This window comes from Paraglaciecola marina (genome assembly GCF_004360155.1).
Classification (GTDB): Bacteria; Pseudomonadota; Gammaproteobacteria; order Enterobacterales; family Alteromonadaceae; genus Paraglaciecola; species Paraglaciecola marina.
Map to the genome: position 1 here is coordinate 1 of NZ_SAIS01000019.1, position 91,010 is coordinate 91,010.

The window sequence follows — 91,010 nt, forward strand, 5'->3', positions numbered from 1 at the left end:
ATCCATTAGCCATTTCGGAACATAAAACTAGCATGCAAGAAACAACAACCAGTAATCACAGCGATAAAAACTCAAGTAACGCTAGGTTAATAAATATTCCTAATATTCAGTGGATATTAGTTTTAGCAGTTATCTATACCTTGTACTTTGCTCAAAGCCTTATTATTCCTCTAGTTCTAACTGTTTTAGTTGCCTTATTGCTAAGCCCTTTGGTTTCACTTTTACAAAATTTCTTTATACCCCGAGCAATTTCATCTATCGCGCTTTTGGCTATGTTAGCCACTCCTTTTACCTTGGTAGGAGTTGAATTAGTGGAACCCGCTCAAAGGTGGGCAAAGCTAATTCCACAATTATCTGTGCAAGTAACTAAACAGGTTGAGTCCATAAGCAGTGCCTTTGATGAACAAGCAAAAGCGCAACCTACTAAAAAATCGAGCATATTCGATTGGTTTTCAAATAGTAAAACTTCAAGACCTACAGAAAAAAAATCGGCAACTGTAGTCACAGATCGAATAAAACAAAATGGTATGGAATTACTTGTTGATGCATTGGGTGCCGCCCCGCTATTTTTTGCACAATTACTGGCGAGTGTAATTTTAATATTGTTTTTACTGATATTTGGGCCTGGACTATTTGAGGCTTTCGTCAAAGAAATGCCAACACCAGAGCAGCAGAAAAAGGCTAAACGTTTAGTCACCATGACTCAAAAGCAACTTTCCAAATATATCATCACAGTGAGTGTCATTAATTTAGGTTTAGGCTTAACAACTGCCTGTGCTCTGCATTTCATAGGTTTAGAAGATGCATTGTTGTGGGGGGTCATAGTGGGGCTGCTTAATTTTATTCCCTATGCTGGGTCTGTGATTGGTTTAGTCATTCTCTCTTTAGCTGGAGTTGTACAATATGGAGTAACCCTTGCTGTATTGTTTCCGGTAGGGGCTTACCTTGTATTAAATTTATTAGAGTCACAATTTATCACCCCAACCGTTATGGGTAAACATATGCTAATAAACCCCTTAGTTATTATGGTGTGGTTATTAATATGTGGATGGATATGGGGGTTAGTTGGGGTACTTCTATCCGTCCCGATTTTGGTATGTATTAAGCTAGTATTGTCGGAACTTAATATTTGGAAGAATTGGTTGCGTATCATTGAAGCGGCTTGATAACTGAAACCTTACGTCCTTAAGAAACACTGCCATGCCCTAGCTTGAGTCTAGGGCATGGCTAAATATTTACCTACCTGCCACGGCTAGCATTACATCTTTAAAGTTTTTAGGCTTAGGTGTAATTTGAATAGGCATGTGTAGCGTTTTGGCTATATCAATAGCTGAGATCATACCGATAATTTCTTTACTCACGCCAGAAACGACTAACAAGTATAAGGTCCCCACTTCTTCCATGGTTTCTAGCACATCACCTATAGTCGAAGTCATAACACTTTGTAATTGTAAACCAGTACATCCTGCTTTGGGTGTCATTAGGTGAGCTACGGTTAACTCACTTCTAGGTACACCTAATTGGTTAGCTGTACTTAAGACCCGCGAACTTTGTAAATCAGCTAGTGTAACCATACCTAAAAACTGCTCTTGGTCATTTCTCACTAAAGCTTTGCTCATGTGAGTATTTTTGAGCAAGCTTGTCGCTTGCTCAACAGACATATCATCGAACAACATTAATGCTGTGTTGTTTGAAAAATTAGCCATAATTTCAATGGCTGGACTATCTAACTGTAATGGTGTGATTAAAGATTTACGGCTAATTTCATAACCATCTAAACTAGAAACAGGTAATTTTTTGTAAGTTGACATAATGTGTCCCTCTTAAAACTAAAAAAAGAATATAAAATTTATAAATTTCAATAACTTAATTTTAATTTAAAGGTGGAGCACGGGCCTCGGTGAAGTGATGATTCTGGAAGACACTTGAATCAAAGGTATATATAACCGCTTTATTTTCAACAATATCAAAGTCGACATTATTGTCATAATATAAAGATGGGTCTGACGAGTCGTTATCATCTAGCCCAACTTCGACACTATTAAACTCAAGATTTACTACACCAGCAATCGCGCTTGTGTGTGTCTCGTTTATTGCAAAACTTTTAGTAGAAAAAAGACAAATCAAACACATCACTAAAACGCTATATAGCGACTTATGTATGTATGAATTTTCTTTTAAGTTTTCCATGGGTTTAATGTTTAATTATCTTGTTGTTAAAAGTTACGACACAGAAACTAATTATAAGTTTCAATTATTTTGAGTCAGTAAATCGGGGAACAGCAACTAGCGAACTTTACAGTGAAATAAACAACTCTATTTATACACCACTGGCAATTAAAGAATTTTAATACTGTTGCTCTACATTTCATTAGAGCTTTCATAAAAGGAGCTCATATTCAAATTCTATCTTTCCCTTACTAAATCTAGCTTTATTGATCTAAGCCAGGCTAACACTCTGGCTATTACTGACTAAGTATTATCGCTATTTGTTAAATGGTGTGTCAAAAGGCTGGTTACTACATCTGTTGTAACATTAATACACGCTAAATTACATATTTAGCTGCCATCATTTGACGCATAAACAAACTAACTGGAATATTCGATATGAAATCATTAATTTTCATAACCATACTTACTTGTGTTTTAAGTAGTATGTCACCTGAGGCAGCTACAACAAGGCAAGACGTATTCAAATTTGATCAAGCAACTAGAATAGGAGCCACCGCAGTTAGAAACAAGAATTATGACAAAGCTTTTAAACATCTTGAGGAAGCTTCAAAACTTGGAGATAAAGTATCTCAGTACACTCTAGCTTTATTATATATGGAAGGGTTAGGTGTTGAACAAGATTATGGAAAAGCTTACTTATGGCTCAATGTCGCATCAGAAGCTAAAGAAAAAAAATGGCGTAATGCAAGGGATCAAATTAAAAATGCAATGTCTAAAGAACAACGCGCTGCTTTTCAGCCTTTAGTTGATGAGTATATCGAAAAATATGGAGCTTTTACCCAAGGTGTTATTTGTTTTAAACAAACCGTTGAAGCAAGCAAACGCAAAGTTATGAAGTGTTCCAAAGAAATTAAGTCTGGGCGCTAAAAATTTCATGTTACAGAAAGGAATCAAATAAATTCCCCCTTGATTCCTTACATAACCTCAACTTTGGATAAGCTAAATTGAAAGTTAATTTTTTAAAATCCATGCTGTTACATAACACTCAACTTGGCAAAACCTTAAACGTAGAGGCAAGAACAGAAATATTGTTCCCATAAGGCCTTATAAATATTTTCTATCCATCTAGAGCAGCCCATATAAGTACGAAATGAGCCGTCTTATTGGTGTGGCCGGTACTGAGCTTACCCAATTTTACCTACCAGCCACCTTTTCTTGGCTTTCCCATAAGCGCCAAACCATTCCAGCACCAAATGAATAGGTATTATTGTCTATAAATAATGGGCTATCTTCGTTAGCGGCACCATTATGTATTGAAGAACTCACACCCAAAAATACTCTAATGTTTTCTGTGGCGTTAAAAGAAACGTTTAACAAGATTCGAGTACCTAAATATCCAGCCTTAGCATCGTAAGCACTTCGCTGTGCAGTTACGAACTCTTGATTAACCTGATAAAAATAATCATGTAATTTTTCACTAGCCCAAGTAGGTGAAAGGCTAATTGATAACGCGGTTTTTTCGCTAAGCCAGCCTCTTTGTCTATACCTTAACTCTGGCTGAAACACATATCCTCTATGATCAATTCCAGAAAAGTCAGTAGAAAATACCGCACGGGTTTGCAGATTAAGAAACAACTCTCCTTTACCGTGATCGTCAAATTCAAACTTTGATAAACGCAGTCTCAATTGCGGACCAAGTTCAAAATTAAAGTCTAAGTCCGGCATACCGGCTCGTGCTTCATTATCGTCTGAATTTGCCCCAAATGATGCTGCCAAAGAAAGATCTAACTCATACCAACTTTTATCTACTGCCACAGCTCTGGCAATAGAGCCATCACCTATCCGTAGGGTTTTACCACGATATATAAAATAAGGTGCCGGTACCACATTGGTATTACTTTGATTTGACGCTGGATACTCAGGCGCATTAAATACACCTAAAAATGTACCAGCCTCCCATACAGGACGCATGTCATCCTCTAAAGTGATTTCTTCTTGAGCGATAGTTTCTAAGGATAAAACCATTAAAATTAATAATAGATAGCGAACATTAACTTTCATTATTTTTCTTATTTTCAAAATTATGTTTTCAACAAAGGGAGTCGTTCATTGTAACGTTAAAACAATTATCTTAGTAACGAAGACGCTGCAGTAAATTGATTTTGCTTTGTTATAACAAAAATAAACAGCAAATTTTCTAACAAATTTCTTTCAATACCCTTGATCTCAAATCTGTAAACCCCATCTCTGGACGCAGAACACAGTTCTATTAAAAGAATTCTGGGTTGTCACAAATTAGGCAACGCAAAAACCGCCTAATACGATTAGGCACTAATAATATTAACATTGGAATTTTCAGGAGATTTGAAAATGGCAATTCGTCCTTTAAACGATCGTGTGATCGTTAAGCGTCAGGAACAAGAAAGCAAATCTGCAGGTGGCATTGTATTAACAGGCTCTGCAGCAGAAAAGTCTACTCGCGGCGAAGTCGTTGCAGTAGGTAATGGCCGTGTATTAGACAATGGCGAAGTTAAAGCTGTTGACGTTAAAATCGGCGATATCGTTATTTTTAACGATGGATATGGCGTTAAAACTGAAAAGTTAGACGGCGAAGAAGTGCTTATCCTTGGCGAAAGCGACATCTTAGCAGTAGTCGAATAAACCCAATCCATTAACAGAATTTAAGAGGAATAATTATCATGGCAGCTAAAGAAGTACGTTTTTCTGATGACGCACGCGTCAAAATGCTTGCAGGCGTTAACGTTCTAGCTAACGCAGTAAAAGTTACACTAGGTCCTAAAGGCCGTAACGTTGTTTTAGACAAATCATTCGGTGCACCTACCATCACTAAAGATGGTGTGTCAGTAGCCAAAGAAATCGAATTAGAAGATAAATTCGAAAACATGGGCGCTCAAATGGTTAAAGAAGTAGCGTCTAAAGCAAATGACGAAGCCGGTGACGGAACGACTACTGCAACTGTACTTGCCCAAGCAATCGTAACTGAAGGTTTAAAATCAGTTGCTGCAGGCATGAACCCAATGGATCTTAAACGCGGTATCGACAAAGCAGTTGTTGCTGCCGTTGAAGAATTAAAAGCATTATCTGTACCTTGTGCAGACAGCAAAGCTATCGCCCAAGTAGGTACTATCTCTGCTAACTCTGACGTTGAAGTAGGCGACCTAATCGCTGAAGCAATGGACAAAGTAGGCAAAGAAGGCGTTATCACTGTTGAAGAAGGCCAATCTCTACAAAACGAATTAGACGTTGTAGAAGGTATGCAATTCGACCGTGGTTACTTATCTCCTTACTTCATGAACAACCAAGAAAACGGTACTGTTGAACTAGACAGCCCATTCATCCTTTTGGTTGACAAAAAAGTATCTAACATCCGTGAATTACTACCAACCCTTGAAGCCGTAGCAAAAGCCTCTAAGCCTTTGCTTATCATTGCTGAAGACGTTGAAGGTGAAGCACTAGCTACACTAGTAGTAAACAACATGCGCGGCATCGTAAAAGTAGCGGCAGTTAAAGCACCAGGTTTTGGTGACCGTCGTAAAGCTATGCTTCAAGACATCGCTACACTAACTGGTGGTACTGTGATTTCTGAAGAAATCGGTCTAGAACTAGAAAAAGTAACACTAGAAGACCTAGGTACAGCGAAACGTGTTGTTATCAACAAAGACAACACCACAGTAGTTGACGGTGCTGGTGAAGAAGACATGATCCAAGGTCGTGTTGCTCAAATCCGTGCACAAATCGAAGAGTCAACTTCAGACTACGACAAAGAAAAACTTCAAGAGCGTCTAGCTAAACTAGCTGGCGGTGTTGCAGTCATCAAAGTAGGTGCTGCTACCGAAGTTGAAATGAAAGAGAAAAAAGACCGTGTTGAAGATGCACTTCACGCGACACGTGCTGCCGTAGAAGAAGGCGTAGTTGCCGGTGGTGGTGTAGCTCTAGTTCGTGCTGCATCTAAAGTTAGCGACCTTACTGGCGAAAACGAAGATCAAACTCACGGTATTAAACTAGCACTACGTGCTATGGAAGCGCCGCTTCGTCAAATCGCAGCTAACGCCGGTGCTGAAGCATCAGTAGTAACAAACGCTGTTAAAAATGGTGAAGCTAACTTCGGTTACAACGCTGGTAACGACACATACGGCGACATGATCGAAATGGGTATCCTAGATCCAACTAAAGTAACTCGCTCTGCACTACAATTTGCAGCATCAATCGCAAGCTTGATGATCACCACAGAAGCCATGATTGCCGATGCACCTGCTGACGACTCAGCAGCACCTGCAATGCCTGATATGGGCGGCATGGGTGGAATGGGCGGCATGGGTGGAATGATGTAATTGCATCGCCGTGCATAACATTGCATAAGCTTGCAATGTAAACGCTTTAAAGCCCGCAGATTTTATGATCTCCGGGCTTTTTCTTTGCTATATTCGCTGGCAAACAAAAAGCCTTGATATGGCTATCATGGTTTTAATTAAAGTATGTAAAATTTTTTAGTGGTTTGTCATACAAAGCCTAATAACTTTTCTGTACTCCATTAGATAGCCAATTTTTCCTGGAATTCGTCATTCGGTATTTTTAGAACTTCAACTGCTATGTTTTGCATGGCCTTATAGTGATCTTTCATTTTTTCATCTACATTCAGATAATTGAAATTTTGATGGCGCCAAAAAGCAGTCGCTGCTGCTCCATAGGCGGTAAATGCTTGGAGTGCTTTAACTTCGCAGTCTGCTAATGTGATACTTTTCTGATAGCCTGTTAACAGCGCTTTTGCCTTTTCGAATGACAATCCAGCTGCACCACAGCAAGTGCCAACCATTATCATACCAAGATCAAATACGCGGTAATAATAAGTCGCTTCTTCAAAATCCATTATCGTCGCCGTATCTCCATCTTTACTCACAATAATGTTATCTGAAAATATATCACTGTGGATCATCGCATAAGGTAAGTCCTCACTTATGAAGCTTTCAATGTAGGCTTGTGTTTCTTTTAACCAACTAAAAAAATCACTTTCGGGAGCATAAACTTTTATTTCGTCATATTTCTCTACGCCATAACTTAACGTTTTTGGTAAGTAATCAGGTGCTGGTAATAAATGTAATGAAGCTAATTGTTCACCTAACGAAGTCAACAAGGGCAAAGATAAATCATCAACTATGTCACCATCAAGATACTCTTTGACCATAATTGGCTTAGCGTTCCACGAGGAAATAACTTCGTTTTCTGTGGTTTTTACTATTTTCGAAGTAGGAAAATTATTATCTTCCAAGTACTCAAGTAAGCTTGCTAATTTACTCGCTTCGTCTGATGATTTTTGCTCAGAAATAGTTAGTACATAATCTTTATTCGATGTTTTTACTAAATAGTTAGAATTTGCTGAACCACCACTTAATAATCGAAAAGAGTTGATAGTTTGAATGCCATAAGTGGACAAAATATCAACTACACTTTTGTGTGTTAAATCGCTGTTATCACTCATTTGTTCACCAAATCCCAGTTAGCTTCCATTGCTTGTATTAATGCAGACTCTAAGTGTTTGTTGTCACATAAATACACTTTTTCGCACTGTAATTTTTGTGCTTCAATACTTGGATGTTGAGCAGCTATAGGCAAGTTTTGAGTTTTTAAAGCATCACCAATTGCTACTGGGAATTTAGATGGATGTGCTGTGGCAAAACAGATCGTTTTTTCACCACTTAATGTATCTTTGTAAACATCAGTCGCACAAACGCTCACTGCCCCATGAGGGTCCAATAAATACTCTTCGTCATGATAAATTTGCGCTATTAGGTCAAGTGTTTCTTGATCTTTAGCTCTGTATGATAAAAAACCACTGCTATAGTTTTTATAGGTTTGTTTATCGAAAGTCACCGTACCTCTTGTTTGGAATTCGTTGAGCCAAACTTTAATTTTCCCTGCATCTTGATCAACACAAAAATACAAATAACGCCAAAAATTAAATGGTATAAGAATATCGATAGCTGATGAAGGAGTTTCAACATACTCCTCTTTAGAGAATTTACCTTCAGAAAATATGCGATGTAAACAAGCATTTTCGTTATTAGCAACGATGATCTTACTTATAGGAAGTCCCATTTTTCGAGCTAACGAGCCTGCACATACATTGCCAAAACCACCGGATGGTACTGACATATTAATTTTTTCCCCTGGCTTATCAATAACGTGAAAATAGCCATAAAAATAGTGAACGGTTTGCATCATTATCCGCCCCCAATTAATGGAATTTACGCTGCCAAGTTTTATCTTGTTCTTAAAAGATTTATTAGCATATAGCTTAGCAATGACCTCATCCAAATCATCACTACCCTCAGGGCAATTAGCAACGCCCACAGGATGAATATTAGCGTGCGGTAGACAGGTCATTTGGCGTTCTTGCTCTTCAGTGATTTTGTCTTTGGGGTAGAGGATCCAAGCGTCAAGATTCGACTTGCCTGCACTAAAATAAGCGGTAGCTGGGCCAGTATCACCTGTTGTAGCAACAATTAAGGACAAACGTTCGTTTTTACGTTGTAAAAAGAAATTGACTAAATTAACAAGAAAAGCCAAACCTACATCTTTAAAAGAGATAGTTGGACCATGGAACAACTCCATCACATAAGTATCTTTTCGAGATTTAAGTTGATGTATTGGAATGATTTCTTTATGTTCAAAATCTGCATAAGCGGTGTTTAACACTTGCTTTAATTCAGCAGCAGACATAATAGAGCGATCTATAAATAGCGATAAAACTTCAAAGGCTAGTTCGACGTAACTTAACGATTTCCATTGCTCTAACTGTTGAGGGCTAACTTGAGGTAAAGCAGTTGGGACATAGAGGCCACCGTCAATAGCAAAACCATCTAAAATTGCAGTTTCAAAATTTACTGGTTTGCCACCACCGGTATTACTTACATATTCCAACATATTGTTTATTCCTGTATTTTTTACTATTTGTAAAACTACGATTATTTGTTTAATAGAACGTTTTTATAAACCGCGCTTGCTATCATAATGTCTTGCACTGCAACGCCAGTTAAGTCTGCAATGGTAATTTGCTGTTCGTTAGTGCGTTGGAATTTTATATCTTGAATAGCAGTGCCTAACTCAACTACTTTTTCGGAGTTAATCGCACTGTCTTTAACTGCACGATAAACTTCCCCACGGCTATGACTTTGCGGAATACTATCTGCAATAACTAAATCTGCTTTGTTCAGTAATTCACTGGCTAATTCTTGTTTAGTTGACGTGTCTGAGCCAACAGCTGTTATGTGGGTGCCAGGTTGAATATCATCAGCATTTAACAATGCTGCTTCACTAGGTGTAGTGGTCACAATCAAATTACAGTGTGATGCAACTTCTTGAGGGCTTGACGCTATGTGAATATCATAATCGCTCCCTAGCTCTCGAACAAAGGCTTCTGCATTGCTTTTATTACGTCCCCACACCCATACTTTTTTGCATTCGGTGATTTCTTGAAGGTATTTCAACTGTAACTTCGCTTGAATACCTGTACCAATAATACCAATCGCGTTAATATTTTTTGGGGCAAAATATTTGGCCGCCAAAGCACCAGCAGCAGCGGTGCGTAAATCAGTTAAATAGCCTTCATCAAGCAGAACAGCTTTAGGAACACCGGTTTTTTGATCGAACAACAACATCATGCCCTGACAAGAAGAAAGGCCTAATTCAGGGTTTTGATAGAAGCCTGAAGCTATTTTAATGACATAAAAATCATCATTTTTGATATAGCCATACTTGATATGAGCATCACCTTTAGGACGTTCAAACAGCAATTCACCCACAGGAGGCACTACAGTATTACCATTACTATATTGAATAAACCCTGCTTTCATTGCGTTAACAAGATCAACTTCGTTAATTATTGATTTAATCTGATCTAGATTTATCACTGTTGTCATAACTTTTCCTTCTCTATTGGCAACTGGTAGTTGTCATCATGCTTTAACAACCAAGCAGATAAATAATATGGATTAATTATACTGAAGATAAGGAATAACAAGCAGAGGGAAACTAATGTTGTTGGCTGTAAAAACTTACTAATAAAAGGTATTGGCTATAAAATCATGCACAATTAACGTTTTGTGCTTTTTAAGTACGCATTAAGAATCGTTGCAACCTCTACTAAAATTAATTGTAATTAGAAAGTATTAGGTAAACGTGGAGAAAAGGTTTCAGATAAAATCAATGAGGTTTCAGTTTTACAAACATTTGAAAGAGATTCTAGCAATGCATCTAATTCAGACATGGTATAAACGGATACTCGAAATATATAAGCTTTTTCTCCGGTAACATTGAAACACTCAGTAATAGCTGAGCTTGCTGTAACGGCTTTTTTGAATGCCACTTCTTTTCCTGTAATGACATTTGCTTGAACAAAGCCTGTAATCGGGTAGCCAAGTGCTTCCGAATTAGTTTTTAGGCTGTAACCTAATATAGCTTTTTGCTCTTCTAATTTCTCAATACGCTCTTTAACAGCTGGTGCGGAAAGGTGAACAAGTTTGGCTAACTCTGAAATAGTAATTCGAGAGTTTTCAAATAAGATCCTGATAATGCTTTTGTTTATTTTGTCCAAATTAATCTCCATACATGAGTACTATTTTATAAAATTGACGTTAATAAAAGCGTCGTTACGCACTTTAAGATATTCTGAAAGGATTTAAGTTTCTACCCTTAAGCTCCTTTGAAATTACAGATAATAGTTTTCACTTATTGATAACTTTATCAATAAGGCTATTTGCAAAAAAATCATATTCACACAAATACATCGACTTAACAACGGCTCAACTTCTTTGAAATTTAAGGGGCGCATTGACACACTAATTACCACATTATTTATGGGTTGTTGCTTCATCTAAAATCACATTGCTCATGCGAAATAAGATAGGGGTATAAAGTGGGGTGCTGCTTTTAAATTATTTTATTTTCTTAATATAATCAGATTGATATAGCCTAATGGGCGGCATGATGTAATTTTACTAGTCTAAAACGTCGATTACTTCGTTGTTATTTGGCTCACGTACAAACGTACGCTACGCTCATAACGCCTTGTACTAAACGTTTTATTCTGCGTAAAACATCACGCGTCACTCAAAGCTCTGCTTTGAAGTTATGAAAAATTTTAAAGCCCGAATAGCAATATTCGGGCTTTTTTTCATAATGCCTCTAAATTTCAAAATGCTATTTTATTTTCATCAACATTATTAAAAACCAACAACTCCTTACTCACAATATAATGACTAAGTCGTATATAAACTAGCCACTCATTCAACTTCCCCTCAACCTCTAGAATACTGTTAGCACACCTCTGCGCATTCAAATCCGCTGTACTCTTGTTCAAATAGCTTGCTAAGTAAAAACTTGGTATGCCCAAATAAACAAAGTTGCAAAGTTTAAGCTTTTCTTAAGCTTGACTGTTTAGGATGAATTCACATTCAGTAATCGATCTACTTATAAATGAAAATTCTATTTTGCTTTTTGTCTATGTTTACAGCTTTTTCCAGTGTTGCCTCCGCACCTGATTTTAAAATTTCTAACAATATCCACTTAAGTGACTTGAAAGGACAAGTGGTATATGTGGATTTTTGGGCAAGCTGGTGTAAGCCCTGTAGAGCTTCATTTCCGTGGATGAATCAAATGCATAAACAATATAAGGACAAAGGCTTAAAAGTCATTGCAATCAATCTTGACGAAGACTCAGCTGCTGCAAAAACTTTCTTAAGCAAGGTCCCCGCTTTGTTTTCTATTGTGTATGACCCTCAAGGCAATATTGCAGAGCGTTATAAATTAATCGGTATGCCAACTAGCTACCTCATTGATAAAAATGGAGAACTGCGGGTAACTCACACAGGCTTTTTCACTAAGAAAGCGAGTGGTTATGAGCGCGAAGTCCAACAGTTATTATCCGAGTAACCCCCATATTCAAGTTTTCAGCAGGAGCCACTATGAACTCAAAAATTATGATGAATCCGAGTACCCAAACGTCAAAACATATTCCACGCAAACTTAGCAAGCCCCTTGTCTGTCTGGTTTTGCTACAACTAAGCGGTTGCGCCAGTATAGGTGTTCAACCCTGGGAACGACAGCTGCTTGCACAAGACAGTATGAGCTTAAATTCAGAAGCCGTAGAGGTTGGTTTAGACGAACATATTTATTTCAGTAAAGAAGCAACCAGCGGTGGTAGAGCTTTTGCTGGAGGAGGTTGTGGATGCAATTAGAAAAGAATATTCCCATTGCAGCCGCATTAGCCGCTGCCACCTGTGCATTGCTTGGCGCACCAAACGCTAAGGCTGAAGAGAGCCAAGAGCCATGGGCCATAGATACCGCTATCTTATACTATGGAGAAACTGATCGAGTCAGCGTAGTAGAAGGTGTATTGAATGCATCAAAAGACTTTGGTGATGAACATATTTTTAATGGAAAACTGGTACTTGATACCTTAACCGGTGCGTCGGCATCAGGCGCAGTAGCACAACCAGGAGTGCAATCTTTTACAAGGCCATCTGGTAAAGGTAGCTATGAGGTTAATGGCGGTGAAACCCCTCTTGACGATACATTTCAAGATACACGGGTACAGGTAAGCGGGCAATGGACACAACCATTATGGGAAAATACGCGGGGTAGTAGCGGACTTAATTTTTCAAAAGAATATGACTATCTATCAATAGGTGCAAATGGGTCAATTGCCAAAGACTTTGATAGAAAAAACCGTACTTTGTCTCTTGGCCTTTCCTATCAATACGATAGCATTGACCCGGTTGGAGGTGCCCCTGTTCCCTTCTCTAATATGTTGTTACGTTCAAATTTCGACTCTGACGATGGGTTTGACGAGAGCTTTGCAGATACTCGCCAAGACGGCTCCCAAGACAAAACAACAATTGATGTATTACTCGGACTAACCCAAACAATCAACAAGCGCATGATCATGCAACTAAATTATGGATTGTCGGTATCTGACGGGTACTTAAACGACCCATATAAAATACTCAGTTTAGTTAATGAAGAAGGCCTAACTGAGTCGTTAGTGTATGAGAACAGACCCGATAAGCGAACCAAACATAATATTTATTGGCAAACAAAATATGCAATGGACAGCAGTGTGATTGATGTTTCCTATCGTTTTTCCACAGATGATTGGGATATCAACTCTCATACTATTGACAGTAGATTGCGCTTTAACTTGTCTGATACCTCATATATTCAGCCCCACTTTCGTTACTATCAACAAGAAGCCGCTGAATTTTATACACCATTCTTAAATAGTGGGGATTCTTTGCCTACCTACGCCAGTTCTGATTATCGTCTAGGTGAGATGACTGCTGTGACTTTAGGCCTCAAGTATGGCCAGATACTAAGTAACGGACACGAATGGGGAGTACGCTTAGAGTATTATCAACAATCACCCAAAAACTCTGGCTTTGATGCACCAGGAACATTACAAAATGAGGATTTGTATCCATCAGTTAAAGCCGTCATTGCCCAATTGAGTTATTCTTTTTAGTCGCTGATAAGCAAAGCAACTTAGTACATAAAAAATGACGCAGACGACAACCGAGCTTTCCATTCAAAACGACCACCTTTGTGGTCGCTTTTCAGCTATGGCAAGCCCTTGCGAAATACACTTCGATTGTACTGAGATAGCGCTTGTTAGGCCTCAATTTTTAGCGGCCATTGCAGAAACTAAGCGAATTGAAGAAAAATATAGCCGCTATATTAACAACAACCCGCTTTATATGATTAATCACAGTAATGGCAAGCCGATCGCGATTGATGACGAAACCTTTCTGTTATTGAGTTTTGCGGACACTTGCTACCAAATTAGCGAAGGAATGTTTGATATAACATCGGGGGTTTTCCGTAAGGTTTGGAAATTCAATGGTTCTGATAACATCCCACCGGCTTCTAAAGTCAGTGCACTGTTACCTTTTATAGGCTGGCAAAATATTAGCTATACTGAATCTCAAATTATAGTCCCTAAGGGGTTTGAATTAGACTTTGGTGGCATAGGCAAAGAATACGCAGTCAATAAAGTTTCACAACTATTAGCCGAAGCTTTACCCAGCATTTCAATGCTAATTAATTTTGGCGGCGATATTCAAGTAACAAGTCCACGGAAAAAAGCCCCTCACTGGCAAGTTGGTATCGAAAACCCAACCAGTCAAAAAGGCGTGGCGATTGTTAATATTGCCAAAGGTGGTTTGGCTACCTCAGGAGATGCAAATCGATATTTAATGAAAGACGGCAAGCGCTACTCTCATATTCTTAACCCTCAAACAGGGTTTCCCATAGAGGATGGGCCCAGATCAATTACCGTGGCTGGCGACTATTGTGTTCAGGCGGGTTTATTAGCCACGTTAGCTTTACTGCAAGGAAAAAACGCCGAAGCCTTTTTAAAACAGCAAAATGTTGAATATTGGTGTTATAAATAAGTCGATAGTGGTGCTAAATCCTAACAACTAGGACAAAACAATCATATGCGAATATTATTAGTAGAAGATGACATCCCCTTAGCAAGAGAGCTAAAAACATCTTTAAACAATCAGGGCCATGCTGTAGATCATGTGGAATTAGGACAGCATGCGTTGTCTTCTGCCGTCACTCAAGATTGTAATTTAGTTATCCTTGATTTAGGTCTGCCAGATATGGATGGGCTGGAAGTACTTAAGCAATTGAAACTAAGTAATAAAGGTTTACCCGTATTGATTTTGACCGCCCGCGATGGAGTTGAAAATAAAGTAACTGGGTTAGATTTAGGTGCCGATGATTATTTGTCTAAACCCTTTTCGAGTGAAGAGTTGTTTGCCAGAATCCGCGTTATTGAACGTAAATTAGGCACCAATGATAGCGCCTTAATTACCATTGCAAATGTGAGTTTAGATACTAGGGCAAATACCCTAAGTATTGATAACGCTGATGTAAGACTATCTAGGCGAGAATTAATGATAACTAAGGCCCTAATGGAACAAGAAGGACGCATTCAATCAAAAGATAATTTAGAGTCAAAGCTGTATCAATGGGGAGATGAAATCAGCAGCAACACTATTGAAGTTCACATCAGTAACTTACGCAAAAAACTCCCAAAAGACTTTATTCATACCATACGTGGCGTGGGCTATGTAGTGAGAAAAATATAAGTGTCGATGCAGGCAAAGCTGCTCAGGCTAACTATTTCAGTGGTAACAATCGCCACATTTTTTGCAGCCTTGCATGGATATCGAAATAGTCAGAGCCATCTGAACAAATTATTCGATAAAGAGTTAGTTACCGTCACCCACTTTATGGCAGCCAGTGACAACTTTAGCCCTCAGCCAGCAGACCCTACAAACAGTTTTTTATACCAAATATTTGATAAGCAAAATCGACTCATAGCTAAGGCATCTGATGCACCTGAGTACCCTATTGCCAGTATTGCAAAAGGCTTTACTGAAGTCGCATTCAATCGGTCACAGTGGCGTGTTTACGTAGTGTCGACTGATGTGAAAAGGGTTTTGGTAGCGCAATCCATGACCGAACGTAAGTCTACTGCCGACGACATCCTTTTAGTCACCATAACCCCAATCGTTTTTTCAATTCCCATCATTGGCTTGCTGATATTCTATGTCGTTAGAAAAAGTCTCGCGCCACTGCGTTTATTATCGAGACAATTAAGAAATAAAAACAGTGAAGATTTGAGCCCAGTCAAAATTTCACATCCGACTAAAGAACTAGTGCCTGTGGTAGACAGGCTAAACGATGTGTTTGCAAAGCTAAACGATGCCTTTGAACTCGAAAAACAAGTATCCGCGAATGCCGCCCATGAATTACGCACTCCTGTCAGCGTTTTATCTATTGCAGTGAATAACCTTGCGACAGCCTTTGCTAACAACAATATAACCGAAAAACAACTTAGAGAGCTCACCCAAGGGGTGGCTAGAATGGCCAATGTCATTGAACAAATTATTAATTTATTTCGTTTCACACCAGAAAACTTTGCCAATAAATTATCCCAAGTTGATATTGAAAAAATATTACAAGAAGTGATCACTAACAACTACTCTGCTCTTGAAGAAGCTAAGCAAAGTATCGAATTAAACTCGCAGCCCTCATTGACCTACGCTGACCCTTTTGCCCTCTATATCTTGCTTGAAAATATCGTTCGGAACGCCATTAAATACGCTGGAGAAGGAGCACATATTAGTATCACAGTGCATGAGTCGTATAATCGACTTCTGATCGACTTTGATGATTCAGGTAAAGGCCTCTTAGAAGAAGAAAGACAACAGCTGACTCAGCGGTTTTATAGGGCTTCCAATCAAACAGATGTGAAAGGTTCAGGCCTTGGCTTGGCGATAGTAAAGCGTATTGCTGATTTGCATGGAGCAAGCATTACTTTCGAAGAAGCACCGACTTCTGGTTTACGGGTCCGTGTCTCCTTGAAGAAGGCAAAAGGTGATAGAAGTGGGGCTTAAACAAATTATCCTTGCATTACTTTTGCTGAGCCATGAATTGGCTGTGGCAAAGAATGCTGAGTTTTATATTACCCTAGAAAAAAATACATTTTCGCCACCAAGATTACACATACCAGCAGACAAAAAGGTTCGTATCATTATTACTAACCTAGATAATGAACCGGAGGAATTTGATAGCTTTGATTTAAATAGAGAGAAAGTGTTATTTCCTGGAAAAAAATCTGTGATTTATGTTGGCCCTTTAAAGCCAGGCATCTATGAATATTTCGGAGAATTCCATCCCAATACAGCCAAAGGCAGCATTATTGTAAAATTAAAGGAAAGTAATAATGCTGACTAATTCAATCATTCTATTTTTGAGAGATTTATTGCCTGTTTTTATTATGCTCGCATATTTACAAGCGCTTTTTATATCTCCACCTCAACAGCTTAGATTTACAGTTGTACTTTCTAGTTTCGTGATTTTTTTCAGTACTGTGGTGCTTATTTTTTACGAAAATATAAGTGAAATATCAGAAGGAAACGGTCTAGAGTGGTTCAAAATTGTAAGTTTGCTAATTGGCTTAGCGCTAATTTGGGTTGCTATCCTTAACAATAAAGTTAGTCAATACCAAGCTTTTACACTCCCAATACTAATTATTATTGGTGCAGTGCTGATTAGTAGTACCCATCTGAGTTCTCTGCTTTTATTTCTAAATATTTACTTTTCAAACCAGCAAAGTGTGTTGGAACTATCCATCGGCTGTGCAATTGGGTTTGGCATAAGCTTAAGCTTTTATTTCATATTTGCATTCGTGCTACATGAACTGGTAAGTATGCAGGCAAAGGGTTTAGTCTACGCTTTATTCGCCCTATTTATGGCAGGGCAAGTGGGTATAGTTGCCAACCTTTTGCAACAGATAGATTTATTAACGGTAGGTGTGACGGCTCTTTTTGACGTCACAGACTGGATAAATGAAAGCACTGAATATGGTTATTTACTGAAAGCACTATTTGGATTTGAAGCCTCTCCTACAGCAGCCTACCTAACTTTACTTTCGAGCACTTTTACACTCACTTTTATTATTCTCATGCGCCAAAAACGCTATGACACCGCTGGGGCATATAATGAATAAGCCAAGCCTTTTATTCGCCACTATTTGCATATTAATGTTCACGCCTAGGTACGTGTTTGCCGACGGCATAGTGGTAGATAAAGTTTATCACCCCTATGTAATTGCCAATGAAAAAGAATTTGAATGGCGCTTAATGTCTAGTCAAACCGATACAATTAACCGCTTAGCCCAACAATTTGGATTAGGTTATTCAATTGCTGAAAATGTAGCGATGGAGTTCTATATTATAGGCGAGCGCAACGAACTTGGAGACTTTACGGCTAGTGCATTCGAATTAGAGGCACGTTGGATGCTAACCGAACAAGGACAGTATGCTTTCGATTGGGGAGCTATTTTTGAATTAGAACGCAACACTTCAGTTAACAGTATTGAAGCAAGCGCAGGGTTAGCGGTTGAAAAAGAATTTGAGAAAACTAGCTTAACGATAAACTGGTTTTTAATCTATGAACAAGGCAGTCAAATTGACTCTGAATTCGAAACTGAATTCAGAGTCAAATATCGATATCGATATATTCCAGAAATACAGCCGGCAATAGAATTATATTCAGGTGAAGACTACTTTGGTATAGGCCCAGCTATAATGGGAGTCCACCGCATTGAAGGACAACGGCAAATAAAATGGGAAGCTGGGTTTATTACAGAATTAAGCAACAAGGGTAAAGATCATACTTTACGCTTGTCTGTAGAATACGAATTCTAAATACCCATTACAAACCAAACGGGTTATCAATACTTTCGCTGGGCTCGGTAAACCAGCGTGGGCCTTTGTCAGTCATGTAAAAGTGGTCTTCTAAACGAATGCCAAATTCATCGGGTATTACTAGCATTGGCTCGTTACTAAAACACATGCCTTTAGCGAGTGGTGTTTTATTACCGCCCACTAAATAAGGCCATTCATGAATATCTAACCCAATGCCGTGGCCGGTACGATGAGGGCAGCCCGGTGTTTGATAATCAGGGCCTAAGCCTTGTGTAGCTAAGTACTGGCGGGCAGCTTTATCCACATTTTCACAAGGTTCGCCAATTTTAGCGGCGTTAAATGCTGCTTGTTGCGCGGCTTTTTCTGCGTTCCAAAACTGTCTTTGCCTAGCTGTTGACTCGCCAAATACGTAAGTGCGGGTAATGTCTGATATATAGTCGTGTACTTTGCAGCCCGTATCGATTAACACTACATCTCCAGCTTTTAGCGTTTGTGGATCTTTTACTCCATGGGGAAAGGAGGTGGCCACGCCAAAAAGTACAATACAAAAGTAATTACCCGGTGCGCCCACTTTTTGGTGAGCTTGCTTGATAAAAGCTTCGACCTCTGTGGTGGTGATGCCCACATATAAGATGCTTGCGGTGGCTTGATGCACAGCCAAAGTCATATTCATGGCAGCTTGCATAAGGGCTATTTCGTTATCTGACTTATGCATTCTGCAGTGGGCTGTGACTTCTTTTGCGTTAATAATATTTAAGCCAGTTTGCGCTTTATTGATGCCGTCGAATATAAAAAATTGCGCGCTTTCATCAATGCCGATAGTAGCGGTATCCGCTATGTTTAATTGCTTTAAAACATCAACAAATAAACGATAAGGGTTTTCATGCTCTTGCCAGCCGTGAATGGGGCCGTCTATGACTTTGAATGCGTTCAAACTGCCTATTTCGAAATAAGGGGCTATGTATTGTATGCTCCCTTTTGCAGGTAAAATAGCCCCTACCATGCGTTCGCTAGCGTGCCATTTCATACCGGTAAAATAGGTAAGGTTGGTTCCAGCGTTTAGATAAATAGCATCAATATTATGAGCCAGCATATAAGCTTGGGCCTTGGCCATTCGCTCTAGGTGCTCCTTTGGCTCAATAGGCCTAAGGTTAGCTGTCATATCAGTTAAGCCAGCTAACGCTTGTTCTGGCGACTGAGTACCCACACCAATAGTAGTCATGTTTTCTCCAAATTCTTAACAGCTATAAATCAAATATTCTATGGACTAGGAAGTGACTAGCTCAAAGCTAGCCAAATGCCCACACCAATTAATAAGGTGCCAGAAATAGCATTCATCCAGCGCATGTTGTTACCTCGGTTAAGTAGGCGCTTTAAGCCTTTACCGCCAGAGGCATAGATGAGCATACACACAAACTCACTAAGCATAATAACCGCCACCAGCGCCAAAAGTTGCCAGGAAATAGAGCGACTAGTATCAATAAAAGGCGGCAAAATAGATAACATAAATGCCCACCCCTTAGGGTTGGCAATGGCAGTTACAAAACCTTGTGACATTAAAGCAAAACGGCTTAGGGTTACATCTGCCTCAGCGTTCAAGCTTAGGTGACTACCCGACCAATACATTTTGCATCCTAAGTACATCAGGTATATCCCGCCTATCCACTTAAACCAAGTAAATAATGCCGGATAACTCAACATTATGGCCGCAGCCCCCATCACGGCCGATACCGCAACAACCGCAACGCCGAATACCTCTCCAAGCATCATCCATAGTGTTCTGCGCAGGCCAATTTTTAAGCCCAATGTCATCGCCAAGGTCATACACATACCTGGGGTAATTGAGATAAAGAACATAGTGGGAATAAATACGGCTAGGGTGGCTAAAGTTGGCATAAGCAGTTCTTATAATTATTTGTTGGTAATTTACAGTGCTGAATTTTAGAATCGATTTAAAGTAAAATAGAGTACTTAAAGCATGCGTTGAATTGAAACCAATATCACTAAGAAGTTTAACTGCTCTAGCTGGCAACAAAAAGCCAAATCAAATGTTTCTTTTGAAGGCAGTTATTTGTTTGTTTATCCCCTTTTGCCCAAAACGAATACTTTTTATAGCTAGTTTTTTGAGTTTTCATCGACTAACCAGCCTGGCAGAGCACAACCCCCTCGGCCTGCAACAACCATTTGCAACATGATTTCAGTGGTTTCGATGATTTTGTGTGGCTTAACTAAACATTTAGCAGGGTTAATAAATCAACCAAAGATAATCAGAATATCAATTTCGTATCTGAGTAGCGATACTGCCTCACCTTTTGCATTCTGATTTAATAAAAGTTCCGTGCGCATAAACAGCGGCAACACTCTATTAGTTGCGCTTTGAATACTATTACCTGCGGAGGTAAGGCGTAGATTACGCCCGTTTATTTTCGTATTTACTACAACAAGGATGTCATCGCTTCAACATCTCGATATGCTTTAACCTTATTATCCGGCGTACGTTTAGCTTCTTGCTCTGCGGAGCGCTCTGCGGCTTCTTTTACCAGTTTTTCTAGTTTTTCGGTTAACATCGTTAAGCGTTCTTTTTGTTCTTGAGTGGGGTTTTCTAGCCCTTCGAGTGCCGCGATTTCTTGTTTAAGTTCATCTAGTTTGTCCTTATCTACACCAACTTTATTCGCGAGTAACTCTTCCATAGCATTTGATAGAAAGCTTACTGTGTCACCAGTTGAATTGGAGCCTGAAGGGTCAGATGTTTCCGCAACTTTAATATTTTCTCGATTGGCCTTAGCAGCCTCTACTTCTTCAGGAGTTTTTTGGTGGTATAAATGGTACGTGGTTGAAGTGCTACTAATAAGCATTCTTAATCCTCTTAATAATGCGTTTTTTGTCACTTATAACAAGGAGGTGAGGTTTAACACTGACACCTCACTGCTTGTTACACATATATAATGTCCACATTTGATATTTGGTTTAAGCAAAATCAGTACCATAAAAAATAGTCTAGTCTCCGTTGGCGTTTTGAATAAGATTAGGTGCGTTATCTGCCAATTATGATGAAATGATGTTTGTAGTGGTCGCCTTAATCTTGCCACTACAGCCACAAAGAAAACAACAGAAAACAACAGAAAACAACAGAAAACAACAGAAAACACTTATGGCCTAACTATTGCTGTGGGATAAAATAATAATACGCCAATGGAACTTTGCTATGTCAGTAACGAATATTGATCACCTATCTTTATTGGGCAGCAAGAGGGTTACAAATACTTCGAATGTGACATCAAAAACAAATGAAGGCGGAACGACATTGCCGCATAAAGTAACTAACGCATTAAACAATCATTTTTCTCAATCTTTATTAGCGGCAAATAAAGCGTATTCCTCGTCACAACAAACTAATAATGCAAATATCACTAAAAACGAAGAGTTAAGTGAAGTCGAAGCCCATAGAAAGTTGGCATCAGCCATGCCATTTTTAATACAAGCACTCGATAATCTTGAAGCACAAGCAACAGAACTTGGTGATACCTATAATAGGTTAACGACTAATGGAGGCAAGATAACCAAGTCAGATATTTTAATCTTGTCTTCTTTAGAAGAAGATATAGGTAAAACAAGGGCAGAAATCGAATTAATCATGCAACCTTTAGATGATAACGAGCCACAAACAAAGTTATTATCGAACTTATTATTACCTGTTTTTGAAGGCATTGATGATGAATTAAAAACGTTAACCAAATTTAATGAGGAAGTAGAAGGTAAGCTGGCCTCAATAGAGTTAGAAAGCGGCAATCTTGAACTCGATTTTACTTTTAAGTTAAACCAAGAAAACTTTAATTTAATCGATCAAGACAGAAGATTACTCCCCTTTAGCTTTGTTGCTGATGACTTAAGAGTTATCACAGATTTTCTAAATCAAAACTTCGATAATGGTGGCGCGATAGTGTTTCAAACATCCATTAAAAAGACTGAAGACTTTATTCGATCGTTTGAAAAATACCAAGAAGACAGAAACGAAGATTACCTCTCACAAAGAAAACTGAGGAACAAAACAAGTTAAAGCTAATGTTAGTTCAAACAGTTAACGACTCAAAAAACTATGGTTATGTTCATTGCCTAATATAAAAATAATTACTCACTTGGTTTTTTTAGCCTGAGTGATAAAATCTTTCAAGTAATCAATATCCTGTTCGTTATTACGAACCCCCATAAATATCTGTTTAGCAATACCTTCATCTCCAAAGCGAAGACTCTTGATCGGTAGCGTTTTTGAATGCTCGTCCACAAGCCAACCTGGTAAAGCGCATACCCCTCGCCCTGCTGCTACCATCTGTAACATAATCTCTGTAGTTTCGATGTTCTTATGTTTCTTCACTGAGCATTTTGCTGGGTTGAGAAATTGGCTAAAAATATCTAGCCGCATTGGTTCAACAGGATAACTAAACAGCACTTCTTCACTTAGTTGTTCGGGTAATACAAAATCTTGTTCTGCCAATTTATGAGACTCAGCAACCACCAGCCTATGCTCATAATTAAACACGGGTATGTAGTCAATTTGCGGCTTAAAAAGCGGGTCGGGAGTAATCAGTACATCTATCTCATAACTGAGTAAGGCACCAAGCGCACCAAACTGAAACTCTTGCTTAACATCCATATCAATGTCGGGCCACTGTTCTAAATAGGGTTGAATAACCCTAAGTAACCATTGATAACAAGGGTGGCATTCCATACCAATCCGCAGCGACCCCATTTCACCTTTTGCAATTTGATTTAATAACAGTTCAGTGTGCGAAAATTGCGGCAGTACCCTATTCGCAAGGGTTTGAATACGCCCACCAGCAGCGGTAAGGCGCAGGTTTCGGCCGTCTTTTTCCCATATTTTAGTGGCCAACTGACCTTCTAATTTTTTGATGCTGTGACTTAACGCAGATTGGGATAAATGCAACGAATCAGCCGCTTTAGTTAGGGTGCCGTGCTCTTTAATTGCGGTAAGTATTTCTAAATGAATTCTCTCTAACACCTGCTACCCCTTTTCTAAAGTTTCATTAATGAAGTTAATTCATCGATTAGTAAGATTATAGCATTTTTGCTCATCAATTAAATAACTTATCTTTGCGTTAGCAGTAAGTGTTCAGCCCACTGCTGCACTCTAGTTTCATATTGTTAGCTATATGCGGTTAGCAAATATCTCTCTACGGATTAGTTCAGCCCCTTCACTCAACGCACGTAACTTGCCTCTTGCTACTTCACGAGACAAAGGCGCCATGCCGCAATTGGTACAAGGATAAAGCTTGTCGGCATCCACATACTTAAGTGCTTCTCGCAGAGTGCTTGCAACTTCTTCTGGAGTTTCAATGGAATTAGTTGCCACATCAATAGCGCCAACCATGACTTTTTTACCGCGGAGCAGTTCTAGTAACTCAATAGGAACATGCGAGTTATGGCATTCTAATGAGATAATATCGATATTGGATTTTTGAAGCTTAGGAAAGGCTTGCTCATATTGTCGCCATTCAGAACCTAGCGTTTTTTTCCAATCGGTATTGGCTTTAATGCCATAGCCATAACAAATATGCACCGCGGTTTCGCACTTAAGTCCTTCGATTGCTCGCTCTAAACAAGCAATGCCCCATTCATTTACATCATCAAAAAACACATTAAATGCTGGCTCATCAAATTGGATAATGTCCACACCTGCAGCCTCTAATTCTTTGGCTTCTTGGTTAAGGATTTTGGCAAATTCCCACGCCAATTTTTCACGACTTTTATAATGGTCGTCATAAAGGGTGTCTATCATAGTCATAGGGCCAGGCAGCGCCCATTTAATCGGTTGACTAGTTTGTTTACGTAATAGCTTAGCATCTTCAACAAAAACAGATTTAGGACGTGAAACCGGCCCCACTACAGTAGGTACACTGGCATCATAACGGTCACGAATTTTAACCGTCTTACGATTTTCAAAATCAACCCCCGTTAAGTGCTCAATAAAGGTAGTAACAAAGTGTTGGCGGGTTTGTTCGCCATCACCGACGATATCAATACCTGCTTGCTGTTGTTCTTGCAACGACACACGTAGCGCATCGTGTTTACCATCAATTAATTCCTGCCCTTGCAATTTCCAAGGAGACCATAGGGCTTCTGGCTCTGCCAGCCAAGAAGGTTTAGGTAAACTACCAGCCGTTGCGGTAGGTAGTATGTTATTCGAGATATGCGGTTTTACTGCATTTTTTTCTAAAGTAGATGTTTTCATAATAATTGCTGCTGTACCTTTTATTCTTTGAAGCTTGCTGGTGAGTTTTAACTAATTACACTGCGTAATTAGCAGACCACTGCTCAAGCACTGCCTGATAGGGCTTGATGAAATGCTCTTCAGCATATTTACCCTGCTTAATCGCCAACTTACTGCGCTCTTCTCTGTCATACACAATATGCGTGAGAGAGTGATCTTTGTTCTGTAAATTCGGTTGATAGCAGTTCCCAGCCACTGCATTTGCATTGTAAATTTCAGGGCGATAGATTTTTTGAAACGTTTCCATAGTGCTGATGGTGCTGATCAACTCAAGGTTGCTGTAATCATTCAGCAAGTCTCCAAAGAAATAAAACGCCAAAGGTGCAACACTGTTGGGCGGCATGAAATAACGAACTTGTAAGCCCATTTTTTTGAAATACTGCTCAGTTAATGAGGAACCATTGGGTTGATACTCAAACCCCAATACTGGATGTCGGTTATCTGTACGGTGATAGGTTTTGTTGTCCGAAACACTCAAACAAATAACCGGCAACTTTTTAAAATGCTGCTTATAGGCATTTGAGTTCACAAAATACTTAAAGATTTTTCCATGAAGCTCACCAAAGTTATCAGGCACACTAAACTGAGCTTGCCCTTGATTATGAGCACCCAGCAAAATACTAAAGTCATAATCTCGTACATAAGAAGAAAAGTTATTACCTACTATGCCTTCAATACGCTCGTTGGTTTGGTGGTCGACAATATTCGTTTTCAGTACCTCAATTGACGGAAAGCTCTCACCACTATTTTCTATGTCCATTCCAACAGAAATAATTTCAAGCTCAACAGAATAGCGATCTGCTTTGGGGTTATCCCAGTACGCTAAGGCATTAAAACTATTGTTGATCATTTTTAAGGCATTACGTAAATTCTGCTGACGACTTTCGCCTCTGGCTAAATTAGCAAAGTTAGTGGTGGCCCGAGTGTTGTCAGCGGGATGATAGTTTTCATCGAGGCAAACGTTATTAATGGTAAATGTAAAATCTGTATTCATGATGAATGGGTATCCAATATCCTTTAGTAAATCTGAATGTGTTACTTGCTATTGCGGGCTATCAATTGGTGTCTGTTTCTTTCCAACCAATAGTTGCTAGCTATTAAGGGTATTTATACGCACTTGATTACATGAAAAAAATTGATATTACTTCATCATTACATGAATAAAACTCATGTAATTTTTCTTAGATAAATTACAGAGCATGCAAATTAATCATTTTGAATAGCCCAACTACAAGTGCAGTTGGACTTATTCCAGTGTTGCCACAATATACACCACCACCTATGCCTGTTTCAGCTCTATACCCACAAAACCGCCATTTATCTCCAAGAACTCGCGCTTTTGTAAATTGGCTACAGGAAATTTTCACTCAATTAAAATCAATGCCAGAAATTAGCTAAGGATTATTAAGGCTGTAGCGAAATTGAAAAACATAACTCAATTATTTATCCCAATAAGGGCTATCACCAAAAAACTCTAGGTAATAATCAATAAAAGCTCTGACTTTAGGAGCTAACATTCTAGAACTAGGGTACACCGCCCAAATTGCTGTGTTTGCAACTAAAGGATAGTCAGGCAATACCTCTACTAGCTCACCACTTTGTAACTGCTTATAGGCACTCCAAGTTGAATTAATAGTGATCCCCATGCCGTTAGTACAAGCATCCCGTATGGCCTCTCCGTTATCGGTTGAAAAGGATCCCTTAGCCTTCACAGAAATAATATTGTTGCCGTCTTTGAAGCGCCAAGTATCTAACCCCATCAAAGAGATACAGTTAAAATTAGCTAAATCTTGCGGCGTATCAGGCTTACCATTATTGGCTAGAAAATCAGGAGAGGCACATAAAATGCGTTTATCAGGTGCTAACCTTCTAGCAATTAGACTTGAGTCTTTTAAGCCTGAATTACGCACCGCAATATCAAAGCCCCCTTCGACTAAATCTACAATGCTATCAGATAGCTTTAAGTCCACCTTTAACTGAGGGTTAGCGTCTAAAAAATCACTTAAGGCAGGTAAAAGATGCATTCTGCCAAATGAGGCAGGGGCAGCAATACGCAAGGTGCCACTTGGGGATAAACTCCCTGCCCCAACCGATGCTCGGGCGGCTTCAACACTATCGAGCACATTTTCTGCATGGTGTAAAAACGCTTGGCCATCTTCAGTCAAAGACACTTTTCGGGTAGTTCTATGGATAAGACGAACCCCTAAATTTTCTTCTAGCTTATTAATATGGGCACTGGCCACAGCGGGCGATAGCCCCAGTTCAGAGCCAGCCAAACTAATATTGTGTGTAGCCGCAATGCGCACAAATAGCCTGAGATGCTCTATATTCATCAACCACCCATTATCAACAAAATCTATATAGTCATTCAATAAAGATAGCAATTATCAAATATTATAACAATAACTATACTGGCTTCACTTAAACGAACTCCACTAAGTAGGACGTAAAAAATGAAAGCAATGATAGTTAAAGAATTTGGTAATAGTGATGTATTCGAATTAGCCGACGTAGCAAAGCCAGCGGTAAAAGCAGGCCACGTACTGGTGAATATTAAAGCAACAAGTGTTAACACAGTTGATACCATGATCAGACAAATGGGACCTGATTTACCTTTATCGCCACCAGCCCCTGCTATTTTGGGTATGGACTTTGCCGGTGTAGTAGAAGCTGTAGGTGAAGGCGTAAGCGATTACAAAATTGGTGATGAGGTATATGGCTGCGCTGGCGGACTAGCAGACTTACCAGGCACATTAGCCGAATATATAGTAGCCGACACTAATTTAATTGCTTTAAAGCCTAAAAACTTAACTATGGAGCAAAGTGCTGCCATCCCCTTAGTAGGCATAACCGCCTATGAAGGCTTGCAGCGCGCTGGTATTAGTCAAGGCCAAAAAGTGTTAGTTCACGGTGGCTCTGGTGGCGTAGGTCATATTGCCATTCAGCTTGCTAATTATTTTGGCGCTCAAACCTTTTCAACGGGTGGCGGAGACAATCAGTTAGCACTAATCGAGCAACTAGGAGCTACGGCTATAAACTACAAAACAGAATCAGTTAGTGATTACGTTAACCAGCACACACAAGGCGCAGGGTTTGATTTGGTATTTGACTCTGTAGGCGGGCTCAACATGACAAATTCATTTCAAGCTGCCAAGCTAAATGGTCATGTAGCCTCTACTGTGTCTATGGTAAGTCTAGATTTATCAACGGCTCACTTTAAAGGGCTTTCTCTTCATGTAGTGTTTATGCTTATTCCAATGTTGCACAACCAAGGTCGTCAGCAGCACCACAATATTCTGAAGGCCCTAGCTGACATTGCAGAAGCTGGAAAGCTCACCCCAGTATTAGACGAGCAAAGCTTTTCCTTAGCGCAAGTAGCAGATGCACATGCTCGTTTAGAGAGCGGAAAAGGTTTGGGTAAAGTTGTGGTTTCTATCTAATACCAAATCTAACAAGGGGCAAGTTATGCCCCTTGCTTACAAAGCGAAAACATGAGTATGTCATTTCAATCAATTAACGCCGGATACAACGCAACCTTTAATGAGAACAAACTCTCGTTAGGGTTAGTTGTGCCACTAGAGAATTACGCCCATAGTTCAGTGCCTACCATGCATCAGCAAATTGAACGTATTCAGTTGGCTGAAAAGCTAGGGTTTGCTGCAGTATGGCTACGAGACGTGCCTTTCAATGTCCCGTCTTTTGGTGACGCAGGGCAAGTGTATGACCCTTTTGTATATTTAGGTGTCTTGTCTGCTATGACCTCAAAGATAGCGTTAGGGGTAGCCAGTATGGTGCTGCCACTGCGTCATCCAGCTCATGTTGCTAAATCGGCAGCAAGTGTTGACCAATTATCCAATGGGCGGCTTATCCTTGGCATTGCATCAGGTGACAGGCCAGATGAATATCCCGCTATGAACATCCCCTTTGATGACAGAGGCAGTCGCTTTAGAGATAGTTATGAGTACATTCGCAAGAGCTGGAAAAACGCCTCTCAGTTTACCAACCAGTACGGTGAACTAGGAAATGACTTAGATATTTTACCTAAACCCGTAAATAGCCGTTTTCCCATGTTAATTACTGGCAGTAGCCAGCAAAATGAGACTTGGTTAACCCAAAATGGAGATGGCTTTATCACCTATCCCAGAACACTGCATACTCAAGAACAAATAATTAATCGTTGGCGCCAAGTAAGCAGTAAATTTGGGCAAGTCAATAAACCCGTGATGCAACCTTTGTATATAGATATTCAAGATGATGACAATGCCCCTATGGAGCCTATTCACCTTGGCTTTAGAAACCATAGGCGTTAACCATGTGGCATTAAATTTACGCTTTAACCAAATGCCGATAGACAAAACCCTGCAACGAATTGCAGACCAACTTTTGCCACTTTTTAAGTAAGGAACGAATCAAGATGAAAAAAATACTGATCACTGGCGCAACTGACGGAATTGGACTAGAAACAGCAAAACTCCTTGCCTCAAAAGGTCACCATTTACTCATGCATGGCCGTAACACCAGCAAGCTGCAAGCCGCTGTTGAACAAATAGAGCAACAATCACCAAACGCCTTAATAGATATCTACCTTGCTGACTTATCTAACTTTAATGACATAACACAATTAACCCATACCATTAAGCAAGAACATAGCTGCCTTGATGTCATCATCAATAACGCTGGGGTATTAAAAACGCCACAAACTATTACCAAAGATGGCTTAGATTTACGCTTTATGGTTAATAGCTTTGCGCCGGCAATCATCACCCATTCTTTATTGCCCCTATTAAGTAATGAAGGAAGAGTCGTGAATCTTTCATCGGCAGCCCAAGCCCCTGTTCATACACAGGCTATGAGAGGTGAAGTGGCAATGAAAGACGATTTTCAAGCCTACGCCCAAAGTAAGCTTGCTCTTACTATTTGGTCTAAGCAGCTTCAAGCAAAGCTCAAACCTAAGCAAGTTTCTGTCGCAGTAAACCCTGGCTCACTTTTAGCGTCAAAAATGGTAAAAGAAGGCTTTGGAATGGCCGGTAACGATTTGAGTATAGGCTCAGAAATTTTAGTTAAAGCAGCGCTATCGGAAGAGTTTGCAGATGCCGCAGGCAAATATTTTGACAACGATGCTAAACAATTTGCCTTGCCTCACACGTTTGCAAGTAATCAAGATAATTGTGAGGCGGTTATAGCTACAATGAATTCGGTGATAGAAAAACACACTAGTAACTAACTTGCTAGTTAGCTCTCCATTGTTTTTTTAATCCAATCGATAAACACTCTAACTCGTAGGGATTGCTCACTTGGACTTTGGGAGACAATAAACAACTGCTTAGTTGGCGCTATTGTGTGGTCCCACAAACCTATCAAGCGCCCTTGGCGAATATAGTGGGCCACCTCTAATTTATCTGCCAGTGCAATACCAAAACCAGACAAAGCAGCATTGATAGCTTGATGGGCATTGACCAACTGAAACCGCCGAGTACTTTTAGGGATCTCGATATTGACGCTACTGAACCAATTTTTCCAAAGGTTAGATTGGTCCACAATCAAGGTGAAATCCAATAAGTCTTGGGGAGCTTTAATATGTTTATTGTTCTCTAACAATTGTGGCCTGCATATCGGAAACAGTTGCTCCTGATACAAAAGCTCAGTGTGCTTAGCTGTCTTGCTTGGTTTACCGTAACAAATAGCCACATCAATACTACTGTCTAAATCTACCGCACCTGGCTCTATCATTTTTAAACTTGTGGCAACTTCTGGGTACTGTAATTGAAACTCACCAACGGCATCTAAAAGCCAAGTAGATACCTGCGACTCGGTACTGGCCCAAACCAGTGGCCCTTTGAGCTCTTCGGGAGCGATATTTAACGCCCCTTGAATTATGGTGTCTAAGCCTTCCGTTGTGGCATGCAGCAAGCTTTGTCCTGCTGATGTTAACGCAAGTTTATTATGCCTGCGGTCAAACAATTGCACCCCAAACTTATCTTCTAATAATCGAATTTGCCGACTGACAGCTGCATGGGTTACACCTAGCTCTTGGGCGGCAGCTCGCATATGCAAATGCCTACCACACACTTCAAAGGCTCTAAGGGCATTTAGGGGTAAATCTCGCCTTGTGATCACGGCAACCTCTTGGTTAGTTTTAATTACCAATAGGGTAACAATATATAGATTGTGGTAACTAAAACAAACAAATAATATGGTACACACCTGTTAAAAACCTAATTGGAGTGCCTATGTCTGCCATGATTTACCCCACATCAAACTTTGCCGATCAACAAAAACTCTGTTTTGAACGAGCCGAAGGTGTCTATATTTTTGATTCAGATGATAAAAAATATTTAGAAGGCATGTCGGGACTTTGGTGCACAGCATTAGGTTACGGTAACCAAGAATTAATTGATGCTATCTCAGAGCAATTACAAACCCTTTCATTTAGCCATTTATTTGGGGGTAAAAGCCACACTCCAGCTGAAGAGCTAGCCAGTAAAATTGCCGCTATGGTGCCAATTACTGATGCCCATGTATTTTTTGGTAATTCAGGCAGCGACGCCAACGATACCCATTACAAGATGCTACGTTATTACTTTAACGCCATTGGCAAACCTGAAAAACGCAAAATCATTACCCGTCAGCGGGCTTACCATGGTGTTACTGTTGCCTCAGGCTCACTAACCAGCTTGCCAGTGAATCTTGCTCATTTTGATGCACCTTTAGATGCCTTACATATTTTACGTACAGATGCCCCACACTATTATTCTGGGCATCAAGTGGGTGAGTCTGAAACACAGTTTGTTGACCGAATTTTAGGAAACCTTGAAAGGCAAATACTCCAAGAAGGTGCTGATACAATTGCAGCCATGATAATAGAGCCTATCACTGGCGCCAGTGGCGTGATTGTGCCACCAGAAGGTTACTACCAAAAACTACAAGCTCTACTGCGTAAACACGACATCTTGATTTGGGCAGATGAAGTCATCACAGGGTTTGGCCGTACAGGTAATGATTTTGGGTGTACCACTATGGGGATCAAGCCTGATCTTATGACATTTGCGAAGCAACTTTCTTCGGCCTATTACCCTATAAGTGCCTCGGTTATCCCAGGTTTTATGTACGATGCCATGATCGAACAAACCAATGCCAGCGGAGTATTTGGTCACGGCTATACCTACTCTGGTCACCCAGTGGCATGCGCTGCAGCGTTAAAAACCTTAGAGATTTTTGAGAGAGACAATATCTTTGAAAAAGCTGCAAAAGCCGGTGACTACTTACATCAAAAACTCGCAACATTAGAGGCCCACCCTTTGATAGGTGAAATTCGAGGCGCAGGGTTATTAGCTGCAATTGAGCTAGTGGCAAATAAAGAGCAAGAAATACACTTTAAAGATGCAAAAGTTGGTGCGTTTGCTCAAAAGTCTTGTGAAAACCATGGGCTAATTGTGCGCGCGGTTGCAGGTAACTCAATAGCACTATGCCCACCTTTGATTATCAGCAATGAGCAAATAGACGAGATAATAGAAAAACTTACAAAAGCACTGGATGACACCCTTGTTTTTGCTCAGCAGCAAAAACTCCTGTTACCTTAGCCTCACAACCTATACAGATAGACTAAACACAAGAGCCGCCTATTGATACTCATTAAGGCGGCTTTATTACATAAGCATTCAGCTATTTTACTGTGGTTATACCCTAAAGTGAAACTACACCTAATAACTCATTGCAAGGCATTGATGTTATAATATAACATATGCATAATTTTGTTATAACATAACAATGGAGCCTAGAGTGGTAACCACAGATTTATCCAATGCATTAATCAAAGCAGATTCTTTATGCGTCAGCATTAAAAACAAGTCCATTTTAAAAAACCTTAGTTTTCATGTAGATACAGGTGAAATATATGCATTGCTTGGAGGAAATGGCGCTGGTAAATCAACCACCTTAAAAACCTTACTGGGCTTTAATACTCCAAGTAGCGGCTCAGTAACAATAGAAGGTAAAGAGGTTAATCAAGCGCTCAATTTTGTTAGAGGTAAAACCGCTTATTTACCAGAGTCAGCTACTTTATATTCACACCTTACAGCCCGTGAAAATGTTAATTACTTTTTATCATTAGCTGACATAAAAAAGACAGATGATGAAATTAACCAAGCATTCGACCGAGTTGCTCTCCAAGCAGATGCTCGTGATCGCCATATGCAAACCTACTCTAAAGGTATGCGCCAAAAAACGGCCATAGCCTTAGCCATACTTCGCGAGGCTCCAATATTTCTATTGGATGAACCCACCTCAGGCTTAGATCCAGTAGCGATAGACGAGTTTAACCAGTTGGTACGAGAACTTGCCTCCACTGGCGCCACTATTTTAATGGTCACCCATGATGTATATGGAGCCTGTCAAGTAGCCAACCGAATAGGATTATTACGAGATGGTGAGCTTGTGGGTGAGTTTGCAGCAGCAGAAAACAGCCGAATCGACACCGAACAAGTTCATGCTGCCTTTGCACAAAGAGGCACAGCGTGAGTCAAAATAACCTATCGAAAATCATCATAGTCGCCAAAGACGAATGGCGTTACTGGTTGCGTTCTAAATTAGCTATATCGGTAATGGCAATCGGTTTATTATTAACCCTGTCATCTGTAATTGTCACCTCTATCAATATGATGGAGCTAAGCCATGCTAGACATGAACTGCAAGAAGACGCCGAAGAAACCTTTGTTGAACAACCCGACAGACATCCCCACAGAATGGTTCATTATGGGCATTATGCCTTTAGAACACCTGCACCTTTAAGCATACTCGACCCTGGCATTGATGCTTACACAGGTAATTCAATTTTTCTTGAAGGTCATCGCCAAAACAGCGCAATGTTTGCTGATCAAAAACAAGGGACCGCATTAACCCAATTAGGTAGCTTAACCCCAGCGTTTATCGTACAAACCCTAGCACCACTATTATTGATTCTGATTGGTTATAGTTCGGTGAGTCGTGAGCGCGAGTCCCAAACCCTTACTTATTTGCTATCTCAAGGTACCTCTGGCAATACCTTGATTTTAGGCAAAGGATTAGCACTACTATCCGTTATTGGCCTGATTTTAGCGCCTCTAGCTGTGGCAGCCTTAATTAGTCTACATGATGGCGAAAGCATCACAGCAGTATTAGCATTTATATTGGGCTATGGCCTGTATTTAAGTGTTTGGGCTTTACTGGTTTTATTATTTTCTAGTGCCTTATCTAAAAATAGTGAAAGCTTCACTGCATTAGCGTTTGTATGGATATTACTCTGTGTAGTAATGCCAAGAGTGGCAAGTACTACAGCGGCAACGTCTGTGCCTGCTGCAGGCAAACTCGAAACCGACTTTGCAGTTATAGCTGAGTTACGAAAACTTGGTGACGGTCACAATGCCGCAGATCCTGCCTTTGACAAATTAAAAGCCGAGCTATTAGAAAAATACAATGTGGACTCAATTGACCAGCTACCTGTCAATTATCGAGGCATTATCGCTAGTGCGGCAGAAGCCGAGCTAACCCATGTTTTAAACGAGTTCGCAGAACAACGTATGCAAACCGAGTTGTCACAAATTCATGTATCTAGGCAGTTTGGCTGGTTATCACCTATGGTCGCTATCCGCTCTTTATCAATGCTTGTAGTGGGCACAAGTATAGAAACCCATCACAGATTTTTACGTGAAGCCGAAGCCTTAAGGTTCGAGTTTGTTCAGGCTTTAAATAAAGTACATGTAGAAAAGCTCAGCTACCAAGACGACATGAATCGTAATAAGGATGCAGCCGCCACCCAAAAAGCCCGTGTAAGTGCTGAGAACTGGCAAGTCTTAGAAGACTTCAACTTTGAAGTAGATAAAGCCAAGCAGCGTATGCAAAGAAGTTTAGCTGCGTTTTTACAATTATTACTGTGGATAGTTCTGCTTGTGGTAGCCATCAGAACAATTGGGAAGCGTTTGATATGAATTATTTTTTTCAACAACTCAATCGAGAATGGCGTTTTATGTTGCGCCAGAAATACATACTAATTTTGCTAACTTGCACATTTCTAATTTCTAGTTTCTCGGTACTCAGTGGCTTGAATGAAATTAGTCAGCAGCAGCAAACCCTAGAACGTTTAAAAGCTGCCGATACGGTAGACCGCGAAGCGGCTCAAAAAAAGCATCATGATCCTGGCTCAATTGCCTACTACAGTTTTCACCTCACCTCTTCTGCGCCTTCAAACTTAGCCTTTGCCGCTTTAGGAGAGCGCGATATTTACCCCTGGAAACACCGTATCAAAATGTTAGCCCTAGAAGGCCAAATTTACGAAAGCGATACTCAAAATGCCGAGCTTGCTCAAGCAGGTAAAATCGACTTTGTGTTTGTGCTAAGTGCACTTTCACCTTTGCTGATTATCCTGTTGTTTCATGATTTATATGCTAGTGAGCGTACTAGCGGCAGACACGATTTATTAGTCACCACAGCCAAATCTTCATGGGCACTATGGGGAGCCCGTGGAGCTATTCGTTTCATCTCACTTTTATTGTGCCTAATGGTGCCATTTTACTTTGGAGCTTGGCTTAGCGGCACTAACCTATCCAATGTTGTGATGGTGTCTTTCTGGAGTGTTATCTACTTGATTTTTTGGACAATTCTCAGTGTTTATTGGGGCAAAAATGCCAGCAGTGCACCAAGAGTTGCATCAGGTCTTATAGGGATATGGGTGTTGTTTGCTTTTATTATTCCTATTTTAGGGGACTTAACTATCAATAAGCTTGTTCATTCACCTGAAGGTGGTGACATAGTCTTAACTCAGCGTGAAGCCGTAAATGATGCTTGGGATATCCCCAAAGAAACCACTATGGATGCCTTCATCGCAAGCTACCCCGAATGGAAAGATCACGTCGCCATGGAAAGCGAATTTGAATGGAAATGGTATTACGCTTTTCAACAAGTAGGAGACCAAACCGCTGCACCTTTATCACAAGCATACCGAGATGCAGCTCATAAAAAATATCAGCTAGCCGGGATTGCATCATTGCTTTCGCCTCCTTTGTTATTACAAAGAGTGTTAACCCGTCTTGCTAATACAGATGCAGTGGCAGCCTTTCAATACGAACAGCAAATAAGAGACTTTCATGAACGTCTTAGACTGTTTTATTACCCGTTTTTATTTACCCAACAAAAACTCGGTGAAACCCAGTTAGCTACTATGCCTAGTTTTGAAAAACTCACTCAAATACAAAAGGCTGAACTCAATAGCAATATTGACACAAGCCAGTAAATCATTAACACATAACAAACTAAAAAGGTTTTACAATGAACACCTCTTCAAAAGGGCTAAAGCTCACTTACCTAAGTATCTGTTTAGCTAGCTTATTTATGCCACAAGCACTTGCTGCTGATGAAAGCAACGATGAAATCGAGACTGTTGAAGTGGTTGGCTCCCGTCAAGCTTACCAAGGGGATTTCAGCCCCCTTGAAACACCACAGTCTGAATTAAGAATTAACTCAGAAGCCCTACAAAATGCAGGTGCCTTTGACCTAAACCAAGCCTTAGATTTATCTGCCTCTGTGGCACGTCAAAATAACTTTGGTGGCCTTTGGAATAGCTTTGCGGTACGTGGTTTTGTGGGGGACGAAAACCTGCCAAGTAATTACTTAGTAAATGGATTTAATGCAGGCCGTGGCTTTGGTGGCTCTCGTGATCTGTCTGGCATAGAGTCGGTAGAAATATTAAAAGGTCCAAGAGCTGCATTATTTGGCCGCGGTGAGCCCGGTGGCACAATCAACCTAGTTACTAAGCGAGCTAACTTTAATGACAAGGCTGAAGTCACTGTATCCGTGGGTAGTTTTAGCACACTACGAGGGGATCTTGATGTAAACAAAGTGGTTTCTGATGATCTAGCGGTTAGATTTGTAGGTTTTTATGAAGATGCAGAAAGCTTTCGTGACACAGTAGAAACCACAAAACAAGGTTTCAGCCCGTCGGTTTTATGGTCCATAAATGACGATAGCCAACTTACTTATGAGCTTGAATACAGCCACCAAGAAATCCCCTTTGACCGAGGCGTTATTGCTATTGATGGCAAGCTTGGTGTGATACCAGAAAGCCGCTTTTTAGGTGAGCCGGGTTATGGTCCTATAGAAACCGATGTCTTGGGTCATCAAATTGAATTTCAAACAGACATAAATCAAGATTGGAGTGCTTTAGTTGGCTTTAACTACCGTGATACTTCGCTAGAAGGATTAGCCTCAGAAAACGGATTTAGTGCACCAGATGAAGACGGCAACTTTGGTCGCTTTAGCCGTTATCGCGATTACGATGCTATCTATCAGGTATTCAGAGCTGAGCTAAGTGGTAGTTTTGAAACAGGCTCATTAACCCACAGCCTTATAGTAGGGGTTGATTCAGACAAATTCGAAAATGATCAATTTGCCCTTAGAGACAGATCCACAGACCAAAGCATCAATATTTATGATCCTGTTTATGGGCAATACCTAGAGTCGTCTCTGGCCCTAGCAAGTAACATTGACCGTGTTGAGACACAGGAAAGTTCAGGCTTGTATATCCAAGATCAAATTAGCTTAACCGACAAGTTAGACATTCGTCTTGGTGCCCGCTTTGATGACTACCAACAAAAACTTGTTAACCGTTTATCCGATAGTACCTCTGAATATTCAGAGTCGAAAGTGAGCCCTCAGCTTGGGGTTGTCTATAAAGCCTCTGACGCTTTATCTTTTTATGCAGCATACGGCGAAAACTTCCGTCCACTTTCTGGAGCAACAGATGAAAACGACTTAGATCCAAATTTATCTGAGTCCACAGAGGTAGGGGTTAAGTTTGCCCTCAATGACGGGGCGCTATCGGGAACATTCGCAATCTTTGATGTGAAACAATCTAACATAGCCACCTTTGATGCAGATTTTAATGCAACAGCAGTAGGTAAAGCTGCTAGCCAAGGGGTTGAGCTTGATTTAACAGGTGACATCACAGATAGTCTAAGTATTTGGGTTTCATATTCTTATATAGATGCAGAAACCAAAAACGACTATACCGATGCTATTTCTTACAACTTTATTCCTGCTGGTTCAGACCTTCTGAATATAGCTGAAAATCAATTAAGCCTACAGTTGGTTCAACAAACCCAGCTAGCTGAGAGGGATCTAGATCTAATCGCAGGATTAGTTTACGTAGGTGAAAGAATTGGTGAGTTTGGTGATCCTAGCTTCAAATTGCCTGAGTACACTACAGTTCGTCTTGCCTCAAACTACGCGGTATCTGATGCATTGACGGTACGCGCAGAAGTAAACAACCTGTTTGACCAAGAGTACTACACCAACTCTTATGCCAGTGTTTGGGTTCAGCCCGGCACACCTCGCAGCTTTAGAGTATCGGCTACTTACAACTTCTAGATGTAAGGCTACACATTCAATAAGACAAAAAGCCCCCATATTGCTAAATATGGGGGCTTTTTATTTTACTTAAGCTCAAAGGCTACCTCTGAGTATCTTCATGACTATGGTCTGGTTTTGTGCTTTTGTTAGATGTATCGAGTTGTTGAATGGGCTGATTTCTAACGCATAACAGACTTTCTGCCATATATTGGCAGGTACCAATATACAAATCATTATGAACTCCTTGATATCGACACGCCTTAGACCTTTGCTTTTGCACACATGCTTTAATGGCGAGTTCATTTAAAGGACCAGAATGGGCATAGGCATTAGTTGCCTGCATACCCACACTCACCGTAATGATCAGGAGTATAAATAGATTAAACCTAGGTATCTTCAAGTTTAATGTTCACCATTTCTTGGTGGAGCACCATTAGGTGGAGGTCCGCCCCCTGGAGGTGGGCCACCTTGGGGACCGCCACTAGGTCGTACAGTTTCACCATGTAAACACCCTATAAATAGGTTCTCGCTGGGACTGGCAGTATGGTAGTGATAGCCTCTTACAGCATCGGTTTGCCCACGGCACTCATCTAAGCCTTCAGCTTCTTTACCTTGGGAGTCTTTCATAGCATAAATCCCATAGCCATCTATGGCGTAACCTATCAAGGGTGCATGACCATCATCAGTATTTGCAGCCCTATCAGTACATCCTGTTGACGCATGATAATGATAACCTTGGTGAACATTAATATGCCCACCACAATCATCAAAAGCAGCAATAGTATATGCCCCTAAAATCGCATTAACAGGTGCAGGGCCAGACAACTCACTACCGTCTAATGCTATACCAACAGTGCGCACTCGCCCTGTTCTTTTGGCTGGGATAGGAGTGGTAGGAATAAGATAAGTAACCGAAAAATCATCGTCTAAGTACTCTAGCTTACACTCGATGCAATTTTGCATGTACTGGGCTTCAACATCTGGCTTTGCCGCCCCTAAACACGCTTCTTTCGTAGCGGTATAACGCACTTTTTTAGTGTCGGCGTCATACACCAACCACTTTTCATCACCATAATATTCGTCAAGTTTCAGGATAAACTCACCTGTTATATCGACTAAATCACCTGAACCACTTTTATCAAACCAAGCTCCACCAGCATCGGCACCATCATCAATTGTTCTTGGACAAAAAGGGCCTGGCTCTCGACCAGCCGGTGCGCCTGTTGTTATAAATTCATAACAACTAGTTTTGGTACCTTGCGCCGTTTCACAATCTATAATTTTAGGTGCTTGGCTAAACGCCCCTTCAGTAAACATAGAGATATCTATGCCTTCTGAGATATCTGCTGACTCCGACTTTAATTGGGTCTTATCATCACAACCAAGTAAGACCAAAGAGCTCAGTGCAAATGCCATGAACAATGATCCATAGTGTTTTAAATTCATTAATACCTATCCTTAAACTCATATGGGGAACAACAGCCCCTCACCTACACCCACTCTAATAGTTTATAGCGTAATTGTGCAGATAATATGGACATTATTAACCTTTCGGCAATACAGGGCCTGCTGATACATTTTTTGAAACTGTTTGTTCTTTTAGTTTCTTCACATCTACCCAAAAGCTCATTACAATGGCGCTGACATTTATTAGAGATAAATATGTTCAAACCATTATCAAAACTATTAATTATAACTAGCTTATTGATTGCCTTTGTAGGGCAAGCTATGGGTTCTTATGTTGTAACCTTTGATGATGCTAGAACCAATCAGCAAGTAAACACCCAGCAGCTAGACGCAGATGAAGCCGGTGATAATCATGGTATTACCGAAAAAGACGATTGCTGTGATGTTGACTGCTGTGAAGACCAATGCTTTTGCCCAGCCAATGCCTGTGTTGCTATGATTTACCTAGATAACACAGTTACGCAATCATGCCTTAAACTCATAAGTGAGTTTGCATTACCCTACACACAAAAATCCCCCCATTATATTGCTACCTCTTTGTATCGGCCGCCTATTTTTACCTCCTAGGCTAAACCCAATCATCACCCCTAGAAAACACTAAAAGTCGTTATATTAATTGCGTCATTGTCGCAGTTTTTAGCATTATTTTGAGGTAAAAAATGCTTACTAATTATTCTAAAGTCGCGCTGGCTATTTTGTTAGCCCCCCTACTATCTTACGCAAATGAAGGTGAGCATCACGAAGATCACCATGACGAGCATGGCGAACCTAAGATTGAAAAAATTCAGGTCACGGCATCACGCCTTGGCCGCATAGTCACTGAATCAGCGACCCGTACCGAGATTATCAATGGCGAAGAAATTCAAGAAAAAGCCTTGATGCGCCCAGGTAACATTTCTATGTTGGTTGCCGAAACCGGTGGTGTACGAGTACAAACCACCTCTCCTGCCTTAGGCAGCGCCAATATTCGTTTGCAAAGTTTGTATGGCCGCTACACCCAGTTATTAAGTGATGGTTTGCCTTTATATGGCGGACAAACAGCCTCTATTGGCTTGTTACAAATCCCCCCTACCGATTTGGCCAATGTAGAAATTATCAAAGGCTCTGCTTCGTCACTTTATGGCGGCTCAGCCCTCGGTGGTGTGATTAACCTTATTTCTCGTACTCCATCAGATGAATTTGAAGGCGAGGTCTTACTAAACGCCACATCAAAAGATGGCCAAGACCTTACTTCGTATATTGCATCGCCCATAAATAAGCGCACCAGTGCTTCGCTTACCGCTGGCATCCACAATCAAGAACAGCAAGATTTAGACAATGATGGCTGGCTCGACATGGCTGAGTTTCAACGGGCTACACTTCGCCCCCGTTTATATTGGGAAGGAGAAAACGGCGCCAACTTATATGTGACAGTTGGCGCCATGAAAGAAGAGCGTGTGGGTGGCACTGCTGAGGGGGCAAGCGTTCCCGATGGCAATGCTTTTATCCAAAGCCAAGATTCACTTCGCCTCGACAGTGGCTTTATATTTGATCAGCCCCTTAATGATGAGTTTAATCTTAATATACGTGGCTCTGCTATGCGCCAAGAGCATGACCACATTTATGGCGCGGTACAAGAAAGCGACCTTCATCAAAGTTACCTACTTGAGTCCAGTGTTTCGGGTTACAAAGATGCAGCTGCTTGGGTGGTTGGCCTAGCTTATCAAGTTGACCGCTTTGAATCAGAAGACTTTGCTGAGTTTAATTACAACTACCGAGTGCCGGGGTTATTCTCGCAACTAGATTACGAGGCCTCCGATGATGTTTCATTGTCACTCAGTGCCCGCGCAGATTGGCACAGCGAATACGGCACGCAATTTAGCCCACGGATTTCAGTCTTGTATAATCCAGATAGCTGGACCATTCGCGGTGCTTACGGACAAGGTTTCTTTGCCCCTACTCCCTTCATTGAAGACATTGAAGATGCTGGCTTATCACGCTTAGCCCCCTTTGATGATGTGGTTGCTGAGCAAGCCACCACGGCCTCAATAGATATCAGTTACGTATTTGATAGTATCGAAACTAGCATGGTTTTATTTGCTTCTGATGTTGATAATGTCACCGAGCTTGAAGAGATTGACCCAATTGATACTTTTTCAGACAAGCAAGTGCGTATCGTCAATGCTCAAGGAGAAAGCGAAATTCGTGGCGCTGAATTACTGCTTCGTTATCGCTGGCATGACATAAAGCTAACCGGTAGTTACCTTTACACAGACGCGACCAAGCTAAGTGAAGATGGCCTTGGCCGCGCGCCCCTAACACTCACCCCGCAACACTCAGCGGGTGCAGTTATCATGTGGGAAGAGCATGGCAGTCACTTAGTGGGGTTTGAAGCATATTACACGGGCACTCAACACCTAGAAGGTAATCCACTTCGCAGTAGAAGCGACGCGTATTGGCATTTAGGCTTACTTGGGCAAATTACCATTGGCAAAGTAAGTTACTTTTTAAATGCCGAGAACCTGCTCAATGTGCGCCAAACTAAAGGCGAATCCTTAGTATTGCCAGAGCAAGCCCCAAGCGGACGCTGGACCACAGATATCTGGTCACGAAACGACGGTTTTACGGTGAATGCAGGTGTGCGTATTCAATTTGGGGATTAAAGACTCAACAAACTGAGTTAGTTGATTATCATCCAGAGAGACAAATAAGGGTTTCTCTCTCTGGATTCAAAAATGCTTTATACACAAGGGGGAAAATCCCAGTGCTATGATGCCAGTTAACAACTCTCAATCAGATATCATGCCTGCGATAACATAAGCATCACTATTAATCGTAATAATAAACCCTAAATCCCAGAACACGGGATAAAATGGGTAGCCTTCTTTAAGCCAGACCTCTTTTATACTGCTTGCATGGCTGGTTAAGCGTATCAGCTCGTTACTTAGCTCTGCTAAATGCTCGCCATGCTCAGCAGAGCCAACATAAGCCCTGTTAGGATGGGAGCTGCCAAGCCCCTCATAGCTAAGCATAGCGCTAATCTCTGCTATTAATTTTTGTTGATTGGATATAGCAATTTTCTCTAGGATCACCTGACCTTCTAAGGCTTTATGGAGGATCTCTATTGGTGATTTTTCTGCATAATCACAAACCGGATAAATTTCGAGTTCAGCCACATAATTAGCCGAATCTTCATGTAACCTGTCAACAAGGCTCTCAAGTTTAGTCACTAATACATCTATATTTTGCATACCTGCTACCGCCTTAATTAGGTTTTAATTCACCCAGAGCTTCCCAATATAAATAGCGCTTGTTACTGGGTCAATAACCCAAAAGTTAATATGTTTAGGCCGATTGCCAGCAACTCATATTATGGAAATTTGGTATCAGCTACAGCTAATCATAAACCATGTAGGGTTGAGCGATGGGTAAACACCTCAACATACGTCTCCCTCAAAGACTTTGCTTGATTTTTATCTCAAACACAAATACCATAAATACAAATGAGATTAATTACTATTTAGATTTAATGTTTAGAATTGCAATGTCTGTGCTTTTAGTTGCCGTATCACAGGCAAGTTATGCCAATCAATCATCAATAGAAAAGGTGGTGGTAACCGGCACCCGTTACGCTGTATTGCAGTCTCAAAGCCCTGTATCTGTAGACGTAATTACTGCAGAAACAATACAAACCATCAGCCATGGCACCTTAGCGAGTGCCCTAAATTACATTCCCGGCGTGGTGGTAACACGTAGCCAAAAAGACGGTTATACCGTGCAGATGCAAGGTTTTGGTAGTGACCATGTGTTGGTGTTAATTGACAGTCAGCCTTTTGTTTCTCCTACTGGCTCATCGGTGGACCTAGACCAAATAGGTGTGCTTGATATCGAAAGAATCGAAGTCATGCGCGGCGCAGGATCTGTACTCTACGGAAGCTCAGCTATGGGTGGCGTAATTAATATCATTACCCGTAAGCTTAGGTCAGATCACCTCAAGCTAAACTATCAAGCTGGTAGCTATAGCAGCAACGCCATCGAATCTGCAGATTTAACCCATTTATTGCAACTTGATGGCAGTAAAAATCTAAAGGGTTGGCAGTCATCGTTAAGCTTACAAGCTAGCTCTGATCCCGGCTTTGATTATGAACCAGATACAGTAGCGCAAAGTGCTCCTAGTAGTGACAAGTACCTAGTGAACCTTGGCCTAGTTAAAGCATTTGAGAATGACCTCAGTGTTTCAAATAAGCTTCGCTATTTTAACGATGCCAAAGAAAAATTTAGGTATAGCATTCCCGGGCAAGAGCAAGATATTCGCTATATTTCTGATGTAGAGCAATGGCAGTGGGATTTGGGGCTGGCGAATGGCCAGAATTGGGAAGTTAAATCTCGTGTACTCAATCATATTGAAACAAGTGGCGATACCAATGCATTACGTGATGCAGATATAAGTTTAGCCCAGTTAGATGGCCAAATTAATTGGCAGCTTGGAGATATTAACTTGGTCTCGGGCCTAACTGCCCGTCTAGACAAACTCAATCAAACTAAGCAAAACATCACCACAGGTGAAATAGAGTCTTACGAAGTTGATGATGAGTCAGCCCAATCAATTCAAGGGTTCACACAAGCAAGCTGGTCCTTAGCTGACCATGAATTAGTATTTGGCACACAACTACAACACGACAGTGATTTTGGTCTGCAGTCCGCTTCACGTTTAAATAGTTTATTCAATTTTGGTAATAGCAGTAACGCAGATGGTTTTGCAGAAGACGGCAGCTGGCAACTCAGATTAGGTTTAGGGCAAAGTTATCGGGTGCCTACCCTAAAAGACCGTTTTTATGTGTTTGACCATAGTAACTTAGGTTACATGGTTTTAGGGAACGAAGACCTAATTCCAGAAGAAGCCTTAACGGCAAACGCAGAGCTTAGCTATCGCTTATCGAACACCATAATATTTGATATAGCCGTTAATCAGCTTTCACTTCGCATGAATCTACACACCAGTAAAGCAGACAACTTTATTACTACCGTGGTTGACGCAGAAGCCTCAGCCGCAAGTGGCTTGTTGATTAGTCGCTACGAAAACATTGATGGAGCCGACCTAAATGGTTTTGATATCTCGGCTCAATTTGCAATGAATAAACTCGACTTACAATTTAGTTATAGCTATATCAGCGCCAAAGATGACGCAGATGAGCATCTAAGTGACCGCCCTACCCATCAATTAAAAGGCAACCTAAATTGGTCGCTGCCATACGACATGCAAAGCCTTTTGTATGTGGTGTATGAATCAGGGGAATACCCCTCAAGTTCACAAGTAGGTGTGGCTCGTGATCATTGGATGACGGTTAACCTGAGCATAAATCAGTCCATAAACCAACACTGGGACTGGCGAGCAGGTATCGACAATATTTTTGACAATCATCAAGACGAAACCGCTATTGCTGCAGGTTTACTTGATGTTCGCCCCTTGTCTAGCAGGTATATATTTGCAGGCATCTCGTACACCTTTTAAGAAACCACATTAAAAAACAATTGAATACACAGGAACATTACCCATGAAAATAAAATACCTTTCATCCTTAATTATTGCCGCCGGACTATCTGCTTGCGGCAGTTCAGGAAATGATGACGAAACTCCTACGGTAGAAGATGTTGTTGAAGAGGTAGTAGTCGAAGAAGGCACCATTGTTGGGCCTTTTAGTACTGGCAGTACCTCAGAGCCTGTAAGTGTTTATTATGATTTAGATGCAGGAGCAGTCGTAGACATAACAGAAGAAGAAGCCGCAAATAATAGCGTATGGGATATTGCTTTTAAGCGTACCGCCATATCACTAAACACCCATGCTGATAACACTGTTGGTATGTACTTTACCGACGTCAACAGTGATTTTTTTGATGCTGAGGGTGTCGCTATTGCAGACTCATTTATCAACGCCACAGCAGATACTGAGTTAGACGACTATCTAGCTGTAAGCAGTGACTCTATGCCAACAGATGCAGAGTATAGTTATGATGCTAGTGATTATGTGGTTGGCGACAAGTTCTATAACTATGACTTTACGACTCACCAAGTAACTGCCGCAGACGATGTCTACTTTATAGTAAGTTCGGATGATGCTTACACTAAATTCAGAGTGACCTCATTAACCACTGCTGGTTTTACTATGTCTAACATCACATTAGAGGTTCAACATCAAAGTAGCCTAGACGGCGAAACCGAGTTTGCTGCTGCTGAAACCATTGATCTAGATTTAAGCGGTTGTACTACGGATATTTACGTTGATTTTGATTTGGCAGAGCAAGTATCAGTAGATGATGCATGGGATATTTATTTGCCATGCATCACAGTTGATGCAGATACAGGGGCTGATTTTTATATTTACATAGCGGATGATGCATCAGCCTTTGTGGACACAGATAACGAATATACAGGCTTAGACGTTGCAGCCCATGCGTATTATGGTTTTGAAGCTAACTCCACCCTAATCCGTTCATTTGATAGCAGCCCTTGGTATCAATATGGCTTAAATGGTGGTCACTTATTGTGGTCTCAATATGGCGTGTACCTTATCGAAACCAACTCAGGTCAGTATAAGTTACAGATCACCAGTTACTACGATGATAGCGGTACGTCTGGCAATTACAGCTTCCGTGCCGACAGTACATCAGCTGAATAATCAACTTTGCATAACCAAACACAGGACTGAACATTCAACTTGTCCTGTGTTTGCTATCTTCATTCGAGATTTATTATGAACAAACATCTAATTGTAGCCATTTGTATGTCAATGCTTGCACTGCCAACAGTAGCATTTTCCCACAGCGATATGCGGGTAATTAGCTCAGGCGGCAGTATCACAGAAGTCATTTACGCATTAGACAAACAAGACTTAATTGTAGCTGCAGATAGCACCAGTCATTACCCCAGGGCCGCCGCGGCATTACCCAAGCTTGGGTATTTTAGACAACTTAGTACAGAGGGAGTTTTAAGTTTTCACCCCACCCATTTAATTGGTGCCCAAGCCACTGGCCCAGATACTCTATTCCCAGAGCTAAAAGCCGCAGGCGTTGAAGTGTCCATATTGGGTGAGCAGCGTGATTTAGCAGGGCTAAAACAGCTCATTAGCCAAGTTGGTGTGATTGTCCACGCGCCTGTCAAAGCTAAAGAATTAATCGAACAAATTGACAGCCACGTGTCCCAGTTAAAAAAGCAGGCCCAAGGACTAAAGCCCATAACTGCACTTTTTATTTTATCTGACAGTGAGCGTGGATTAACCGTAGCTGGGGCTAATACTGTGCCGCAAGCCTTGTTTAACGATGCAGGTATTACCAATGCAGCGCAACAAATGCGTGATTATAAAGTCATGGATAACGAGTCCATATTAGCCGCAAATCCAGATATAATTTTTGTTGCTAGTCACAGAATACGCAGTGACCAAGAAGTCCAAAGTTTATGCCAACACCCAGCTATTAAAGCCACCACAGCGGGGCAAATCTGTAAGCCCGTTGTCATGGAAAGCAGTAGTGCCTTGGGATTATCACCTAGATACCCAGAAGCCCTAGAACATATCATCAAGAAGGTACAGGCATTTCATGCCAGAGGTTAACGCTTCTCAGCTGTTGCAACTTGATTTAGACAAGCGACGCAACAAGTATATAAAGCAAATACTTTTGGCTTTACTTGGCTGCAGCTGTTTAATATTGCTTGGTTTACAAGCGGGTAGCTACGAACATTCTGTTTCTGAACTACTTGATGTCATTAAACAGAAAATAACAGGACAAGAACTGCAAGATCAGCAGCGCATTCAGTGGTATATCTTTTCTGAACTTAGAGCGCCGCGGATTGTGATGGCCATAATGGTTGGCGCTCTATTGGCTATGTCTGGCTGCGCCATGCAAGGTTTAGTACGTAACCCCTTGGCAGACCCAGGCTTAATTGGGATATCTGGTGGCGCGGCGGCCGCTGCTGCAACGGCACTACTGATCATTAATCATCACCCCGAATATGCCCTAGGTGGTCCGTATTTAATAGCCGGCTCTGCTTTTGCTGGTGCCTTACTCGCTGTGTGGATAGTATTAAAAGTAGCCAAAACGCCAGCAGGCCTAGCGATTACCTCTTTGATACTAGCTGGGGTGGCTGTAAATGCCTTAGCGGGTACTCACATTGGCGCCATTAACTATATCGCCAATGACGATGCCTTAAGGCAAATTACCTATTGGACTATGGGCAGCTTAGCGGGCATTTCATGGGCCAAAGTTTTATTTGTAGGGGCATTAGCCTTACCTGTGATTGCTATGTTTATCCATTTAAGACAGCCTTTAAACATGCTCGCTTTAGGTGAAAACGAAGCCCAGTGCATGGGTTTAGATGTGTCTAAATATAAGCGCTTAACCTTATGGTTAGTGGCATTTTCTGTAGCTTTAGCCACAGCACTATGCGGCATTATTGGTTTTGTGGGATTAGTAGTACCCCATATTTGCCGTACCCTTTTTGGAGCAGACCATAGATACCTAGTGCCTGCCTGCGGGGTATTTGGTGGAGGCTTGATGTTAGTAGCCGACATTAGTTCACGTTCACTGTTTCCACCGCTAGAAATACCTATTGGTATAGTCACCTCAGCTGTGGGCGCACCGTTTTTCTTGTATCTACTGGCAAAACAAAAGGGGAAGCTATCCGGTGTTTAATATCGACAACCTCAGTGTTAGCTACAGCCAGCAGCAAATACTTGAAAAAATAAATTTGCAGGTTAACAGCCGCGATTTTATCACTATTATTGGTGAAAATGGCTGCGGTAAATCCACTTTGTTGCGCTGTATAGCTGGCCTACACAGCGAATTTACTGGCAATATTCAGTTAGACAATAAAGAGCTAGGTGATTGGTCAACTAAAGCCTTAGCGCAAAAACGTGCTTTTGTGGCGCAAAGTAATCAAGTCTACTTTGCATTTTTAACGGAAGACGTACTAGGGTTGGGCCGAGCCAACCGAGCTGAAACGAATCAATACACCACAACTCTAATCTGCCAAGTTGCTGAACAGGTGGGTATTTCCCACTTATTTGGCCGCGATGTACGCACTTTGTCTGGGGGTGAGCGCCAACGGGTATTTATTGCTAAAGCTTTGCTACAACTGATGCCAGATATGAACGACGCTGAAACCCAACAGCCATTCAATGGTAAGTTGCTCTTGCTAGACGAGCCAACCTCAGCTTTAGATTTTCGCTTTCAAAAAGCCACTATGGATTTGATGCAAAGGTTTTGTGAGCAAGGTTTAGCAGTAATATGCGTAAGCCATGATATAAATTTAGTTTTACCCTATGCCACCAAAACCTTACTGCTAGCCAATGGCCGTTGCTTAGCACAAGGCCCTGTAATTGATGTAATTACCGAAGATAATTTATTTAAATGTTTTGGGGTAAGGCCGCGATTAATACCGCAGGACAATGCCATCCCGTTTGTGACACATTAATTGCTATTTACCTTGATATATAAAAGCCAAGTTAAATAGCACAAGTTTATTAGGAAGAATCAAAATGAAAAAAGAACAACACGTATTTGATGCTAAAACACTTACCCGTCAACAACATTCTGGCGTGTTAAGCACACTGTCAGTGTCTGTGGCAGGTTACCCTTTTGGCTCAATTGTTCCTTACTTTATGACCCATGAAGGTAATTTAATCATTTACATCAGTGATATTGCTCAGCATACACGTAATATAAAGGCAGATAGCAGAGTCTCTATGACCATTTTCGATAACCTAGCAGATGACTCGCAAGCCTCTGGCCGCGTGACAGTGCTAGGTGATGCAGAGATCATCAAAGATGAAAAAATTGCCGAGCAATACTACAGCTTGTTTCCCCAAGCCATTGGCTACAAACAAACTCACGACTTCAACTTTTACGAGATCAAAACCAAGCGGGTTCGTTATATTGGTGGCTTTGGTAAAATATTCTGGATAAGTCAAGACGAATGGCAAGTAACAATAGAAGATTGGCACAGCACAAGCGCAGCGATAGTTGAGCATATGAATGACGACCATTTAGATGCCATGCAGTTAATTGTTGAACATCAATTCAATATAAAAGCCAAAAAAATCAAAATGTTATCCGCCTTTAATGAAGGCACCCATATTGCCGCTGACGAACAAGTTATATACATGCCGTTCGAGCAAGTATGTGCAGACTCTCAACAAGTTAGGCAACAATTAGTCGCAGCCACTCATGCTGCAAGAGCGGCCTTAACGCCAAGTAGCACCGAAAAATCTGAAGCTTAGAGAGTAGCAGAAGCGAACTTGCTTCTGCTCACTATGTATCCATACTGATTCAGTCATTGCAGCGGTAAGCAGGCTTTTATAGCTCCTTGCCATGCAAAAAAATCAGGCTCAACGCCTAAGTTAGTTTTAACCTAGCCCTTGTAAACTGCCCTCAAAATAATAATTCCCCAATATCTTCAAATCTTTGAGTTTCTTTAACCTTTTCTTAACCATGGCCTTGTTATATTTCATGCAATTGTTGGTTAATGCATTCGTTTTTTAACTAAAGAGCAACAACTTGAATGCACCGGCCAAACCTTTTTAGTGTATTTATTGAGGAATACGACAAATGAAATACTCCATACGCATAACAGCTTTGGTACTGCTTACAACTGTTCTTGCTGCTTGCCAAGAAGAAGCTGCAGCGCCACAAAGTATGCCTGCTCCTGCTGTTTCTTATATCAAAGTAGAAACAAGCCAACATAAAATTGATACCCAGATGCAAGGGCGTGTTGCGGCATCATTAACCGCTGAGGTTCGTCCGCAAGTGGGTGGAATTTTAGAACAACGCTTATTCAAAGAAGGAAGCTCTGTTAAACAAGGTGATTTGCTTTATCAAATTAACCCTGCCACTTATGAAGCAGCTTACAATGAAGCAAAAGCAAATTTAAACAGCGCTAAAGCATCGGTTGAAACCGCAAAATTAAAAGATCAGCGTTACGCTACCTTGTTAAAAATTGAAGGTGTATCACAACAAGATGCTGATGACGCACATGCCACTTACCTAGAAGCTGTCGCCGACATTGAAAAATATGAAGCAGCACTGGCTACCGCTAAAATCAATCTGGAATTCACTAAAGTAAAAGCGCCGATTACTGGAAACATTGGGATATCGAATGTCACTCAAGGTGCTTTAGTGACAGCCGAGCAAACTACGGCATTGGCCACAATACGTACGTTAGACCCTATTTACGTCGACATGACTAAAAGCAGTAAAGAGTTATTAAAGCTGCGCCGTTTAATGGGCGAAAGCGACATAACCCAAGGTAGCACAGAAGTTACTCTAACCCTTGAAGATGGCAGTGAGTATGACCACAAAGGAAAACTCACCATGCAAGAAGTCTCTGTTGATGCATCAACGGGCACTGTTACTTTACGTGCTGAGTTCCCTAATCCAGATGGCATCTTATTACCAGGCATGTTTGTACGAGCGGCGGTAAATGAAGCTATGGATACCCACGCTATTTTAGTACCACAGCAAGGTATTTATCATGCTGCAAAAGGCGAAGCGTACGCTTATGTCATCAATGATGAAAACAAGGTAGAAAAGCGCCCTGTGACTACTGTTAGCGCGGTAGATAACAAGTGGTTCATTGAGTCTGGTTTATCCGTTAACGATAAACTATTAGTAGAAGGCCAAAACAAAGTCCGCCCAGGTAGCACAGTTAACCCAATTCAGGTGGAAATGGACAACTCTGGCACTATGATTACCGTTGCCGACAAACAGAATCAAACTCCTTCACTAGCAGGAGGCTTATAATTCATGTTTGCGCGCTTTTTTATCGACCGCCCAGTATTTGCTTGGGTTATCTCGATTATTATAATGCTATCGGGTATCGCCTCAATTATGTCGTTACCGATAGCTCAATATCCAAATGTTGCACCTCCTGTAATTAGTATCAGTACATCTTACACAGGAGCCGATGCGCAGACTGTTGAGAACAGTGTGACTCAAATATTAGAGCAGCAATTAACTGGCCTTGACGGTTTGCTGTACTTTTCATCTTCGAGCACATCAGACGGCTCAGCTTCGGTTAGCGTTACATTTGAGCTAGGTACCGACCCTGATTACGCGCAAATTCAAGTGCAAAACAAGGTACAACAGGTTACGTCACGCTTTCCTGAATCGGTACAAACACAAGGTGTCACAGTTACTAAATCCAACAGTGACTTCTTACTTGTTACTGCTATTTACGATGAAAACGACCAAGTATCTTCATTTGATATTGCAGATTACATCTCTTCAAATATCGAAAATGAATTAGCACGCATAAATGGCGTGGGTGATACCCGAGTATTTGGGTCTGAGTATGCCATGCGTATCTGGCTAGACCCTAACAAATTGGCCTCTTATGAATTAATGCCATCGGATGTTACCAGTGCGTTAAGTGCCCAAAACGTACAAATTGCTGCAGGTAAAATTGGTGCTGTGCCCGCATTAGATAATCAAGAGTTAAATGCAACTGTCACAGCACAGTCTATGATGTCTACCCCAGATCAATTTCGCAAAATCATTGTTAAATACAATACTAGTGGTGCGAACGTACTTTTAGAAGATGTTGCAAGAGTTGAAATTGGCAGCGAAAGCTATAGCAACATATCACGATTAAATAGCCACCCAGCATCGGGTATTGCAGTCATGCTTGCCCCCGGAGCCAATGCCCTAGATACCGCTAACTTAGTAAAAGAAAAAGTTTCTGAGCTTGCTAAAAGCTTACCTGATGGTTATCAAGTGACGTTCCCAAGAGATAGTACGGACTTTATCAAAATATCTATTAGTGAAGTAGTACAAACACTTATAGAAGCCGTAATACTGGTTGTTATCGTTATGTGGTTGTTTTTACAAAATTGGCGAGCAACCTTAATACCAGCTATCGCAGTACCAGTGGTGTTATTGGGAACCTTTGGTGTGCTTTCAGCATTTGGGTTTTCCATAAACACACTCACTATGTTTGGCATAGTGTTATCAATAGGCCTTTTGGTTGATGATGCCATAGTGGTAGTAGAAAACGTTGAACGCCTTATGCGAGAGAAAAACCTTTCTCCGCGGGATGCCACCATTGAGTCTATGTCTGAAATAAGTAGTGCCCTTATCGGTATTGCAGTGGTCCTTTCGGCTGTATTTTTGCCTATGGCATTTTTTGGTGGCTCTACAGGTGTGATATATCAGCAATTCTCTGTTGCGATTGTATCTTCTATGACCTTATCAGTTATCGTAGCCTTGACTCTTAGCCCAATGCTTTGTGCGAGCTTGCTGACCAAAACCGAACACCATACTAGTGAAAAAGGTTTTTTTGCTAAATTTAACCGTTTGTTTGACCGCTTAACTGCCTCTTACACTGGCCATGTAAAACATATCATCAGCCATAAAATACGTTGGATATTGGTATATGGTGTCATCATTGCAATCTTAGGTTTACTCGTTGTACGTATGCCAACTGGTTTCTTACCGCAAGAAGACCAAGGCAGTACTATGTTTCAAATAAGCCTACCGTCTGGTGCCTCAATCAAACGTACAATTGCCGTTGCAGAGCAAGTAGAAGAATACCTGTTAACCGAAGAAGCCGAGGACATTACCCGAGCATTTACCATTTCAGGATTTAACTTCACAGGAACAGGACAAAATGCCGGTATGGGGTTTGTTGGATTAAAACCTTGGAGTGAACGACCTTCAGAAGAGCAAAGCGCAGATGCGCTAATCGCCCGTATGAATAAAAACCTCTCATCTATTCGCGATGCCAGTGTATTCGCCATGCAGCAGCCGGTCATTCGTGGATTAGGTCAAAGCAATGGTTTTACCTTTGAATTGCAAGCAGCTTCAGGAACTAGTCGTGAAGAGTTAGTAGAACTAAAAGATGAACTACTTAACAGAGCCAGACAGAGCGAATTGCTTACTGGAGTCCGTGAAGGCGCTCTGAGTGATACTCCTCAGCTGAAAATAGATATAGATAACACCAAAGCCACTAGCTTAGGCTTAGCACTGTCAGATGTATCAAGTACCTTGACCTCTGCATGGGCCGGCTCATACGTAAACGACTTTATTGACAATGGTCGAGTGAAGAAGGTTTATGTGGAAAGTGACGCACAATTTCGTTCAAAACCAGAAGACTTATACCAATGGCATGTAAGAGGAACAGATGCAGATGGCGACGCCACCATGACGCCGTTTTCAGCCTTTAGTTCTTCATCTTGGTCGATGGCGCCCCAAAGCTTATCGCGCTTTAACGGTATTGCTTCTTACCAAATACAAGGCGCCTCTGCTAGTGGCGTAAGTTCAGGCCAAGCTATGGCTGAAATGGAGCGTTTGGCTGCTGAAGTAGGCCAAGGAAAATTAAGTTATGCCTGGAGCGGCTTGTCATACCAAGAAAAGATATCCAGTGGACAATCAACGGCCCTGTATGCCATCTCTATTTTGGTTGTATTCCTAGTGCTAGCCGCGCTATATGAAAGCTGGTCTGTTCCTCTCTCGGTAATTATGGTTATTCCATTAGGCTTAGTGGGAGCGGCTTTAGCCAGCACAATGCGTGGACTAGACAATGACATCTACTTCCAAGTAGCACTGCTTACTACCATTGGACTGGCGTCTAAAAACGCGATTCTAATTGTGGAGTTTGCTGAGGCCTCCTATCAAAAAGGTTCGTCATTAATAAGCGCGGCAACTGAAGCTGCAAAATTACGCTTGCGCCCGATTATCATGACCTCATTGGCCTTTATGCTCGGTACCTTACCCTTAGCACTGTCTTCAGGAGCAGGTGCTAACAGCCGTATATCCATAGGTACGGGTATTGTTGGTGGAACCTTTACGGCAACGGTTTTAGGGATTTTCTTTGTACCTATGTTTTTTGTGTTAATTCGTGGTTTCTTCCCCAAAAGACAACCTGTATATGAGGACAATAACTCAGCTAAAACATTGGAGAACCAACATGATTAATGTTTTACCTCGCACAATAACCCGCATGGCTATTGTGCCTACAGTGGCTGTTTTGTTTTTGGCTGGCTGTAGCTTAGCTCCTGAGTATTCTCGCTCAGAGTTGCCTGTACCAACTGAGTGGCAAGACGCCCCCAGCACAGACACTAATGGTCTGTCTAATCAACAAGCCATAACTGTACCTTGGCAAACCTTCATTAAAGATGAACGCTTAAGCCAGTTGATTGAACTGGCTTTAAATAGCAATAGAAGCCTGCGCCAAACCTTGGAAGATGTTGAGTCTGCTCGGGCAACCTATCGTATTCAAAAAGCAGACTTGTACCCACAAATTGATGCTGGCCTATCGGGCAGCCGCGCTAAGGTATCCTCTGGAACAATCTCTACTGAGTATGAGGGAATCATAGGCTTAACTAGCTATGAGATAGACCTATTTGGGAAAAACCAAAGCCTAAGTACAGCCGATTTGGAGTCTTATTTAGCCAGTGAAGAAACCGCTAAAGCTGCCCAAATTACCCTCATTGGCGAGATTGCAAATGCCTGGTTAACCCTAGCGGCAGATAACAACCAACTTAGCCTTGCTCAAGAAACTGAGGTAAATGCTCAAAAAACCTTAGATATTACGAACAAGCGCTTAGAGTTTGGGATTGACTCGAAAATTGACGTTGCCAGTGCAGAAACCGTCTATTACACAGCAAAATCAGACATTGCCACTTACACCATACAAGTGGCGCAAGATCTTAATGCACTACGTTTACTGGTTGGTGAGGAGTTTGATGAGAGTTTACTCCCAGACGCGCTACCAGAAGGATACCAACTTGTTGGTGATGTACCTGCAGGTTTATCTTCTGAGCTACTATTACAAAGACCAGATGTGTTGGCCGCTGAACATAACTTAAAAGCAGCAAATGCAGATATAGGAGCCGCTAGAGCCGCGTTTTTCCCATCGGTATCTTTAACTGCTACAGGTGGTTTAGCAAGCTCAGTGATAGCTGATATATTCACTGGTGGAGCGAGCTCAATATGGGCAATTGCACCTAGCATTAGCTTGCCGATATTTAATGCTGGAGCAAATGACGCAGCCTTAGAGTATAGCGAATCCCAACAGCGAAAATACTTAGCTGCCTATGAATACGCTATTCAAAGTGCCTTTTCTGAAGTGGCAGATGCCCTTGCCAGACGTGCCACCATTCAAGCGCAAGTGGAAGCAGAAGAAGCATTGGTGAGCTCAGCCACTAGAAGTTATGACTTATCATTAGCTAGATACAAAGGTGGTATTGCCACATTCCAAACTGCTTTAGAAGCCCAAAGAACCATGTATCAAGCCAAACAATCTCTAATTGTGAGCAAGCAAGCTGATTTAGATAATAGAATTACCTTGTATAGAGTATTAGGTGGCGGTTTAGCTCAAAACAACTGAACTTAATTGAGGGCATAAGCAACTGTTTTGTGAAAAGTAGCGACTTTATTCACATAACAGTTGCTCCCTAAGTACTTGAAAATAAGCGAGAAAGGAATACAAATTAATGATGAATGTACTCTTGGTTGAAGATGATATCGACCTTGCTACAACCATAGTCGAGTATCTAGAAATTGAATCTATTGATTGCGACCATGCCAGTAATGGCTTGATGGGATTACAATTAATCAAAACTAATCAATATCAAATGATTATGCTAGATATCAACATGCCGAAAATGGACGGTTTAACCTTGTGTAACACCCTGCGTGAAAAAGGCATCGACATTCCTATTTTAATGTTAACCGCACGTGATAGCCTTGAGAACAAGCTTCAAGGGTTTGAAGCAGGTACTGATGATTATTTAGTCAAACCCTTTGCCATGAAAGAGTTAGTTGCCAGGGTACGAGTTTTAGGAAAACGCAAAAGCGGTGAAGCCAAAAGTCTTAAAGCTGGAGACTTAACCCTAGATTTAGACCAATCAAACGCTTATTTAAAGCAGAATAGCTTAAAATTGACCCCAATAGCTTATAAGCTATTAGAAATATTGGTACGAACCAGCCCTAAAATTGCCAGTCGGCAACATATAATGCAATGCATATGGGGTAATGATCAACCAGACAGTAATAGTTTAAAAGTACATGTTTATCATTTACGAAAACAGCTTGAGAGCATACCAAGCAACGTAAAATTAGAAACCGTATCTGGAACTGGCTTTATTCTAAAAGTCGAAAATAATGTGGATGCAATTGGAGAGTAATAGTGAAAATTAGACCAAGCCTGAAGCTGTATTTTTTTATCAGTGTACTTTTACTTGGTTCAGTTATGACTATTGGCTTTTCAGTACTGAGTGTTAATTATTTTATAAATGGCTTAGATAGAAGCATAAATGGCATCATGTTTGAGCTAGCCAAGACGGCAGATGTTGAAGATAATCACCCAGTTAACATTGCCGGCATCAGCATAGCAAGTCGCTGGGAGGATACCCCCGAAGTTATCCAGCGTAGTTTTGTTAATCCACCGACCATTGTTGGCGCTCTACAAAAGCAAAAAGTCCAAACTACGATTTTCACTATGCCCAAAAGCGTTTACTTTTTAGTGCTATTTGAAAGCCCAGAAGGTGAACCAAGATTCATTTCCAGAGTCATGCTTGAAAAAGACTTTATTGCATCTACAAACGCAATAAAACCAAGCCACCGCTTATTTTGGACGTTTGTAGTGGCCATATTAGCTATCGTTTTATTTGCATTTTTACTCTTCATGATTATGCGAAAAATCGCCAGACCAATAGAATCTTTAAGAAATTGGGCGAAATCATTGAATCCTAAAAATGTCCAAGCTCCACCTCCTGATTTTACGTATAACGAGTTGAATGTACTTGCCTCTTTAATTCAAGGCAGTCTAATTTCAACCCACCAGAGCCTAGAACGAGAGCAACGCTTTTTAAGTTATGCAAGCCATGAAATACGCACTCCTATTGCAGTGATTCGCAGCAACGTAGAGCTACTACAAAGACTTAACGAAAAACAGCCCACCACTGATAAGCAACACTTAGTGTTAGAGCGTATTCAAAGAGCGGGGCTCACCATGAGTAATTTGACCGACACCTTACTATGGCTAAGCCGTAACGAAGAACTCAATGTAGCACCCGAACCTTTAAATTTAGAAAAAGAAGTACAGCAAGCCTGTGTGGATTTGGAGTATTTGCTGAAAGGAAAGAGCGTAGAGGTTACCGTTCAAAGTGAAGCGCATAACGTGGACACCATAGCCGTAGCTTGCCATATCGTCATTAACAACTTAATACGCAACGCCTATCAGCACACCCAAGAAGGCCAAGTGCTTATCAAACAACAAGGTAGCCGCGTTACTATTATAAACAGCAATAGTAAAAGTGATACTGGGCGACAAAAATCAGACGCTAATCAAGTCGCCTTTGGAGAGGGTTACGGTTTAGGGTTACAATTAAGTGAAAAAATAGTGCAGCACCATAATTGGTACTATGAAAAAACCAACACTCAAGAATACTATCAAGCGGTAGTCGATTTTGAAAAACAAGGGAACTCAGTAAATGAATAAATTAAGCCTTTTAACAAGGCTTAATTCAATTTTAATCTAGCTACCTAGGGTGCTAATGCTGAGCAACAAAATCATCAACCTGCGCCAGATAGCTATTTTTAGTGTCATCATCTAGCCATGCCACTTTAAATGCATTACTCACCATAGTGGTAATTTGCTGTTCATCAAAGCCGCCCTCTTTTTGTAACTCTAGAAAGTTCTCGTTCAAATAAGCCCTGAAGTAAGCTGGATCATCTGAATTGATAGTCACTAGCATGTCTTTATCTAGCATAGTGTGAATTTCATCAGAGGTGAGGGATTGCACCACAAAACGGTTAGATACTGGGCACACAGTTAAGCCTAGCTTTTTATCTTTAATCATCTCACAAAGGGCATCGCTCTCTAATGAATTGACGCCATGGTCAATGCGGTCAACTTCAATGGTATTTATACACTGGTCGATATGCGTAAGGGTATTTAACTGATTTACATCACAGTGCATAGTCAGCTTTAACCCCATAGCTTTAGCCTTAGCGAATACCTCAGTAAACTTAATGGGCGGGTTATTGCGCTCATCGGAATCTAGACCCACACCCACTAACCAATCAAGATAAGGCTCAGCCATTTCTAGGTGTTCCATGGCAGACTCGGCACTCATATCCCGCAAAAAGCACAATATTAACTGGCTCTTAATCCCTAGCTTTTCTTCGGCATCTAATTGCGCCTTATGAATACCGGTGATCACAGTATCAAAGCTGACACCTCTGGTAGTATGACCTTGAGGGTCAAAGAACAACTCGGCATACACAATCTCTTGACTGCGAGCTTTGCTTAAATAGGCATAAGTAAGTTGATAGAAGTCATCTTCATCTAGCAGTACATTCATACCCGCATAATAAATACTTAGAAACGAAGGTAGATCATGAAAATCATAGGCTGCAACTAAAGCTTCTGGTGTTTCAAAAGGAATATCTACACCATTCTTTTTTGCCAATGCAAAACTAAGTTCTGGCTCTAAGGTGCCTTCTAAGTGCACATGTAACTCTGCTTTAGGAATATTTTCGATAAAGGATTGCATAGGTAGACCTCTTTTTATTGTTTGTCTAATTACTAAGCAAATTCAATACCCATCTCAGCGTATCTTGATTTTAGGTCCCTATATTAAAAAAGTGCGAAGTTAACCTACCTATTACCTGCTAGCACACAGAACAAGCTGCACTAAGCAAGTGCAGCTTATTAATAGAAATGAACAGTAATTACTAATTTAATGGGAAATATCTTGTTTACAAAACAAGGAGGGAGGCATATTAAATTGAGCCTGAAAACGGCGATTGAAGTGACTCAAATTAGCATAACCCAACGAAAAACATACCTGACTCACAGACTCCCCAGCCTTTAGCGGTTCTGCAGCATTTTCTATTCGTAGCTGCTGCTGTAACGCTAAAGGAGTACACCCTAATTTCTGTTTAAAGCTTTGATAAAAACGACTGCGACTCATACATGCCATTTTACACAAGTGTTCAATATCTAAATGCTCACTTAAATGAGTCTTTATATAATGAACTGCTGCTTGCAAACCACTGTTATCAGAATATTCCAAAGAGTTTTCTAATACTAAATCTCGAGCCTGATGCTTAAGTATTCTGGCCACCAGCTCTGATACACCAAAATCGATAACCAAATTTCGTTCGTTTTCATTCTCAACAAAGCAATTAAATAATCGCTCTAATAACATTTGCGTGCCCTCAGAATGTTGGGTGTGTAAATGTTTGTCAGACAATAACTGCCAACTATCTAATGTTAATGGGGCACCAAGTTTCACATCCAACTGCTGTGCTAATAAAGTAATACGCTCACTACTAATTTCTATTGTTAAACAACGGGTGGGTTTGTCCATAGTGGCTTCAGGAAAGTCGATAGCAACTGAGGTGTTAGCTGACATCACAAAAGACTGGTGTGGGATAAACTCTTGAGACTGTAAGGTTTGCAATTGCGGGTGCATTCCATGCAACACCTTCTTACCTTGTATCATGCCGCAATACAGTAAACCCGAAGAGTGTAATAACACTTTTTCAGCAGGCAGGTAGGTATCATAAATACTTAATTCAGAATCAGGCCCCGCAAAACTCACTCGGTTCTCGATCAATTTTTTAGGCTGGCTTAAACCTAACCGGCTAACAAGTGCTTCATTATTCATTGTGTACTCACCCAAGTTAATCATGGATTTTCAGACAAGCGATATGTACTCCCAGACAAGTACCGCTTACTAATCTTGATTTATATTAACAACTGAGACGATAAAAAATAAACATTTTTTAACATTCATGACGAAGCGAGGCACTATTATGATTTATGCTAACCCGGGTACAACTGGTTCACTTGTAACCTTTAAAGATCAATATCAAAACTTCATTAATGGCGAATGGATAGCACCTGTAAAAGGAAAATACTTTGATAATCTAAGTCCTATTGACGGTGAAAAGTTCTGTGAAGTCCCACGATCAACAAAAGAAGACATTGATCTGGCGTTAGATGCCGCCCACGCAGCTAAGCAGGCTTGGGGTAAAACCTCTGTCACAGAGCGTTCAAACATACTATTAAAAATAGCCGACCGTATCGAACAAAACCTAGAATTATTAGCCGTTGCTGAGGCATGGGACAACGGTAAAGCCATTCGCGAAACCTTAAACGCAGACATTCCCCTTGCTGCAGATCACTTTCGTTATTTTGCTGGCTGTATGCGAGCAGAAGAAGGCACGCTAGGTGAAATAGATGCTAACACTGTGTCTTACCATATTAACGAGCCCCTTGGTGTTGTAGGGCAAATTATTCCTTGGAACTTCCCTATTCTCATGGCCGCCTGGAAACTAGGCCCAGCACTGGTAACAGGTAATTGCGTGGTACTAAAACCAGCAGAACAAACCCCTGCCTCTATATTAGTGTTGACTGAGTTAATTGCAGATTTACTGCCACCTGGGGTGCTGAATATTGTCAATGGCTATGGCATTGAAGCAGGTAGCGCCTTAGCAACCAGTGACCGTATTGCCAAAATAGCATTTACTGGCTCAACACCTGTAGGGATCCACATCTTAAAATGTGCAGCTGATAACATTATTCCCTCTACAGTAGAGCTTGGCGGTAAATCTCCAAACCTGTACTTCAACGATATCATGAATTTTGAAGACAATTATTTAAGCAAATGTGTGGAAGGATTAGTACTGGCATTTTTCAACCAAGGAGAGGTTTGTACTTGTCCGTCTCGAGCTTTGATTCAAGAAGACATTTACGATTCTTTTATGGAGCTTGTAGTTGAGCGAACCAATAGCATTGTTCGCGGTAACCCACTAGACACAGAGACACAGGTGGGTGCTCAAGTATCGAATGAACAATATGAAAAAATACTAGGCTATATAGAAGTAGGCCGCAAAGAAGGTGCAAAAGTATTAACCGGTGGTGGCCCTGCCAATTTATCTGGGCCTTACAACAAAGGTTACTATGTGCAACCCACTTTGCTTGAAGGTAAAAACACTATGCGGGTATTCCAAGAAGAAATATTTGGCCCGGTTGTCGGTGTAACCACCTTTAAAGATGAGGCAGAAGCCATTGCAATAGCCAACGATAGCGTGTTTGGGCTAGGAGCGGGTTTATGGACCCGTGACATGAACCGTGCTTATAAGTTAGGTCGTGAAATTCAAGCAGGACGTATTTGGACTAACTGTTATCACGCCTACCCCGCACATGCTGCCTTTGGGGGTTACAAAAAGTCAGGTATTGGAAGGGAAACCCACAAGTTAGCCATTAGCAACTATCAGCAAACAAAAAACTTATTGGTAAGCTACGACACTGATCCTCTAGGCTTCTTCTAGTAAGCCCTGACTAAATCAAAATTGGCGAACTCCCTTTCGCCAATTTTCTTTGTAACTCAATCTATTAGCGAAAAATACTTTATAACATTTTAAAGCTTATAAGTTTTACTTCCAAGGATGATAACAACACCACAATCAGTTATATTCGCTGTACACATGTTTAGAAATATTGTTGATTAACCCAACATCTAACCCCCAATGAATTTAAACATACCTGTTTTACAACATGCTTTAGCAGTTGATAATAAGTGGAGTAAAGCGTGTTAAAAAAAGGCCAAGACATTTTCTTTTTGCAAGATTGGCAAGTAAACCCTAGCACTAATACTTTGCAACGGGGCGAACAAACTAAGCAGCTTGAGCCGAAAGCCATGGATGTATTGCTATTGTTGTGTAAACAACAAGGTGAGGTATTAAGTGCAGATGAAATCGCCACCCAATGTTGGGGCGGTATGGATATTGGCGACAACCCAGTACACAAAGCAGTGACCCAACTGCGCAAAGCCCTAGGCGATAAAGCCAGCGCACCCACTTATATCGAAACTATCCGCAAACGCGGCTATCACATTATTGCTAAGTTAGACTTCCCCCTAGACTCAGAACACAAAGCCGAGCAAGCCAGCTGGCAAGGTGTGTCGCCCTTTCCCGGACTAGTGGCGTTTGGGGCAAAAGACTCGCAAGTATTTTTTGGCCGTAACCAACAAATAAGCACCTTGCTAGAAGGCCTATCAAACCAAGTGGCCGCCAGCCATGCCTTCACCCTTATCTTAGGCCCAAGTGGTACCGGTAAATCCTCTTTAGTCAACGCGGGGTTACAGCCTGCCCTTAGCAGTACAAATGGCTACAATGGTATAGGGGTAATATCAGATACCAGTATCGACTTTGCCGACATAACCCCAGGCCGATTATTTATTGATTTTGCCTCAGCCTTAATGGATTGGGAGGTCAACGACCAAGCCGTATTTAGCAATATGAGCGCTGAAAGCTTAGCCGAGCAACTGCAAACCAATCATCAGGCCAGCCTGGCACTATGTGCTCAAGCACTTATGCAAGCGCAATCAGGCTACAACAAGGCCCAGTTTTTTCTGTTTATTGACCGCTTAGAAGTGCTGCTGTCTTCCCCCATATTTAGCGATGAAGAGCGCACTCTGCTGCTAAACATCATCCAAAGCTTGGCCACAAGTGGCAAAGTAATAGTGATTGCCGCCTGTCGTAATGACTTTTACCCCTTAGTGGTCAATCAACCTAGCTTAATGGCGGGCAAAGCCCAAGGCTCACATTTTGATTTAACTGCACCCAGCCGGTCCGAGCTGATGCAAATGATCCGCCTACCAGCCAAAGCCGCAAACTTGAGCTGGTCAAAAGACGAGTCAGGGTTTGGGCTAGACGAATTACTCTGCCAAGAGGCCGCCAGTAACCCCGACTCCCTACCTATGCTGCAGTACACGCTACAAGAGTTGTATTTACAGCGCAGTAGCCAAGACCAGTTAGAAGTGTCTGTCTATCAAGCATTAGGCGGGATAGAAGGCGCTATAGGTAAAAAAGCTGAGCAAGTGTATCAACAGCTATCAGCTGAGCATCAAAGTCAATTTGCCTATGTGTTATCCCTGTTAGTGACCTTAAACCTAGACAGTGAAACCATCACCAGCCGCGCAGCGCGCTGGTCGCAACTGGACTCAAAAGCCGCCAAAGAATTTGTGCAAGCCATGGTTGATAGCCGCTTGTTTGTCTCCCACCTGCAAAATAGTGAACCCTGTTTTAGTTTGGCCCACGAAGCCTTACTGCGCCGCTGGAACCGCGCCAGCGAGTGGATAAGCGACCATCAAGACAGCTTGCTAATTAAAAGCCGCTTACAACAGCAAAGTGAACGCTGGCTACAGGAGGGCAAAAACAACGCGTATTTATTAGCCAAAGGCAAGCCCCTACTCGAAGCCCAAAGCCTTAAACAAAATAAAGTATTTGTACTGGAACCAAATGAACACGCACTAATCAACGCCTCCCTTAAGCGCCTAAACCTTATCCACTGGTTTAGGCGTACCACCTTTAGCTTATTGTGTGTACTAACGGTGACGGCTGTTTGGATGAGTGTAAAAAGCTACCAAGCCGAAGCATTGGCCCAACAAAAACGCCTTGAAGCTGAAAGCCTTTTAGGTTTTATGGTGGGCGAATTTGCCGACAAGTTGCGCAGTGTCAAACGTATGGATTTACTCGATGGGATCAGTAATAAAGCGTTGGAGTATTTTAGCCAACAAGGTGATAGCTATGACGGGGGCGGGCTATTCTCTTTAGCTGATAGTGAACAGAATTTTAAAGCGCAGTTTCAACATGCCCAAACCTTGGGGGCAATGGGGGAAGTGGCTTATTCTAGAGCTAAAAATGATGAGGCTAAGCAGGCGTTTAGTTCTGCCAAAGTGATATTGGATAAATTGTATCTTGAACAAGCTGATAATTTGGATCTGTTGAAGACATTGGGAGCAAATGCGTTTTGGTTGGGGCAATTGGCTATGGATCATGCTGAATATGGAAGAGCCAAGACTTATTTTGAGGGCTACCTAACTTATAGTAACGGTATGATTGATCTTGTCCCAGAAGATACAGATGCGCAATGGGAGTTATCTTATTCTTATCTAGCCATAGGGGGGATTAATACTAAATTGCAATTATACGATGAGGCTGAAGCATCCATAGAGTCTGCATTGGCCATTCAGTATAAATTAGTGGAAAACTTGTCCCCAACAGACCTCACTAATTTATATATAGCCGACACGCTAGAATGGTTGGCTGAAACAGAAGAACAATTAGGAAGTTTGCAGCAAGCGGTTCAAACTAGAAAAAAAGCACAAAAGACTGTCAATACACTACTTATTACTCAAATAGATAATGCTGATTTATTCGAATACCTAGCATATTCCTACTTTAATACTGCTAACACCCAATATTACTTAGGCAATTATGAAGAGGCACATAAAGCAATATCAAAAGCTATTACACATTTTAATACTATGCTGAACCAAGATGATTCCAATCAAGTGTGGCAATTGCAACTGATTGCTGCACAAGCCTTGAGACATTATTTGGCTACAAATATCCAAAGCGAATTATTAATGCCCCTCCTCAATTTTGATGATTTTAACAAGGCATTAAGTCAATTAGAAAAACAACCTTCGATTATCGTTATATTTATCAAATATTATCAACTCAATAATATGTGGGATAACGCGCTAGAAGCCATTAATTTAGCTATTCCTAGATTAGAAGAATTAGTCTCCAAGCAACCTAGCAACGGTAAGTTACTGTCCTCCTTAAGTAATATTTATTTAGCTTTAGCTAGACAACTCAAGAAGACCTCCAGTGATAATGATAACAGGGTCGAGGCCTGTAATAAGGTGCTCGATATATTGCGACCTACTATCACTCTCAACAGTAGCTTTGAGCTGATACTGCCCTATGTGCAAGCTTATGATTGTTTAGGGAGAGTCAATGAAATTCAAAAATTTGTGCAGAGATTAGAATATATGCAGATAAAGGACTACCGATTCTAATTTATTAAAACACACATCAATATCAGGACAACCAATGTTTCCAAAAATAATAACCACTCGAACTCGTGTATATACAGATGAAGACGACAATAACCCCGTAGTACAATTTTACAATTCTCAAGATGATACATGGGAAAAAGACATAACCTTAGACTTTAACCGTGCAGGGATAGCCGTCTTTACCTTGAATATGGATCCTCAAAAAGAAAAGTATATCTTTTTCGGCGCATTACAAAAAACGGAATGTGGCAGTAGCCCAGATACCAATTGGGATTTTAAGATAAACGTGGCGGGCAATACCATTAGTTTTAATAACGACTGTAAAAATGAGCAGCAGATCGATATCAAACTTACCCTAATACCGCGTGATTCAGAAGAGGTTGAAGATGTGTTGATAAGCGCTGACCCTAGGCTTAGAAATCAACCTGACTAATAAAGAAATTGCGGGGTCACCCAAAGATCTGAGAGGTAAGAGCCGCAGATATGATTCAAACTATCAATAATTAGTCACGAACGCTGGCACTTAACCGCCAGCGTTTTATTGTCTACTATATCATGGAATAATTTAGATTTACTGTCGCCACATTGTGGCAAGGAGCTGACTCTTAGACTAATGAATCACTTCTAAAAACCCACTACTATTCGAGTTTTTTATTAACCACCTCACCATCTTAACCCGAAAATTTATTTACCCGATGATGTTTTAACATTTTCTTTAGCCTACAAACACAACAGACAGAAAATAAAATAAAAGCAACAATATCAACAACTTAAAATCAGAAGGTTACCAGAAGGTTCATACCGTTCTTTTTCATTAAAGTATTTGACATCAATCGCACACAGTTATTAAACATACGGTATACAGATGTCTCACTCTAAGAAAATTAGTCAAGTAAACTCTCCAAACACAGAGATGTGCTCCATAGTCGATAAGTTCTCAATTCCACTATCTAATGAAAAAATGGACTCTTTTGTGAACATGATAAATATCATCGCCGAAGGTATTTTTGTTGTTAATGGTGATGGAATCATCGAGATAGTTAATCCGATGGCGGCTAAGTTTTTAGGTGGCTCACAAGAGTCTCTTGTAGGGCAACGCTGGTTCAGTTTTCTGCATGACCGCTATCGTGAACAATATGAATACATTTTCCTAAACTGGAAAGATAACAAAAAGCCGGCCCTTAACCATGGCCCCAAAGAAGTGCTATTAACCCGCACCGATGGTACATGGTTAGAAGTGGATTTATCAATATCATGTTTGCCTGAATCACTGACTGAAGGCAGCCCTATGTTTGTGGGAGTAGTGCATAACTTAACCAAGCATAAAACAGAATATAGTGAATTGCGAAGGCAGGCCAGTACCGACCATTTAACGGGTTTAGCCAATCGTTACAACTTAGAAAAAACCCTCAACAAAAGTTGGAATGAGAGCATTATTAATAATCAGCCAATCAGTCTCATTTTAATTGATGTGGATTATTTTAAGCATTTCAACGACCAATTTGGCCACGTAAACGGAGACAAATGTTTGCAAAGAATTGCAAAGGTTATTGATAGTTGCTTACCATCAAATGAAAGCTTGGCTGCCCGCTATGGTGGTGAAGAATTTGCCGTCATCTTGCCCCACTCCCATATAGAAGATGCACAAGCAGTTGCTAGGCATATTCAACAACAAATCAACATTATTAACTTTACGGATTTACATTTACCAACTACGTTTAGAGTGAGTGTTAGCCAAGGGATTTCGTGTGAACACAATGGCCAATATCGCACCCCTGAAGCCTTAATTTGTGCAGCTGACACAGCTTTGTATCGAGCGAAAGAGGAAGGCAGAAACAGAGTTAACGTGAGTAACTAGGTTACCCACAATTTTATACCAAGAAGCGGACAAAAAAACCTCGTATTACGCTTCTTGGCTTTTTAATTAACTAGGCATCTAACCTTATCTTTTAATCTCGTGTTAACACTTCTATTAATTCAATTTCAAAAATTAAATTAGCATTCGCTGGGATCATATTACCGATTTCTCGCTCCCCATACGCTAAGTGTGCAGGAACCCATAACTTACGTTTCCCTCCTACCTTCATATCTTTAAGGCCTAAAATCCAACCTTGTATCACCCGCTTATTACTCAGTACAGTTTGAAAAGCTGCTCCTTTTTTAAAAGAAGAATCAAATTCAGTTCCATCTTCAAGCCAGCCTTTATAGTGAGCTGTGATTAATGCCCCCCTTTCCGCAGCTTTTCCTGTTCCTATTACTAAGTCTTCTATTTTTAAGTCTTGTTGCATATTGAATTTCTGACCATCTATTTTTAGGTCTAAAGTATAACGGCTAAAACATAGTGAATACTTCATTAATACCTAATTTAACAATATGAAGTTTGTATTAGTATTTCCTTCTATGTTTTAAAAAGGTACATTAAATACTCATTGCAATAGCTAGTGTTTAAGGAATTACATTGGGTGAACATGGGCAATATGTGAGTAGTCGTTCACAACAGTTAATGTTGTTTTCAGGCAGAGGGCCATGGAATGATGAAGCATTAACCTACGGGACAAAAAGTACTCAAGCTGATCTCCAAGCAATAGATCACAACAGACCTTGGGGACAAATAGGCTTTTTGTATGGCGAAAGTTTAATGCCGCCCACAGCTTTTAAGCTATTTTCCGACGTTATAAGCCTACGCCAACAAATGGGTTTAAAAGCGATAGCAATAATGATTCAAGATTCGGATATAATCACTACAATTAAAACACAGTTAAAAGTGGCCTATAACAAGGCAGGAATTGAGAGTGAGTTTTTTAATGATTTTGACAGTGCCACTAAATGGCTAAGTCAATTTGATATTGAATTTAACCTAGCAGAAGTCAATAACTTCTATCTAAGCAACCAGTTTATCGACAACCAGTAGTACTTAAGCTTTCCTATAAAATCGCACTGACTCTAAATTTCAATAAAAAAATGCCAGCTTAGTCAGCTGGCATTTAAATACGATTAACTAACGTTTTATGAATTTAAAACACGTAATTATATTGTGCAGCAACTAAAGCAGCATCACCTTGGCTGGTGTATTCCCACTCTCCGCCTAGGTTATCAGGCTCTACAAATGTGCGCTCTTTACCTTTAATAACGGTAACGCCAAGATCAATTGTTGAACTGTCACTAAATGTATAAGTAGCACCTGCGCTTAACCATACTCTATCAGTATCAGGAATAGAGATAGATAAATGGTCAGGATCGGTTGGAGTTTTGTCATATGCGATACCAGCACGAAGTTTGGTTTGCTCATTTAACTGATAATCACCACCAATTGAGTAACGGAAACTATTCGAGAAATTCTCTGTTTTAGAAAAAACAGGCGTATCACTTCCTTCAACGTAAGCTTCTAATTGTTCAAAGCTACTCCATTGTGTCCAATTGATACTGTAGTGAAGGCCGTACTTTTCATTCAATTGATGACTACCTGAAAATTCTGCCATAGCAGGTAGTTCTAGATTTAATGAACCAGGTAATACAACACCTTCTAACCCACCAAGTACTGCAGGTAACTCGTTACTGTATTCACCATCAAAAGCAATATCAGTTGAACTGCGATAATGGAAACCAAAACGAGAGTTTTCATCCAAATCATAAGCCAAACCTATGTTCCACCCATAGCCGGTATCATCACCTTCTAGGTAAACCGCTTCAGTATCACTTGTAACACCCAAAGTTGAACCAAAGTTAGCTTGTAAATAGACTGGGAACCCAACACCAGCATGGCGAGTGACTTGTGCTTCTGCATAAATAAAATTCAAACCTGCAGCAATAGTTAGCGCGTCAGTAACTCTATAAGATGCACTAGCGTTAAGGTTTACGGTCACAATTTCAGTTTTACCGGCAATTTGACCTGCATCATAATCTTCTGGAAAGTCAGTAGCTAACCCGAAATTAGAAAATACACCGAATCCTACGGCAACCTTGTCATCTATTGGCATAACGTAATACGCAGCAGGTACAAAAGCATTCGGTGCAATACTATCATCGTCAATTGCTTCAGCTGATGAGTAAGCAGGGGTGCTTTCACCTTCAAGGCTTACATCAGGGAGTACAAAAGTACCGACAATTGATAACTGGTTTTCAGTAAATTGAGACATCAAAGCAGGGTTACGAGCCACAACAGAGGCATTTTCTGCGATTGCGGCATCACCTGCGAAAGCTCTGCCTAAACCAGATGCGCTATGCTCAGCCAATTGAAATGCTGCAGAAAATGCATTAAGTGAAAAAACACTTAAGCCAGCAGTAAGTAAAATGCGATTAAATTTCATGATATCTCCAATACTTTGAACCAAGCATCACTATGGGTTGCGAGGTTACTCAAAAAAATAGGTAACTCATCCGACTTCTAGTACGAAATTCGGGCAGCGCATAATATAGATTTGCAGAATAAATACCAGAAAAAGTCACAAAAAATGCAAAAATTTCACTAAAAACACCAAAACTTAACAAACAAAACCAAAGCAATTAACAAAAACAAAACATAAGTTTATGAATTAAACTGATTCAGATAATTAGCATGTAAGTTATAAATGACTACGGTTAACCCTTAACCAGTAGGTCAGATATATAAACCCTATTCCAAGTGCAGTTCCTATCAATGAAATCTTATTCCACAAAGCAGAGATTAAAATAAATTTGGGAGTGCCTACTTGTTGAATGCTATTTGGTATTAACTCTTTAGCAAGAGCAAAATATTCAAACAATGCCTCTCGTAGAAAGTGTGAATCTAATTTCAAATAATTTGTAATATAAGACTCAATCACCAATAAAAGCGCAACTGGTAATACAGCCCATAAAAAAGGGGCTTTATTGGCAAACATTGACGCTAACATTAACCAAGAAAATAGCGGAAACATCCACAGCGCATAAAAAAACAGACTAGTCCAAACCGAAGTCATATTGCTAAATATGTTGGCATTACCCCATAGTTCCCATAGGGAGATATCATATCCAACATCTAATATGTAGCAGCCTAACAACCCTAATAGAACAAAAATAAACACAACAAGCGTTGCTGCAAGCATAAATATAGCAGGCACAACCAAGGCCCCCGTCAGTAGTTTAACCATGATATTTTGCGCGTCAGACACGGGTAATGAACGCCAAAAATAGATAGACTGATCCCGCCTTTCATCAAACAGGCAAGTAGTGAAATAATAAAGCTGGATAACCAAACCTACTAAAATAAAGGGTGCAAACATTCCCATAATAGTAGCGAGAAAAAGTCGAGTTAAACCTTGCACGTTATTCAGGTTGTCTGTATTCGATACGCCCTCAAATACGACACGTATTTGAGCACCTTCAAGTAACAGCAATTTAAGTAAAGGTGCAGCAATCATAAAAATACCAATCAACAATGGCATCCAAAATAAGGTTTTTTTAAACTCCCAAAGCTCTTTTCTAACCCCCATGAAAATTTGCATGACCTTCATAGCGCGCCTTCTTGGGACATAATACCCACAAATACATCCGCTAAACTCGGAGAGCTCACCTGCCCCAATGATGCCATAACATCAAGATCAGCGTCATCAAACAACATACTTGTTAAGCCCATCATATTATTCTCAAATACAGGATTTAATGCCTGTGCTGCTGCCAAATTCTCATTTTTAACTGCTAACAACTTAAAGCGAGAACGAATGCCTTCAACACTTTCATGCACCACAATTTGACCATTTTTGATAAAAGCAACATCGGTTAAGATATGTTCTATTTCTTCTATTTGATGGGTAGTGATAATGATGCATTTTTCATCGTTGTGAAAATCTTCTAATAAATGACTATAAAACTGGCGACGAGTTAGAATGTCTAAACCTAAGGTTGGTTCATCTAACACTAATACTCTTGCATCTACGGCTAATATCAAGGCTAAATGCAATTGTGTCACCATGCCTTTAGATAAGGCTTTTACTGTGGCTGACATGGGAATGTTTGTTTTGGCTAAAAAGGCTAAGGCTTTCTCAGGATCAAAATTAGGATGTACACCTTGCATATAAGTCAGAGCCTGACTCACCTTGATCCACTTTGGCAATACAGCTACATCCGCAATATAAGCAACCTTCTCTAACATTTTAGTTCGATGTTTAGATGGGTTATGTCCCAATACTGTTATGTCACCTTTATAACGAGTTAGACCCAATAATGCTTGCAAGCAGGTTGTTTTGCCTGCTCCATTAGAACCAACTAACCCTAAAATTTGTCCTGCTTCAACATTTAGGTTTATGTCTTGAAGCACATGTTTTTGACTATAGGATTTGTTTAATCCAGAAATAGATATTAAAGGGGACAATAGAAGTGTTCCTCGCTGGCCTACAATTACAGTTCAATTAATTTTCGAACTTCAAGTGATAGTGATATGAAACCGAGATTCTAATATAAAAGCTGCAACAAAGAACCACATAAGACTGAGGTCAATCTAGACTAACAATGTGACAACTAATTGTTCAGTGATTAATGTGAATGGGCATTTTCTGATTTAAAAACTTTAACTTGTAACTTTTTAAGGTACTGAAACAATATTAATCCCATCAACACCCAGCCAGATATTTGATAAAGCCACCCCATCATATCCGAATGCTCACCATGTACTAATGCTAATTGCCAATCGAAAACTTTTAAAACTTTATCGAAAATTACCCCCGACACAAGGGCTCCTGTGGTAATACCAAGCAAATATAAGGCTAATTCTTTTTTACCCAATTCATTTTTGATAACCATTAAGGTAGCAATATTGGTTGCAGGACCAGTTAACATAAATACCAAGGCAGCCCCAGGTGTGATACCAGACATAAGTAAGCCAACAGCAATAGGTGTTGATGCGGTTGCGCAGACGTACATAGGAATAGAAATTAACACCACTAATAACATTGTCCCTATGCCTTGAGCATACTGAGTTATAAAGTCTTCAGGTAGGTAGGTAGTAATTAATGCAGCAAAAAACAATCCGATTAAAAACCACCCCATAAAGTCTCGTAACAATTGCCCATAGCCAAATTTAATGGCAGCCTTGATTTTTTGGATAAAAGTAAGTTGTTTGGGTTTTGCGCCACTGCAGCAAGAAGGCGCAGCTTTATTGTCTTTTTTAGCTAGCGGTGGCGTATTTTCAGTAAACATTGCAATCAAACTACCGGTGAATATGGCGGAAAATATTGCAGCTATAGGTCTAGCAATAGCCATTACCGGGCCCATTAATGCATAGGTGACGCCTATAGAGTCAATCCCCGTCTCTGGTGTCGCCACTAAAAAACTAGCGGTACTTGCTTTAGAGGCTCCACTTCTTCTAATACCCATTGCCACAGGGATAACTGAACATGAACATAAAGGAAGGGGGGCGCCTATGACCGCAGCATTCACCACGGACCCTTTCTTTCCAAGTGTTGCCTCAATCCAAGTTTTTGGCACTAATTGATGAATGACACCCGCAATCAACATACCTAATAACAAATAAGGGGCTGATTCCACAAAAAGAAGAATAAAGTTCGACAACAGCTGCACATTACACCTCGCTTTCTAGGGTTGAAATTATGGAACAAAACTCAGCGCTTTCTTGCCCACCACAACAATATCGAGCTAGCTTTTCTAAAGTACTCTGCATTTGTTGTAGCTGTAAGATTTGCTCGGCAACATCTTCAATTTTTGCATCTGTTATTGATTTTGCTTCAGCACAAACATGTTGGCTCTTATCATTTTTTATAGCTAACAGTGATGCAATTTCAGATAAACTAAATCCACAAGCCTTACTTCTTTTAATAAAGTTTGCAGTAATTAAGTCATTTTCAGAATAAATACGATAGTTACTATGGCTTCGCCCCGAAGGCTTTAATAACCCAGCTTTTTCATAATAACGTAACGTATGCGCATTTAAATTAGATAATTTAGCTAGTTCACTTATCTGCATCTCAGATCCACTTATTGTGCTCAGTGATACTATGATAAACCTTAAACTAACATCTAAGGTCAATAGTGTTGTAAGCAATAATTATGATTTTTTAATAAAATGACTTATGGCTTCAGACCAACAGTGTTGTGGTCTAAGTTCTAGATCTAAAACAAACCACTCTCCACTAAAAGGCTATATTATTGACAAAACCTGTAAGACTATTGTTCATCATAAAGATATGCGCATCAGTCGCAACCTCAAGTTTGGTGTTATTTTAGGATTGGATTTAGAAGCGTACACTGCAGCTTTTTCCAAAACCTAATCTTTATATCAATATTTATGCAGACGTTGCAGGAGATTCTATTTAAAGAAACTGTCTATTTAGTAATTATTTTCGGTAGCAAGAATTGACTAGTGGTTATTAGCAAATAATTTTTCGCCTCAATAAACGCTTACAGATAGATTCTAAATTCTTTAATAAATCATTCTCTTAAATATATTAGATAAAAATTTTATATTTTTTATTAGCATCAAGTTAATAACTACCTAAAATAAACATTTATTCTTGTATTCAGTCATTTCAAGAAGACCTAGACTGATATGCAAAGGGTGGTGTTCTTTGGTGAATATTTTTACAGAAAATTGTGCAGTATTAATACACAAAAGAGTAACAACCTATACTATATGATTAACAATTATTTCCTATGAGCTTAAGACTTGATGACTGTTTTTACGAAGATAACCTTAATACAGGTAATTAAGACTGTAGCTTTTATCATAACTTTAGTGCTTCTCATTTTTTACGAGAACCTTCCTAAACGTACTATGGCTCTGCATCCAGAACTAACTAAGAACGCATTTGAATCTGTTGATGAGGTTATTGGCGGGAATTCAGAAATAATTTGGGTCGATAAAACTCAGTTAAGTTGGATATGTCACCTTAGGGCTGGCGCACCTTATCCATATTGTGGAATTTCCGTGTTGTGGTCTAAACCTGCAGCCAAACAACTAGACTTATCTGTATATGATGGCCTAGAAGTAGAGTTAGATTACAATGGTCCCGCCACATATTTAAGGGTTTATCTACGTAATTATTATCCAGCTCCAGATATAACGGATATTGTAGGAAAAGCTAAGTTTAATAGCTTCTCCACCCTAGCTACAGATTTTAAAAGACCCACTATGATCCCCTTCAAAGACCTAAGAGTTGCTGACTGGTGGATTGAAAATAATAAAATACCACCAAAGGAAATAAAAACGGATATTAGTAAAGTAATTGCCATAGGTATAGATATTCCATACCCAAACACATTAGGTCGTCATGAGTTCAAGCTCAAATCTATTAAAGCGACAGGCTATTATTTTTCGAAAGAAACCTTATATTTTTCAATTATTTTATTCTGGGCTGCCTTTATTATTTCAGAAATTTTAATACGACAAGCAAGATTGCTATCAATGATTAAGGTCAGTGATCAACAATTAAAAGAATTTAGAACAATAAGTGAATTATACCGCGAGAAAGCAGAACACGATCAGTTAACAGATATTTTAAACCGCGAAGGCTTAAATCGAATTGTTGATGACTTATACACAAAAAAATCTCTAAATAACTATGCTCTTTTAGTATTAGATTTAGACTTTTTCAAAACAATAAATGACGAGTATGGTCACGTTGTTGGTGATAATGTACTTCAAGAAGTATCTAACATCTTTAAGGCATGTATACGCTCATACGACATAGTGGCAAGATGGGGTGGAGAAGAATTCATCATTCTATTCCATAGTATCAGCAGTGAAAATATTGAGCCTTTTGCCGAAAAAATTCGTAAAAAAATTGAATCAACAAGTTTTGTTGCTGGAAAAGTCCAGAATATTACAGTGAGCATCGGTGCCACAAAAATTGCTCGCTCAGAGCTATTTGAGAATGCTTTCATTCGAGCAGATAAAGCCCTATATCAAGCCAAAGAAACAGGAAGAAACAGGACAATTATCGAATTGTAATTTTCAGCAACACTACAACAATTCTTTTAACTACTAACTAATAAGTCAAAATAAATAGGAGAAAAAATGGATAAGTTTATGGCAGCTGCAATCGAAGAAGCACAAAAAGGGTTAGACGAAGGTGGCATTCCAATTGGGTCAGTAATTGTGCATAAAGGTGAAATTATTGGTCGTGGGCATAATCGCCGGGTTCAAAGTGGCAGCCCTATTCTCCATGGAGAAATGGACGCCTTCGAAAATGCTGGGCGTCAAACAGCGGCGACGTATAGAGAATCAACAATCTATACCACTCTATCGCCATGCTCCATGTGCTCTGGTGCCATTATCTTATATGGGATATCGAAAGTAGTAGTAGGCGAAAATACTACATTTATGGGTGAAGAAGCATTACTTAAATCCAAAGGTGTATCTGTCACCGTTTTACAAGATCAACATTGTATAAACTTGATGGAGAACTTTATAAAAGCTAAACCAGAGCTTTGGAATGAAGATATTGGCGAGTAAAGCAAAAAAAATACAACCAAAAGCCAACAAAAACCAACAAAAAGTTAAAAATAATTAACACAGTGTTATTTAAACCTACCTAAAATACAGCTATTATTGATTATCTGTGGTTTAAATAGTAAAAATAATGGCTCATTAGCCTTAATATTTGTACTTTATTTTTTGTATAAAATAACATCAGTATTAGTTACAAAAATAGTAAATAATGTATCCGAACATACAGCCAATAAAGATTACATGTTGTGCAACATTTCAGAGTAAACAAGCCAAATTTACGATCAATGAAAGTACTAGTTTAATTCAATAATAAACATAGCAATAAGCATATTAATTTAAAGATTTAGAGCGCAATTTTATGAACAAAATTGATGTGAATTTAACAGTTAAATCGACCTTTGAATAAGCTAGAAAATCAAATATCAATACGTTTCTTAAAACAAAAAATTAGAAAAATAACCTTTGTTATTTACTATGATTTTACCTAAGTCACCTAAATGTTTTCTCTAATACAAATTAATTTGTAGTTAGATTAGACAACAGGCTGCAACCAATTTTATACAATTATATTATTAATATGAGTAACCTAAATGATCAAAAATAAGATCCGTGAACTGCGTTTTTTTGCAGATGAAATGACTCAAAAAGAGTTAGCTGAATTAGTTGGTGTGACCCGACATACTATAATGGCAATTGAAAAAAGTAAGCACTCACCAACACTTGAGTTAGCCTTTCAAATAGCAGAGGTATTTGGACAATCTATTGAAGAGGTTTTTGAATATCAAAGTAGTTAGCTAATAGATTATGTTTTACATAAAAGATAAAACACTTAATTTAAAAGGCCTTAATCCAAAGTAAATACTTACACCAAGAGTGAGCAGAGCAAATATTTAGTAGCTCTGAAAAGATTTTGAAATTTCCTTCAGCTTGATTCTCTTTCCAATTGGACTATTTAACATAGCGCTTAAGGAGCCAGTATAAATTTTACTTTTAGTAAAATCTTGGGACTGAAATTGTAAGTTGAACCCTTTGCACATCGCTACACCATCGTCACTATAAGCAAGTGCAATAAAGCCCTGAAGTTTGTCTATTAACTCAGGCATTAATACTAGCTGGTTAAATAAATGCCGGAACATTACTGGTAATAGATATCGATTTTGAAATTCTGGTTTGATAACAACACTAGGAATATAGAGATAAATAGGACCTTCGAAATCTAAGCTTGTGCCTACTATATCGCTTTCATCTAACAAGCCATTTTTCATTTGATTATGCTCTTCATTATTGAGCATGATAAACCCAACTTGGCCCACTAGCTCGCCACCACAAACTGCACCAGTAAAACAGCACAAATTTTTGTTACGTAATCTGGTCCAGTGGATGATTTCTTGATCGCTTGCATTGTAATTATTGATGCCTTCGTCTGAGATAAAAATAGACGATTTAACGACATCTTCAACTGTCCAATATTGCTGCAAAAATTCATGATAAGACATAAACTTAATATTCTCTTTTGTAGCAGAATATTCAGCATATTTGGCTTTGTACCAGAGAGGAGTTTCTAAGTATTCAAATTCCCTATAGCACCAATTATAAAATTCAAACCAAGTCTCTTTAGTATCGGCAACACCGTTTCCAAGCAAATGTAATATTCGGCCTCGTTTATAAATATGGGGGTCTTCTAAAAAAAGCTTAACTTCACTTAACACATCCAGCCGTAAACTCTGCTGTTCGAACATTGCCTCAGAGCTAAAAAACAAAGGTAAAATAGCTGAACTACCCATGTTTTATACTTCGCCTTTTGATAATAAGAACAATAATTAATGTTATAAGCCCAGTTGTCGTACCTGCGCCCAGTACCGCTAATATCTCTATACTCTTAAGCCCCTTATCGCCTAATACCCGACTGAATAAATTAAACAAATAGGGAGAAATTTCAAAAATAAACAAGACAATGGCAATTAAATACAGAACTTTATTTTTACTGTCTTCTTCAATACCTTGTCTTATATTAATTTTGTGTTGTAAAAATTGTTGATTTTTTTCGTATAAATCAAAATGTTTATCTATGCCGAAACTTTTCTCTAAATGGTTGGCTAGATGTTGCGCGGTTATATATTTAAAAATTCTAATATCCCAGAATGGCATAGTCACTGCGAAGTTTGATGTCACTTTTTCCATGGTTTTTAATGACAATAACTCTGCTTTACTGATAGCCCGCAATACCTGTTGGTTAGTGCGTAATACCGCCGCCTCTTTAAAAAGCAAAGCTTCAATTATAAATATAAAGGTACTATCTGATTGCAGCTCAGGGTATTGGTTATTGCCTTTTCGCTTATCGATCCGCAACACACTGTGCCTGCCTACAAAAAGATCGCTACTATTATATTGAGCAACATTATTTAGCGTTTTATGTTGTAGTTCACTGGATATGATTTGCGCTTGCATATCATTAGAGTTAAAGGTTTCATTAGCTAAATAATAGGGTAATACATCTTTGTGGATCGCATTTCTAGTAGATAAACACACCTTAGCAGCCGTGGAAAATACCTTGATAAGAAATTTTTCAGCAAGTAAATCTTTAAGGAGCTGAATGGAATGATCGTCATGACGCACTAGTATGTTGTCTTGAGAAACCCGGTCTAATAGTTGAGATACTGCTAATTTTTCATTATGAAATTCAATAGTCACTACACCTAGACAGGTTTTACTATGAAGACTTACGTAGATATTAGCTCTTTTATAAAAACCATTTTCTTCACTACACTCAAATTGGTCATAACAAGCTAGTTCATATTCTCCCAAATGAAAGCGCTCTAGGGATTGATGCACTTCACTAGAAATTTCATTATTGAAGCGCTTGGTTAATTCAACCAATAACGGAGTATTGCCTGAATCTTGAGATACTTTAGTTTTGCAGAAATGTTTGAATGAGCATTTTTCGTCTAAAAAGCTAGGAATAGTAATATAAATATTACCAGAGAAAACTTCGGTACTTTGTGACATAAACCACCAGAAAACATAGACAACACACAAATAACTAGCTAAACAGTGGCAAGTACAAATTTATGTATGGCAATATTTTTATTAATATAATTCAATCAGCTACATTTCCAATGACAATTGATAAGGGTATATGTAAAACTGAAACTTAGCATTCCAAGATTAACAAATTGTCAGTTCCTTCACCAAGCAATTATTAAGACGAATATATGGTAACTAACGAACAAAGAGAAAGTGCATTTTTATGGACCCTCGATCTTTTAAATGAAGGGGTCGTCGCTTTACCTTTAGTCTCTCAAGATTTTTCCCCTGAGGATTGGGCTTTTGTATTTGAAGGGTTACCTCAAGACTTACGATTTTCTCTATGGAAAGCATTAACCGAAGATAAAAAATCTTCAATATTAGCAGCCATGCGAGACGACTCTAGAGAACAATTAATCTCTCTGTTGTCGAACCAAAACCTTGAGGATGTAGCATTAGCCAGCAGCACAGAACAATTAGTTGAAATATTAGATGTGCTCCCCAAACGCGTGGTTAATGGCTTAATTAAAAAGCTAAGTCCAGCTGATACTGAGGAGCTCGAAGACGCTCTAAATTACAGTGAAGAGCAACTAGGACGTTACGTTAACCATGATGTATATAGTGTAAATAAGTCAGCATCCGTAGGAGAGGCACTAGCAGAGTTAAAGTTAGAAGATTTACCTGTGTACACGGATAGTATTTTAGTGGTGGATGATAGCGACCATTACCTTGGCCAAATTGATATTAAGTTACTTATTAATAGCCCAAAAGATACCAATGTACTGCAATTAGCAGAATTTTCTGACCATGTACTAGCGGCAGATATGACCTTATTTGATGCCTCTGAGTCAGTCAAAAACTGTGGTCGCTCAATGCTCCCGGTTCTAGATAAAAGCGGCAGGTTACTAGGTAGGTTCACCATAAAAGATGCTATAGATGTTTATCAAGAATATTATGAAGAGCAGCTATCGCACATGGGCCGAGTCAGTGACGAAGACTTATTTGCTCCCGTTTTTACCAGTGCCAGACGCAGAGCAAGTTGGCTAGGTATTAATTTAATCACGGCCTTTGCGGCCTCATTTGTAATTGGCATATTTGAAGAGGTTGTGGTTCAAGTGGTAGCTTTAGCGGTATTAATGCCAATTGTGGCAAGCATGGGTGGCATAACGGGTAGCCAAACCTTAACCCTTACAATTAGAGGCTTAGCCACAGGACAACTTGCTAGCTCAAACCTTAAAGCCCTAGGTAATAAAGAAGTAAGAGTGGCTTTTTTGAACGGTATTTTATGGGCCTTAGTTGTCTCTGCGATTACATCAGTGTGGTTTGATAATCCATGGCTCTCTGTGATCATTGCCATTGCACTCATTGTAAATATGTTAATTGCTGCACTGTCTGGTATTTTCATTCCAGTGTTACTTGATAGAATGGGTATCGACCCTGCTCTCGCCGGCTCAGTGATTTTAACCACAATAACCGATGTTGTTGGCTTCTTTGTGTTTTTAGGCTCTGCATCATTACTTCTCATATAAGACTCAAACCAGTAAGCAATTGCCTCCAAGTTACACATGCCGCTAAAAATACAAATGTTAGTGGCATGCCTCATAAACTCGGCTGCAAATTTATAGATTAGCCAATTAATTGTTAGCTAGTTTAATTGTTGTTATTTATAATTCTGACCTTTCAGCCTCCCCTAATTTGGTAATGTAAAATGCCTAGAACTAAAAAATGGACTATTGAAGACTCAGAAAACCTATACCGTGTTAGTCGGTGGGGAGCGGGTTATTTTGAAATTGGTGAAAATGGCAATTTACATGTCACACCAGACCCATCTAACACCGGTATGCGTATCGACTTTAGAGCCGTATTAGAAGAGATTAAGCAAGAAGGCATTCAATTTCCTGTGGTGGTTCGTTTTCACGATATTTTACGCACGCAAGTATCTTTACTTAATTCTACCTTTCAAAATACGATGGCCGAAGCTAAGTATCAAGGTCAATACAGAGGTGTATATCCGGTAAAAGTAAACCAAATGCGGGAAGTAGTAGAAGAAATTGTAGATGCTGGCACGCCCTTTAATTATGGTCTAGAAGCAGGTTCTAAGGCCGAGTTACTTACTGCCATGGCGATGAATACCAATCCAGATTCATTAACTATATTAAACGGCTATAAAGACCAAGAATTTATGCGCCTTGCCTTACTTAATTTAAAGCTAGGCCGCAAAACCATAGTGGTTATCGAAAAGTTTTCTGAGCTTGTTTTATTAGTGAAAATTGCCAAAGAGTTAGATATAAAACCTTTGGTGGGTTTGCGCTCTAAGATGACAGTTAAAGGCCGAGGTAAGTGGGAAAGCTCAGGTGGCGACAGAGCAAAATTTGGCCTTACCATTAGTGAAATCATTGGCGCAGCTCGTTACCTAGAAACACACGAAATGGCAGAAAGTTTAATATTGCTGCATTTTCATATAGGAAGCCAACTAACGGATATTCGCGCCGTTAAAGAGTCTATAAGTGAAGGGGCCATGATTTACTCAGAGCTTCACAAAATGGGGTATAAACTGGAATATGTAGACGTAGGCGGCGGCTTAGGGATTGACTACGACGGTAGCCAATCAACCAATGACTCATCCCGTAACTACAGTATGCAAGAATATGTGGCTGATATTGTGTACGGCATGCAACAAGTATGTGATTTAGAAAATGTACCTCACCCTACCCTAGTCAGCGAGAGTGGCCGCGCAATAACCGCACATCATAGTTGCGTGATCACTCAAGTAGTCGGTGAAATCAAAGCTCACAGCATAGGGATACCGACAGATAAGCAAGCTGATGAACATGTATTACTGACTGATATTCGTGAACTTGCGGAATTAATTGATAGCCAAGACAACCTTCAAGAAATTTTTAATGATGCATCCCAATATAAAGAACAAGCTCTGAGTGCCTTTAAATTAAGGGTTATTTCATTGGAAGAACTCGCCAAAATCGAAACCTTATATTGGCAAATAATGGAAACCCTTCAATTAAGGCTAAAAACTGCAGAGTTTATTCCTGAAGAAATGCAAGAGCTGCCATTTAATTTGTCATCTCAATATTTGTGTAATTTTTCAGTGTTTCAGTCAGCAGCAGATACCTGGGCTATTGACCAAGTGCTTCCAGTTGTGCCATTAACCCGTATGAACGAGAAACCTACTATTAATTGCTCATTAGTAGATATCACCTGCGACAGTGATGGCAAACTTGATCAGTTTATAAGTGATGACGGCCTTTCCAATGTCATACCTATGCATAACATTAAGCCGGATGAAGAGTATTACGTGGGGCTATTTTTGACTGGAGCTTATCAAGATGTAATGGGAGATATGCATAACCTATTTGGACGCTTAAACGAGGTGCATATATTTAGCTATGATGACGATCCTGAAGACTTTTATATTGAAGAGATAGTGGCAGGCTCATCGGTAGAAAACGTGTTATCAATTATGCAGTACAATCCTAACTCAATGGCCCAAGGCATCAAAAAGCTCATTGATACTCATGTGTCTAAGGGAGAAATGAAACCAAGAGAAGGGGTTAAATGGACTGATTTTTACGAAAACTGCCTAAAAGGTTACACCTACCTTAAAACTACTGACTAGTCAGTAGCAAGCCTTAGGTAAATAACTGCAAAGCTTTAGTTATTTACCTAAGAGCTTAATCTACATTCTTAGCCGTTAATTGCAGACTCTCCAGGTGTTCAAAACAGCGAGCCCAAAAGTCGGGGGTAAACTCATTAATTAAATTCGATTCAGCATTCATTAACATCACATAGCCCACACCAAACTCTGGCGAAAACGCCACATCAGCCCGATACCCTTTTACCCAACCACCATGATAATTTAATTTGTGGCCTTTAAATTCATAAACGCGCCAGCCCAAACCGTAATGCGCATCTGACAAATAATTGCGCCACTGACGTCTCCAAAGTTCCTTTTTACTTTTCACTCTTGGCTCTGTGACTTGTTCAATTAACTCAGGCGCGATTACCTTGGGCTCTTCACCTAACAAGGCTCGCATCCACACAATCATATCTTCAAGACTCGCATTCACCCCAGCCGCAGGAGAATAACGATAGTAATCATCTCTTACTGAAGTAGAGCGCCATTTGTTCCTAGAAATAGCCACATGGGGCTTTGCCCATTTCTTTGAGCTAGTAAGGCCTTGCTTGCCAACACTCGCATTTGGCATACCTAAAGGTTCGATAATGGTTTGAGTTAATGCTTGCTTATATGAAGAGTGTTGCTGGGTAAAGTACTCATCAATCACAGCAAAAAGGGTATTTTGGTAGGTATAGCATTTACCTGGTGAGCAAAGTGGCTCAAGGTCAGACAACATATTGAGCACTCGTTTTACCGAATAGTTAGCCTCAATCAAGTTATCGTAAGCATTAGGTGTATACCCACTAGATTGGCCTACTACATGCTGCAATAACAGGGGGTTATTGGCACTATGGGAGAAGGGATAATCAGGTACTAAGCTTACTACCGGCATTTGCCAGCTAAGTTGCTTTTGTTCTACATACTTAGCCATTAACATAGACGTAAAGGTTTTCGATACCGATGCCAACCTAAATACAGTATCGATATCAATTGCGGCACCCGATTTACTTTCGTTTCCATAAACAACAACCGAAGCGGGCCCACCTTTTTCAATGTATGCAAAGGCATAACCTGGCAAGTTCTTTACCTTAGCTTTACCCTGAATATCAGCAGCAAATTCTGTCAACCATTTATCTGCCGACCAAGCTGGACTGCAACCCCCAAAGGTAACAAGACATAAGCACACTAGCCTAAACATTATATGACCAAATAAAAACCATAACCCTCTTTACGCAACCTTATAAACCATGAACAACAATACGTTAGTACATAGACATCATTTTTGTTATCCCATTATCCTCTGACTCTTATCCATGAATCAACCTACTTCAACAGCTAAGTTGTTACATTTAGTACAGAATAGAGTTCATATTCAGTTCCGATTTTGTCGTATTTTTATCAAAAAAGACATTACAATGACCAATCGAGTCTTGATTAAGAGTCCCATGCAAACCAGTATTTATAAGCAAGCTAGAATCACCCGAGACCCTAGATTTGATGGGGTGTTTTTTATTGCAGTTAAAACAACGCATATTTTTTGCCGATCTATATGCCCAGCAAACTTGCCACATGAAAAAAATGTAGAGTATTTTCAACATGCTCAGCAAGCAATGAATCAGGGTTATAGGCCATGTTTACGATGCAGGCCAGATAGCGCTCCTCAGTCATATGCTTGGAAAGGAGTCGAAACCACAGTAAATAGAGCCATGAGACTGCTTAGAGAACATAATGACCTGACTATCAAAGATATTACTTTGAAATTGGGGATATCGGACCGTTATTTACGACAACTATTTGCAAAGTACTTAGGGTTAAGTCCCAAACAATACCAAGTATTCAACAAAGTTTTGTTCGCAAAAAAATTAATACATGAAACTGCAATGAACATAGAAAACGTGGCCCATGCTAGTGGTTTTGCAAGCTCTCGGCGCCTGCAGCACAACTTCAAACAAATTACTGGTTTAACTCCCTTACAAATCAGAAAAAACAAGGTTAACCAAAATCAAAACCTTATTCTAAAGTTGCATTTTAGGCCGCCATTTAACTGGCACTATATACAAAATTTTTTACTAAAAAGAGCCATTGATGGATTAGAAACTGTTACCGCAGATAGCTATTCAAGAACCTTTTCAATTGACGGACTTAAAGGTTGGTTTACTGCAAACTATCAGCAAGGTGAAAACTATCTGACACTGGAGATAAACTTACCCAAGATTGAACACCTGAGTATCTTACTGAGTAATATCGAAAGAATATTCGACCTTAATGCAGACATATTGCAGATTCAACAGCAACTAATAAAAAGTGGCATTCCCAAGGATAAATTAATTGATGGAATACGATTACCTGGAGTTTGGGACACCTTTGAAGCAGGTTGCCGAGCAATACTCGGCCAACAAATATCAGTTAAGGCAGCTATTTCATTATTATCCCTGCTGACACAGACTTTGGGAGATAAAATAGCTGACAGATATTATTTTCCTACACCTCAAGCCATCAGTAAAAGCAATCTAGAGTTTTTGAAAATACCCAAGAGTCGCAAACAATGTTTGCAGGACTTTTGCGAATACTATGTTACTTACCCTAATCATTCTCCCGATGCATGGATACAAATTAAGGGTATTGGTCCTTGGACAATTTCTTACGCGAAGATGCGTGGTATGTCAGAGCCCAACATCTGGCCAGAAACCGATCTCATTATAAAGAAACAACTCGACAGATATAAAATTGACTCAACTTTATCTTCCCCTTGGCGCAGCTATTTAACTTTTCAACTTTGGAGCATGGCATGACTGAACAAAGTTTTATCCATTACCTAGAAACCACTTTAGGGATATTAGAAATACGTGCAGATGAAATAGGTATAACAGCAATTGGTTTTGTGGCTAAACCAGAATACGCTAATAATGGAAACCAACATACAGCGCTAGCGGTAACCCAACTGTCTGAATATTTAGCCGGAACCAGAACGCACTTTACACTAAGCCTTAACCTAAAAGGCACTAAGTTCCAACAGCAGGTATGGGCACAACTATTGAAAATACCCTTTGGCCAAACATGTAGTTATAAGGACATAGCTGAAAAGATTAACAACCCAAAAGCAGTCAGGGCCGTAGGGGCAGCAAATGGGCGTAACCCTATTACTATTATTGTGCCATGCCACCGAGTTATAGGTAGCAACGGTAAACTCACCGGATATGCATGGGGCACCTCTATAAAATCAACGTTATTATCCTTAGAAAGTAACCTAGAACCTTAAGTTGAGTACAAACCGCAAATAAATCACAAGACAAGGCAGCCATAGTTTCGTTATGCTTAAACAGGTAACGTCTTGTATCGCACTCAACTAATAAATTAACACACCAAAGCCCTATCAAAGGAAAGATACGCTATGCCCTTTAAATATTTCTGCGAGCTCGTTTTACTGTCGGCATTATGGGGCGGCTCATTTTTGTTTATGCGAACCACAGTTGAAGAATTTGGCCCAGTAATGTTAGTGACATTAAGGGTTGGTATAGCAGGTTTGGTTTTACTACCATTATTGTTATTTAAAAGATTAGGTAGAGAATTAGTAGAGAATTGGCGGCCCATCATGTTTGTTGGTATCACCAACAACGCGATTCCTTACTTTTTGTTTAGTTATAGCACTATTTACTTAAGTGCTGGGTATGCGTCGGTATTGAATGCCACGGCTCCAATGTTTGCCGCCATCATTGCCTTTTTTTGGTTAAAAGATAAATTGGCCCCAATGGCCTTGATAGGTTTATTAATAGGTTTTTTGGGGGTGTTTGTACTGAGTATGGCCAAGCTAGTCCTGCAAACTGAAAATACATTTCAAGCCATATTTGCGGCTCTTGTAGCAACTTTTTTCTATGGCCTTGCGGCGTGTTTTACTAAGCGTTCATTGCAAGGAGTCAAGCCTTTAACGGTAGCGGCAGGCAGCCTAATGTTTGCCACTGTATTTTTATTACCCATAAGCCTTTTTTACTTACCTACAACAACCCCAAGTATAGATAGCTGGCTTAGTGTCTTGGTTTTAGGAGCGTGTTCAACTGGCTTTGCTGCCTTGCTATTTTTCAGGTTAATTGCAAATGTAGGCGCCTACAAAGCAATTACAGTGACTTACCTTGTGCCTGTATTTGGCATTATTTGGGGCATGATTTTCTTAAGGGAGCAATTAACTGTCAATATGTGGATTGGTGCAGCTATGGTTTTAATTGGTGTTGCTCTCACCACAGGAGTGTTCAGAAGACGGCTGATACCAAAACTAGGATGACTCAATCAATTTAGTTCTAACTAAGTTTCGACCATCTCTTTTAGCTAAAAATAAAGCATCATCAGCCGCCGCCATAACTTCAGACATACTCCGCGTTATAGCGGTATAGGAAATACCAAAACTAGCCGTAATCTGAATAGATGTAGTACCGGTTGTAATTGTCATACCTGCTAATTTTTTACACAACTTTTGACATAACTCAGCTGCTTCATGGGGCCCTGTTTCTGGTAACAATAGAATAAACTCTTGGCCACTCCAACGTCCTAAAATGTCGGTATCCCGAATTTCGTTCTGTAACATACTCGCAATTTGCCGCAATACAATATCCCCAGCTTTTCTGCCATGAGTATCATTTATAGGTTTAAAATTGTCTAAATCAATTAATACTAAACTCACTGGTTTATTCTCATACATCACTTCTTCAAACTTCAAAGTTAAATGACTGCGGTTAGGTAACTCTGTGAGAATGTCTATTTGCTTATTTCTTTGCATATCTTTTTTGAAATAATATAAAAGGTTATATATCAAAATAAATAAGCCAAAAATGATAGCTAGCAGGGTCACTATACTAATTATAAACCCTCGACTAATCTCAGTTTGTCTCGCTTGTAGTGGCGTTATAATATACATAGTCCAGTCAAATGGTTGAATATTAAGCTCTGCTATCAGTGCCTCGTGTCCATTGATGGGTAACAATAAGTTATTCAAAGAAGATTCTTTTTGGTGCGGCGCTAAGTCTTGAAACCAAGAGAGGTCAGTGAGGTTTTTAAAGGTAACCCCTTTGATAAGTAACTCCGGATCTGAGGTGAGAGTGATATCTTTATTTTGATCAACAAAAATGAAGTCATAGCCATAGGTTTTTTTATATTCACTGAACACTTCAGTAAATGCTTTGAGGCTTTTTCCTACGCCAAACACCCCTAAAAAATTATTGTCTGCATCATATATTTTTAAGTCAATATAGAATTGCGGGTTTTGCCATTGTCCAATATCAGCCATGGCATTTTCAGGCTGTGCTTTATAAGAGAAGTACCAATTAACTTTTCCCTCAATCAGCTCTATCTGCTGTCTCTCCGAATTATATTGTTTACGACTAATATCACTCGCTATAAAGAAGTTTAAATTGAACTCTCTGTTTAATCTTTCTAGGGTTAAAAATATTTGTTCTTCGTTTTGTTCTGGTCGTTTCATTAGTTCTATCAATTCTTTAGCTTTCGCCAAAGTTTGGGCAATATGCAAAGGTTGCATAAGTTGTTCAACAACGAGTTGAAAGGCCGGAGAGTTAGATTGCTGTTGGGCACGACTTTGCTCAGCGACAATCTTAGAGATACTAATGTGGGTTAGAGTGACAATGGCGATAACCACTACAGCGAACAGTAGTAAAAAACTTCTATGTAGAGTACGGAAAATATTCACTATAGCCTTGTTCCATTGAAAGTTTCAATCATTGATACTAATTGCAATGATAACTGAAAAAAACCTTTTGAGTCATTATAAGGTAACAATTATTTTTTCATTCACTTAAGGGCTTGATTGTTTAAATCATATATCCAACCTTAATGCTCACTCATTCGAGAAATTGCATTTTGAACTACTGACACTGTATTGGCTTATAAGTAGAATAACCCTATCATAAAGATCACCAGACCCAATATTTATAGGAAGACATATGGCATTTTCGGTAGTTGTATTAGCTGCAGGTAAAGGCACTCGAATGAAATCCAGCTTGCCAAAAGTGTTACACCCGATTGGTGGTAAAGCCATGGTGCAGCACATAATTGATACAGTAAACGAATTAGGTGCTACCAATATCCATTTGGTCTACGGCCACGGTGCTGAGCAACTTAAAGCCCAACTAAGTCATAACAAGCTATCTTGGTGTTTACAAGCCGAACAGCTGGGTACAGGCCACGCAGTTCAGCAGGCAGCCCCCTATATTTCAGATGAAGAAGATGTGCTAATTTTGGTAGGTGATGCGCCGCTTATAAAGCCAAGCACTTTACAGCAACTCATCAGCATTAAACAAAAGGCAGATCTTGCTCTATTAACCGTGCATTTAGAAAACCCAACTGGCATGGGTAGAATTATCCGAGAAGGGGAGCAAGTCACCGCAATCGTTGAACACAAAGATGCCAGCGAAGCACAAAAACAAATAACAGAAATCAATACCGGCATGATGATCATGGCAGGCAGTGATTTAAAACGTTGGTTAAGTAATCTCAATAGTAATAATGCTCAAGGTGAATTTTACCTGACAGATGTAATTGCAATGGCGGCCGCGGAAGGTAAAACCATTAAAGCGTCACACCCAAGTTCGGCGATAGAAGTTGAAGGCATTAATAACCGTATGCAACTGGCAAACATAGAGCGTGCCTTTCAATTCGAACAAGCCCAACAGATTATGGCGAAAGGGGTAAGCTTAGCTGACCCCCATAGGTTTGACTTACGAGGCGAACTAACCCTAGGTCAAGACATAAATATTGACATCAATGCTGTCATTAAAGGTAAGGTATCTATTGGCTCTAATGTCAATATTGGCCCCAATTGTGTACTCATTGATTGTGAAATTGCTAATGGCGCTTGCATAGAAGCAAACTCTATTATTGAACAAGCTCAAGTAGGTGAAAACTGCAGTGTTGGACCTTTTGCTAGATTACGACCAGGCGCAGTAATGGCTGAAAAATCTAAAGTAGGTAATTTTGTGGAAATGAAAAAAACGACTTTAGGTAAGGGCTCTAAAGCCAACCACTTTACATATTTAGGTGACACACAAGTAGGTGAAGGTGCCAATATTGGCGCTGGCACAATTACTTGTAATTATGATGGCGTGAATAAATTTAAAACCATTATAGGTGATGGTGCATTTGTAGGCTCTAACAGCTCTTTGGTGGCCCCTGCAAACATAGGTAAAAACGCCACAGTTGGAGCAGGTTCAGTCATAACCAAAGAAGTAGCAGATAATGAGCTAGCTCTTTCTAGAGCTAAACAAAGAAACCTTAGTAATTGGGAAAGGCCCATAAAAAAATAACTATCAAATGATAGTCACAATACCTAGGTTGACCTTTAAGATTAAACCTAGGTTTTCATACTTTAAGCATGCTAACGAAACAACGCCAGTCTTCTAACTGAATATTTTTTACCGTGACAGCACTGCTATTCACTTAGGAGTCTGATATTGCATCTACGAGTTTACAACGCATAGGCCAAATACGCCCAACAGTTACCTTAATTCAATAGTGCACTTTCTGTATAAATCTTATAGTTTTATGAATCTTTGATTTAAATAGAAAACCACTTTGTTAGTAAGGCAGTTATAGCACCGCTAAATACTCTGAACTTTAAATGGAGCTTAGTAGATGGTTGGAAGGAGCAATTAGTAAGGGTGTGGTTGCTGAGTTGAAATTAAAAAAATGCCGCTTAGTAATAAGCGGCATTTTAAGCATAGTATCTAAGATTACTAGATGATTAATCTTCTATAACAGTTGCTTCAGCAGAGCTTGAATAAGTAGTACTTAAATCATCACCTACTGCATAACCCGTATCGAAGTCTTCAGATAGAACTGCCGTATCTGTTGCATCAGCAATCACGATGTCATCAGCTAACAACTCTTTTGCTGACTCTTTCGAAGAACTACCAATACGGATTTGATAGGTTTCTGTTGCTGTACCTGTATTGATTGCAACATAAGGGCCATAGAAGGTTGTTCCGCCATCAATTGATAGGGAGTAACCTGTTGCAGTCCAATCAATCACTACATCTATCTCTGTATCATCAGCATAGGTTAAACCTTCAATGGTTTGTTGAGATTTAGATGCATCACGATATTTAACCGCGCCACTACTAAACACAATTTCACCGGTTAGGTTATCTGAAGAAGCAGAGCCACCGTAAACACTAATGTAAGCGGTATTATCTTCATCCACATCTGGTGTAGCTGTAAAGCCACTAATCGCTTGTATTTTGATTGTGGTTGAAATTGAACCTTCATCAAGTGCTGCCGTTGTTAGGCGTAATTCAGCATCAGCATCTGTTGTTGTGTCAGCCATTCTTGCTACAAGGTTTGTACCCGTTTCGCCAGTACTAGCTCCATCAATAAGACTAACGGTAGCTTCAGCAGAGCTTGAATAGGTTGAGCTTAAATCATCGCCTTCAGCATAACTTTCGAAGTCTTCAGATAGAACTGCCGTATCTGTTGCATCAGC

Annotated in this window: 80 protein-coding genes; 49 read left to right on the forward strand and 31 right to left on the reverse strand. The window is 40.1% G+C overall.

The window, feature by feature from the left end:
• A partial coding sequence (locus tag EOK74_RS18740; RefSeq protein ID WP_420818940.1) for an AI-2E family transporter occupies positions 1-1,166 on the forward strand: 1,166 nt, incomplete at its 5' end.
• A 69-nt stretch (positions 1,167-1,235) separates the two neighbouring features.
• Here the strand turns inward: EOK74_RS18740 and EOK74_RS18745 are convergent.
• The gene (locus EOK74_RS18745) at positions 1,236-1,811 is read right to left on the reverse strand and encodes a CBS domain-containing protein (RefSeq protein WP_133471649.1); all 576 of its coding nucleotides are present in this window, start codon (positions 1,809-1,811) and stop codon (positions 1,236-1,238) included.
• Between the two features lie 61 nt (positions 1,812-1,872).
• The gene (locus EOK74_RS18750) at positions 1,873-2,190 is read right to left on the reverse strand and encodes a hypothetical protein (protein WP_133471650.1); all 318 of its coding nucleotides are present in this window, start codon (positions 2,188-2,190) and stop codon (positions 1,873-1,875) included.
• Between the two features lie 417 nt (positions 2,191-2,607).
• On the opposite strand from EOK74_RS18750, the gene EOK74_RS18755 reads away from it, so the two are divergent.
• Positions 2,608-3,099, forward strand: a complete 492-nt coding sequence (locus EOK74_RS18755; protein WP_133471651.1) for a tetratricopeptide repeat protein — start codon at positions 2,608-2,610, stop codon at positions 3,097-3,099.
• 267 nt (positions 3,100-3,366) lie between these two features.
• Here EOK74_RS18755 and EOK74_RS18760 read toward each other — a convergent pair whose 3' ends face one another.
• Positions 3,367-4,233 carry a MipA/OmpV family protein gene (locus EOK74_RS18760; RefSeq protein ID WP_133471652.1) on the reverse strand — a complete coding sequence of 289 codons (867 nt, stop codon included), beginning with the start codon at positions 4,231-4,233 and terminating at the stop codon, positions 3,367-3,369.
• A 309-nt stretch (positions 4,234-4,542) separates the two neighbouring features.
• Between EOK74_RS18760 and EOK74_RS18765 the strand changes: the two genes are divergently transcribed.
• Both EOK74_RS18765 and groL read left to right on the forward strand, forming a co-directional pair.
• Positions 4,543-4,833 carry a co-chaperone GroES gene (locus EOK74_RS18765; protein WP_133471653.1) on the forward strand — a complete coding sequence of 97 codons (291 nt, stop codon included), beginning with the start codon at positions 4,543-4,545 and terminating at the stop codon, positions 4,831-4,833.
• A gap of 38 nt (positions 4,834-4,871) precedes the next feature.
• Complete coding sequence (gene groL, locus EOK74_RS18770; RefSeq protein ID WP_133471654.1) at positions 4,872-6,524, forward strand: chaperonin GroEL; 1,653 nt, start codon at positions 4,872-4,874, stop codon at positions 6,522-6,524.
• Positions 6,525-6,724: 200 nt separating this feature from the next.
• On the opposite strand, the gene EOK74_RS18775 is transcribed toward groL, so the two are convergent.
• The 4 genes from EOK74_RS18775 to EOK74_RS18790 form a co-directional block, all read right to left on the reverse strand.
• Complete coding sequence (locus tag EOK74_RS18775) at positions 6,725-7,669, reverse strand: homoserine kinase (RefSeq protein ID WP_133471655.1); 945 nt, start codon at positions 7,667-7,669, stop codon at positions 6,725-6,727.
• Complete coding sequence (gene thrC / locus EOK74_RS18780) at positions 7,666-9,114, reverse strand: threonine synthase (protein ID WP_133471656.1); 1,449 nt, start codon at positions 9,112-9,114, stop codon at positions 7,666-7,668. The genes EOK74_RS18775 and thrC overlap by 4 nt, the downstream gene beginning before the upstream one ends.
• Positions 9,115-9,155: 41 nt before the next feature.
• The gene (locus EOK74_RS18785) at positions 9,156-10,109 is read right to left on the reverse strand and encodes a Rossmann-fold NAD(P)-binding domain-containing protein (RefSeq protein WP_133471657.1); all 954 of its coding nucleotides are present in this window, start codon (positions 10,107-10,109) and stop codon (positions 9,156-9,158) included.
• A 239-nt stretch (positions 10,110-10,348) separates the two neighbouring features.
• A complete protein-coding gene (locus EOK74_RS18790; protein WP_133471658.1) occupies positions 10,349-10,783 on the reverse strand; it encodes an Lrp/AsnC family transcriptional regulator in 435 nt (144 codons plus the stop codon).
• A gap of 881 nt (positions 10,784-11,664) precedes the next feature.
• Here EOK74_RS18790 and EOK74_RS18795 point away from each other — a divergent pair.
• From EOK74_RS18795 to EOK74_RS18835, 9 genes are read left to right on the forward strand one after another with little or no spacing between them, the layout of a single operon-like run.
• On the forward strand, positions 11,665-12,120 hold the full coding sequence (locus EOK74_RS18795) for a TlpA disulfide reductase family protein (RefSeq protein ID WP_133471659.1): 456 nt from the start codon (positions 11,665-11,667) through the stop codon (positions 12,118-12,120).
• Between the two features lie 32 nt (positions 12,121-12,152).
• A complete protein-coding gene (locus EOK74_RS18800) occupies positions 12,153-12,425 on the forward strand; it encodes a DUF4266 domain-containing protein (protein ID WP_239024171.1) in 273 nt (90 codons plus the stop codon).
• Complete coding sequence (locus EOK74_RS18805) at positions 12,416-13,708, forward strand: DUF3570 domain-containing protein (protein WP_133471660.1); 1,293 nt, start codon at positions 12,416-12,418, stop codon at positions 13,706-13,708. Before EOK74_RS18800 ends, EOK74_RS18805 begins: the two co-directional genes overlap by 10 nt.
• A 34-nt stretch (positions 13,709-13,742) precedes the next feature.
• Positions 13,743-14,636: an FAD:protein FMN transferase gene (locus tag EOK74_RS18810; protein WP_166638804.1), complete on the forward strand. Its 894-nt coding sequence runs from the start codon at positions 13,743-13,745 to the stop codon at positions 14,634-14,636.
• 45 nt (positions 14,637-14,681) lie between these two features.
• Positions 14,682-15,341 (forward strand): response regulator, encoded by a 660-nt coding sequence (locus EOK74_RS18815; protein WP_133471661.1) that lies wholly within the window; start codon positions 14,682-14,684, stop codon positions 15,339-15,341.
• A gap of 6 nt (positions 15,342-15,347) precedes the next feature.
• Entirely contained in the window at positions 15,348-16,655 is a 1,308-nt protein-coding gene (locus tag EOK74_RS18820; RefSeq protein ID WP_133471662.1) for an ATP-binding protein, read from the forward strand.
• Positions 16,645-16,995 carry a cupredoxin domain-containing protein gene (locus tag EOK74_RS18825; RefSeq protein WP_239024172.1) on the forward strand — a complete coding sequence of 117 codons (351 nt, stop codon included), beginning with the start codon at positions 16,645-16,647 and terminating at the stop codon, positions 16,993-16,995. The genes EOK74_RS18820 and EOK74_RS18825 overlap by 11 nt, the downstream gene beginning before the upstream one ends.
• Positions 16,985-17,770 (forward strand): hypothetical protein, encoded by a 786-nt coding sequence (locus tag EOK74_RS18830; protein ID WP_133471664.1) that lies wholly within the window; start codon positions 16,985-16,987, stop codon positions 17,768-17,770. The genes EOK74_RS18825 and EOK74_RS18830 overlap by 11 nt, the downstream gene beginning before the upstream one ends.
• Complete coding sequence (locus tag EOK74_RS18835; RefSeq protein ID WP_133471665.1) at positions 17,763-18,470, forward strand: hypothetical protein; 708 nt, start codon at positions 17,763-17,765, stop codon at positions 18,468-18,470. The genes EOK74_RS18830 and EOK74_RS18835 overlap by 8 nt, the downstream gene beginning before the upstream one ends.
• A gap of 7 nt (positions 18,471-18,477) precedes the next feature.
• Here EOK74_RS18835 and EOK74_RS18840 read toward each other — a convergent pair whose 3' ends face one another.
• From EOK74_RS18840 to EOK74_RS18855, 3 genes are all read right to left on the reverse strand, one after another.
• Entirely contained in the window at positions 18,478-19,692 is a 1,215-nt protein-coding gene (locus tag EOK74_RS18840; RefSeq protein ID WP_133471666.1) for a M24 family metallopeptidase, read from the reverse strand.
• 56 nt (positions 19,693-19,748) lie between these two features.
• Positions 19,749-20,366 (reverse strand): LysE family translocator, encoded by a 618-nt coding sequence (locus EOK74_RS18845; RefSeq protein WP_133471667.1) that lies wholly within the window; start codon positions 20,364-20,366, stop codon positions 19,749-19,751.
• A 539-nt stretch (positions 20,367-20,905) separates the two neighbouring features.
• Positions 20,906-21,325, reverse strand: a complete 420-nt coding sequence (locus EOK74_RS18855) for a hypothetical protein (protein ID WP_133471668.1) — start codon at positions 21,323-21,325, stop codon at positions 20,906-20,908.
• A 350-nt stretch (positions 21,326-21,675) separates the two neighbouring features.
• Between EOK74_RS18855 and EOK74_RS18860 the strand changes: the two genes are divergently transcribed.
• A complete protein-coding gene (locus tag EOK74_RS18860; protein ID WP_133471669.1) occupies positions 21,676-22,527 on the forward strand; it encodes a hypothetical protein in 852 nt (283 codons plus the stop codon).
• A gap of 75 nt (positions 22,528-22,602) precedes the next feature.
• Here the strand turns inward: EOK74_RS18860 and EOK74_RS18865 are convergent, their stop codons facing one another.
• From EOK74_RS18865 to EOK74_RS18885, 4 genes are all read right to left on the reverse strand, one after another.
• Positions 22,603-23,487, reverse strand: a complete 885-nt coding sequence (locus EOK74_RS18865; RefSeq protein WP_133471670.1) for a LysR family transcriptional regulator — start codon at positions 23,485-23,487, stop codon at positions 22,603-22,605.
• A gap of 147 nt (positions 23,488-23,634) precedes the next feature.
• Positions 23,635-24,717, reverse strand: coding sequence for a methionine synthase (locus EOK74_RS18870; RefSeq protein WP_133471671.1), 1,083 nt, complete (start codon positions 24,715-24,717; stop codon positions 23,635-23,637).
• 55 nt (positions 24,718-24,772) lie between these two features.
• Positions 24,773-25,750 (reverse strand): DUF1852 domain-containing protein, encoded by a 978-nt coding sequence (locus EOK74_RS18875; protein WP_133471672.1) that lies wholly within the window; start codon positions 25,748-25,750, stop codon positions 24,773-24,775.
• A gap of 445 nt (positions 25,751-26,195) precedes the next feature.
• Positions 26,196-27,089 (reverse strand): LysR family transcriptional regulator, encoded by an 894-nt coding sequence (locus EOK74_RS18885; protein ID WP_133471673.1) that lies wholly within the window; start codon positions 27,087-27,089, stop codon positions 26,196-26,198.
• Between the two features lie 120 nt (positions 27,090-27,209).
• Here EOK74_RS18885 and EOK74_RS18890 point away from each other — a divergent pair, with 120 nt between their 5' ends.
• From EOK74_RS18890 to EOK74_RS18900, 3 genes are all read left to right on the forward strand, one after another.
• Positions 27,210-28,196, forward strand: a complete 987-nt coding sequence (locus tag EOK74_RS18890) for a zinc-dependent alcohol dehydrogenase family protein (protein ID WP_133471674.1) — start codon at positions 27,210-27,212, stop codon at positions 28,194-28,196.
• A 51-nt stretch (positions 28,197-28,247) separates the two neighbouring features.
• The gene (locus tag EOK74_RS18895; RefSeq protein ID WP_205964732.1) at positions 28,248-29,066 is read left to right on the forward strand and encodes an LLM class oxidoreductase; all 819 of its coding nucleotides are present in this window, start codon (positions 28,248-28,250) and stop codon (positions 29,064-29,066) included.
• A 104-nt stretch (positions 29,067-29,170) separates the two neighbouring features.
• Positions 29,171-29,980 carry an SDR family NAD(P)-dependent oxidoreductase gene (locus EOK74_RS18900; RefSeq protein WP_133471675.1) on the forward strand — a complete coding sequence of 270 codons (810 nt, stop codon included), beginning with the start codon at positions 29,171-29,173 and terminating at the stop codon, positions 29,978-29,980.
• An 8-nt stretch (positions 29,981-29,988) separates the two neighbouring features.
• On the opposite strand, the gene EOK74_RS18905 is transcribed toward EOK74_RS18900, so the two are convergent.
• The gene (locus EOK74_RS18905; protein WP_133471676.1) at positions 29,989-30,873 is read right to left on the reverse strand and encodes a LysR substrate-binding domain-containing protein; all 885 of its coding nucleotides are present in this window, start codon (positions 30,871-30,873) and stop codon (positions 29,989-29,991) included.
• A 113-nt stretch (positions 30,874-30,986) separates the two neighbouring features.
• Between EOK74_RS18905 and EOK74_RS18910 the strand changes: the two genes are divergently transcribed.
• The 5 genes from EOK74_RS18910 (at position 30,987) to EOK74_RS18930 (ending at position 38,151) form a co-directional block, all read left to right on the forward strand.
• Entirely contained in the window at positions 30,987-32,336 is a 1,350-nt protein-coding gene (locus tag EOK74_RS18910; protein ID WP_133471677.1) for an aminotransferase, read from the forward strand.
• 199 nt (positions 32,337-32,535) lie between these two features.
• Entirely contained in the window at positions 32,536-33,273 is a 738-nt protein-coding gene (locus tag EOK74_RS18915; protein ID WP_239024173.1) for an ABC transporter ATP-binding protein, read from the forward strand.
• A complete protein-coding gene (locus EOK74_RS18920) occupies positions 33,270-34,718 on the forward strand; it encodes an ABC transporter permease (protein ID WP_133471679.1) in 1,449 nt (482 codons plus the stop codon). The genes EOK74_RS18915 and EOK74_RS18920 overlap by 4 nt, the downstream gene beginning before the upstream one ends.
• Entirely contained in the window at positions 34,715-36,019 is a 1,305-nt protein-coding gene (locus tag EOK74_RS18925; protein WP_133471680.1) for a DUF3526 domain-containing protein, read from the forward strand. The genes EOK74_RS18920 and EOK74_RS18925 overlap by 4 nt, the downstream gene beginning before the upstream one ends.
• A gap of 35 nt (positions 36,020-36,054) precedes the next feature.
• Complete coding sequence (locus EOK74_RS18930) at positions 36,055-38,151, forward strand: TonB-dependent siderophore receptor (protein ID WP_133471681.1); 2,097 nt, start codon at positions 36,055-36,057, stop codon at positions 38,149-38,151.
• 82 nt (positions 38,152-38,233) lie between these two features.
• Here EOK74_RS18930 and EOK74_RS18935 read toward each other — a convergent pair whose 3' ends face one another.
• Positions 38,234-38,476 carry a hypothetical protein gene (locus tag EOK74_RS18935; protein WP_133471682.1) on the reverse strand — a complete coding sequence of 81 codons (243 nt, stop codon included), beginning with the start codon at positions 38,474-38,476 and terminating at the stop codon, positions 38,234-38,236.
• A gap of 59 nt (positions 38,477-38,535) precedes the next feature.
• Positions 38,536-39,579 (reverse strand): YHYH protein, encoded by a 1,044-nt coding sequence (locus EOK74_RS18940; protein WP_133471683.1) that lies wholly within the window; start codon positions 39,577-39,579, stop codon positions 38,536-38,538.
• A gap of 216 nt (positions 39,580-39,795) precedes the next feature.
• Between EOK74_RS18940 and EOK74_RS18945 the strand changes: the two genes are divergently transcribed.
• Entirely contained in the window at positions 39,796-40,167 is a 372-nt protein-coding gene (locus EOK74_RS18945) for a hypothetical protein (protein WP_133471684.1), read from the forward strand.
• A 92-nt stretch (positions 40,168-40,259) separates the two neighbouring features.
• A complete protein-coding gene (locus tag EOK74_RS18950) occupies positions 40,260-42,242 on the forward strand; it encodes a TonB-dependent receptor plug domain-containing protein (protein WP_133471685.1) in 1,983 nt (660 codons plus the stop codon).
• A 126-nt stretch (positions 42,243-42,368) separates the two neighbouring features.
• Here the strand turns inward: EOK74_RS18950 and EOK74_RS18955 are convergent, their stop codons facing one another.
• Positions 42,369-42,830: a hypothetical protein gene (locus EOK74_RS18955; RefSeq protein WP_133471686.1), complete on the reverse strand. Its 462-nt coding sequence runs from the start codon at positions 42,828-42,830 to the stop codon at positions 42,369-42,371.
• Positions 42,831-43,123: 293 nt separating this feature from the next.
• Between EOK74_RS18955 and EOK74_RS18960 the strand changes: the two genes are divergently transcribed.
• From EOK74_RS18960 to EOK74_RS19010, 11 genes are all read left to right on the forward strand, one after another.
• Positions 43,124-45,091 carry a TonB-dependent receptor plug domain-containing protein gene (locus EOK74_RS18960; protein WP_239024174.1) on the forward strand — a complete coding sequence of 656 codons (1,968 nt, stop codon included), beginning with the start codon at positions 43,124-43,126 and terminating at the stop codon, positions 45,089-45,091.
• 43 nt (positions 45,092-45,134) lie between these two features.
• Positions 45,135-46,256 (forward strand): HmuY family protein, encoded by a 1,122-nt coding sequence (locus EOK74_RS18965; RefSeq protein WP_133471688.1) that lies wholly within the window; start codon positions 45,135-45,137, stop codon positions 46,254-46,256.
• Positions 46,257-46,331: 75 nt separating this feature from the next.
• Positions 46,332-47,186 carry a heme/hemin ABC transporter substrate-binding protein gene (locus EOK74_RS18970; RefSeq protein ID WP_133471689.1) on the forward strand — a complete coding sequence of 285 codons (855 nt, stop codon included), beginning with the start codon at positions 46,332-46,334 and terminating at the stop codon, positions 47,184-47,186.
• On the forward strand, positions 47,173-48,264 hold the full coding sequence (locus EOK74_RS18975; RefSeq protein ID WP_133471690.1) for a FecCD family ABC transporter permease: 1,092 nt from the start codon (positions 47,173-47,175) through the stop codon (positions 48,262-48,264). The genes EOK74_RS18970 and EOK74_RS18975 overlap by 14 nt, the downstream gene beginning before the upstream one ends.
• A complete protein-coding gene (locus EOK74_RS18980; RefSeq protein WP_133471691.1) occupies positions 48,257-49,045 on the forward strand; it encodes an ABC transporter ATP-binding protein in 789 nt (262 codons plus the stop codon). The genes EOK74_RS18975 and EOK74_RS18980 overlap by 8 nt, the downstream gene beginning before the upstream one ends.
• 64 nt (positions 49,046-49,109) lie before the next feature.
• A complete protein-coding gene (locus EOK74_RS18985; RefSeq protein ID WP_133471692.1) occupies positions 49,110-49,850 on the forward strand; it encodes a HugZ family pyridoxamine 5'-phosphate oxidase in 741 nt (246 codons plus the stop codon).
• A gap of 328 nt (positions 49,851-50,178) precedes the next feature.
• Complete coding sequence (locus tag EOK74_RS18990) at positions 50,179-51,369, forward strand: efflux RND transporter periplasmic adaptor subunit (RefSeq protein ID WP_133471693.1); 1,191 nt, start codon at positions 50,179-50,181, stop codon at positions 51,367-51,369.
• Between the two features lie 3 nt (positions 51,370-51,372).
• On the forward strand, positions 51,373-54,540 hold the full coding sequence (locus EOK74_RS18995) for an efflux RND transporter permease subunit (protein ID WP_133471694.1): 3,168 nt from the start codon (positions 51,373-51,375) through the stop codon (positions 54,538-54,540).
• A complete protein-coding gene (locus EOK74_RS19000) occupies positions 54,533-55,954 on the forward strand; it encodes an efflux transporter outer membrane subunit (RefSeq protein WP_133471695.1) in 1,422 nt (473 codons plus the stop codon). Before EOK74_RS18995 ends, EOK74_RS19000 begins: the two co-directional genes overlap by 8 nt.
• A gap of 106 nt (positions 55,955-56,060) precedes the next feature.
• Positions 56,061-56,753 carry a response regulator transcription factor gene (locus EOK74_RS19005; RefSeq protein ID WP_133471696.1) on the forward strand — a complete coding sequence of 231 codons (693 nt, stop codon included), beginning with the start codon at positions 56,061-56,063 and terminating at the stop codon, positions 56,751-56,753.
• Between the two features lie 2 nt (positions 56,754-56,755).
• On the forward strand, positions 56,756-58,069 hold the full coding sequence (locus EOK74_RS19010; protein WP_239024175.1) for a sensor histidine kinase: 1,314 nt from the start codon (positions 56,756-56,758) through the stop codon (positions 58,067-58,069).
• Between the two features lie 52 nt (positions 58,070-58,121).
• Here EOK74_RS19010 and add read toward each other — a convergent pair whose 3' ends face one another.
• Together add and EOK74_RS19020 are read right to left on the reverse strand one after the other, a co-directional pair.
• Positions 58,122-59,126 (reverse strand): adenosine deaminase, encoded by a 1,005-nt coding sequence (gene add / locus EOK74_RS19015; RefSeq protein ID WP_133471697.1) that lies wholly within the window; start codon positions 59,124-59,126, stop codon positions 58,122-58,124.
• Between the two features lie 186 nt (positions 59,127-59,312).
• The gene (locus EOK74_RS19020; protein ID WP_133471698.1) at positions 59,313-60,245 is read right to left on the reverse strand and encodes a helix-turn-helix domain-containing protein; all 933 of its coding nucleotides are present in this window, start codon (positions 60,243-60,245) and stop codon (positions 59,313-59,315) included.
• A gap of 148 nt (positions 60,246-60,393) precedes the next feature.
• On the opposite strand from EOK74_RS19020, the gene exaC reads away from it, so the two are divergent.
• The 4 genes from exaC to EOK74_RS19040 all read left to right on the forward strand — a co-directional run bounded on the left by exaC (position 60,394) and on the right by EOK74_RS19040 (position 67,311).
• Complete coding sequence (gene exaC, locus EOK74_RS19025) at positions 60,394-61,914, forward strand: acetaldehyde dehydrogenase ExaC (RefSeq protein ID WP_133471699.1); 1,521 nt, start codon at positions 60,394-60,396, stop codon at positions 61,912-61,914.
• A gap of 260 nt (positions 61,915-62,174) precedes the next feature.
• Positions 62,175-65,453, forward strand: a complete 3,279-nt coding sequence (locus EOK74_RS19030) for an nSTAND1 domain-containing NTPase (RefSeq protein ID WP_133471700.1) — start codon at positions 62,175-62,177, stop codon at positions 65,451-65,453.
• Positions 65,454-65,487: 34 nt separating this feature from the next.
• The gene (locus tag EOK74_RS19035) at positions 65,488-65,886 is read left to right on the forward strand and encodes a DP-EP family protein (RefSeq protein WP_133471701.1); all 399 of its coding nucleotides are present in this window, start codon (positions 65,488-65,490) and stop codon (positions 65,884-65,886) included.
• Positions 65,887-66,318: 432 nt separating this feature from the next.
• Positions 66,319-67,311, forward strand: coding sequence for a GGDEF domain-containing protein (locus EOK74_RS19040; protein ID WP_133471702.1), 993 nt, complete (start codon positions 66,319-66,321; stop codon positions 67,309-67,311).
• A 91-nt stretch (positions 67,312-67,402) separates the two neighbouring features.
• On the opposite strand, the gene EOK74_RS19045 is transcribed toward EOK74_RS19040, so the two are convergent.
• The gene (locus tag EOK74_RS19045) at positions 67,403-67,741 is read right to left on the reverse strand and encodes an FKBP-type peptidyl-prolyl cis-trans isomerase (protein WP_133471726.1); all 339 of its coding nucleotides are present in this window, start codon (positions 67,739-67,741) and stop codon (positions 67,403-67,405) included.
• A gap of 170 nt (positions 67,742-67,911) precedes the next feature.
• On the opposite strand from EOK74_RS19045, the gene EOK74_RS19050 reads away from it, so the two are divergent.
• On the forward strand, positions 67,912-68,364 hold the full coding sequence (locus EOK74_RS19050) for a hypothetical protein (RefSeq protein ID WP_133471703.1): 453 nt from the start codon (positions 67,912-67,914) through the stop codon (positions 68,362-68,364).
• A gap of 103 nt (positions 68,365-68,467) precedes the next feature.
• On the opposite strand, the gene EOK74_RS19055 is transcribed toward EOK74_RS19050, so the two are convergent.
• The 5 genes from EOK74_RS19055 to zntR all read right to left on the reverse strand — a co-directional run bounded on the left by EOK74_RS19055 (position 68,468) and on the right by zntR (position 73,389).
• Positions 68,468-69,760 carry an outer membrane protein transport protein gene (locus tag EOK74_RS19055; protein WP_133471704.1) on the reverse strand — a complete coding sequence of 431 codons (1,293 nt, stop codon included), beginning with the start codon at positions 69,758-69,760 and terminating at the stop codon, positions 68,468-68,470.
• Positions 69,761-70,015: 255 nt separating this feature from the next.
• A complete protein-coding gene (locus tag EOK74_RS19060) occupies positions 70,016-70,924 on the reverse strand; it encodes a hypothetical protein (RefSeq protein WP_133471705.1) in 909 nt (302 codons plus the stop codon).
• Positions 70,921-71,781: an ABC transporter ATP-binding protein gene (locus EOK74_RS19065; protein WP_133471706.1), complete on the reverse strand. Its 861-nt coding sequence runs from the start codon at positions 71,779-71,781 to the stop codon at positions 70,921-70,923. The genes EOK74_RS19060 and EOK74_RS19065 overlap by 4 nt, the downstream gene beginning before the upstream one ends.
• A gap of 161 nt (positions 71,782-71,942) precedes the next feature.
• Entirely contained in the window at positions 71,943-72,986 is a 1,044-nt protein-coding gene (locus EOK74_RS19070; protein WP_133471707.1) for an SO_0444 family Cu/Zn efflux transporter, read from the reverse strand.
• A 1-nt stretch (position 72,987) separates the two neighbouring features.
• Positions 72,988-73,389, reverse strand: coding sequence for a Zn(2+)-responsive transcriptional regulator (zntR, locus tag EOK74_RS19075; RefSeq protein ID WP_133471708.1), 402 nt, complete (start codon positions 73,387-73,389; stop codon positions 72,988-72,990).
• Between the two features lie 702 nt (positions 73,390-74,091).
• Between zntR and EOK74_RS19080 the strand changes: the two genes are divergently transcribed.
• From EOK74_RS19080 to EOK74_RS19090, 3 genes are all read left to right on the forward strand, one after another.
• Positions 74,092-75,372, forward strand: a complete 1,281-nt coding sequence (locus EOK74_RS19080) for a GGDEF domain-containing protein (RefSeq protein ID WP_133471709.1) — start codon at positions 74,092-74,094, stop codon at positions 75,370-75,372.
• A 66-nt stretch (positions 75,373-75,438) separates the two neighbouring features.
• Positions 75,439-75,876, forward strand: a complete 438-nt coding sequence (locus tag EOK74_RS19085; protein WP_133471710.1) for a nucleoside deaminase — start codon at positions 75,439-75,441, stop codon at positions 75,874-75,876.
• Positions 75,877-76,463: 587 nt separating this feature from the next.
• Positions 76,464-76,667, forward strand: a complete 204-nt coding sequence (locus EOK74_RS19090) for a helix-turn-helix transcriptional regulator (protein ID WP_133471711.1) — start codon at positions 76,464-76,466, stop codon at positions 76,665-76,667.
• Between the two features lie 96 nt (positions 76,668-76,763).
• On the opposite strand, the gene EOK74_RS19095 is transcribed toward EOK74_RS19090, so the two are convergent.
• Together EOK74_RS19095 and EOK74_RS19100 are read right to left on the reverse strand one after the other, a co-directional pair.
• Positions 76,764-77,657, reverse strand: a complete 894-nt coding sequence (locus EOK74_RS19095) for a hypothetical protein (protein ID WP_133471712.1) — start codon at positions 77,655-77,657, stop codon at positions 76,764-76,766.
• Positions 77,650-78,879 (reverse strand): hypothetical protein, encoded by a 1,230-nt coding sequence (locus EOK74_RS19100; RefSeq protein ID WP_133471713.1) that lies wholly within the window; start codon positions 78,877-78,879, stop codon positions 77,650-77,652. The genes EOK74_RS19095 and EOK74_RS19100 overlap by 8 nt, the downstream gene beginning before the upstream one ends.
• A 206-nt stretch (positions 78,880-79,085) precedes the next feature.
• Between EOK74_RS19100 and EOK74_RS19105 the strand changes: the two genes are divergently transcribed.
• Positions 79,086-80,426 (forward strand): magnesium transporter, encoded by a 1,341-nt coding sequence (locus tag EOK74_RS19105; protein ID WP_133471714.1) that lies wholly within the window; start codon positions 79,086-79,088, stop codon positions 80,424-80,426.
• A gap of 179 nt (positions 80,427-80,605) precedes the next feature.
• A complete protein-coding gene (gene speA / locus EOK74_RS19110; RefSeq protein ID WP_133471715.1) occupies positions 80,606-82,531 on the forward strand; it encodes a biosynthetic arginine decarboxylase in 1,926 nt (641 codons plus the stop codon).
• Positions 82,532-82,586: 55 nt separating this feature from the next.
• Here the strand turns inward: speA and EOK74_RS19115 are convergent, their stop codons facing one another.
• Entirely contained in the window at positions 82,587-83,729 is a 1,143-nt protein-coding gene (locus tag EOK74_RS19115) for a serine hydrolase domain-containing protein (protein ID WP_133471716.1), read from the reverse strand.
• Between the two features lie 247 nt (positions 83,730-83,976).
• Here EOK74_RS19115 and EOK74_RS19120 point away from each other — a divergent pair, with 247 nt between their 5' ends.
• From EOK74_RS19120 to EOK74_RS19130, 3 genes are all read left to right on the forward strand, one after another.
• Positions 83,977-85,323 (forward strand): AlkA N-terminal domain-containing protein, encoded by a 1,347-nt coding sequence (locus EOK74_RS19120; protein ID WP_133471717.1) that lies wholly within the window; start codon positions 83,977-83,979, stop codon positions 85,321-85,323.
• The gene (locus EOK74_RS19125) at positions 85,320-85,790 is read left to right on the forward strand and encodes a methylated-DNA--[protein]-cysteine S-methyltransferase (RefSeq protein WP_133471718.1); all 471 of its coding nucleotides are present in this window, start codon (positions 85,320-85,322) and stop codon (positions 85,788-85,790) included. The genes EOK74_RS19120 and EOK74_RS19125 overlap by 4 nt, the downstream gene beginning before the upstream one ends.
• Positions 85,791-85,922: 132 nt before the next feature.
• Positions 85,923-86,807 carry a DMT family transporter gene (locus EOK74_RS19130; RefSeq protein WP_133471719.1) on the forward strand — a complete coding sequence of 295 codons (885 nt, stop codon included), beginning with the start codon at positions 85,923-85,925 and terminating at the stop codon, positions 86,805-86,807.
• On the opposite strand, the gene EOK74_RS19135 is transcribed toward EOK74_RS19130, so the two are convergent.
• The gene (locus EOK74_RS19135; protein WP_133471720.1) at positions 86,799-88,223 is read right to left on the reverse strand and encodes a sensor domain-containing diguanylate cyclase; all 1,425 of its coding nucleotides are present in this window, start codon (positions 88,221-88,223) and stop codon (positions 86,799-86,801) included. The genes EOK74_RS19130 and EOK74_RS19135 overlap by 9 nt on opposite strands.
• Before the next feature lie 253 nt (positions 88,224-88,476).
• Here EOK74_RS19135 and glmU point away from each other — a divergent pair, with 253 nt between their 5' ends.
• Positions 88,477-89,835, forward strand: a complete 1,359-nt coding sequence (glmU, locus tag EOK74_RS19140) for a bifunctional UDP-N-acetylglucosamine diphosphorylase/glucosamine-1-phosphate N-acetyltransferase GlmU (protein ID WP_133471721.1) — start codon at positions 88,477-88,479, stop codon at positions 89,833-89,835.
• Between the two features lie 437 nt (positions 89,836-90,272).
• Here glmU and EOK74_RS20880 read toward each other — a convergent pair.
• Positions 90,273-91,010 (reverse strand): hypothetical protein (locus EOK74_RS20880; protein ID WP_205964735.1); only part of this gene is annotated, 738 nt, incomplete at its 5' end.

Coding starts and splice junctions, on each gene's coding strand:
- EOK74_RS19130 (WP_133471719.1), top strand. CDS start 85,923: ATGCCCTTTAAATATTTCTGCGAGCTCGTTTTACTGTCGGCATTATGG.
- EOK74_RS18765 (WP_133471653.1), top strand. CDS start 4,543: ATGGCAATTCGTCCTTTAAACGATCGTGTGATCGTTAAGCGTCAGGAA.
- EOK74_RS18810 (WP_166638804.1), top strand. CDS start 13,743: ATGACGCAGACGACAACCGAGCTTTCCATTCAAAACGACCACCTTTGT.
- EOK74_RS18930 (WP_133471681.1), top strand. CDS start 36,055: ATGAACACCTCTTCAAAAGGGCTAAAGCTCACTTACCTAAGTATCTGT.
- EOK74_RS19040 (WP_133471702.1), top strand. CDS start 66,319: ATGTCTCACTCTAAGAAAATTAGTCAAGTAAACTCTCCAAACACAGAG.
- EOK74_RS19085 (WP_133471710.1), top strand. CDS start 75,439: ATGGATAAGTTTATGGCAGCTGCAATCGAAGAAGCACAAAAAGGGTTA.
- EOK74_RS18895 (WP_205964732.1), top strand. CDS start 28,248: ATGAGTATGTCATTTCAATCAATTAACGCCGGATACAACGCAACCTTT.
- EOK74_RS18855 (WP_133471668.1), bottom strand. CDS start 21,325: ATGCTTATTAGTAGCACTTCAACCACGTACCATTTATACCACCAAAAA.
- EOK74_RS18890 (WP_133471674.1), top strand. CDS start 27,210: ATGAAAGCAATGATAGTTAAAGAATTTGGTAATAGTGATGTATTCGAA.
- EOK74_RS18910 (WP_133471677.1), top strand. CDS start 30,987: ATGTCTGCCATGATTTACCCCACATCAAACTTTGCCGATCAACAAAAA.
- EOK74_RS18875 (WP_133471672.1), bottom strand. CDS start 25,750: ATGAATACAGATTTTACATTTACCATTAATAACGTTTGCCTCGATGAA.
- groL (WP_133471654.1), top strand. CDS start 4,872: ATGGCAGCTAAAGAAGTACGTTTTTCTGATGACGCACGCGTCAAAATG.
- EOK74_RS18970 (WP_133471689.1), top strand. CDS start 46,332: ATGAACAAACATCTAATTGTAGCCATTTGTATGTCAATGCTTGCACTG.
- EOK74_RS18935 (WP_133471682.1), bottom strand. CDS start 38,476: ATGCAGGCAACTAATGCCTATGCCCATTCTGGTCCTTTAAATGAACTC.
- EOK74_RS18945 (WP_133471684.1), top strand. CDS start 39,796: ATGTTCAAACCATTATCAAAACTATTAATTATAACTAGCTTATTGATT.
- EOK74_RS18800 (WP_239024171.1), top strand. CDS start 12,153: ATGAACTCAAAAATTATGATGAATCCGAGTACCCAAACGTCAAAACAT.
- EOK74_RS18955 (WP_133471686.1), bottom strand. CDS start 42,830: ATGCAAAATATAGATGTATTAGTGACTAAACTTGAGAGCCTTGTTGAC.
- speA (WP_133471715.1), top strand. CDS start 80,606: ATGCCTAGAACTAAAAAATGGACTATTGAAGACTCAGAAAACCTATAC.
- EOK74_RS18750 (WP_133471650.1), bottom strand. CDS start 2,190: ATGGAAAACTTAAAAGAAAATTCATACATACATAAGTCGCTATATAGC.
- EOK74_RS19000 (WP_133471695.1), top strand. CDS start 54,533: ATGATTAATGTTTTACCTCGCACAATAACCCGCATGGCTATTGTGCCT.
- EOK74_RS18775 (WP_133471655.1), bottom strand. CDS start 7,669: ATGAGTGATAACAGCGATTTAACACACAAAAGTGTAGTTGATATTTTG.
- EOK74_RS18830 (WP_133471664.1), top strand. CDS start 16,985: ATGCTGACTAATTCAATCATTCTATTTTTGAGAGATTTATTGCCTGTT.
- EOK74_RS19105 (WP_133471714.1), top strand. CDS start 79,086: ATGGTAACTAACGAACAAAGAGAAAGTGCATTTTTATGGACCCTCGAT.
- EOK74_RS18860 (WP_133471669.1), top strand. CDS start 21,676: ATGTCAGTAACGAATATTGATCACCTATCTTTATTGGGCAGCAAGAGG.
- EOK74_RS18795 (WP_133471659.1), top strand. CDS start 11,665: ATGAAAATTCTATTTTGCTTTTTGTCTATGTTTACAGCTTTTTCCAGT.
- EOK74_RS18995 (WP_133471694.1), top strand. CDS start 51,373: ATGTTTGCGCGCTTTTTTATCGACCGCCCAGTATTTGCTTGGGTTATC.
- EOK74_RS19080 (WP_133471709.1), top strand. CDS start 74,092: ATGACTGTTTTTACGAAGATAACCTTAATACAGGTAATTAAGACTGTA.
- zntR (WP_133471708.1), bottom strand. CDS start 73,389: ATGCAGATAAGTGAACTAGCTAAATTATCTAATTTAAATGCGCATACG.
- EOK74_RS18840 (WP_133471666.1), bottom strand. CDS start 19,692: ATGACTACTATTGGTGTGGGTACTCAGTCGCCAGAACAAGCGTTAGCT.
- EOK74_RS18940 (WP_133471683.1), bottom strand. CDS start 39,579: ATGAATTTAAAACACTATGGATCATTGTTCATGGCATTTGCACTGAGC.
- EOK74_RS18985 (WP_133471692.1), top strand. CDS start 49,110: ATGAAAAAAGAACAACACGTATTTGATGCTAAAACACTTACCCGTCAA.
- EOK74_RS18745 (WP_133471649.1), bottom strand. CDS start 1,811: ATGTCAACTTACAAAAAATTACCTGTTTCTAGTTTAGATGGTTATGAA.
- EOK74_RS19005 (WP_133471696.1), top strand. CDS start 56,061: ATGATGAATGTACTCTTGGTTGAAGATGATATCGACCTTGCTACAACC.
- EOK74_RS18820 (WP_133471662.1), top strand. CDS start 15,348: ATGCAGGCAAAGCTGCTCAGGCTAACTATTTCAGTGGTAACAATCGCC.
- EOK74_RS18885 (WP_133471673.1), bottom strand. CDS start 27,089: ATGAATATAGAGCATCTCAGGCTATTTGTGCGCATTGCGGCTACACAC.
- EOK74_RS18755 (WP_133471651.1), top strand. CDS start 2,608: ATGAAATCATTAATTTTCATAACCATACTTACTTGTGTTTTAAGTAGT.
- EOK74_RS18965 (WP_133471688.1), top strand. CDS start 45,135: ATGAAAATAAAATACCTTTCATCCTTAATTATTGCCGCCGGACTATCT.
- EOK74_RS18760 (WP_133471652.1), bottom strand. CDS start 4,233: ATGAAAGTTAATGTTCGCTATCTATTATTAATTTTAATGGTTTTATCC.
- EOK74_RS18975 (WP_133471690.1), top strand. CDS start 47,173: ATGCCAGAGGTTAACGCTTCTCAGCTGTTGCAACTTGATTTAGACAAG.
- EOK74_RS19060 (WP_133471705.1), bottom strand. CDS start 70,924: ATGAAGGTCATGCAAATTTTCATGGGGGTTAGAAAAGAGCTTTGGGAG.
- EOK74_RS18960 (WP_239024174.1), top strand. CDS start 43,124: ATGTCTGTGCTTTTAGTTGCCGTATCACAGGCAAGTTATGCCAATCAA.
- EOK74_RS19120 (WP_133471717.1), top strand. CDS start 83,977: ATGCAAACCAGTATTTATAAGCAAGCTAGAATCACCCGAGACCCTAGA.
- EOK74_RS19035 (WP_133471701.1), top strand. CDS start 65,488: ATGTTTCCAAAAATAATAACCACTCGAACTCGTGTATATACAGATGAA.
- EOK74_RS18900 (WP_133471675.1), top strand. CDS start 29,171: ATGAAAAAAATACTGATCACTGGCGCAACTGACGGAATTGGACTAGAA.
- glmU (WP_133471721.1), top strand. CDS start 88,477: ATGGCATTTTCGGTAGTTGTATTAGCTGCAGGTAAAGGCACTCGAATG.
- EOK74_RS18815 (WP_133471661.1), top strand. CDS start 14,682: ATGCGAATATTATTAGTAGAAGATGACATCCCCTTAGCAAGAGAGCTA.
- thrC (WP_133471656.1), bottom strand. CDS start 9,114: ATGTTGGAATATGTAAGTAATACCGGTGGTGGCAAACCAGTAAATTTT.
- EOK74_RS19020 (WP_133471698.1), bottom strand. CDS start 60,245: ATGAATAATGAAGCACTTGTTAGCCGGTTAGGTTTAAGCCAGCCTAAA.
- EOK74_RS19125 (WP_133471718.1), top strand. CDS start 85,320: ATGACTGAACAAAGTTTTATCCATTACCTAGAAACCACTTTAGGGATA.
- EOK74_RS19115 (WP_133471716.1), bottom strand. CDS start 83,729: ATGTTTAGGCTAGTGTGCTTATGTCTTGTTACCTTTGGGGGTTGCAGT.
- EOK74_RS19100 (WP_133471713.1), bottom strand. CDS start 78,879: ATGTCACAAAGTACCGAAGTTTTCTCTGGTAATATTTATATTACTATT.
- EOK74_RS18990 (WP_133471693.1), top strand. CDS start 50,179: ATGAAATACTCCATACGCATAACAGCTTTGGTACTGCTTACAACTGTT.
- EOK74_RS19095 (WP_133471712.1), bottom strand. CDS start 77,657: ATGGGTAGTTCAGCTATTTTACCTTTGTTTTTTAGCTCTGAGGCAATG.
- EOK74_RS19090 (WP_133471711.1), top strand. CDS start 76,464: ATGATCAAAAATAAGATCCGTGAACTGCGTTTTTTTGCAGATGAAATG.
- exaC (WP_133471699.1), top strand. CDS start 60,394: ATGATTTATGCTAACCCGGGTACAACTGGTTCACTTGTAACCTTTAAA.
- EOK74_RS18870 (WP_133471671.1), bottom strand. CDS start 24,717: ATGAAAACATCTACTTTAGAAAAAAATGCAGTAAAACCGCATATCTCG.
- EOK74_RS19055 (WP_133471704.1), bottom strand. CDS start 69,760: ATGAAATTTAATCGCATTTTACTTACTGCTGGCTTAAGTGTTTTTTCA.
- EOK74_RS18805 (WP_133471660.1), top strand. CDS start 12,416: ATGCAATTAGAAAAGAATATTCCCATTGCAGCCGCATTAGCCGCTGCC.
- EOK74_RS18785 (WP_133471657.1), bottom strand. CDS start 10,109: ATGACAACAGTGATAAATCTAGATCAGATTAAATCAATAATTAACGAA.
- EOK74_RS18925 (WP_133471680.1), top strand. CDS start 34,715: ATGAATTATTTTTTTCAACAACTCAATCGAGAATGGCGTTTTATGTTG.
- EOK74_RS18950 (WP_133471685.1), top strand. CDS start 40,260: ATGCTTACTAATTATTCTAAAGTCGCGCTGGCTATTTTGTTAGCCCCC.
- EOK74_RS19045 (WP_133471726.1), bottom strand. CDS start 67,741: ATGCAACAAGACTTAAAAATAGAAGACTTAGTAATAGGAACAGGAAAA.
- add (WP_133471697.1), bottom strand. CDS start 59,126: ATGCAATCCTTTATCGAAAATATTCCTAAAGCAGAGTTACATGTGCAC.
- EOK74_RS18835 (WP_133471665.1), top strand. CDS start 17,763: ATGAATAAGCCAAGCCTTTTATTCGCCACTATTTGCATATTAATGTTC.
- EOK74_RS18845 (WP_133471667.1), bottom strand. CDS start 20,366: ATGCCAACTTTAGCCACCCTAGCCGTATTTATTCCCACTATGTTCTTT.